This is a genomic window from Pseudomonas sp. SMV7 (genome assembly GCF_052041995.1).
GTDB lineage: Bacteria > Pseudomonadota > Gammaproteobacteria > Pseudomonadales > Pseudomonadaceae > Aquipseudomonas.
The window spans coordinates 162897-271328 of the sequence record NZ_JBKGGT010000001.1; the positions used below are offsets into that span (position 1 = coordinate 162897).

The following is a 108432-nucleotide window of genomic DNA, read 5'->3' on the forward strand; positions in this document are numbered from 1 at the left end:
TTCAAGTGGTCCTGCACCGCCCGGGCGAAGTCGGCCTGGGTGATCTCGCCGCGTTCCCCGCGATAACCCCAGCCGACCCGGTAGCCCAGGACCAGCTTCTGCGCGTTGGATTCGATCCACTCCACCTGGTCGGCGTCATCGTCGCTCACCGCCGGCGGCATCCGGTTGTCGTACTCAAACTGTGCTGCTCGAAGTGCGCCCATGGTCGCCTCCAGGTGGTGGGTTATCGGTGCTTGTCGAGATTGGCGCGCTTCTTCGCGATGGTGGCCTGCTGCTTAGCGAGCTTGGCTTCCTGCTCCTCCAGCTTCCTTTCGCCGTAGACGATTGCGTCCGCTTTCGTCTTGAAAACGTCGTTGTCGTGGTAGCTCCTGCCGCTAGCGGCCTCGTGCCAATCACCCCAAGCAGAATCGACAAACTCAACTGACTTTGGGGTGAACGTGCCGCCCAGCACCCAGGCAGTGAAGGGGTATTTGCGTCTTGCCATGAATCTCTCCGTGAGACCGCATTGGCCAGAAGCCAGGCGCGGGTGACCAAACCCACCGTGAAAGGTGGCCTGGCGCCTGCCAATGCGGTCGATATGTTGGGATGGGGGTAGGAAAGAAACGGGGTGTTGCAGAATCTGGGGTGAAGTAGCAGAGGAGCCGGCGGCAGAGGCCTACTCTGAGCCGCCGGCAGTAAGAATGGTCACTCCACGATGCAGATCCAGCGGTGGTTATGCCGGTAAGGCGCTCTGGTAAATGCGATGTCTGAAACTAGGTACATACCGCGCTCCTGGAGCGCTTCGGTAAGTTGAGCGAGTGTCTCTGCTTCGATAGTCATTGCTGTTACCTCGTCAGATGTACTGCGTTCATAAATCCTGACCGATAAGGCAATTAGCAGATTCAATTTTTTTGACTGCGTCGGAGCTGCATCGGGGTGTGATCTGGTATTGAGCGCCCTGTTACCGCGTTTCGGCGCATCCATCTAGGCGCTTGGGTTTCAGCGGCCACGTCTCACAGATCACACTCCGATGAAGCCTGCGATGGGGAGCAAGGGATCGGGCAGTTAACGTCAGGCGGACGGGGTGCAGGTGGTTCAGTCGCCCTCGCCCTGGGCGAGCATCTTCTCGATGTCTGTCGAAGCGGGCTTATTCCAGTTTTTGATCTGACCTGTCTCGAGGTCGATATTCAGGATCAGGTAGTCGCCGTAATGGTTACCTGGAAAGAAATCCGGCACGTAGCCTTCGTAGGTTCCGACCTCGTCGCCTTGGGCATCTTGTAGACCGGCGGCGAAGCCATCGCTCACCTTGATGTGCAGGCGAATCTCGGTCACATCGACCTGCTCCGTTTTCTGCTGGTTGATCTGCATGCTGCATTCCTCGGTTGATTTCCCGGCAGCCACTCGTTGGAATGGCTGCGAGTGAAACCTGCCGCGACCCGCTACTGGCGTCAGTTGCGCGGCAATCTTCTAGTTGTTCCTCCAGCCGCGGGCCTCTCGGCATTCCTTCCCGCTGGATAACTGGTCTCGGCGCTTTACGCTGCACGCCCGGGGCAGTTGCCACCCCTCTGGACTGTTGAGGCCTGTCCATCGCTGCCTTTGAAATCTGGGCCGGTGTCGATCCGGCAAGGTGTGTCGCTAAAGAGCGGTGAGGCTTGAGGACCTCCGCAGTCCCTCGTGAGCGACTGCTTGAGATGAAAGATAAGCCAATGCCTAATTCTTGTAAATAGGTAATGCCTAACTTTTTCCATGCATGCCTCATCTGCTATCCGGGCTTGCATCATTCGATGGCTCGGGTAAGCTCTGCCTAATACTGGATGGATGTACAGTTAAAGGAGGAAGGAATGGCCAAGCAGCAGAAGTCGGCGCCGCAGGCGCGTCAGCAAATGACCGGGTTGGAACGCCTGGGCCTGCGGGTTTCGTCAATGATCAATCACCCAATAGCGCAGACACAGCGCTGGGTAACGATCCATCGCCTGGATACGGACGGTGACATGGAGTGGGAGGAGGTGATGGGCCTGCTGGCCGAGACGCCGGAGCTTGACCTTACGTTCAATGACGACGCCAGCGTGACCGTTCGATGGGAGCCGCAGAGCGCAGATGATCGAGACGACCTAGTCGTGGAGAAGGATAGGGAGGAAGAGAAGCTTGAGGAGGAGGCGCCGTTCTGAAGTCGAAAACATCTATGCCCTGCCCACCCATCCAGCATGGATGGAAAGCCAGTAGCGACTTCAGTGGTGGCGTAGTACGGTCCGCCTTCAACAAACCGCCCGGTTCGTTGCCTCCAATCCCACGGACCGGGACTCTCATGACCTGGGAGGTCGAATGGAAGTCGCTCGAAAGATCAGCCAGCAGGAATTGGACAACGCCCTGGTAGCCTTCGCCCGCTACAAAATCGGGGAAATCAAAATCTTCGACTTGGAGCAGGCAATGAGCTTCGAAGCGGGCGAAGCCTTATCCCAAAGCGGGCTGGTCCGGTTCTCAATAACCAAGATGGTGTCCGGACGGTATCGCATTAGCGATGAAGGGGAGAACGCCATCACACCGGCTGGTCGGGATCGCCTTGAGGTGATCCGCGCCTGACTATAGGCCCAAGCTGGCGACGGCCGCAGACTACTCCTGCGGCCATCCGCAAACCACAGGCAAAGAAAACCCGCACTGTTATGCGGGCTAACGTAGGGAAGCGGATGAGCCTTCACTGTGACGGGTGGGGCGTGAAAAAAGCGTGAAGGCATACAAAATCTGCCGAGACGGGCTTGGTCCGATGGAGCACGGACAATAGATACCTAAGTCCGCTCCATTACAAAACGAGCCTTAAGCGTATCAAGTAAATCGAAGGAGTTAATATAACTTACTCCGAAATCTTTGCAAATATTAGGGATTTTGATTTTCCTGCTGTTATCTGGAGCAATGACCTCGTGGGTGACGACTGTCTTGCCGGTAGTACAAGCTTTCGCGATGAGCCAAGGATCAGCGCCGTCTAGAAAGCGAATTTTCTCAGCGTCAGGTGGAAGTTTCAAATCCATGACGTGCTGAGCGATTAGGCCGAAAACGGATTGTGTATCGCTATCGTCGATCCCCTCAAAATGATCTTGCCGTTTCTTGACCCAATCAGATAATTCATCTCCGAAGTCGGCAAGTTCTTTATATACCATGGAGATGCTACACAGCTTGCCGTGTTGTGCAGACGAATCAAGCCAGTCCCAAAAGCCTGGGCAAAATTTCATGCGATAATGGAAATTTTTCGCCTGTATATAAGAGTTGGCGTCAAGGAGATAGCTCAAAATCCAAGTTCCTTCTTAGAGTATTCAGAGATCTTATGTGGCTTAATTCCAATAAGCCGGGCAGCATCCCTGAACAGCAAACGCCCGCTGAGAGCTTCACTCGCCACTGCAGTAGCTAACTTTTTGCTGACTCGCCCAGTTTGGAGCCTAGAGTACGGCGGGGCGCCGTCTTTGTTGCGAGCCTTATGAGCAGCGATTTTCTTTCCGATGAATTGACTATATTGGTCTTGACTAATGTAGTTGAGGGTCAGGGCGCGCCGTGCCACCACCCATTCGCTAACATGGAATGCTTTCGTCAGCGTGGGCAAGTTATCAGTCCAAGATTCGTGTGGCTGCCAGAGAGCTCGAAACTCTTTCTCGGGAGTAAGCAGCTCAGCAGCAACTGCGTTACAGAATACTTCTTCGCGACGTCGATTAGATGGTTCTGCGTCAGATACCCCGGATTCGCCTATCCAGATATGAGCAAGTTCGTGCCCGAGAGTGAAAAGTCTAGCCTCGGGGCAATCCGCTGTATTAATAAAGATAACGGGCGCTAATGTATCGCTAATGGCAAAGCCGCGAAATTCGTCAACGGACAAGGGTCTACTTGTGTTATTGTTGACGATGCTGTTTCGCATCACTAGTATCCCGGCCGCTTCAATTCTAGCCACTAGGCTCGAGAAATACTCTTCAAAACTACCGCGCTTCGGCATTTCAGGAAGTTGTAGCGATTTTCTGATGTCGCCAACGACCGATCCTACCCCATCCTCTAAAGCGAATCGCCCTACGAGTTTATTCTCTGTGTAGCCTTGCAGTTTCAGCCAATCCCGATACCACTCCTGGCGCTCCATGGCCCAGCGAATAGTGTCTTTTAATGCAAGGCTGTAGCTCGGCTCTCTACCGTTTATTGTCCTGAGATCAGGCAGCGGTAACGTTTCCTCTGGCGGCGACGATAGGTAGAGGTAGCCGAAAGGGACATGCGTGTAATGCGCATAGCTCATAGCCTGTTTGAAGGTAGGGCGCTTGGCACCTTCCTCCCAAGCGATGAGGTTGTCCTCCGCCGTACCCAGGCTCTTGGCGAGAGATCCCGTGCTCAGCCTAGCGCGCGTGCGCGCCCAGCGAAGAATGTCCGGATTAATCAGCGCTTCCATGTGCGTAACCTTAAATTGCCCATACATCACTACCTAGCATCTAGATCGGCGTAGCGCCAATGTGGCGTCAACATAGTGAAAAAATAAGCCCTCGCAAGCCCCGTCTATCTGATCGATGCTAGGCGGGCTAACAACGGCCATCTCACCAACTGGACAAGCGCTCCAGCTCTAGACTAGATGCGCATTCCAGACTAGTAGCACGCGGGCTTGGATGTAGGTCATGTCCCGGCGGATCAGCCGATCCTTATGCCGCGGGTTGTCCGAAATCATCTCGAAGTGCTCCTCATCCGCCACCTGCAGGCGCTTGATGTAGAGCAGGTCATCCCAGACGAAGAGGTAGATCCCGTCGCCCACGAATTCGCGGATGTTGACGTTCACGATCAACGGGTCGCGGTGCTTGATTGTGGGCTCCATCGACTGGCCCCATCCGGTGACCACCTTCAAATGGAAGTGCTCTTCGAATTCAACGCCCAGCTCACGCAGATGGCTCGGGCTGACGCGGATGTCCTTGAGCATTTCCGGGTAGTCATGCGTGGCCTGGCCGTTGCCCATGGCCGCGCGCACATCGTAGTGAGCAATCCGAACCTCATCGCCGACGAGCCCTGGGCGGGAGAAGTCGACGGTGATTACGTTGCCCTGGTCGGAAGCTTCGGCGGCTGCCATTAGCTGCGCGCGGGCACTTTCTGGCAGGTTTTTGCCCTGCTTGGCGAGCATGTTGCGAACCATATCCGCAGCCGAGGTGGGCGCCGGCTCTTCAACCGATACTGAAGCGACGTCCGGCAGGCTCTCGTAGGTAAAGCCTGGGCGCAGCCCCCAATGCTCAGGGCCTACAACATTGGCGAAGTAGGCGATGACGTCCATCAGCTTCGACTTGTCGATTCGGCCGTTTTTTACCCAGCCCTGTACCGACGGAGGCTTCACTTGGAAGTCGTCTGCGAGTTGTTTCTTCGATACGCCCTTGGCGATCCGCGCGGCCTCAATGGCTGCGCCTAATTCCGGTCCGGTAAGCATTGCCTAATTAGGCCTATCACGGCACTGATTAGGCAATGACTTGTAGAAGATAAGGTAATGCCTTATATTCATCGGTAAATCTCCAGGAGAGAACTCATGAAATCAGCAGAAGCAGCCAAAGAAGCATCCCGCGTGCTGGGCAGCCAGGCGGAATTGGCGCGCCGGCTGAATGTTGCGGCTCCGACCGTCAACCAATGGTGTTCCGGAGAGCGCGCGGTCCCAGCCAAGCGCGCGCTTCAGATCGAAGCGCTCACCAACGGAGCAGTAGGGCGGGCAGATCTTTGCCCATCGTTTCCGTGGAACCAGGTGGACAACCAGCCCAGCCAGTCGCTTTCCGCCGCTTAACCAATTCCAACTGCAAGGAGCTACTCCCGCATGTACGCCAACCGCAATCACCTGCATGACCGCGAGATCAAGGTCCGGGTCGATGAGGACACGTTTGAACTGATTCAGGCGCTGGCCAAGTTCCACCGCACTCAGCGCGCTGTGCTCTGCCGTGAGCTGCTTGAGGCTCAGCTGGCTGCCTTGGCTTCGGAGAATACCGGCGATCAGCACGTGGCCTGAAGGCCCTTAGGAGGGGCCCATGCCTATCGAACAGATCGGCTTGGACCAGGAATTGACGAATCAGCTTGAGCAGGAAGCGAAAAGACGGGGCGTCAGCCCTGAAGAACTCGCGGCAGAGCTGATCCGAAAAGAGCTGGCAAGCCGAACGAAGCCTCGCAACCCAAGAGGCAATGTGAAGCCGTTCCACGTCAGGTCCTGACCAGGCCCTGATAAGCCCGAATTGCGGGCACAAAAAAGCCGGGATTGCGGCCCGGCCTTTTCAACTGCATATGACTGGAGTCGATTATGCATATCCCCCCACCAGATGTACAGGGCCTCCAGAGGCCCGCGCCACAAAATGCCAACCACGATTCTGTGGCGCGCTTTCGAGAGGGGAAGGTTTACGCCCTTCTGTTCTCTGACGGCTGGATCAAGGTTGGCCGTGGGCGTAACCCTGAATGCCGGATCCTTGCCCACTCAACCGCATCAGGCATGCGAAACGCAACGCTCGTTAAGACGACGATGTCTGGCCGCCTTATCGACTCTACCTATGCAGAGGCTGAACTGATCAAGTTCTGCGCGGAGCAGGGGAGTGCAGTGCACGGCCGCGAATGGTTCGTGGGTGTGGACTATGACCAGCTGGTTACCCTGATTAACACCCGCTTTCAGGGAGATTCTCCAGCGAGCATCGACGCAGCAAGGCGCGCCCAAGACGAAAGAGCCGAGCAGATGCTTTCCTCTGTCTTCGGCGGCCATAGAAAGGCGGCTGTGCCCGATCTGGCAGAGCAGAAAAAATGGATGGAGTCGCTGGCCTACGCGCGCCTGCTTGATCGGATTTTCCTCGACGATGGGTACTCAGGCTGGCTCTTCGCACCTTCCGACTCTGGTATGTCGAACTTTGGGAATTATGCCTCGCTGGTTATTCACGAGCTCCCGGACGATGAAGTGGCGGACCTCTTTGTCCGCGCCGGACGAAATCCAGGCGAGGCAATTGAGCAGGTCACTTGTGCAGCTCGACAAATCATCGACGCCCACAAGAACAGCGGGGGTGCAGCATGAGCATCCACGACATGCCAGAGGGTATGAAATCCGAGTTCCTGGCCGCGTTCCGAGCAGAATTCGGTTTCGGCGAGATGACGGCAACGGCCAATGATGATGCCGCCAACATGCTCAAGGCTGCTGCATGGGCCTGGCGGGCCTCACGCGAGTCGGCGCAGGTCTCCGATATTAGTCCAGAAGTTGCAGAGCTGATGAGGCGTCTCGACGACGAGGAGCGTGGCCAGGCATTGCTGGCTGAAGCATTTGTACGAGAGACGCAGCGCGCCTCGATTTCCGCCCTGCAGAGGCATTTCAAGATTGGCTATGGCCCTGCCTGCCGCCTCATGGATCGTCTGGTGGCTGGTGGTGTTGTCAGTCCAATCGACTCGAAAGGCCGTCGCCATGTCCTGCCGAAGGTGTTGCCATGAGCATGGAACTGATGGTCAAGGCCATGAAGACCAAGGTCGGCAATCCGCTGCGCAAGCTGGTGCTCATCAAGCTGGCCGACAACGCGAGCGACCAGGGAGAATGCTGGCCGTCGTATCAGCACATCGCCGATCAATGCGAGATCAGCAAGCGCTCGGTCATGAACCACATCAACACCCTGTGCGGTGCCGGCCTGTTGCGCAAAGAGATCCGCAAGGGTGGCCCTAAGGGTAACTCCTCGAACGTCTACTACCTGACATTGAGTGGTGCAGCAGATTCACTGGGGGTAGTGCAGGAGATTCACCAGGGTAGTGCAGCAGGTTCACCCCCTAGTGCAGCAGATTCACTAGGGGGTAGTGCAGGAGCTGCACCCAGAACCAGTCACTCTTTTGAATCAGTAAAGGAACCAGTCACTGAACCAGTTGCGACCCAGGCTGAAGCCGTGGTCGCGGAGGGTATCGTGGTTCCGTTTACGGCTCAGCAGCCGCGCTGCGACATCCCGACCGATATGCCAGGGCCGAAAGACCAGTCCTGCAAAACGTTCAAGGCCTGGGCGAATTACGCCATGGCCTACCGCAAGCGATACCATGCATGGCCGGTTTGGAATGCCAAAGCAGGCGGGCAGGTTGGGCAGCTGATCAGCCGTCTCGGCATCGATGTCGCTCATCATGTAGCCGCGTACTTTCTGACGATCAACGACGCACGCTTGATCAACGGCTGCCACAACCTGGGCGACCTGCTGGCCAAGGCCGAGGCCTACCACACCCAGTGGGTGACCAACCGCCAGATGAACGCCACGACTGCCCGCCAACAGGAGCAAACCCAGGCGAACATCAACGCGGCGCAGGAAGCCGCTGATGCAATCCGCAACCGCCAGGGAGGTAAGCGCAATGCTTTCCTCTGACCAACAAGCCGAGCTGGCCATGGCCATCTGCGCAACTGCCGAGGCAATGGGGCAGGCGATCAGCGCTGGAGGAGCTGAGTTGATCGCTGAGGACCTTTCGGCCTATGAGCCTGGCGTGATCATTGGCGCACTGCGTGCGTGCCGGAGAGAACCAGCTGGGCGCCTTTCGCTCGGCATGGTTCTCAAGCACATCCACGCGGCAGACACCCGGCCCGGAAAGGATGAGGCGTGGTCGATCGCCCTGGCGGCCAGTGACGAGCACGAGACCGTGGTGCTCACCACTGAAATCCGCCAGGCGATGATCGCGTCCGAGCCAATCCTTGAAGCCGGCGACAAGGTCGGCGCCCGGATGGCATTCATGAGCGCCTACGAGCGCCTGGTCAGCTTCGCCCGGGCCGACGACCAGCCGGCCAAGTGGGAGGTGTCGCTGGGATACGACGCTGGGCGCCGAGTGGTGGCTATCGAATCCGCCGTCCGCGCCCAGCTCATCACGCAGGAAACCGGGACCAAGTACCTGGCTGACCTGCGCATTTCGCCCGTCACCCAAGACGGCGAGGCCATTGCCGGCCTGCTCACCGGAGAAGTGCGCCCGCAGGCCAGCGCCAAGACCCGGGAAAAGCTCGCCGAGGTGCGTTGCATTCTCAAGGCGGCCAAGGCCAGGAAAGACCGCGAGAGCGCGAAGGAAGACCAACGGCGCCGCATCGAAACCTACCTGCGCAAGCGGCAGACACGCGCCGCAGTCGCTCAGTTGAACGTCAAGCGCGTCGGGCAGCCGGCCGGGGAGGGCGTATGACTGTCGACAAGAAAAAACTGCAGCCCTTGTTGTGGTCCGTTGTGGCCTCCTGGCGGTCTGGCAGTGATGCCCTCGAGCGCCACACGGACGCCCTGGACGAGTTCCTCGGCGAGACGACGGTTGAGGAGGTCGCCCTTGGCCTGCTTGACGAGATCAGCCAGCTCACCGCTCGGGTTCGTGCCGCGGAAAAGCAGCTGCAGGAGGTGGAGGCATGACTGAGAAGATCAGCATCAACAGCCAGGCCAAGCTCTCCGAGGCCGTGACCATGCTCACCCGTATGTTCCGCGAGAAGAAGTTCGTCGTGGTCACCATGCGCCCGGGCAAGGACCGTACCCTGGACCAGAACGCCCTGTGGTGGGCGATGTACGACCGGATCGCCAAGAGCACCGAGATGGGTGACATCGAGGATGTGCGTCGCTACTGCAAGCTGCACTTCGGCGTGCCGATCATGCGCGCGGGCTGCGAGGAGTTCCGCACCGGTTGGGCGGAGTCGTTCATCCACCTGCCGTATGAGGTGAAGCTTCGTCTGATGGGTCCGTGCGCGATGTTCGGGCCGGATGGCTTCCCGGTCACCCGGCTGTTCGACCGGGCCCAGGGCTGCCAGTACACCGACCGCATCGTGGCCGAGTTTGCGCCGCAGGGTGTGGTGTTCAGTGACCTGCTGAGCGAGGAGGCGGCATGAAACACCAATTGAAGCCTGGCGACCTGGCACTGATCGTGGGGGCGCACCGCTTCACAGAGAACATCGGCAAAACATGCGAGCTCGTTGAGTTCTTGGTGCCGAACCAAGTCAGTGCTTGGCGAGATCCGGCAGACGGCCGACCCGTGAGCAATGCTTCGGGCCGGGAATGCTGGCTCGTCGTCGGCGAAGGGCTGGTGTCGAGCATTCAGGATACCTACGGCGCGTGCCTTGCGATGCCGGTGCACCTGATGCCCCTGCGCGGCGACTTCGAGCCCGAGCATCAGAAAGCCAAGGAGGCCGAGCCATGCGCGTAGCCGAGATCAAGCCGAAGAAGTGCAAGGCACCAGGCTGCGGCAAGTCCTTCAAACCGTCCATGACCACGCAGAAGGTGTGCAGCATCGCCTGCGCCAAGGCCATGGCCAAGGACCCGAAGCTGCAGAAGATCGCGGCCAAGGCCATCACCAAGCAGGCCCGCCAGGACCTGCAGGAGCGCCGGGAGAGGCTGAAGACCCGTCGAGAGCACATGGCCGAGGCCCAGACCGCGTTCAACGCCTACATCCGCGAGCGTGACGCCGGCCTGCCGTGCATCAGCTGCGACTCGCTGCCGAGCGACCACGACCTCATCACCGGCAGCCGCTGGGATGCCGGCCATTACCGGTCGGTCGGCGCCTGCCCGGAGCTGCGCTTCGAGCCGCTGAACGTCCACCGGCAGTGCGTGAAGTGCAACCGCAACCTGTCGGGCAACGCGGTCGAGTACCGCATCCGGTTGGTGAAGCGCATCGGCGCCGACCAGGTTGATTGGCTCGAAGGGCCTCATAAGCCCCAGCGCCTGACCATCGAAGACCTGCAGGCCATCAAGGCCCTGTACAGGCAAAAACTCAAAGACCTACGGAGGGCAGCAGCATGACACCAGCATGGGCATTTCTGATTTTGGCGGCGCTGATCGTGGTGTCGGGCGGGGCGCTGTCCTGGGCCGGTGCGGTACGGCGCAAGCGCAGCTACGAAGACTTCATCACGAAAGAGGACAAGCGAGCAGGGGGTAAGCCATGAAGTACCAGAGCGTTTTGGCAGCGGTAGTTCGTGCCCTTGCGGCAGAAACCGTGAGCGGCGTAGGTGGCGGCGACTTCGAGCCGAAGGTCCAAGCCTCGAAGCTGAATGGGGAGATCGCCGGCAAGGATGCGGCGATGCTGGTGGACTGCTGGGTGCACGCCCGCCTGCACAGCAAGCTGATTCCCCGGCACTGGAGTGCGCTGACGGCCAGGTTCTCGACCCATAAGGCCAAGAAGGTGGAAGCGATCGGCAAGCTGGTGCCGCTGATCGCTACCCAGGCGCCGAACTTGTTCAGGTACAAGGCGGTCACCGCCTGGGCCATCCCGCCGGTGAAAGGCGTTCAGGCGCAGTCGGGGCATGAGGTGGCCAGTCGGGCGACCCGAGAGCGCGCTGAGTTCGATTCGCTCACCGCTGGCGTGGCCAGGCACCTGGCCGGCAGCGAGATGCCGGAGGACGCAGGGCAGGCGCGCCGCGAGCAGTACGTGAAGCGCTCCACCGACATGATCGTGCTGCCGGCCGAGTTCTACGACATCAACACCTGGGATGGGCAGGGCCTGAACAGGACCACCTACTGGCGCTGGAAGAAGGCAATCGAGAAGGTGCTCGACGAGATGGTGGCAGAGGCGCTGGACGCGTCTGGCAAGATACTTCAGCAGGAAGGCGTTTTGATGGCTGATGCCGCTTGACACCTGTGCAACCATGCAACATTATTTGTTCATCCTGTCATTCCTGTATGTGTTGAGGATTGACGAACAGAACCCGGTCATCGTGCCGGGTTTTTTATTGCCCGAAGAGGCCCTCAAGAGTCCCGCTTCTCACGACTTCAAATATTTTCAGAATTTTTCAGAACCCATGGAACGAATTGATGGCAATCTGATTCACATAGCTTGCTAAGTAAAATTCATCAGGGATTCCGTGATTATGAAAAAAATCATCGCTGCAGCGGTGTTTTCTCTTTTGGGTGTTGCCGCTCAGGCCGCTGAGCTTTCTGGAGCCGTCGGCGCTACCAGTCAGGGCGGTATGACTGCACGCGTTGGGATCGGTTTTGACTGGGACAAGAGCTGGCTGGAAAGCAGCACTGGCCGTCTTACCGGGTACTGGGATGCTGGTTACACCTACTGGGAAGCAGGTGATGCCTCTGGCGGCGCTCATTCACTGTCCTTTGCGCCAGTTTTCGTTTACGAGTTCGGCAGCGGTAATGTGAAGCCATTCGTTGAGGCGGGCATCGGCGTTGCAGTCTTCTCTGGTACCTCGGCAGGCGACCAGGACTTTGGTTCGGCCTTCAACTTCGAAGACCGCATCGGCGCAGGCTTGAAAATCGGTGAGACTCAGAAGGTTGGTATCCGAGCGATTCACTACTCCAACGCCGGTATCAAGCAGCCGAACGACGGCATCGAGTCGTACTCCCTATTCTACAGCCACCAGATTTAACTTTTCTGCGTAGCTCCCTTGCCCGCCAAGTGCGGGCTTTTTTGTTTCTGGAAGAGGGCCTAAACAGGCCCATCAATGGCCTCGTTGGTTGATGGCGCTCAGGCAGCCTCAACGGAAATCGACAATCTTTTGCCCATGACGGCAAGAGCGCTCTCCAGCTGTTCCATCCTCGAGGTGTGGAGAAAGTCGACCAGGCGGTCTCCCTGGGTCTGGGATACACCCAGCAGTCGGCACAGATCGGCCTTTCGCATCCCGCGAGCCATCATCTCGTTCCAAAGGGCGATCTTCGCGACCGTCACTGCCGGCAAGTGAATCGATACCTCGCCATCTTCGGCCGGAGTTGCGTCCGGGATGGGGCGACGCTGATCGACATAGATCGACAGCGCCGACTCAATGGCATCGCCAGCCTCGCTGATGGCGTGCTGGCGGTCATCTCCAAAACTGTTCAGTTCCGGCAGGTCACGGCAGAAAACGGCAACGCCTGGCGCGGTGCCGTCCTCTTCGAAGCGGATTGCATAGTCGTACATGGTCACTCCTCAGGGTGATGCGTTCAGCGCTCATAGGCGAAGGGGGCTCTTAGAGCCCCAGTTGCTTGATGATCGCCTTGCGGGTCGGTTCTGGCATTTCCTTAGCACCGTGGTCCGCGAAGACAGTCTGTTTGCCGTTTGGGGCTGTGATCTTGAAGTGGCTGCCTTTAGCTGCTTCGAAGGTCACCCCTTGGGCCTTCAACCATCGTCTGAACTCGCTGAACTTCATCACCTCGTCTCTGTTGTCTGGATGAGTCCAGTATACAACAGTTTTGTGGTAATACAACATATTTGTGGTATTTCTGTGCCCCCTGCTATGGAGTCGAGCGCATGGAGCTTTTTCACCGCCTGCTCGAAAAGCTCGACTGGGCTATTGCGGGCCTACTGGGAGCCTTGGTTGCCACCCGATGGCACAAGGACGATCTACTCGACCGTAAGGCCTGGATCCTCTTCCTGCTGACCGGCATGGCCTGCGCCCACTACCTGACCGGAATGGTCAGCGCCTACTTCGGTATCGTGGAGCCGCGCAGCGTGGCGGGGGTAGGGTTTCTGCTCGGCACCTTCGGCGGCTCACTTATTGCCGCCGTCACCAGGGCGATCAAAGCCGCCGATCTCTGGTCTGTCATCAGGTCCAAGTTCGGAGGGCCTAACGGATGATTCTCGAATACACCAATGCGTTGGCGGCCGGGGTCATTGCCCTGTGGGCCTCCTGGGCAGTCCTGAGCGGCAAGGTCCGAGACGGCGTGATCGGCAAAATCCTGTACTCGATCATCGCCCTGAGCGGTTACGCCATCCTGGCCAGGTCGGATCGTATGTTCTTCACCCCGAACACCGCCGGTGTAACGATGCACGTCGCCCTGGCCCTGGCTGGCCTGCGACACATGTTTGTCATCACCTGCTGGCCATACGTCAAGCGCTGGATCTGCCGACGTTTGAACTGCGACCTGGACAAGCGGACGCACTGATCCGCTTCACGAAGCCCACAAGCGCCATGTTGTGGTGCTCAGATGCATGTTGCGGCACTATGCAGATTCAGTACAGATATCTCAGGGAGTGAGTCTTGAAGAAGTTGTATAAATCGATCTGCATGGGATTTTTGCTCGTGATGAGTAATGCTCATGCTGACGTGGGTCGTGAAGAAGAGCTGGATGAGGCGGTCCGCCAGTTCGCAGCAAAGGTCGAGACCGTGTGGCAGCAGTGCCTTAAGAGGCCAGATGTGCGCACCACGAATGATAGCAATCGCTGTCTCGTAACGATGCTGCGTGCGACCAACGATGCGGTTGAGCAGAAGTATCAAGTTAAACTGGAAAAAGCTCGAGATATGGCTAAGCATCCCGATGCGTTTGCAACCTACGAGACGGTTCCAGGCCTCTTGGAGGAGTCACAGGCACAATGGAAGAAATACGTGAAAACTGATTGCGACGGTATAGGCGCAGAGAGTGCAGGCGGTACCGCCCGTTCCACCTTTGCACTCCGCTGTGAGTATCAACACGCTCTCCATCGCTTACGCGCACTGGACGCCTGGTTCTGAGTGCTCGAAGCCTCTTTCCACCCGCATCATAGGCATGTCGCCCGCACATCGATCTCCACCAATATCAGCGACATGCCATCCTAAGAACGTTCAGGTGACCTATGAGCAGACCGATGCCGCCGGCTGCTCTGCTCGAATCCCTGTGGCTGACACTGCGTCCCGCCCCTGAGGTGTGGGAGTGGATACAGCGCGAGATCCTCGCCACCACAGGCAGTATCCACAACGAAGAGCACGCTCACCTTATCGACGCCAATATTGGCGTGCTGTGGGCATCCTCTGCCTTCAACAAGAAGGGTCGCTCAGTGCTGGGCCAGGCCGAGCAGCTGATGTTCCGCGCTGGCGGATGGCAGAAGGCCCGGCAAGAGCAGCAGATGCGAGAATGGTTTGGCGAGGAGCCGGACTACCTCATCACCCTGGCCGCCGACTACTGCTCCCAGTGCACCGATGCTGAGTTCTGCGCTCTGGTCGAACATGAGCTCTACCACATCGCCCAGGCGACCGATCAGTACGGCGCGCCCAAGTTCACCCAGGACGGCATGCCCAAGCTTGAGATGCGTGGCCATGACGTCGAGGAGTTCGTTGGCGTGGTTCGCCGCTACGGTGCCAGCCACGACGTACAGCAGCTGATCGACGCTGCAAGCCGGCCGCCTGAGGTGGCCAAGATCAACATTGCGAGGGCCTGCGGAACCTGTCTACTGAAGTCGGCCTGATTTTTGGACAGGTTTGGACGGATGAACGCCTATGGCAGCCCTATCAAGTGAGGTGAAGGTCTTCGTAATTCAGGCCTTGGCCTGCTTCGATACGCCTTCTCAGGTGGCCGAGTCGGTCCAAAAGGAATTCGGCTTGACCATCACCCGGCAGCAGATCGAGTCGCACGACCCCACGAAGGTTTCTGGGAAGGGGTTAGCCGCCAAGTGGAAGCAGCTGTTCGAAGACACTCGCAAGCGCTTCCGCGAAGACATCACTGAAATTCCCATCGCCAACAAGGCCTACCGTTTGCGCGGCCTCAATAGGATGGCTGACAAAGCCGAAGGAATGCGGAACCTGGCTCTGACGGCCCAACTGTACGAGCAGGCGGCCAAGGAATGCGGCGACATGTACGTCAACCGCAAGATCGAACCAGACAAGCCCCTGGGCTCCCAGGCGGACCAGCAGCACGCCGTTGCTGAGTACAAGCTGGAGCCAGACGAAGGTGTCCCGACTACCCCGTACCTATGACCCGCCGGTGAAGCTGACGCCGAAGCAGGCGAACATCTACGTCTGGGGGTTCCAGCCCGAGGCGCGCTTCCGTGATGCGGTGTGCGGGCGTCGATTCGGCAAGACCTTCCTCGGCAAGGCAGAGATGCGCCGCGCTGCCCGGCTGGCTGCAGAGTGGGGCGTGAGCGTCGAGGACGAGATCTGGTATGGCGCGCCCACGTTCAAGCAGGCCAAGCGGGTCTTCTGGCGCCGGCTGAAGCAGGCCATCCCAGAAGCCTGGCGCGCAGCTCGACCGAACGAGACCGAGTGCTCGATCACCCTGAAGTCCGGCCACATCATGCGTGTGGTCGGCCTGGACAATTACGACAACTTGCGGGGCTCCGGCCTGTTCTTCGTCCTGGTGGACGAATGGGCGGACTGCCCGTGGGCAGCCTGGGAAGAAGTGCTCAGGCCAATGCTCTCGACCTGCCAGTACACGATCCCCCAGACCGGAGAGTCGAGGAAGGGCGGACATGCGCTGCGGATCGGCACTCCGAAGGGTTTCAACCACTGCTACGACACCTATCGCGACGGGCAGCCAGGCGGTGAGCCTGACCACAAGAGCTGGCAATACACCTCGCTGCAGGGTGGCAACGTCCCAGCCGAGGAGTTGGATGCAGCCCGTCGCAAGATGGACCCGCGCACGTTCCGCCAGGAATATGAGGCCGGGTTCGAGAATTACGCGGGTGTCGTCTACTACACCTTCGACCGGAACGAGTGCCGCACCAGCGCGCGCATCGAACCGGGCGAGGCTCTACACATCGGCATGGACTTCAACGTCATGAAGATGGCCGCGGTGGTGTACGTGGTCCGGGACGGCCTGCCGCTGGCGCTGGACGAATTCCACTCGGTGCGCGACACGCCCGAGATGATCGAGAAGATCAAGGCGCGATTCCCTGGGCATGGCATCTCTGTGTATCCAGATGCCAGCGGACAGAACACCAGCAGCAAGAACGCCAGTGAATCGGACCTGTCCCTGCTCAGGAAGGCGGGCTTCACCGTAGTGGTCGACTCGCAGAACCCCGGCGTCAAGGATCGCATCAACGCGGTCAACGCCATGTTCCTCAACACCTACGGTGAGCGGCGCCTGAAGGTGAACATTGAACAGTGCCCGCAGCTTACCCAGTGCCTGGAGCGGCAGACCTACACCGACAAAGGTGAGCCGGACAAGGACCCCAAGAAGGGGCACGACCACATGAACGACGCCGCTGGTTACTTCATTGCCAAGCGGTTCCCGATCAAGACTCAGTCCGCCGGCACCCGCCGCATCGGAGGTTTGGCGTAATGCCTGTTCAATCCACCAACCCAGACTACAACGCTCACATTGAAGAGTGGAGGATGATGGATGACGCCCTGGAGGGCGAGGGCGCTATCAAGCGCAGCCCGCGCAACCTGCCAAAGCCTAGCGGCATGGTCGAGGCCGAGAAGCTGGACGGTGCCGGCAATGCCTATCTGTACCAGAACTACACCGCCCGGGCTCAATACGAACACTGGGTGCGGGATTCGCTGCGCTCGATGATGGGCCTGGTTTCGCGGCTGATTCCCGAGGTGAAACTGCCCTCCGGGCTGAAGGGGCTGGAGGACAACGCCACGGCCGATGGCTTCGGGCTGACCCAGCTGTTCCTGCGGATCGTGCGCCAGGCCATTTCGCATGGTCGTGTACCGCTGGTGGTCAACATTGATGACACGGGCCAGCCATACTTCGCAACCTACGCCGTTCGCAACGCCATCAACTGGGATACTGCGGACCAAGGGGGGCGCCAGGACCTGGTGCTATCGGTGTTCCGCGAGTTCCGGCGCAAGGAGCAGGATCGCTATAGTCACGAGTGCGAGACGGTCTATCGCGAGTTCTACATGGAAGGCGCGGTCTGCCGCACGGGCGTGCGCAACGAGGCCGGCGAGCTGATCGAAGACGATCGCCCGTTGGGCACCGTTGACGGCAGTAACAACCTGGTACGCGGCCTGGGCTACATCCCGGTCATCTACTGTGGGTCCACCGACAACTCGCCCGATGTAGACGAGATCCCTCTGCTGACCATGGCCCGGGCCGCGCTGAAGTCCTACCAACTCAGTGCCGACTACTTCACGGCTCTGCACCAGACCAGTCATCCACAGCCGTGGGTATCTGGTCTGGACGAGAGCGTGGAACTCAGCGTCACCGGGCCATCGGCGGCCTGGGACCTGGGTCCGAATGGATCGTGCGGATATCTGGAGTTCCAGGGAGCGGGCATTCAAGCCGTCCGCACCGCGATGGAAGACCAGAAGAATGCGGCCCTTGAGGCCGGCGCCAAGGTCATGGACGTTTCCGGTACGGAGTCGGGCGAGGCCCGCAAGACACGCCAGAATGACCAGCACGCCACGCTACATAGCATCGTCATTACCGCCGCGGCCGGCATTGAGCAGGCCCTGCGATACGCAGCGGAGTGGACGGGCTACAACCCGGACGAAGTCGCATTTAAGGTCAAACCGGAGTTTGTGATGCCGGTGGTGGACGCCCAAGTGCTTGCTGAGCTGCAGAAGAGCGTCATGGCCGGAACCATCAGCGCCGAGACGTATTGGCAGTATCTGACTACTGGAAAGCTGCCCGAGCACCCCTATGACGAAGAGGCCGAACTGATCGGCGACCATCACGGCGCTGGCGGCGTGAACTTGGACAGAGAAGATGGCGACGAAACCGGAGCAAACGGCGGAGGAGAAGCTGCTGGAGCAGGTCAGCCGCCACTCGGTGCTGCTTGAGCGGCTCAAGGCTGGCGAGGTCAAGAAGTTCGAGACCTACCTGCGCCGGGCTGATACCCATGTGCGCGACCAGCTCACCCGCAAGGAACTGACCACCTACAGCCGCAGCCGGCTTGAGGAGTTTCTTGTCCGGGTGGGAGGCAAGTTGCTGGAAATCTACAAGGCCTTCAGCGACCGGATGCAGTCCGACCTGGTGGATATCGCGCAGTACGAAGCTGCATTCGAGGGGCGCAGCTTAGCGAAGGCGCTTTTGATCGACGCTGCCATGCCAGCGGACTCCCTGATCCGGGCGGCGATCAACACGCAGCCCCTGCAGGTGGCCGGGGTGGATGGTGGAAAGCTGCTCAAGCCGTTCCTGAACGGATGGACCCGCACTGAAGCGGACAGGGTCACCAACGTCATCCGGATGGGTGTCGTGCATGGCCAGACCAACGTCGAGATCACTCAAGCCGTGCGCGGCACTGCGGCGCAGAACTTCACCGATGGCGTTCTGGCGGTCACGAACCGGAGCGCCCGGGCAGTCGTCCAGACCGCAGTCCAGCATGTGGCCACCACAGCGAGGATGGAAACCCTCAAGGCGAACGCCGAGGTGGTGCCGGGGTATCGCATCGTCGCCACCCTGGACCGGAAGACCAGCATGCAGTGCCGGAGCATGGACGGCCGGGAATTCGAGATGGGCAAAGGGCCTGTGCCTCCATTCCACATCCACTGCCGGACCACCATCACGCCGATCACCAAGTTATCAGCGCTGTTTGGGCAGGGCGCCACGAGGGCAGCAGTGGGCGCAGGGGGCGGCGGGCAGGTCTCGGCAAGCCTCAGCTACTACCAGTGGCTCAAAACGCAGCCAGCGGCCTTCCAGGACGCTGCCTTGGGCCCGGTGCGCGGCAAGCTGTTTCGCGACGGCGGCCTTTCTGCCGAGCGCTTCGCCGCGCTACAGCTGGACAAGAACTTCAAACCGCTGACGCTCGACCAGCTCAAGGAGTTGGAGCCGCTGGCTTTCTCCAGGGCCGGGTTGATTAACTGACACAGCGAGATCAAAGTGACACCACTTACTGCCTTATAAGGACAAGCAGATGAGTGAGCCAATGCCAGTCAGCAGTTACGTTACCAGCTTCTTCTACGATCAAGAGCCGCTACCCAAGCTCGGACCTATAGCCGCAACAACTGGAGAGTGTGCAGCCTTTAACAAAGTTTGGGTTTTGGGCGGGCAGTGCTACTTGCTCCCTAATGAGCACTATCAAAAATTCCTCCAAAAATGCGTGGAAAACCCACGTGGGTTAGCAATCAACGAGAAGCTTGTTTTGTATCACCAGTCTCGCAACCTAACCCCTCAGCAGTGATAAGCATCTGAACACCAAACCCGCTACGGCGGGTTTTTTTATGCCCGCCAGGCGGGCCCATCCAATCCCCAGGGGATAGCCACATGCCTTTCGACTTCGACCCGGCCGCCCACGGCCTAACCCTCGACGAGACCCAAACCGCCGCGCTCAAGGCAGCGCTGGGCGGCGAGGTTCAGAAATTCCTGGATGGCGAGGTCTCGGGCCTCAAATCCAAAAACACCGAGCTGATCGGCTCCAACAAGACCATCAAGGCCGAGCTGGACAAACTGAAAGGTCAGTTCGACGGCCTGGACATCGAGGCGGTCAAGGGGCTGCTGGCAAAGGCCGGCCAGGACGAAGAGACCAAGCTGATCGCTGAGGGCAAGCTGGACGAAGTGATCAGCCGCCGCACCGAGCGCCTGCGCACCGACCTGGACAAGCAGGTCAAGGCCGCCAACGAGCGTGCGGACAAGGCCGAAGCCTTCGCTGCCAAGTACAGCGACAAGGTGCTGGCCGATTCGATCCGCGCTGCCGCCATTAAGGCCGGCGCGCTGCCCGAAGCCGCCGAGGACATCATCCTCCGCGCCCGCGGCACCTTCAAACTGAGCGAAGACGGCGAGCCCATTGCCACCGACCGTGACGGCGAAGTCGTGTATGGGAAGGACGGCAAGACCCCGCTGTCTCCCCTCGAATGGGCGGAATCGCTGCGCGAAACCGCTTCCCACCTGTGGCCAAGGGCCCAGGGTGCCGGGCAGACCGGCGACAACGGTGGCAAGGCCACGAAGAAGTGGGGTGAGTACACCGAGACCGAACGCGCAGCGATGGCTCGTGACAACCCCGAAGCATTCAAAAAACTCCAAGCCACCCGAGGAACCTAACTCATGCCAACCACCCAACTGTCGGACATCTTCGTTTCCGACTACTACGGCACCCTGGAGCCGGTGAACTCTCCCGAGAAGACCGCCGTCTTCGAGTCGGGCATCATCACTCGCTCGGCTACCCTGGACGATATCGCCAAGAACGGCCAAGGCACCTCCGAGATCAGCTACTGGCAGGATCTCGACGCCGACGAGGCGCCGAACATCTCCAACGACGACCCTGACGACCAAGGCGCTGTCGGCAAAGCCGAGCAGGGCAGCATGCGTGCCCGAACCCTGTACCTCAACAAAGGCTACGGTGTCTCCGACTTGGCAGCCGAACTGGCCAACTCCGAGCCGATGCAGCACATCCGCAACCGCTTCGGCACCTACTGGACCCGCCAGTGGCAGCGCTACCTGATGGGCGCCGGCCGCGGCATCATCGCGGCCAACATCGCCCAGAACGGCGGTGACATGGTGAAAGACTCGGGCGCCTCGATCAGCGCCAATGCCTTCCAGGACGCCGCTTTCACCGCCGGCGACGCCGCCGACATGTTCGCCGCCATCGGTGTGCACTCCGTCGTCATGAACCAGATGGTGAAGCAGGACATGATCGAGTACCTGCGCGACTCGCAGGGCAAGATCATCCTGGCGACCTACCTGGGCAAGCCGGTGTTTATGGACGACGCCCTGACCTACGCGCCGGGCCAGTACCTGTCGCTGTTCTTCGGCCAGGGTGCTTTCGGCTACGGCGAAGGCGATCCGACCAAGCCGGTCGAGCTGGAGCGCAAGCCTGGTGGCGGCAACGGGGGCGGCGCCGAGGTGCTGTGGGAACGCAAGACCTTCATCCTGCAGCCGGCTGGCTTCAGCTGGCAGGGCAGCGAGAACCGCAACCTCAGCCCGACCGCCGCCCAGTACGCTGCAGCAGCGAACTGGAAGCGCGTCTTCGACCGCAAGCAGGTTCCGTTCGCCGCAGTTATCAGCGGCACCGCCACCCCTTGACCCTATGATGCGGGGCGCCGGCCTGGCGCCCTGCGCAGGAGATCAGTATGAAAGTCATCTACACCAATACCCCGGGCACCGAGCGCGGCACCTGTTATCGCCGCCTGGACCAGTTCTTTGGCGTGATCGACGGCGCTACCTCGGTGTCCGTGCAGGGCGATGCTCCGCACATCGGCGAGGCGTACCAGCGCCAAGGCATCAGCGTCAGCGAGATCGAGGAAGGGCTGCGGTTGGACGGCCCCACCGTCGCCCAATGGGTGGCGGTGGGCTACAAGGCGTCGGACTACCCGCCGAACGGCTATGCCCCGGTCAGCAACCAAGCGGAGATCGACAAGGCGGTCGAGGAAGAGGGCGGTGGCGACGATGAAACCGACCCGTACAAAATGAAGGTCCAGCAGTTGAAGGCCTGGCTGACGGCCCAAGGCATCACCTTTGACGCGGGCCTCAACAAGCCCGACCTGCAGGCCCTCATCCCGTCGAAGGAATAAGCCATGACCGACTTCATCACCGTCGCTGATGTAGATCAGAAGCTCGGTCCGGACTGGGCGGGCACCGGTGATGCAGTCCTCGCCGTGGCCATGGCCAACGCCTGGCTGACAGCCAAGATCAAGCGGGCTGTGCCAGATCCGGTGCCTGACGCCATCGTGAGTGCCGGCGCGCAGGTGGCCAAGCTGGCCGCGGCTGGTCAGCTCTACAAGGACACCCAGCGCGAGGTGCAGAGCAAGACCGTGTCGGCCCAGGCTGGCACTTCGACCAGCAAGACCTATGTCGCAGGATCGGTCGATCGCTCTGCTGGCGAGAACTTCGCCCTGGACTTAATCGCCCCGTGGATACGGCGCACTGGCACCGTCATGCTCAAGAGGGTCTGACCCATGGGCATGCGCAATGAAATTCAGGCCGACCTGGCGGAAGCCTTCGATGACCCTGATGGCCTAGCCGACACGGTGAAGCCCGTGACTGGGTCTCGCACGGTGAAGGGTGGTTACGACCCTGATATCGGCGGCACGCTGCCGGCGTCGACCATCTACTACGTCGGCCGCGGGGTGTTCGGGAGCTATCTGACCAAGGAGATCGACGGTAGCCGCATCCAAACCGAGGACGTAAAGCTGCTGGTGCTCCAGAACGAGCTTTTCGAGGGGCAGGCCGGCGCTGTCACTGATGCCCCGGCGGTGCCCAAGATCGGCGACCAGGTGAGCGGGTACCGAGTGCTCAACGTTTCCGAGGACCCGGCTCAGGCGACTTGGACCATTCAGCTGAGGAAGTGATATGGCGCGCGGCTCACACATGGCCCAGCGATACGGCGGTCAGCAGGGCGGCTTCGCTGAAGCCATACGGGCGTTCGCTGAGCAGGCGGAGCAAGCCCTGGACGCTACCTTCCGCGAAATCGTGATCGAGATCGGCAGCAGCGTCATCCGCATGTCACCCGTAGGCAATCCGGAGCTGTGGGCTGCCAACGTGGCCCACCGGGCCAAGGCCAACAGGGCCGCCGATGACTACGACTTCAAGGTTGCGGTACGCAACACCCTGATCAACCTAAATCAGGACAACTTCACCAAGGCCGGGAAGCTGCGCAGGGGCGTGAAGTATGCCAAGCCCCTGACCAAGACCGAGCGCGAGCAGAATTTCGCTGTGAACGGCCTAGTTGCCGGCCAGGGTTACGTTGGCGGGCGGTTCCGGGGTAACTGGCAGTTCTCTATCGACTCGCCGGCGACTGAGGAGCTCGACCGAATTGACCCATCTGGCAGGCAAGCCGTTGCCGAGCTGGTGACTCAGGTTCAGGCGCTCACCATCGGCCAAACGGCCTATATCGTGAATAACCTGCCATATGCCATTCCGCTCGAGTACGGGCATTCGTCACAGGCCCCGGCCGGCATGGTCAGGGTGACCCTGGCCAATTTCCAGCGCATCGTCGACGAAGCCATCAGGAACAACCGCGTATGAGCCAAGCACGTGCCAGACAGGCTATCGAGATCAAGCTGATGGCCTGGGCCACAGCGCGCCCGATCCGGGTCGCGAACTTCGAGCAAGCCTTCGAAGCTCAACCAGGTGAAACCTACCTGCAAGCGTTTCAGCTGCCGGCGGGCACCACCTGTCGCTACCTGGGTGGCGAGGCGTACGAGTACACCGGTGTCTACCAGGTCAGCATCGTTTGCCCGGCGGGCCAGCCTCTGGCGGCCGCCGAGACCCTGGTAGGAGAGCTTTCGAGTCTCTTCCGGGTGGATTCCGAACTCAGCCACAACGGCTTCGAGGGCATGGTCACCGAACCAGTTGACCAGGGCCCAACCATCACCGAGTCGGCGACCTACACGGTGCCGGCCAGCTTCACCTACCGCGGAGTCGCGGACCAACCGCCCGCTGGGGCCTAACCAACCGCCGCCCGGCGGGCTTTCAAGAGGAACCACACCATGGCCGCACGCTTCCCGCTGCCGAACGGCGCTATTGTCGAGATCGCCGCGACTCTTGGGGCCGCAGTCCCCTTCACTGCAATCACCAACGCGGCGCCACCGGTGCTGAGTGCTGTTGGGCACGGCCTCGATGCGCAAGACATCGTGCTGATCGACTCCGGCTGGGCGAAACTCACCGATCGCGCTGCGCGCGTAGTGAGCCCCCTCACCGACAGCTTCGGCCTGGGCAGCATTAGCACCGCCAACGCTGATATCTACACCCCTGGCGCCGGCTTGGGCTCCGTCATCCCGGTTACCGACTGGGTGCAGATTTCCAAGGTCACTGGCTTTACCCCGTCTGGCGGTGAACAGCAATTCGCTACCGTGGGCTACCTCGAAGACGATGACGATCGCCAGTTCCCAACCAACCGCAACCCATTGAGCCTGGCAATTGTGGTCGAGGACCAGCCGGCCGCTGCCTACGTCGGCGCCGTCGAGGGCTTCGATGAGTCCAAGGAACTGACCGTGGTGCGCCTCAAGCTGCGCAACGGCGACCAGATTCTTTACCCGGGCTACGTCAGTATCACCACCACCCCGACCATGGAGCGGAACAACGTCATGACCCGCACCATCAGCGTCGGCTTGTCGGGTCGCCCGCTGCGCTACCTGGCCGTTTAAGGAGCCTCCATGCCGAAGATCAAGATCGCGCAGAACCCGACGTTTACCGCGGAGGTGAAGATCCCGCGCGTGGGCGGCGACCCGGTGGCAGTAGAGTTCACGTTCCGCTATTTCGACCGCACCGCCTTGGCCAAGCTCTACGACAGCTGGAACCAGGCTGCCGAAGCCAATGCTGAAAAGGCTAAGGCCGAGGATGCGAGCCTCGAGCAGTTCACTGCCGGGCAGGTGCAACTCCAGGCTGAGCAGATCAAGGCCGTCACCGTAGGCTGGGGCTTCGACGACAAGTTTACCGATGAGGCAATCCACGAGTTGGTCACCACCTGCGTCGGTGCGCCTCAAGCCGTACTGGATGCCTACCAGCAAGCATACAACCCGGCCCGCCTGGGAAACTGAAGGCGGCGGCGCGGGCCTTGTATGAGCCAGGTCCGTCCGCCGAGCAGCTAGCGTTTCTGGGGCTCACCCTGGACGACATTGACACCGAGGATGTAGAGGTCTGGCCGGATCTATGGCCGGCCTTCTGCCTATTTGAAGCGCTGGGCACCCAGTGGCGCTTGGGGCCGGGCGGGCCGTCAGGGCTCGATTACGCCGCTATCCCCGGAACCGCCAAGATGCTCGGCCTGAAGCGGCGTGATCTGTCTGAGGCCTTTCACGATCTTCGCCTCATGGAGAACGAGGCGCTGACAGTGATGGCCGAGGCAGCGGAGTAGGGCAGGGCATCAGATCATCGTGTTCGGCGCACCCTGGCTCATCCGGACGCATCCTGCGTTGCGTCATGGGGACGCGAAACGAACTCGCTGGACAGATGGTAGGTCAGAGGGTTTTCAGCCCTCGTGGGTACGAATGAGGGTTGAATAGTCATGGTCTGATGCTCATAATTGAGCAAGAAGCTAAACGAAGCGTTTATTTTCTCGGATTCACGGCTACCTCTGGTAGCGCGGAGTCGTCATGAAAAGCGTCTTAGGGAGCAGCTCATTGAGCTCAATGAAGGATCTTACGACAGCCATTTTGTCGTCAGCAATCGGGATCATGGCTGGCTACAGCAACGTAGCGTCGGCTGATGCTGCCGAGCACTCACGCCTGCCGGCCATTGAGCAGAGCCAAGAGAACATCGAAATTGCAAACTATCTCCACGAGCTGGTTAAGGATTGCAATGAGATGGAGACAGGCTATCGCCAACTCGTCAAAACGCTGTTGAAACTATCCTCAGAGGAAGTAGCTGGCATTCTCACGCGGGCTGAAATGGAGGAGTACTCCGTGAAGCTGCGAGAGCTCAGAAACATAGAGACTCTTCTTAAGAATGCTGAAGTGCCACCTCAGTTTCAAGAGCTGCACTTGAGCGCGCGCAAAGCTCTTGCTAAAGGTCGGACATGGGTTGTAGCGGTTCATGATGTTACTCTGCAGGCAATGCAAGAGCCTGTGATTGTTGATGGTTCAGCGGACCCTGATGGGTTGAAGGCGCTCGCAGACCACTCGACAAAAAAGGTAATCGAGCTGGCGCGTGCTTAAGTGGAACCTATTACCGCTGTATACCATCCCGAGACGTACGCAGAGTTTTTCTCGCAGCCTTTGAAGGATTTCCCTTCCTTAGCAGATAACCTCCTGGCTGATTTTATTAACTACAAGTCCGGAAGGGGCCTCCCTAGTTATTTTGGGTGTGATGTCCCATACACGCAGCCCCATTTGGCTTACACGGCTCAGCTGATGCACATTCATCTTCAGCTACCTCCGCACGCCTTTCCCGAGGGGGTTCCTCAGTTTGATCGCAAATGCAAGAAAGGGCAGCCGCAAAATGATGCCGCGCTTGTGTACGTGAGGGGAGAACTTGAGGAAAATCGTTATTGCATCCTTGGGGTTCTTCACCCAGATGCTCATGCCAAGGCGCGTAGCGAGAAAATCATGAGGTATCTCGCCAGGCTGGCGAAGAAATTCAGAGATGAAAATTGAAGTAGAGCCCAGCCCCGCGCTGGGCTTATTGCATCTGTCGGCGCGCGGATGGCGCTTGTGATATCGTTTTGCCTCTAAGGAATGGAGGCGTTCGATGAAAGTCAAAAATTGGGACGGCTGGGAGCCAGAGTGGCTCAAGCTTGTAGATCATTATCAGAGCGCGCCGGCAGTACCTGGTGTGTATATCATCTGTGCAGACCGTGCTATCGCGCGAGCGGTGGGCATTGACGATAACGGTATTTTGACTGTTGGAGAGTCGGATAACCTCAAGCGCCGTCTTGCAGCATTCATCCGATGTGCACGTACAAAAGGCGCTACCGGCCACATGGCAGGATGGCGGTTCAGCTTCGCGTCGTTCGAAAAAATGTTCCCACTGGACACTCTCTGGGTGAGCTGGTATCCCACCGTCGACAAAGCAGCGGCATACGCGAAGGAAGGCGAGATGCTGGGCCTGTATCTGGCAGAGCACTATGAACTACCTCCGTTGAACTACAAGTTCAACTGGTCTCCCCAGGAGCAGTGATTTATAAGCCCAGCCCAGCGCTGGGTTTTTGCATCTGGCGCCGCCGAGTTTGGTCAAAGCTTCTATGCTCCTTTGGTGGCGCTATGCCACTAAATGCAAGGAGCGTGGAATGAAGTACTTCATCTTGGCCCTCTGCGCAGGTGCGCTCTCGGGCTGCTTCCAACAGATCGTTAAACCAAGTGAGATTACCCTAGTGGACGCGATGACTCAGGTCGGACAGGGCTTGACGGCAATGCGCCAGGCACAGGGCGATGTCAAAACCGGGATGATAGCTGAGTCCGCAGAGGTGACTTTCAAGATATCGGCGGATCAAACAAATGGCGGGAAGCTGAAGCTGGACCTATCTCCGCCCGCAGTCAGCGATGGGGTGGGCGTAGGGGGCGAGCTTTCAGGTGAGCGAATCGCAGCACGTTCCAATACCGTCACCGTGAAGTTCAAAAATGTGCTCGCTTTGCCAAAAGATTCTGTAGGTTTTGCGGTCGCGGCGACACAAATCGGGTACACATCTGATGCTGCTGGAGCCAAACCCCCAACTCCCGCCGCTCCTGGCGGTAACGGTGGAGGCGCGCCAGCGGCAAAGCCGGGACAGCCAGTACAACTGCTCCCTAACGATATAGCTAAATGGGTGCAATACAATCAGATGCTACCTCCGCCCCCCAAAGAATGAGGATCGGCAAGCACCCATTTCACCGGGCCGTACTGGGGTTGGCTTATCCTGCCTTTCCCGGCCCGGGCTTAAGTAGACCCACTGCTTGCCCTCACCAGAGCGGGTTCGTGAGATTGTCGAGGCCAGACAAGCTGACTGCTACTGCTGACGCCGAGCAATGAACAAACCCCGCCCACGCGGTGTTTTGGCGCTTCCTGCCGATGGTGGTAGATTGCCCCGCTTTCAAGGAGGATGAGCGGTGAAGCACTGGATTCTGATAGGTCTGGCCTGTATTTCGGTTGCAGGGTGCGAGACAACGAAGGTTTCGCCAGACAGCGCTGCGCTGGTGCCAGCTGATGATGTGTACGCCTTCGGCCGTCCCGCGGGACCTGAGGATGCCAGGATTGTCTTCACGCAGGATGCCAGCGTGATCAGTTGCTTTGGCGCTGGAATGCAAGTTTTCCTGAATGAGAAGCTTGCTGCCGAGACCAGCAGCGGGAAATCCGTGACCCTCTACCATCCGCCCGGCCCGGTGCAGCTGAGCATTAAGAACAACATGGGCTGCGCCGGCGGAGAACTGCGAGGGCTGCTGTTGGAGCTGAAGCCGGGTTATTCGTACCAGGTCAGGGGGTATCGCGGCGCATGGGATAAGGCTGAGCCGCTGCTTACCACACCCGCTCCGTTTAAATATCGCTGATACTCAGGGTTGATTGGTGACATGCAGAGGGCATCTTCGGGTGCTTTTCCTTTCGGCGGAGTTACTCAGTTTTGCGCTGCAAAGACGCGATGGTAGATTGCCCTCATCAACAAGGAGGGTGCGCATGAAGCGTTTGGCACTGGTGGCTCTGGCTGGGTTCGTCCTGGCCGGTTGTGGAAAGAGTGATATTGACCGGGCTCGGGAGGCGGTTGTGAATCGTCTTAAGGACCCTGAATCTGCGCAATTCCGCAACGAAAGAGTTGTAGGCAAAGATGGATTTGTGTGCGGAGAGGTTAACGCCAAGAATTCAGCCGGCGGTTACGTTGGGTTCAGCAGTTATGCTGCATTCCGGCTGGACGACGGACGCTACGAAGCCTTTCTTGAAAGTGAAGGACAGACCACGTTTAAAGAGTCATCCTGCAGATAGATGATGACCAGGCCCAAACCCGCTCCGGCGGGTTTTTTATTGTCCGGAGAAAGTATGAGCCAGGGTGATATTGCTGTACTCGGGATACGGGTTGAATCCGGCGAAGCTGCTGCTGCCGCAGACGATCTCGACAAGCTTGCTAAGGCCGGAGAGCGTGCCGAGACCGTGACTGGATCTGTCGGCACCCAGGCCAAGGCATCCGGAGTGTCAATCAGAGATCTTGCTGCCGGCTCGAATTCTGCTGAGCAGGCGATGGACAGGTATACCCGACAGGCCCAAGCTGCCGGGATGTCGACCAAGGCTTATACGGCAGCGCTCCGAGGCGTGCCTGCTCAATTCACAGACATCGTCGTGTCTTTGCAGGGCGGCATGAACCCATTCACCGTCCTTCTTCAGCAAGGCGGTCAGTTGAAAGATCAGTTCAACGGGATCGGTCCTGCGACGCGTGCGCTTGGCGGATATGTCGCGGGGCTAGTCAATCCATTCACTGTTGCCGGTGCGGCTGTTGCTGGGCTGGGCGTGGCGTATTACAAGGGGGCCGAGGAGGCCCAAGACTTTCGTAAAGCGCTCATCCTCACCGGAAACGCAGCTGGAACCAACGCTGGCGCCATGTCCGATCTGGCTCGGCAGATCAGCACCACGGTGGGCACAACCGGGGCGGCTTCTGAGGTGCTAGCCCAGCTCGCAAGTAATGGAAAAGTCGCCGGGGACAGTATTGGCACCGTTGCGACTGCTGCTCTGCAGATGAAAGATGCGACAGGCCGGGCGGTAGACGAGACCGTTGCCGAGTTTGTGAAGATCGGGAAGGACCCGGTGGCGGCAGCCAAGGAGTTGAACGAGCAATACAACTTCCTCACCGCGAGCACCTACGCCCAAATCGTAGCCCTCAAGGAGCAGGGCGATACCGTGGGGGCGGCCAAGCTTCTTACTGATACATATGCGCAAACTATCGATGCCAGGTCCAAGGAAATCGTCGAGAACCTTGGTTGGATAGAGAAAGCATGGCGCGGCGTTTGGGGGGCAGCGAAAGGTGCAGGTGATGCTGCATTAAACTTTGGCAGATCCGAAGGATTCTCGGAGCAATTGGCCAAGGCGCAAAAGGATCTGGCGGATATCGATAAGATATTCGCGGGCAACCCTATTGCCGCCGCGGGCAAGGAGAACCAGGAGCGTCGAGAGATATTGGTTAGCACCATCCAGGCCCTTCAGGATCAGATACGCCTCCAAAAGTCCGCTGACCAGGCCCAGGAAAACTACAACCAACGACAGCGTGATTCGATCCTCTCTCAGGACATCTTGAACAGCCAGCTGCGCACCACGGCGAGCAACCAGGAAAAGCTGGCCAAGCGGCTCAAGGAGATCGACGAGCTAGCCAAGAAGTCTGCCGCCGGCGATGGCGGACGAGTGTACACCGAGGCCGAATTGAACCAGCTTCGCGACGCGGCTCGCGAGCAGTTCAAGGATAAGCCCGAACACAAGGGACCCGCCTACCGCGAAGACGCCGGCACCAAGGCCCTCGACCAAGCTCGCCAGCAATACTCGGTGCTCCAGCAGCAGAATGGCCTAATCGGTGCCCAGCGCGGCGAGATGCAGAAGCTGGGCGAAGCTGGCCAAGCCCTGGTGCGCTGGGAGCAGCAACTGGCCGACATCAAGGACAAGAAGATCCTGACGGCCGACCAGAAGTCGCTGCTGGCGAATCAGGATCTGATCACGGCTCAGCTGAAGCGCAACGCAGGGCTCGAGCGCGAAATGCAACTGCGTAAAGTAGCCACGGAAGAAGCGCAGAAACTGGCGGCCTTCGAAGCAAACCTGAACAGTCAGCTGCAGCGCGCATCGGTGGGCTTGGACAACAACCTGGCTGGCATGGGTCTTGGCGATCTGGCCCAGCAGCGCCTGCAAGAGCGTTTCAGCATCGAGCAGCAGTACCAGCAGCAAATGGACAACCTCCTGCAGCAGCGCAACGAGGGGCGTATTAGCGAGAGCCTTTATCAAAAGGAAAACGCCGCTCTGCAAAGCGCGCTGGATCAGCGGTTGGCTAAGCAGGAACAGTACTACCAGCGTGTCGATGAGCTGCAGTCAGACTGGTCTGTTGGTGCACGGGCCGCATTCGGCACCTACCTTGAGCAGGCGCGCAACGTCGCGGGGCAAACAAGAACGCTGTTCACCAATGCTTTCTCCAACATGGAAGACAGCATCGTCACCTTCGTCAAAACCGGGAAGTTGTCCTTCAAGGATTTTGCTGATGGGGTCATTGAGGACCTGATTCGCATCCAGGTGCGGCAGGCGGCTGTCGGCTTTCTTGGTACTGCATTCGGCTTCTTGGGCGGTGGTAGCCAGGCGCTAGGCCAAGGCACCATGACTGGATTCAGTGAGCCGCTAAAGCAGCTTTCCACCGGCGGCTATACCGGAGACGGCGGCAAGTTTGAGCCGAAGGGTGTGGTGCACGGCGGTGAATTCGTCCTCCGCAAGGAGGTGGTGGCCCAGCCAGGCATGCGCAACTACCTGGAGGGACTGAACGTCAGGGGTTACGCCTCCGGCGGATTCGTGACGCCGCGGATAGCCTCGACCGCTACGCAAATGGCTGCCAGCCAACCCGAAGCGTCGACCAATTCGCTGCCCGGGATCGTTCAGCACATCAGCGTTCAAGGTACTGCTGATGACGCCACCCTGGCCCGAATCCAGCAGGCCGCACAGAAGGGGGCCCAGGACGGCTACAACCTAGTGCTGCGCGACCTCAAGATGAACGGTCCGGCGCGTCAGCTGATCGTCCGAAACCGATAGCAAGAAGGAGTACTGCATGGCTATCCAATGGCCGGCATCGCTGCGCCCGTCTGAAATGACGTGGGGCATAGTCAATAACAGCCGCGCCTTCACCTCAACGCTCTCCAACGCCCAGCAGATCGTTGGGCAGCCGGGCGCCTATTGGCAATGCACCATCACGTTCGGGTTGCTCACGCGCAAGCAGGAGCGGCAGCTGTCGTCGTTCCTGGGCGAACTGGACGGGATGTTCGGTACGGTCAATGTGCCAGCCTTCACGCGGCGTCGTGGCAATAGTGTGGGGGCTCTGAAGGTAGTGAGTGGCCCGTCGCAGTCCCGCTCTATCCAGGTCGGCGGTGCCACACCAAACGCTCAGATGTTCTCGGTCGGGGATTACATGACGATCGCCGGCGAGATGTTTGAAGTGATCAAGCCGGCCGCAGCCAACGCCCAGGGGCAGGCATTGGTGCAGGTGAACAAGCGCATTCGCCAAACCTTGGCGGTTGGTTCGGCCATCGAATACCTCAACCCGTATTCCGAAATGCGCATGACCCAGGACACCTGGAGCATGACCGTGCGCCAGGCCGTGTCGAATGGCAGCTACCAGTTCAGGGAGGCCTTCTAATGCCCTCGACGTTTCCATTCAGCCAGAGCGTGGTCGATATCATCGCCACGGGCAGGTTCCTCAGCGTGTACGCCTGCCAGCTCGACTTCGAAGACGGCCCTGTATACGCGCACACGGGTACCGGCGACCTAGTGATCGGCGGCATCACATATCTGGGGGTAGGGCAGTTCGGCGAGGTAGGGCAGTCGCAGGAGAGCGACAACTCGAACTCCCCCATGTCGATCGACCTAGCACTCACCGGCCTGGACAGCCACATCATCACCGAGACCAATATCCGCGGCTGCCGCGGGCGCTCTGGCAAGCTGATGTTTGTGGTGTTCGACGAGCAGGGCAACTACGCCGCCGACATCTTGTTCTCTGGCCGCATGGACGCAGCCACCTTTTCCTACGCCGGCAATGGCGAGGACGGCAACAAGATAACCGTCCCGATCGTTGACCGGATGGCCGAGTGGAGCCGCACGGGTACCGAGCGGTTCACCGACGAGAACCACCGGGCCCGCCACCAGGGCGACCGGTTCTTTTACGCCATCGCCCAGATGTCCGAATGGCCCATCTACTGGGGCTCCAAGAAGGACGCTCCGACGTTCACCTATGAGAAATAGCCATGCGCTACCGAGACTGGACCACACGCCTCAGCGAAGTGATCAAGGCCGCCTTAGAGCGGCCTTTTTCATGGGGCGAATTCGACTGCTGCCTGTTCGCGGCGGACTGCGCGGTAGCGGTGTGCGGTACCGACCCGGCTGAGGCGTACCGCGGCACTTACAAGACCGAGGCGGGGGCGAAGCGGGCGCTGAAGAAGCGGCACGGTAGCCTCGAGGCGGCCTGGGATGCCTGCTTCGCCAGGGTGGCGCCGGCATTCATCCAGCGCGGCGACATTGCCATGTACGAGGCACCCGGCGGACGGTCCATGGCTGTGTATTGGGCAAATGAATTCTGGGCGACCACTGACGACGGGGTCGCCCGCGTGGTGTGCGACCCGCTTGCAGTCTGGAGAGTTGAATAATGTCCGGTGGCGTCAGGAAGATTGCTCAGGTAGCTGTTGGTGCGGTGATTGGCTTTGTCCAGGGCGGCCCGGTGGGGGCGGCTATCGGCGCCGGCATGGCCTTCTACATGGCCGAGCAGCAGGAGAAGCTGAACACCAAGTCTCCGATGCGCGACAACGAGCCGTCAGCCCAGACCGTCCGCTCCTCCAAGGCGCCAGCGCGCTTCATCCTTGGCCGCGTCAGTACCGGCGGCGTCTTGGTCTGGGCGCAGGAGCAGGCCGGCGACCAAACCGATGGCGAATGGCTGCACCTGGTCTACGTCCTTTGCGAAGGCCCGGTCGACGCCCTGGAGAACATCTACCTCGGAGAGGAGGAGATCGCGACGTATGGCGAGCACGCCACTTATGAGCTGGTTGTAAACCCGACCCAGGTGAATGCGTTCCTCAAGGCCAACTGCCCGGATTGGAAAGACGAGCAGATCGGCCGGGGGCTGTCGTTCGTGCGCCTGTCGCTGAAGTACAGCGCTGAAAAATTCCCTTCTGGCATCCCTGACGCACGCTTCATCGTCCGTGGCCGCAACGACATCTACGACCCGCGCAGCGGCACGGCCGTTTACACCGAGAACACAGCGCTTCACATCCTGTGGTACCTGCGCAATCGTTGCGGCGTGCCGGACGATGAGATCGTGTTCGAGACGTTCGCCAGCGGTGCCAATATCTGCGACGAGTCTGTCGCCAACCCTGATAACACCACCAGCCCGCGCTATCGCAGCAGCTGTGTGATCGGCGCCGATGAGCAGCGCACGAACGTGCTGCAGAAGCTCGAAGCTGCCTGCGGCGGCCGGACTATCCGTGTGGGTGGTCGCTGGATGTTCCAGGCTGGGGCCTACTACGGTCCGTACGACTTCGAGATCACCGAGGACATGGTGGTCGGCACCATCACCGGCAGCACCGAGCCGACCAACGACGCCGCAATCAACACAGTGCGCGGCACGTTCATTGACACCTCTCAATCGTGGACGGAGACCGACTACCCCGAGGTCAGCATTGCAGACTGGGTAATCGAGGACGGCGGCGAGGCTGCAGAAACGCTGTCCTTTTCCTACGTCACTGATGCCTATCAAGCCCAGCGTTTGGCCAACATCGAGCTGCGCCGCCGTCGCGCGGGCGGCACCATCAGCATTCCCATGAACTTCCTGGGTTACAACTGCCGGCCAGGCCGGGCCGTCCGCGTGAACCTGCCGTCGCTGAACATCCTGGGCGAGTTCATCGTCACCAACTGGAGCATGGGGGCGGACCAAGGGTGTACCGCCCAGCTGCAGCAGTACGATCCCGCACAGTTTGACGACGCCGTTGGCCAGCCATACAACCCAATCGGCTTTATCAAATTGCCGGCTGGTGGCCTGGGTAGTCCCACTGGCCTTACTTGGTCAACCGAAGATAACGCCGAGTCGGTACAAGGCACTCTGTCGTGGGCGGCGCCTTCTGGCGTGGTGACCAGCTACGCCATCACGGTTCGTCAAGGCTCGACCGCAGTCCAGGCTCAGCAAGTACCAGCCACAGCGCTCAAATTGCCGCTATCGGGCTTGCCGTCTGGTAGCTACACCATGAGCGTGGCTGCTCTTGGCCCGCTGACCCGCTCCGGCGAGGCCAGCATCGCTGTCAGCATCGACGGTCCGCCGATCCCAGAGTCTTGCGTCGTGCAGGCGACTATCGACACCATCACGTTGATCCCGAGCAATACGCTCCATGGGCTGAATGGCGGCACCTACGAGTACTTCTTTTCGACGAACCCGCAGGCAACCGAGGGTGAGTACCTGGGCCAAGGCCTGTCCCTGACCCACACCGGTCTGGCGTTTGCCACCAACTATGCCTACTTCGTTCGCTCGAAAAATGCCTACGGAGTGAGCGCCTTCCTGAAGGTGGTGGCCTCCACATCAACCGATGTGGGCAACATGCTCGATGCGCTGAAAGGCAAAATCGAGAACGGCCAGCTGGCGCCGGCGCTGCGGGAGGAAATCTCGCTGATCTCCGGTCCGCCTACCCAGGCTGGCTCTGTCGCTCAGCGTCTTGCCGCTGAGGCAGCGGCGCGAGCCAAGGCAATCAGCGATGAAGCGGCCGCTCGCGCCCAGGGCCTGCTGGCCGAGGCCCAGGCCCGCGGGGCGGCAGTCACCAGCGAGGCGCAAGCACGGCAGTCTGCAGACGACTCGTTGAGCCAGAAGATCGACACGGTCACGGCTTCGACTGGCAACAACGCAGCTGCCATTCAATCGGAGATCACCGCACGCACCAATGCCGACACGGCTCTGGGGCAACGGATCGACACCGTGGCGGCTAGCAGCGCGGCCAACTCGTCGGCAATCAGCAATGAGATCACGGCGCGAACCAAAGCGGACTCGGCCCTGGCATCGCAGATTGCAACGATCCGGGCCGAGTCTGGTGGGTTCGATACCGCCTTGAACTACGGCTTTGCTTCGACCGTTGAAGCCTGGTCGGGTACCCGCTGCAGCCTGGCGGTGGAGAATGGTCGTCTCATCGTCACCAACACCGATGTCAACGCCTACCTCAACAGCCCGGTTGTGTCGATCAGGGGCCGCGACCATGACCGCGTTCGCTGCAGGATCACTCGCCGAGCCGGTACCGGCTGGACCGGGCAGATCACTTACGTGACAGCAAGCCACGCCTCGAGCACGTCGTACCGAAAAGTCATTCCGGACCCGGGCCTGGCGGTGGGCCAGAGCATGGTGCTGGAATGGGACATGTCGCAGCTGACTGCCGGCGGTTCCGACTGGTCGGACAGCACGATCACCAGGTTTTACCTGTGGCTCAGCCCGTCGGCGGGTGATGTGTTCGAAATCGACTGGATCGCTGTGGGCCAGATCGCGCCGTCGGCGTCCGTGGCCTCCGTTGTGGACGAGCGTACCGCCCGGATCAGTGGTGATGAGGCCAATGCCTCGGCCATCACCGGCTTGAGCAGCAGCTTGCAAACCACAAATGGCAACGTGACGGCTGCGCAGCAGGCTGCCCAAGCGGCATCCGACAAGGCCGGCGGGAAAGGGGAGGTGATCTACAGCAGCACCGAGCCGGCCACTGACAAGCGCCTGGCGCAGAACCTGTGGATCGATATCACGGGGGCGGCGAACACGCCGAAGCGCTGGACTGGGTCCGCCTGGGTTGCGGTGACCGACAAGGTGGCCACCGATGCAGCGGCTGCGGCAGCCAGTGCACTCGCTCAAGTTGCCGCCAAAGCTGATGCCTCAGCCCTGCAGGCGTTGCAAACATCCGTCACCAACCAGGGCAACACGCTGACCGCCCAGGGCAATTCGATCACCCAGATCAAGGCGTCCATCGGCCAGCAACCAGACAACCTGATCCTGCGGGGCAGTTTCGAGGATGGCCTAGTAGATCCTTGGAGCGGTGATGCCCGGATCACCAACATCTCGGCGCATCCCTCAGCCGGCAAGGGCGTTTCGTTCTATACGAATAGCTTCTGCGGTGTAGCCGCAAACGTAGTGACAGCTGGCGGGGAGCAGTTCGACCTGTCGGCAGACATCTGGCCGGCCTACATGACGGCCGGTCAAACCACCCGGTTTCAAATGCAGTTCTACGACAAGGCCGGTACCAGCCTCGGTTACGTCAATGCCTTCTCGGTGGCAGCTGCGGCAACAGGATTCAAGTCCTACTCGGGCCGCATCACTGCGCCGGCAGGAGCCGTGTCGGCACGGTTTTTAACCCGTACGGAACCAGCGGACGGCTCTGGTCGCTCGCTGTGGTGCAACATCGTCGCGCGCCGTGTCACCGCTGCTGATTCTGCCAACGCGGATGCCATCAGTACCCTTGGCGCGAGCGTAACCCAGCAAGGCAATACACTGACCAGTCAGGGCCAGGCGCTCACCCAGCTCCAGAGCAGTGTCGGCAGCATTGGCGGGAGCGGGGCCAACCTGTTGAGTGACGAATACAGCTGGCTGACCTCAACCACGTTGCCTGCACTGATCGCTTCGTCCGGTGTGACGAGGATTGGCGTAGCAGTTCCTGAGGCTGATTCCGGATTTGGATATCAGGTAGGCAACGTGCCCACTGGTGCGTATTTCTTGATGCTCAGTCCAATCAACAGTGTGGCTGGCTACAACGTCAGGATCGAGCCAGGCGTTTACCTGGTATCGATGTATGTACGGGGTAGCGTTGCCGGCTCCATGCGGGCATCGCTGTTCGATGGAGCGGGACGGATTTCCGGGGATGTGCCGTACACCACAACCAGGACAAGAATCACATTGCCGATCACGGTCACCGACAGCACCCGTGCGGCTATCACGCTTTATCCGAACCGTACAGGCGTGGCCGACCTGACCTTGGTCATTGATTCGGTGATGATCGAGAAGCGGATCGGGGAGAGCAACACCCCGTCGCCGTTTGTTGCCGGGCCCAGTGCTCGAGCGGTTGGCGGTCAGGCTACTGCGATCAGCCAGATGGACACGGTTGTGAAGCAGCAGGGCACGGCCATAACCGCGCAGGCCAGTCGCCTGGATGGGTTGTATGTCCAGGTTAACCCGGAAATGGAGGGTGACAGCTCCGGCATGGCCGGCGCCACGGGGGGCCTAGTGGGTGTCTGGACCGAGCAATCGGCCCGGATCGAGGACGGCATCGCCATGGGGCGGCAGGTCGAAACGGTTCAGGCGCAGTTGGGCCAGACCAATGCGTCGGTCCAGCAGGTCAGTGAGGTCATGGCTGACATCAACGGAAGGGTATCGGCTCAAACCACGCTGAAGGTCGAGACGAACCTGGGCGGCCGCAAGGTCGTCTCGGGCATCGCGATCGGTAGCAACGGGGAGGAGGGCGAGATCCTGCTGATGGCCCAACGGCTGGCGATCATCGACAGCCTGAACGGCCAGACGATTCTGCCGTTCGTGGTCGAAGGCGGACAGGTGTTCATCAACCAGGCGGTGATCAATACCGCGTTCATCCAGCAGATTGTGGCCGGTATGACCATTCGATCTGCTGCGCTGAACGCTCAGGGCCTTCCGCTGCTGGAGATCAACTTCGCAGCGGGAACGTTCACGCTGAGGGGGCAGGATGCCAACGGATCAACGCTGCTCAACAACGGCGGTCTGTACGTCTACGACGCCAATGGCGTCGAACGGACAGCAGTCGGGAGGCTTACCTGATGGCTGATCTGTATGGGCTCCGGGCGCGGGATGCGTCCGGGGCCATTACGTTGGACACGACGATCACGCCAATCCGGTCGTTGAAAATGCTTCAGGTCACCGGGAGTGGTGCCTTCGATCAGTACATCGCAATCCCCGAGATACAGCCCGCGTCATTCGTTGTGGTTGATGCTTTGTTTGATGGAGGTGAGGAGACATACAGCCCGCAGGCCTGGTACTCCCCGGGACAGCTTCAGTTGCGTCAAGCTGCAAATCGGCAGTGGCAGGTAATGATTCTGTCCCAGGGCGGCGAGCCTTTCTCAGCGCCGGGCAGCTATGGGTTACGGGCGTTCAATAACAATGTTCGCACCCAAATCGACGCCGTAAACCGGGTGCTAACGATCCGTTACAGCGGCGATCTGAACATCGGTTTTCAAGGCCCAGGGAGCAGTTCGCAGATCCAGTGGGGTGAAGTGACCTTCGCAACACCAATCAACACCTATGAGCGCCCGCTGATTTTTCTCAACGCTGCCAACTACATGATGGTTGGCAACTTCCATGTGAAAGGAAGTCCGGGTAACTGGACGGGGTTTCGAATAAAGGCTTGGAACAACAATCAGGCGCATGGCGAGGTCGCGTTGTATCCAATGCAGATCAAGTGGTTCTGCGCGAGCTACATGACCCCCAACACACCGGCAGGGAGTTATGGAGCATCCGTTCGAGACGCCTCTGGCAACCGGACGTTTGTCACGACAGCCAACCTGTCGTTGCTGAACGGTCAGCCAGCCAGCAACAGTTTCATTCAGGCCGGCGACCCGATTGCCGTGGGTGCCTACTACGCACCGAGCCAGCAAATGCCATGGACTGGCAGCTATGACGACTATGTGCTGGCCAATGCCTTGTTCTCCTGCACCAACATTCAGCAGACCACCCAGCCGATCCGGGCCAACTTTGGAGGTTTTTTGCCTGGTAACCGCTCAGTCTTGCAGATGTATTGCGACAACGCCTCGGGGATCAACCCGCTCACAGCCAACGGGCGAACGCTGTTCGCCTCCAGGCCAATGAAGCCGCTTTAAGGACTCTATATGGCAAAGCAAGTAATCAACCTAGGAAGCGCGCCTAACGGCGCCGGAGGGGACGACCGTCGAAGCGCCTGGTTGAAGGCGATCGCAAACTTTGACGAGTTGTACAACTGGATTGCCACCGGCTTCCAGAAGAGCAACATTCTCGGCGCCGTCAGCCAGGCCGGCGGTGTGCCCACTGGCGCGCTGCTACAACGCGGCTCCAACGCCAACGGCGAATTTATCCGCCTGGCTGATGGCACCCAGATTTGCTGGGGAGTAATCACCCTGCCGAAGCAGGCGCTTAGCAGCTCATCCATTGGGCGGTCCAATTTCCCTGCGGTGTTTGCAGCTGTACCACGAGTATTTGCCAACCCGCTGAGCAGCGTAGGAGCCAGCGGGGATCAATCTGCGATCGGACAGCAGGCCTACAACGGCGTGTGGTGGGGAGCGTCAACAACCTTCGCAGAAGCGAATTCATGGTCATACCGTTTCGCCACAAACGCTGACATCCAATATCAGTATCTTGCAATAGGCAGGTGGTTCTAATGCGTATTCAGTTAAGCCCAGTTCTGCCGATTGCCCCGGCCTCGCTGACGATCTACAAGCAAGGTGACAGCCTGACCATTAACGGTCTGACCTTGGACTTTTCCCCGCTGCCGGATGACGCCACGTTGCCGGCCGAGGCCACCGGTTGCCCTTGGGTGATCGCGCCGGTCGAGCGTGTGGCCGGCGAGCTGGTAGTGACGCTGCAGCTCCCATTGCCGATTGATGCCAGTCAGGCGGCACGCTTTCCGCGTGACATCGTGTCGCCGGCTGATGGCCTGGTCGCGCTGCCTATTCCTGCCGCCGAACAGCCGGCGCCGGCACTGGGATTTGCTGCGATCGACTGGAGCCAGCTGGTAACTGTCGAGGACAAGGCCCTGGCCGCCTCCAAGCAACTGCATGCGACCGCCACGGCGGAGATTGCCCAGCGCCGAGCGGCCGCGGATATGGCGATCGCTCCGCTGCAGGATGCGGTAGACCTGGAAGAGGCCACTCCCAAGGAGACCGACGCGCTGAAGGCCTGGAAGCGCTATCGCGTTGCGCTCAACCGTTTGCCCGAGCAGCCCGGTTTCCCTGAAACCATTGACTGGCCTGACCTGCCGGCCTGATTCGACGACACCCCAACCCAACCGCCGCCCGGCGGTATTTTTTTGCCTGGAGAAAACCCATGCCGTTCATTGTCCTCAACAAAACCAATGCCTTCGATCCGGTACACCAAACCGAGCACGGTACAGCTGAGCAGGCCGACGCAGCCGCCCGCGACCTGCTGCGCACTCAGCCGAACTCCGTGCTGCTGGTTGCCCAGGTGCTCAAGCGCTACACCGCCGAGGTAACCGTGTCGGTGCAGGATGTTGATCCGGTACAGGAGGGCGTTGAATGAGCACTCCTCGTGGCGTTCGGAACAACAACCCCGGCAACATCGATTTCAATCCCCGCAACGCCTGGCAGGGCCAGCTGGGCATGGAGGTTGGCGTGGCCAAGCCGCGCTTCGCCCGGTTCGACGAGCCGGAGAACGGCATCCGGGCCCTGGGCAAGCTGCTGATCAACTACCGCGGCAAAGACGGAATGCCCAGCGTGGGCGGGAAGGGCATCGATACTGTGCTCGAAACCATCAACCGCTGGGCGCCGAGCAGTGAGAACGACACCCAGGCTTATGCGGCGGCCGTGGCCAAGCGCCTGGGCGTACGGCCAGGCGATCCGATCAACATCAAAGACCCGGCCACGCTGCGGGGTATGGTACTTAGCATCATCGTGCACGAGAACGGCGGCAACCCGTACAAGGATCAAGTGATCGACGAAGGCGTGCGGAGGGCGTTGGCATGAAGTCGTGGGCAATCAGATCGTTAATTTTGCTGGCACTGCTCGCGTCGTACTGGGGCGTATACCAGCACGGCAGGGAAGTGGAACGCGCCGAAGCCGCCCGTGCGTCAGCAGAGCGTGACAGCGGCGATCATCTGGCCGAGGTTGTCGGCGAACGTGGAGCCCGGCAGGAAGAACAACGACGCGCGCAAGCGCAGGAGGAGGCGAGAGCCCATGCGCAGAAAGAACGAACTATTGCTGATGCTGGCGCTGCTGGCGCCGATACTGCTGGCCAGCGGCTGCGCGACAAAGCTGGAAAGCTCGCCGCCACCGTCAGTTGCCCCGGCACGGATACCGCCGCTATCGCCCGAGGCCAGGCAGCCACCCGCGCCGCAATGGTGCTCTCCGAACTGCGCGACAGGGCTGATGCTCGAGCGGGAGAGCTGGCTCAGGCTTATGACCGCGCCAGAATAGCCGGCCAGCAGTGCGAGCGAGAATACGGCGCCTTAATCCCTAAACAGCGGGCAGAAGTAGCCAGCCAGTAATTCGAAGGATTGATTCAAAGAGAGCGGCCACCGGAGATGCGTCAACATCCCTGCTGACCGCCAGACAAGCAGACCATACCTGCAAGCCCAGCCAAGGCTCCCGCTTTGTGCACAAAGCAAAGCGAGCCTAGCACCTGTTTATCCATACAGTAAAGGTTTGCAAATTGACTAACCCAATCATTCCTTGGATGGGCGGAAAGCGACGCCTGGCCGACCGCTTGATCCCACTTTTCCCCGCCCATGAGTGCTACGTCGAGGTCTTCGCCGGTGGCGCTGCCTTGTACTTTATGCGCCCACAACCCGCTCCTGTGGAGGTCTTGAATGATCTCAATGGCGATCTGGTCAATCTGTACCGGGTGGTGCAGAACCACCTGGAGGAATTTGTCCGGCAGTTCAAATGGGCCCTGTCGTCCCGCCAGATTTTCGAGTGGCAAAAGATGGCGAGACCAGAGACACTAACCGATATCCAGCGCGCCGCCCGGTTCTTCTACCTGCAGCAGCACGCCTTCGGCGGCAAGGTCACTGGGCAAACATTCGGTACTGCCACCACCGGCCCTGCGGTTAACCTGCTGCGCATCGAGGAGAACCTGTCAGCCGCCTGGCAGCGGTTGGCCGGCACCTACGTCGAGAACCTGTCTTGGCTCGACTGTGCGCAGCGCTACGATCGACCGCACACCTTCTTCTACATGGACCCGCCTTACTGGCAGACCGCCGGCTACGGGGTCGATTTCCCGTTTGAGCAATATGAGCGGATGGCCGAGTTCATGCGCACTTGCAAAGGCAAGGTGATGGTGAGCATCAACGATCATCCCGACATCCGAGTGGCCTTTGACGGATTCCACTTCGAGCAGTTAGATATCCGATACACCACCACGAACCAGCGGCATGGCCAGGCCGATGTGAGCGGTGAGCTGGTGATATTGAACTGGACGCCCGCAGAGCTGGGGCAGCTGTTCTGAAACAACTGCGGCTCGAAAACCGTCCTTGCTTCAGCTGATTGTTTCGTCTTGTCCTATTATTCCCCGGTCAAACAATCGGAGTGGGGCAGTGGACAAGCGTTCTTTCATTGGTATGGTTAAGGCGGGCGAGCCGCTGATTCAGCAAGCCATTGATGCCATGCGGGACTACCACCAAGCCCAGGACCGTGGCGCGCTGACTGAAGAAATCGAGCGCCTACGCCTATTGGCGGATTCGCTATACCAAGCGGTCATTGATTACCAGTTAATCCAAGCAGGGCGGGCACCGGCTACTATTCAGTGATGGCCTCCTCAGGATGGAACCCCGATGAATTGTAAGCCGCCGATCCTTTTCCCTGATCATCCCATGTACACCGACGCTGTAGAGGCATGGAAGCGTTACCATGAGGCGCAGGCTTCGGGTGAGCCGGCGGAAGAGGTAGAGCGTCTGCGGCTGATTGCCGAATCGCAATTCCAAGTGGTAACCGACTACCAGCTCAGAACTCTAGGTCGCCCTGGCGGTTCTGTTCACTGACCGGCTCAATCAGATCATGGCCTTGGTTTTTAACATTCCCCACCGCCTTGCCAACTGGGAACCATCGGAAGTCCTGTGTTGGCCGGCATCCAATCTCAACAATCGCCTCCAAGCGTTCACCTGATGTGGCTGGATCCAGCCATTCCCTTGCGGTTTCAGGCGAGAGCACCAAGGGCTTCCTGTCGTGGATGTCGACCAGGCCTTGATCAGCAGCGGCTGTGATAACGACAAACCCATCCCTCTCATCTGGCTCCAGACCCTGATGTACTTCTGCGAGCGCGGCAAAAAATAGCGGTCCGCCATCGGCGCTCGTGATGTAGTAGGGCTGCTTTCGCTTCGGGTCTGCAGGATCTGGGACCCATTCGAACCAGCCATTTGCCGGCGCCAAAGCTCTCCCGTTCGGCCACAGAGCCTTGAAGAACTTTCCCATCACCACCGTCTCGGCCCGAGCATTGATCGGGTCCGGGCGTTTCCCCTTCGCCCAGAAAGGCGACCATCCCCACTTGACCCTATCCACACTCAGCCCATCGTCTAACCTGCGGATGACCTCGACGCGGGTCGAAGGAGCCACATTGAAGCGACTGATCGGTTCATGGTCGTAACCATTGATTACGACCAGATCCAGAGATAGCTGTCGCAGGTAGTGATCCATCGACTCATAGATCGAGTACCGTCCGCACATAATTTCCCCCTCACGCCCGTCAGAATTTTCATCGCCCAGGATTGACCGAGCGGCTGATGCCGGATTTACTGTATATGCATACAGTTTTCTTCGGGCCTTCCAGCATGACCATCACTTTCTTGGGTACGCCAATCGGCGGTACCGAACCGCTTCCGCTGTATTCGTTTCGCGTGCCGGCCGGGTTCCCGTCGCCTGCTGCGGACCACCTGGAAGGCCATATTTCCCTCGATGAATTGTTCGACCTCCGAGCGCCGCATGTGTATCTAGTAAAAGTCGAAGGCGACAGCATGCAAGGGGCAGGCATCTATTCCGGGGATATCGTCATCGTCGATCGCGGCCGCGAGGCTGAACACGGCGATGTGGTGATTGCTGCGGTCAACAGCGAGCCAGTTTGCAAGCGCCTGCACCGCCGCGATGGGGTGGTCATCCTGAAGTCCGAGAACCCGGCATACCCGCCGCGGTACATCATGGAAGGCGACGAGCTCGTGATATGGGGCGTTGTGCGTTACAGCGTTCGTGACCATGCGCAGTGACCACGTGTTTGCGCTGATCGACTGCAACTCGTTCTACGCGAGCTGCGAGCGCGTGTTTCGCCCGGACCTCGCCAAGACTCCGATCGTCGTGTTGAGCAACAACGACGGGTGCGTGATTGCCAGGTCGTATGACGCCAAGTCTTTTGTGAAGATGGGCGAGCCCTTCTTCCAGGCAAAGGACAAGCTGCGCCGATACGGCATTATGGCCTTCAGCAGTAACTATGCGCTCTACGGCGACATGAGTGAGCGCGTCATGACACTGATTGAATCGATGGTGCCGGCAACAGAGGTCTACAGCATCGACGAGTGTTTCGCTGACCTCACCGGCATTCAGGAAAACCTGACCCAGTTCGGGCGAAAGCTGCGCTCGAGGATTTTCCAGTGCACGGGAATACCGGTGGGCGTCGGCATTGCTGGTACGAAGACGCTCGCGAAGCTGGCCAACCATACGGCCAAGCGCCTGCAGGCTCAGACGGGGGGCGTGGTCGACATCACCGATCCGTTCAAGCGCGATTGGGTGTTGCGCAATACCGAGGTGAAGGAAGTGTGGGGTATTGGTCGGCGTATGACCGCCCACCTTGAAGCGATGGGCATCCGCACAGCCATGGACCTTGCCAAAGCTGACGCCTGGACACTTCGCCAGAAGTTCAGCGTTGTGGTTGAAAAGACGGCCCGAGAGCTGGCTGGCACGCCATGCCTTGAATTGGACGAGGCCGAACCGCCGAAGCAGGAGATCTGCTGCAGTCGAATGTTCGGAAAGCGGCTGACTGAGCTGGCGCCGATCAAGCAGGCCGTGGCCACTTACGTTGGCCGCGCTGCGGAGAAACTGCGGGCTCAAGGGTCAGTTTGCAAGCGCATGCGAATCAGCATCCGTACCGGGATGTTCAACCCGGACGAAGCGCATCACGCACAGGGTGCGTTGGTAGAGCTTCCATACCCAACCTGCGACACGCTGCTAATGACTCGACTGGCCACCGATGCGGTCGCGCGAATCTTTAGGCCTGGGTTCCGCTACAGCAAGGCCGAAGTGCTGTTGATGGACCTGCGACAACCAGGTGAGTTTTCAGAGGATTTGTTCGCGCTCAAGCAATCGGTGGCGTGTGATCGGCTGATGCAGGTGATGGATGACATCAATGAGCGCTGGGGGAGGGGGACAATGCGAGCCGGCAGCGTGCCGGCGACACCGGACTGGGGGATGAGGAGGGAGATGATGAGCCAATCCTATACAACGCGCATCGATCAACTGTGGACGGTCAAATGTTGAGCCTGCCAGCGGCCTGGCTGGCCGAACTCAATGATCAGCCCGCTCTTGTAGTCGATCCGGATGGCCGAGCCGGGGTGCTTGCCGAACTCGCGTTTTCTGCGCACCGACGGGGCGACGTTGATGCGGGCCAATTGGCCGACATGCTGGAGTTTGTCGAGGCGGCTAGGCTGTGGGCTCTGATTGAGGATGAAGCGGCTGCTTGAGCCGTTCGGTGCGCCGGGGTGTTGGTTGCCGGTCGTGAATGGCTGCTTTCGACCCAAGCGGCCGTCCATGATAGTTTGGTAGTAATTCCAAGCCCAGGCTCCGCATTCCGTTTAATCTTAGAATTAACAATATCGTTCAATTATTTAATTTTAGTTCGAGAATGTCATCTCCAGAGTCATCTCTTTCCCCTGTTGGGCTCCACCCCAGATGTCGGTAAAAACCATAAGACCTGACATCCGGATCGCTGGAGCAAGCCAAGAACACGCGAGGAAGCCCTCGATTTTTGAGTTGTTCCACCATCATCGCAAGCAGCGATTTTCCGATTCCCAGGCCCTCGTACGATGGAAGAAGGGCTAGAACAACAATCTCGCCGGTATCCCGATCTCCAAAGCAGTAGCCAATCATCCGGCCATCTTCACACGCTACGAAGCCAGGGCAACTGCCGTCCCGGATGCCTGTGCTCCAAGATTCGGTGGTAATGCCAAGCGCATGAAGTTCCTCTGATGAGAATGCATTTTCTCGCGTCAACCCTCGGATTTTGATACACAGGGAGGCGTCATCCGGTTGGGCAGGCCGATAGGTTATGTTAGTCATGAATTTATCACTATATTGACGAACTTCTAGTTCAAGGGATATGAAATACCTGCCTTAGCTGATATCCAATCAACCCAACATTCGTTCAACCGTTTCGTAATGTCAAACGAATCGATGTTTTAAAGTGTAATCACGCTCAGACACTCCCAATGTCCGTTTTGGGTAGAAAGCGGACGTTACAGATAGGAATGATGTCCGTGCAAAATGAGTCTGGCTGGCCGAGCTGAACGACCACTTCGCGTTTATCACCGATCCCGTGGGGCTCTCAGAAGTGCTAGATGAGATGGCCTATGCTGCGCACCGGCGGCATCGACGAAGGCGACCTGGTAGACATGCTTGAACTGGCCGAAGCAGCCAGGCTATGGGCGCTCGAGAATGAGGGCTGGGCGAGGTGTCAATCTGAAGGGGAAGTAGGTCGGCAGAACGCCGGAAGAAGGGTTAAAAACCGCTGGATAGATGCACAGCTGGCTCGTACCAATTTTTGTACCAATGGCTGTGTTTTGGGGTGGGATGCAGCGTGGCTGGGAGGGCTGGAAGGCCCGTAAACACGGGCTTTCCTCACTTTCGAAAACTCCCCAAAACGCGGAAAACATCTCTGGAGTATGGCCGAATTGCTGTCGAATGCCTTATGACTAAAGGGCGCAAGGTGAAGGAAATTTAATCCTGTACCCATTCGCTACCAGGGCCTGGGTCAGTTTCTGCACGCTGGGAGTGACCACAATCGCCCAGGCTAACCAGCTCCAGGTTGCGATTTACCGCTTTGCGGCGAATCCTGTAATTGGTAGAGCCTGCGCCTGGCGATTTTCATTGCTCTCGTAGCCTTGGCCTATCTGTACTGGCATCACAGCCGAAGCGTTTCCCAGTAAGCAAGCGCTAACCCTTGAACCAGCCATTGCGGTGGTTTTCTTATTGCCTGGAGACAGCCTTCTGTACAGCAAGGTTCGGCACCATCAGCCCTTTGGCGATAGCACTGGCTTCAAGCTTCGCCCGCTCCGCATCCAGTGACGCATAGGCACCCTGCAGCGTGATTATTTTCGCCTGGATTTCGGCCATCTTTTCCGCGATCAAGGCCGCGCCCTGGGCGCAATTGATCGTGTTGCCGCGCTTGGCAGCCAGGATCTCGCCGATCGCCGCAAGCGAAAACCCCATGCTCTGGGCAATCTGAATGAACTGCAGGTCGGCAACGGTCTGTTCGCTGTAATCGCGGTAGTTGTTGGCCCGTCGATGGGCGCCGATAAGCCCGAGCTTTTCGTAATAGCGCAAGGCGTGGCGGCCGATGCCACTGCGACGCTCCAGTTCCGCAACATTCACAGCGAAATTCCTTGACTGTAGACCAGGCTCTATACCTTAGCCTGCGCCGATCATGCAAACAAGGATTCGGTCATGGCTGTGGAATGCTTCGTTACCGGCGGCAGTGGGTTTGTCGGGCAACATTTGCTGGCCCGTCTTTCCGCGACTGGGCACAAGACCTGGGTGCTCATGCGCAACCCTGAAAACATCGCGTCTCTCAGAGAGCAGGTCGGCCGGCTGGGCGGTAACCCGGCGAACATCCATGCCGTTGCGGGTGATATCAGCCGGGACGGGCTTGGCCTCTGCGAGGCAGACCGGCAGTGCGTGTCGCGCGTCTCGGTGGTCTTCCACCTGGCGGCGGCGTTTTCCTGGGGGCTGACGATGGAACGTGCCCGCGCGATCAATGTGCAAGGCGCGCTGAGGGTCGCCAGGCTGGCGGCTAGCCTGGGTGTGCGGTTGCTGATGGTGGGCGGCTACATGGTGCACAACCTGGCCTTCCTGGGGCGTATCGGGGTTGATCACGAATGCCCGGAGAACACTGACTGGCCCGCCGTCTATAGCCGCGTGGGTGGCTACGAAGGCAGCAAGCTCGAGTCGCATTTCGCAGTCATTCGCTACCTGCAGGAAGCACGTGCGGATTACACCATCGTTCACCCGGCAACGGTGGGTGGGCACAGCGAGAGTGGGCACATCCTGGCAGGCCAGCCACTGGTCGAGCTCATTCACAATCTGGCGCGAGGGCGTTTCAAGGCGGTTCCCGGTTCCGCCCGGCACTGGTTGCCAATGGTCAGCGTCGATTACCTGGTGACGCTGATGACCTGCGTAGCGTTCGACCCTTTGCTGGCCAACCGGCAGGTGCTGGCGCTCAATGAGCACACCCCCAGCCTGCCGGGGTTGCTCGAAGCGCTGGCAAAAACGCTGGGGGTCAAGGCACCGCGGCGTCATGTCGCGATCGGGTTGCTCCGCTGGCTGGCGAAGATTCCCGGGCTGGCGGCACGCTTGGAGATCCGCGCCGAGTCATTGAACTTCATCCAGACGCAGCGCTTCGACATGAGCGAAAGCCAGCAACTGGAGCGCAAGTATCGGTTGACGCATCCCGACATGGCGCAAACCCTGGAGAGGACGGTGCACTACGTCATGGCTCACTTGCCCGGCTGAGCCAACCCCCTCAGGCCGTGTTCGCCGAGCTGGCGCGTTTCATTGGCATCAAGGCCTGGAACCCGCCGATACCGGTCGGTACCGGCAGGCCCGCGCCAATGGATCAATACGGGTTGCAGTATTGCGCTACGGCCGTGGCCTGGTCGACGTACGGGCGCGCCGGCTCAAGGTTCCACTCGGGCTTGTCCCTGACCGGTTTGTTGTCATAGCTGGCTGCCAGGTGGCACACCAGCTGGCGACGTAACGAGCCACCGTTAACGCTGTAACGCCGCCATTGCGCATCGTCCTTGTGCTTGTTGTACAGCTCGGCGAACATCCGGTCGGTCTGGTCGTCCTTGATCGCCCGGCCGCACGCGGTGGGCACGACTTGCAGCGACCAGGTGTCCGGCCCCAGTTTCGGATCCGGGCGTTGCACCCAGGTGCTGGACTGAATGTACCTGTCGCAGAACCGCTGCGTGGGCAGCGGCGCTGCCTGGATGCAGGAGAAGCTGGCCTTGCCGTCGGGCGTGCGCGGGAAGTTGATTTTAATGATGTTGCGGTCCTTGCCGGTCTTGTTCTTGTAGTCGCGCTGGTTGGCCAGGGCATCGTTCAGGCCGCGCTGGTCACTGTAGAAAAACGCCAGGATCGGCAATTCGTCATCTTTCGGGTTGCCCAGGCGCAGCTCGGTCTGGGTCTGGAACTCCCGGGTGTTGATGGCACGTCGGGCGCCCATGAAGTTGCGGAACGCATTGACCCGGTCCTGGCTGCTCATCGGGTTGCGCATGTTGAAGCCACATTGCAGCTGGTCCTGCAGGCGGTCGTTGTTGAACCGGGTGAAATGGGCGACCCAGGCACTGGCGTTGGTGATGGGTGGGGCCATGGCCTGGCAAACGGCCTCGGTCTGGCTGGTATTGCGGTTATTGCCGCAGCCCCGGTCATCACGGAAATCGGTCCAGGCGTCGTTGGGGAAGGCACAGTACACATGCACCGGCGTCTCGGGGGCGCGCACCAGGTCGATCGGCTTGATGATGTAGCCGTTCTGCGTGCTCATGCCCGGGTCTTCATAGCTGATGCCGTCGGCCCGCATCCACGAGGCGGCAAAGGTCCCCAGCTCTCGCGCCTTGGGGCTTGGGTTCCATACGTCCCATTGCTGGCCCTTCGCCGGGTCGGCGCGGTGGGTACCCCTGATCAACAGGCCTGAACAGTCGGATGCCGGGTCATTGCCGCAGCTGTCGACGGTTCTGTTGTAGAGGCTTTCCACCTGCCTCAGGGTCTCTTCACAAGACTCGGCGTAGGCCGAGGTGATGTGCAGAAACAACGGCAAGGTCAGCAGCGGGACAAACCGGTTCAAACGTTTTTGCATGGCATGTATCTCCCTGATCAGCCAAAAAACAACCTGCGGTCCAACTTCATTCGGGTACGGCTGCACCTCCTTGCTTGCCAGGTGCACAGTCAATGCTCGGGTGGTCAGCGCGGGACCGGGTTGCAACCCGCGGCGCGGGTTTCGCTGTCTGATAGCCTTGGCCGGAACGGCTCCAGGTTCCAGGGCGTCTTGCCCCGGTAGTTGGCCAGCACGCAGCTCAATTGCTGGCGCATGCTGCCGGCAGAAGTTTCGTTCTCGCGCCATTGGCCATCGGCACCTCTGAGGGTGAACAGCTGCTCGTACAGCGCGCCGACTTGCGCCTCGGGCAAGGCGCGTCCCGCCGGGGTCGGCACCACGCTCAGGGTCCATTCCTGCCGGCGCGTGCCGGGGTCGTAGCGCTTGATCCAATCGGCAGAGGCGATGTACCCAGGCACTTGCGCTGGCACAGGATTGCAACCAGCCTTGGCCGCTTCCTCGGGGGTGACGGCAGGGCGGAACGGCTCCAGGTTCCACTCGGCCTTGGCCGGGTAGTTACGCACCAGGCAGGCCAGTTGCTGGCGCATGCTGCCTGGGTACTTTTCATTGTCGCGCCACTGGCTGTCTGCGCCGCGCAGTTCGAACAATTCCCGGTACAACGTGTCCTGGTCGCTGGCCTGGATCGCCTTGCCCTCGGCAGTGGGGATGACGTTGAGTGTCCATTCGTTCTTCTTGCTGCCGGGGTCGTAGCGCTCGACCCAGCTGGTCGCGGCGATATAGCGCGGCGCCGCTGGCACTGGCGCCGGTTGCCCGACACTGGCGGGGGACAGGTCGATTGCCTGGTCGGCGGCAACATAGCTGAAGCGTTGCTCTGGCGGTTTGCTGAAGTCCAGCCGCAGGATCGGCACACTGTAGCCCTGCGCCTGGAGTTTCTTCTGGAAGTTGCGCGCACTGTTCAGGCCATTTTCCGGTTTTGGCGGTGCCACGTCACCGCGGGTGGCGAAGTTCTGCGTGCTGTTGACGTTGTAGATGAACGCGTCGATGTGCTGCATGTTCTCGCTGCCATCGTTGCTCGCCGAGGCATTCTTGAGCATGAACTCGGTAACTTGAGCGCTGTAGGCGAAGGGGTCCTTGCGGGTGGGGTTCAGGCGCGATTCGTGGACCTTGATCATGGCGTTCCAGTCACTTGGTTTTTCCGCGTTCCAGGAGCACTGGTTGTACTGGATGGGGCCCTTCAACACGCCGGCGTATTTCTGTGTCCACTGCTCGGCGGTGGCGACGCCGGCTTCCGCGCAAGTGCCATAGGCCAACGCGGCATTACGGTTGGTCAGGGTGGCCTGGGCGGCGCGCGGCGGTTCGCGGTTGTCGAAGAAGCCGCAGCCATACCATTTGCGTTCTGGCCCGGTGCCGCCGTCGAAGGCGTAGATGCAAGTCCAACCCTGCTCCTTCACTGGCAGTTTCAAGGCCACCGCGTCGGTGGGCAGGCGCAGGATGAAACCGGCCGGGTGGATGAGAATGCGTGTGCTCAGGTCCTTGCGCAGCCAGCTATAGGAGGTGGCACCGATCTTGACCGCATAGGGGCTGTAGTCCCAGGGGTTGAACGGCCCGTCATTGACCATGCGCAAGGTCACACCACTGCAGTAGTAGTGGCCGCGTGCGGCACCGGTGTCGGCTTCCTGGCAATGGTTATTGATGGTGTTGTAGTTGCGGTTGATGCGCTTGACGGTTTCCAACGGATCGAGCGGCGCCTGGGCGGCCAGCGCACCGAGGCTGAAGGGCAGGGCACAGGCGATGAGCAATAGGGAACGAACATGCGGGTACATTGCCGACACTCCTTGTCGCACAAAAATGGTTCACGCTTGTAGCCGCAGCGTAGTTAGCCGGCTCTTTGCGGTCAAATGCGCTTGCCAGACAACACCGACCTCATCGCAAAACGTCCCGGGCTGCCTGCGCCAAGCACAGGGCATCGGGACGTCTTGCGGCTAGCCAAGTTCAGGCATGGAGCAGTGACAGATCGCTGATGATGCAGATCGAGCCATCATCGGCTGGCGTCGTATCGGTGTAATCGACCTGGTTGTAGACGCCGCCATGGAACTCGAACCGGTGCGCCGCCCAGCTGCTGTCGAACGGCAGGTCGCCGGAGCTGCCGGTTATCCCGTTGCAACTGGCGGTGACGTTGACGGTGCCCTGGGCGGTGGCGTGGATGCTCACGGAAAACTTCGCCCCCAGCGGTACGCCCCTGAGCACCGTCGAGTTCACCGGATCGGTCTGGTTGTAGGTCTGCCGGAACCCCAGGGTGATATCGCCTTTTTTCCAGAACACTTTCACCGGCGGGCTGTCGTCGCCGTATACGTGCATCTGCGCCACGACCACCTTCTGCGCCCAGTTGACCTTGGTCAGGGTCATCACTTGACGATTCCAGTGGTTTGGCGCACCGGCCAGCGTCCAGTAGGTCGGCTCCGACCACTCACAGCGTGTCCGCCGGGTACTTTTGCTCGACACGCCCTTGGTCGGGGCAGACAGTTGCACCGAACCGTCGGCAAGCACTGACACATACTCCGGATACTGGGCGATCGCTTCGCTGCCGGTGAGTTCGTCGGCGACCAGGCTGGTTGCGAATTCGGCCACCGGAACGGAAAGGATGAGTTTGCTGATGTCTACGCTCATGGAGGTACTCCTTGATAGTCGATGACGGGTTGTGCCCCTTCGGGCTGGCAGCGACGACGCCGCTGTCGATAAAATGATTAGCCGTGCGCTAAATTTGTGTCAATAGCTTTGGGCTAAATTAATTTCGCTGAACGACAAATCCCCTCCACGCCAGACTTATCCCCCAACGGGCTTTACGCTGGTTTTGCCAGTGGGCTATGCTTGGTCTGGGTACTGTACAGGAATACAGGTATTGGACTGGCCCGTGTCCAGGCGCATGAAGGGTCTGCTGGCCGAGACGCCAGAGTTGGACCTAGCCTTCAACGATGACGACAGTGTCACCCTGCGTTGGGCGCGCAGCAGCATGGGGGCGTGCGGCGAGCTTGCCGTTGAGCAGCAGGTCAGCGAGGCTGCACCGTTCCGAGTTACACAAAGAAGCCCGCCAGGAGGGCGGGCTTGGCGTCATACCAGGTGCGCATTCCACACTAGCAATACCCTGGCCTGGATATAGAGTTCTTCTCGACGGACCATGCGGTCCTTGTGTCGTGAGTTGTCGGAAATCATTTCGAAATGCTCTTCATCGGCGATTTGCAGCCGCTTGACATAGAGGTGGTCACCCCAGCAGAACAGGTAGATACCATCGCCGACGAACTCACGGATGCTGACGTCGACGATCAGCGGGTCGCGGTGCCTGATGGTCGGCTCCATCGACTGGCCCCAGCCGGTGACCAGCTTCAGGTGGTTATGGTCGCTGAACTCCACACCCAGCTCGCGCAGGTGGCTTGGGCTGACACGGACGTCCCTGAGCATTTCCGGGTAGTCGTGAGGAATCTGCCCGCCGCCCATGGCCGCACGGACGTCATAGTGAGCGATCCATACCTCGTCACCCACCAGGCCAGGCTGAGCCAGGTCGGCCTTGACCAGCGTGGCCTTTACCGGCTCCTCGGCAGCAGCCAGCAGCCGTTGCCGGGTTTCCTCGGGAATGCCTTTGCCGCTTCTGGCCAGCATCTGCTTGACCAGGTCAGCCGCGGATAGCCTGCTGTCGCCAACGTCAGGCAGTGCCTGCTCAGTGGCCGCCATGGTGTCGAACCACCCCCTGGGCAAGCCCTCGATACCCTCGATTCTGCGTGCCACGTCATCACCCAGGTTCTTCGCTGTCTTGTTCGAGAGGATCTGGCTGAGGTGCGCAGGGGCCATGCCCCAGCGTTCTGCGCAGGAGCCTTTTCTCTGGTTGCCGATCAGCTTGACCAGGTTGTGCTTGCGGATTTCGTAGATGTCCATGAGGCGGAGCATGCCAGTGTTTAGCTCATTGCTAAATAGGTTTGAAGGTAAATATTGTCCGTGCCGTGGCTAGCGCCAGGCTAAACCGATCAAGCCTGCAACAAAAGCCAGCCGGCCTGCGTCGAGGAAAAAAAAAAGACCCGCCAATAGGCGGGCCAGAAGGGCGTAGGGAGCAACGCACAACAAATACGGGTCAGGCGACCAGGGTGCCTGGTTGCAGCTGTTCGATCAGCGCCTGGGCCGAGGCCCGGCTCGGCATCGGGCCGCTGACGGCTTCGCCATTGCGCACCAGGTACCAGCAGGCGAGCAGGCCTTGTTCACGCAACGCAGCGGGGACGGCACTGCCGACAACGGACATGATCTGGATAGTGGCCATGGGGACCTCCTGTAAACATGGTTCCACCATACGCAGCAGCCGCCGCGGTTTGAAATCAACTTCCTCGATAGTGGTCATTAGTTCTATCAACCCTGCCCGCGGGCCGGTCCGTAATCACCACAGGCAAGGGACGACCAGTGGTGCCTCTGGTAGGCTGCACAAACGTTTCAGTGATGACAAAGGAGCAGGTCATGTCGACAAGTCCCAGCAGAGACACCGTACTGTGCATCTCCCTGGCCGGCCGCCCCGGCACCTTCGGGGTGCGGTTCCATAACCACCTGTACCAGCAGCTGGGCCTGGATTTCTACTACAAGGCCATGCGCACCGACGACCTTCCGGCGGCGGTGGCGGGTATCCGCGCGCTGGGGATCCGCGGTTGTGGCGTATCGATGCCGTACAAGGAAGCGTGCATGGCCCTGGTCGACGAGATCGACCCCTCGGCGGCGGCCATCGAGTCAGTCAATACCCTGGTCAATACCAATGGCCATCTGAAAGCCTACAACACCGATTACCTGGCCGTGCGCCAGTTGCTGGCGCAGCACCAGGTCGACCCGCGCACCGCGTTTGCCCTGCGTGGCAGCGGTGGCATGGCCAAGGCCGTAGCCAGTGCCTTGCGCGATGCCGGTTTTGCCGAGGGCATCATCGTCGCGCGCAACGAGCAGGCCGGGCGGCAGTTGGCAGATGTGTGCGGCTATCGCTGGGTGGCTGAGCTGGAGGACCTGTGCCCGCCGATGTTGGTCAACGTGACGCCAATTGGCATGGCGGGCGGCGCGGAAGCCGAGCAACTGGCGTTTTCCGAGAACGCCATCGCTGCTGCGGAACGGGTGTTCGACGTGGTGGCGATGCCCGCGCATACACCCTTGATTCGGCGGGCGCAGGCGTTGGGTAAACCGGTGATCACCGGGCTGGAGGTGATTGCGCTGCAGGCACTGGAGCAGTTCGTGCTGTATACCGGTGTGCGACCGACGTCGGCGCAGGTAGAGGCGGCGGTGGCTTACGCCCGGGATATCTGACTATGCCTGTTCCGGCCCTTTCGCGGGTGACCCGGCGAAAGAGCCGGAACAGAAGGCATCAGGATCAGAACACCTTGCGCCCTTCATCCAGTTGCTGGTCCACCAGCGCCCGGCCATGGGCCAGCGACACATGTTGTGCATTCTCCAGGTCGGAGAAGAACTTCATCGGCATCGCCATGCGCTTGCTGGTATGCCCTTCGGGGTCGGTAATCAGGCACCCGGCGGCGTAGGGCAGGGGGGAGTCGGGATGGGGCATCACGCTGGCGGTGATGGTGTGCTGGCGGTATTCACAGTGAAGAGATTGCATCGTCCTTACCTCGCTGTGGCATGTGAAGCAGTTACCTTCATATACCACGGCAAGGGGCCGGGAGTTCCCGGCCCGACGAGCGCAACGCGGGTAACGCTCAGCCCTTGAGTTCGGTTGGCTGGATGACTTCGACCCAGTAACCGTCCGGGTCCTTGATGAAGGCCAGGTGGTTCATGCGGCCATCCTGCAGACGCTTCTGGAACGTTACACCCAGTGCCTCGAAGCGCGCGCAGGCGGCGCGCACGTCTGGTACCGAAACGCAGATATGGCCGAAACCGCGCGGGTCGGTGTTGCCGTTGTGGTAGGCGAACCCGGTATCGTTCTCGGTACCATGGTTGTGGGTCAGCTCCAGCACGCCGGGGATCGACTTCATCCACTGGTGGCGTTCGGCGTCATCGGCCGGGATCTGCGCCGGGTCGACCAGGGCCAGGAAATACAGGCTGAAGGCCGCTTCGGGGAAGTCACGCTTGTCCACCAGGCGGAAGCCCAGCACGCGGGTGTAGAAGTCCAGGGACTTTTCGATGTCCTTGACCCGCAGCATGGTGTGGTTGAAGACGAACTGGGCTGTGGCAGCGTCCGGTTGGGCGGTGACGCCGGGCAGGGTTTGCAGATCGTGCAGGCTCATGGGAACTCCTGAGGCAAGGCCGGGCGCAGGGCACCGGCAAAACAGACAGGCTGGCCATGATACGGCAGTACGCCGATTGCGCAAATGAAAGCGCCCTGCACAAGGCAGGGCGCTGGAATTAGAGGCCCGCATGTGCGGGCGCGTGATGGGGTCGCTAGTCCTTTAGCTGTCTCGATACTGAGCCAGCCGTTGTGAAAAAAGTGTGAAGTGCGCGTGGATGTTTCATCAGCGTACCCAGCTTTCTACCGTGGCGGCTCCGTACTGTTCTTTCCAGGCCTTGAGGCCGCGGTGATTGCCGCCTTTGGTCTCGATCCGCTCGCCGGTATGCGGGTTGGTGTAAACCTTCACCACGCGAGGCCGGCGCTGTTGCTTCGGGGCTGCACTCGGCGTCCGGGTCACGGTCTTCGGGTCGAGAATGGCAATGATATCGCGCAGGCTCTTGTCGTAGCTTTTCATCAGGCCGACTAGTTTCTGCTCGAATTCGATTTCGCGTTTGAGGCCGGCATCCTTTTTCAACGCTTCCAGTTGCGCCATCTGTTCCTGGAGCGCTTTTTCGGCAGCACGAAACTCTGCAAGTCTGGACACTGTAATCACTCCTGTACTCGGGTGTGGCAGGGCGTGACGAACATTGGAAATTTAAAAACGCCGGCCACGCGGGTGGGTTCTGTTGTTCGCTGTATCGAGTGTAGTCATTCAGTGGTACTGGGTAAACCGCAAACTTTTTGAAGTAAGCCGGGAACTTTCCCGCTGTCACGTACGCTATTTCCGGTTTTCTTCATGATTGCCCGGCTGCGTGCTTAGACCATGGTCCAATGGCCTGATCTAGAGCGTTTGCGCGATCATTTCAGATGATCGCCGTGTATTCTTCGGTCGCCCCGCAATACCGTGGCCAGCTTGCGCCACAGGTTATTTACTCGCCTTGATTCTGGATGTTTCCCCGCATGTTTGCCCCTTTCCCCCTCGCCCCCGGGCGTCGTGTTGCCGGCCTGTTCCTGTTGTGTGCCGGTGCCAATGCCCAGGCCGCCGGTTTTCTTGAAGACAGCAGTGCCAAGGTTGAAGCACGCAATGTCTATTTCAACCGGGACTTTCGTGATGGTCACAGCAGTTCCAGCCAGGGCGCGTCCAAGCGCGAAGAATGGGCACAAGGCTTCATTCTCAATGTGCAGTCCGGTTTTACCCAGGGCCCGGTAGGTTTTGGCGTGGACGCACTGGGCATGTTCGGCTTCAAACTGGACTCCAGCCCGGCGGACAGTAACAGCGGCCTGTTGCCGTCTTCTGGTCACGATCCGCGGCACTCGGCCGACCAGTACGCGAAGATGGGCCTGGCTGCCAAAGCCAAGGTGTCCAGTACCGTGCTCAAGTACGGTTCGATGATGCCGGACGTGCCGCTGCTCAAGTACAACGATGGTCGCCTGCTGCCGACCCTGTTCCACGGTGCCATGCTGACTTCCGAAGAAGTGCGTGACCTCAAGTTGACCCTGGCCCGCCTGGACAAGTACACCGCACGGGACTCCACCGACCGTCAGGATATTCGCGTGCATTGCAAGAACAAGCGTTATGCCTGCGACATCGAGGCCGACCACTTTGACCTGGCCGGTGTCGACTACCGGTTCAACGAGCGCCTCAGTGCCCAGTACCAGGTGGCCAGGCTGGAGAACATCTACCGCCAGCACTTCCTCGGCCTGGTGGCCAGCCAGCCATTGGCGGTGGGCAGCCTGTCGGCCGACCTGCGCTTGATCAAGAGTGATGACATCGGCAATGCCCGCGCGGGTGAAATCGAGCACCGCGCCTTCAGCGGCATGCTCGGCTACAGCCTGGGTGGCCACAAGCTCAGCGCCGGCTGGCAGCGCATGTATGGCGACAGTGCCATGCCGTACCTGGATGGCAGCAACCCATACCTCGTCAACTACGCCCAGGTCAACGATTTCGCCGCCGCCCAGGAACGCTCCTGGCAAGTGCGTTATGACTATGACTTCAAAGCCATGGGAGTCCCCGGCCTGACCTTCTTCACCCGCTACATCAATGGTGACAGTATCAAGGTGCCGGGCAGTGCGGCCGAAGGCAAGGAATGGGAACGCGACAGCGAACTCAGGTACCAGGTGCAAACTGGCACGTTCAAGGACGTCAGCGTGCGGCTACGCAATTCCACCTACCGCAGCAACTATGAACGTTGGGCGCGTGACATGGACGAGACCCGGGTCATCGTCAGCTACAACTTCTCGCTGTTCTGATCGCATGCTTTGCCAAATACTGGCAGGCGCCTGACAATGGCGGCTGGTTCCGGCGAAGGGCAGGGCAATGAAAGACCTGTTGTTGATCGGCATCGGCCCCGGCGATCCGCGTCAGATCACCTATGAGGCGGTCGACGCGTTGCGCCAGGCCAGCGTGTTCTTCGTGCTCGACAAAGGCAGCGACAAGCACGAGCTGGTGCGCCTGCGCAAAGCCATCCTGCAACGCTACCGGCCCGAGGGTGGCTACCGTCTGGTACAGGTGGCCGACCCTGTACGCGAGGCGCATGCCGATGGTTACCTGAGTTCGGTCCAGCAGTGGCACCACCAGCGTGCGGCCCTGTACGCGCAGCTGATCGACCGGGAAATCGGCGCCGGGGACGTGGGCGCCTTCCTGCTGTGGGGCGAGCCGACGCTGTATGACAGCACCTTGCGCATCCTCGAACGTGTTCGCGAACGCGGCATGGCCCTGCGCCTGCAGGTGATTCCTGGGATCAGCAGCGTGCAGGCCCTGGCTGCGCGTCACCAGGTGCCGCTCAACCGCATTGGTGAACCGCTGACCGTGCTGCCAGGGCGATGCCTGGCGTCACAGGGGCGTATCGACAATGTGGTGGTGATGCTCGACGGCCATTGCGCATTTGCCCAGCTGGATGACCCGGCACTGGTGATCTACTGGGGGGCGTATCTGGGGACTGAAGATGAGGTGCTGATTGCCGGGCCCTTGCAGGCGGTGAAGGCGCAGATTATCGAAACGCGCGAACGGGAGCGCAGGCGCAACGGGTGGATCATGGATACCTACCTGTTGCGCAGGGAGTTGTGAGGTGCGCGCTCCTCAAGCCGGGCCCACAATAGCCAGCACCTTCTCCCGCAACTGGTCAATGCTGAACGGCTTGCTGATCAGGTGCATGCCCTCTGGCACATCGACGCTTTCGGCATAGCCGCTGGCGAACAGCACCGGCAGCGCCGGCCGCAGTTCGCGCGCCTTGGCCGCCAACGCCTCGCCGCGCATGTCCGGCAGCCCCACGTCGGTCATCATCAGCGCCAGCGCCTGGTCCGGGTTTTCGAGGGTGCGCAACGCCGCACTGGCGTTTTCCGCCTCGATGACCGTGTAGCCCGACTCGTCGAGCACTTCGACCATCAGCATACGGACGATGTCGTCGTCTTCGACTACCAGAAGGTGCATGGTTCCGATCCTGTAGCAATTGAATGTTCTTAATCTGTGCTCCGGGTGGCAGCAGAAGTTCCCCGAGGATACCGCTCCATGCAATCAGATGGAACGATTGGCGCACACCACCTTCAAATACTGGCTAAATGCCCTGCCAGACCCGCTAAAGCTGGTTAGACTCGCTTTACTGGACGGAGCAGTGGCGGATAACCACAACGATTGATCGGCCACACTTTCATGGACTTTTCTTGCTCGGGCGTTTTCACATGATTCAAGCAGCCTCGATGGACCAGCGCAGCTTCCGCAAGTTGTTGACCCGCAACGTCGGCCTCCCCTTGGGGGTGGGCCTGCTGGGGGCCTTGGCCTTTGTCGGGGTGATCAACTACCTGCTTACGGCCATGCAGTGGGTCGAGCACACCGATCGGGTCATCGGCAACGCCAACGAGACGGTCAAGCTGTCGATCGACATGGAGACGGGTGTGCGTGGTTTCCTGATCACCGGTGACGAGCGTTTTCTCGACCCCTACGAGGTGGCCAAACCGCGCATTTTCGGCAGCCTGCAGGGCCTGCGCAGCATGGTCGAGGACAACCCGCAGCAGGTCGAGCGCATCGACCGGTTGATCGCCCTGCAGCAAGCCTGGAACGACTTTGGCAGCGACCTCATCGCCCAGCGTCGCAGCCAGGGTGATTACCGCGCATCGATCGGCAGCGGTCGCGGCAAGCGCCTGACGGATGAAATCCGCAAGGAGTTCGACGCCCTGATCAACGCCGAACAGCAGTTGCGGATGACCCGTAACGAGCGGGTCAGCACGGTCACGGTCACGGTCATGGTGTCGTTCGTGCTGTTCATCGTCGGCCTGAGCGCCTTGCTCGCCTACCTGGGGCGGCGCGACCTGCTGGCGCTGTCGGCCAGCTACGATGACAACCTGCACGCCCAGCAACGCGCCACCGAGCGCCTGGAACATCAGGCCTGGCTGCGCACCGGCCAGACCCAGCTGGCCGAGCAGGTATTGGGCCAGCTGACCCTGCCGATGCTTGGTGACAACATCCTGCGCTTCTTCGCCGCTTACCTGGGCAGCGTGGTCGGGGCCTTGTACGTGCGTGACGAACATGGGCACCTGGTGCGGGTGGCCAGTTACGGCCTGGACGCCGAAGAGCAGGCCCGCGAGCAGGTGCTGGGCGACCACGAAGGCCTGCTCGCCCAGGCGGTGCGCGAGGGGCGCTTGCTGCGCCTGGACAACTTGCCCGAAGGCTACTTCCACCTCAGCTCCGGCCTGGGCCGGGGCCTGCCACGCAGCGCTGTGCTGGTGCCGGCCAGTGAGGGCACGCAGACCAATGGCGTGCTCGAGCTGGGCTTCCTGCGGCCGTTGCTGCCACGTGACGAAGAACTGCTGCAACGGCTCGGCGGCAACATCGGCATCTCCATTGACAGTGCCCGTTACCGCCAGCGCCTGCAGGAAGTGCTGGCCGAAACCCAGCAACTGAACGAAGAGCTGCAGGTGCAGCAGGAAGAGCTGAAAACCGCCAACGAAGAGCTCGAAGAGCAATCCCGCGTGCTCAAGGAGTCCCAGGCGCACCTGGAAACCCAGCAGGCGGAGCTGGAGCAGACCAACGAGCAATTGTCCGAGCGTACCGAGGCGCTGGACCGCAAGAACGATGAGTTGCTCCACGCCCAGGAACAATTGCAGGCACGTGCCGAAGAGCTGCAGCGGTCGAGCAAGTACAAGTCCGAGTTCCTCGCCAACATGTCCCACGAACTGCGCACCCCGCTGAACAGTTCGCTGATCCTGGCCAAGCTGCTGGCTGAGAACGTCGAGGGCAACCTCAGCGAGGAGCAGGTCAAGTTCGCCGAATCCATCTACTCGGCCGGCAACGACCTGCTGAACCTGATCAACGACATTCTCGATATCGCCAAGGTGGAAGCCGGCAAGCTCGAAGTGCGGCCGGAAACCACCCAGCTGGAGCGCCTGGTCGAGGGCCTGCGCGGCATGTTCGAACCGCTGGCCGGGCACAAGGGCCTGGCCTTCGAGGTGACCCGCGACGCCCAGGTACCGGCCACCCTGTTCACCGACCGTCAGCGCCTGGAGCAGATTCTCAAGAACCTGTTGTCCAATGCCATCAAGTTCACCGAGCGCGGCCAGGTCAGCCTGAACATCGGCTACCAGCCCGACAGCGGCATCATCTTTGCCGTGCGTGATAGCGGCATCGGTATTGCCGCCGACCAGCAGCAGGCGATCTTCGGTGCCTTCCATCAGGTCGATGGCACCAGCAACCGGCGCTATGGCGGCACCGGCCTGGGCCTGTCGATTTCCCGCGACCTGGCGCACCTGCTGGGTGGGCAGATCACCGTCGACAGCAGCCCCGGCAAGGGCAGTGTGTTCAGCCTGATCCTGCCGGAGCGCTACGAGCGCGAGGCCCAGACGGCCGAACCGCTGGCCCTGCGCCCGGCGGTCGATGCCTTGCCGCCTGCCGCACCGACACCACCGGTGGCGGTGGCGCCGCAACGTCCGGCCCCGGCGTTTGCCGACGACCGCGAGCATGCACCGTTCGGCAACCGCTGCATCCTGGTGATCGAGGACGAACCGAACTTCGCCCGTATCCTGTTCGACCTGGCCCACGAGCTGGGTTACAGCTGCCTGGTCGCGCAGGGCGCCGACGAGGGCTTCGAGCTGGCCCTGGAGTACGTTCCCGATGCCATCCTGCTGGACATGCGCCTGCCCGACCATTCCGGCCTCACCGTGCTGCAACGCCTGAAGGAGCAGGCCAGCACCCGGCACATCCCAGTGCATATCATTTCTGTTGAAGACCGGGTCGAGGCGGCCATGCACATGGGCGCCGTCGGCTACGCGGTCAAGCCCACCAGCCGCGAGGAACTCAAGGAGGTGTTCGCCCGCCTGGAGGCCAAGCTGACGCAAAAGCTCAAGCACATCCTGCTGGTGGAAGACGACGACCTGCAACGCGAGAGCATTGCCCGCCTGATCGGCGATGACGATGTCGAGATCACCGCCGTGGCCATGGCCCAGGATGCCCTGGCGCTGCTGCGCGAGAACATCTACGACTGCATGATTATCGACCTCAAGCTGCCGGACATGCTCGGCAACGAGCTGCTCAAGCGCATGACCGCCGAGGATATCCGCGCGTTCCCGCCGGTAATCGTGTATACCGGGCGCAACCTGACCCGCGAGGAAGAAGCCGACCTGCTCAAGTATTCCCGCTCGATCATCATCAAGGGCGCGCGTTCGCCGGAGCGCCTGCTCGACGAAGTGACGCTGTTTCTGCACAAGGTCGAGTCGCAGTTGTCCAACGAACGCCAGCGCATGCTCAAGACCGCGCGCAGCCGCGACAAGGTGTTCGAGGGCCGCAAGGTGCTGCTGGTGGATGATGACGTGCGCAACATCTTCGCCCTTACCAGTGCGCTGGAGCACAAGGGCGCGATCGTCGAAATCGGTCGCAACGGGCGCGAGGCGATCGAGCGCCTCGAACAGCATGACGACATCGACCTGGTGCTGATGGACGTGATGATGCCGGAAATGGACGGCTTCGAGGCCACCCGCCTGATCCGCCAGCAAGCGCGTTGGCGCAAGTTGCCGATCATCGCCGTGACCGCCAAGGCAATGAAGGATGACCAGCAGCGTTGCCTGCAGGCCGGCGCCAACGATTACCTGGCCAAACCGATCGACCTGGACCGCCTGTTCTCGCTGATCCGGGTCTGGCTGCCGCAACTGGAGCGAATTTGACTAGCGAACGTAACACCGACATTGAAATCCGCTTGCTGATCGAGGCCATCTACCTCAAGTACAGCTACGATTTCCGCAATTATTCCGGCGCTTCGATCAAGCGCCGGATCCTGCATGCGCTGCGCCAGTTCGATTGCCTGACGGTATCGGCACTGCAGGAGCGCGTGCTGCACGACCCCGGCATGTTCATGCAGTTGCTGCAGTACCTGACGATCCCGGTCAGCGAGATGTTCCGCGACCCGGAGCACTTCCTGGCAGTGCGCAACGAAGTGGTGCCGCTGTTGCGCACCTGGCCTTCGATCAAGGTCTGGATTGCTGGCTGCAGCACTGGCGAGGAGGTCTATTCGATGGCCATCCTGCTGCGCGAGGAAGGGCTGCTGGAACGCACCATCATCTATGCCACCGACATCAACCCGCATTCGCTGGACAAAGCCAAGCAGGGCATCTATTCGATGCAGAGCATGCGCGAGTACGCGAAAAACTACCGCCTGGCCGGTGGCCGGCGGGATTTTTCCGAGTACTACACGGCGGCCTACGGCAATGCCATCATGGACAGCTCGCTGCGCGAGAACGTGACCTTCGCCGACCATAGCCTGGCAACCGACAGCGTGTTTTCCGAAACCCAGCTGGTGTCGTGCCGCAACGTCCTGATCTATTTCGACAAGGTATTGCAGGACCGCGCCCTGGGGCTGTTCCACGATTCCTTGTGCCACCGCGGCTTCCTGGTGCTGGGCAGCAAGGAGTCGGTGGATTTTTCCGCCTATGCCGAGCGCTTCGAGCCGCTGGTCAAGCCCGAACGGATCTACCGTAAATCATGAACGGCGTACGCGCGGTGGTGATCGGCGCCTCGGCAGGCGGGGTGACGGCCCTGTTCAAGGTGCTCGGCGCGTTGCCAGCCAGCTTTGCCCTGCCGGTGGTCTGCGTACTGCACCTGCCGGATGACCGCCACAGCCAGCTGGCCGAAGTGCTGCAACGCCGCTTGCATCGGCCCGTGTGCGAGGCGCGCGACAAGCAGCTGCTGCGGCCTGGGCAGATCTATGTGGCCGGGCCGGGTTACCACCTGTCGGTGGAACGCGATTTCACCCTGTCGCTGAGCCAGGAGCCGCCGGTGCATTTCTCCCGACCGGCAATCGACTATCTGTTCATGTCGGCGGCCGACGCCTACGGTGCCGGCCTGCTTGGCGTGCTGCTCACCGGCGCCAATGAAGATGGTGCCGCAGGGCTTGCCTATATCAAGAACAGCGGGGGCCGGACCATCGTCCAGGACCCTCGCGACGCACAGGTTGCGCTGATGCCGGAGGCTGCCCTGACCTTGCACCAGCCCGACCATATTCTTACCTTGAGTGGTATCGAGCAGTTGCTCGCTGCCCTGGAATCCAGCGCATGCTAAGCCACACCATCGCCAAACTGTTGATCGTCGACGACCTGCCGGAAAACCTGCTGGCCCTCGACGCCTTGATCCAGGGCGAAGACCGTGAGGTGCATCAGGCCCAGTCTGCCGAAGCGGCGTTATCGCTGCTGCTCGAACATGAGTTCGCCCTGGCCATCCTCGATGTGCAGATGCCGGGCATGAACGGCTTCGAGCTGGCCGAGCTGATGCGCGGTACGGAAAAGACCCGCAATATCCCCATCGTCTTCGTCACCGCCGCCGGGCGCGAGATGAACTACGCCTTCAAGGGCTACGAAAGCGGTGCGGTCGACTTTCTGCACAAGCCGCTCGACACCCTGGCGGTGAAGAGCAAGGTGTCGGTGTTCGTCGACCTGTACCGCCAGCGCAAGGTCCTCGACCGCCAGCTGCAGGCACTGGAGCGCAGCCGCCAGGAGCAGGAAATGCTGCTCGCGCAGTTGCAGGCGGCGCGGGCCGAGCTGGAGCATGCCGTGCGCATGCGCGATGACTTCATGTCGATCGTGTCGCACGAGGTGCGCACCCCGCTCAACGGCCTGATCCTGGAAACCCAGCTGCGCAAGTTGCACCTTTCGCGCGGCAACCTTGCCGCGTTCAGCAGCGACAAACTGCAGGCCATGGTCGAGCGCGACGAACGGCAGATCAACAGCCTGATCCGCCTGGTCGAGGACATGCTCGATGTGTCGCGCATCCGTACCGGCAAACTGTCGCTGCGGCCCAAGGCATTCGACCTGGGCCAGCTGGTGCGTGGCCTGGTGGAGAACTTTGCCGCGCAGGCCACCGCGCTGGAAACCCACATCGAACTGCAACGCTGCGAGCCACTGCACGGTGAGTGGGACGAGTTTCGCATCGAGCAGGTGCTGGCCAACCTGTTGTCCAATGCCTTGCGCTACGGTGAGCGCAAACCGGTGCACGTGCGTGTGTTCGAGGAAGATGGCCTGGCCTGCGTGCAGGTGCAGGACCACGGCATCGGGATTGGCGCGGCCAACCAGCAGCGTATCTTCCAGCAGTTCGAGCGGGTGGCTACCCAACAGGCCAGTGGTGGCCTGGGCCTTGGGCTGTACATATCGGAGCAGATCGTCCAGGCCCATGGCGGGCGAATCCTGCTGGAAAGTGAAGAGGGCAAGGGCGCCACGTTCACCCTGCAGTTGCCGCTGGCAGCCTGCCTACAACAAAACGACCAGGCGCGGGCAACCTCTGCATGAGCCTGGGGTCAGATGGCTGTTGCAAGCATTTCAAGGCGTTGACATGAGTGAAGATGCACAAGATGTGGTGCTGGTCGTCGAGGATGAACCGGCGATTCGCATGATCCTGCAGGATTACCTGGCAGGCGAGGGCTACCACGTACTGGTGGCCGAGGATGGCGAGCAGGCGTTCGCGATCCTGGCCAGCAAACCGCACCTGGACCTGATGGTGACGGACTACCGCCTGCCCGGCGGGATATCCGGGGTAGAGATTGCCGAACCGGCGGTCAAGTTGCGGCCGGACCTGAAGGTGATTTTCATCAGCGGCTACCCGGCCGAGATTCTTGAATCCGGCAGCCCGATCACGCGCAAGGCGCCGATTCTGGCCAAGCCGTTCGACCTGGATACCTTGCACGAGCAGATCCAGTCGCTTCTGCGCTAGCCTGCACTGGCCCTTTCGCGGGTAAATCCGCTCCCACAGGAACTGTGCAAGTCTCAAGGTTGCACAGTTCCTGTGGGAGCGGGTTTACCCGCGAAAGGGCCGTAACAGGCTAGCGCAGTGTCCGCTCCAGGCCACCCACCAGCATGCTTTCCATCAAGCCCAGCCCTTGTTCCTCGGGCAACGCCTTCAACAGCCCCGGCAACTGGTTCAGCAGTGTCGCCAGCACATGCGCGGTAGCCACCAGCGCTTCCCCTTGCAGCTTCGCCTGCGGTGCGATCAAGCGCAGCAACCCCGCCTCGTAGCGCTTGCGCAACAAGGCCAGGCGCGCCTGCTGGTCGTCGCTCAGGCAACACAAGTCGCGCTCCGCCAGGCGAAACTGCATCGGCCGCTCGGCATGCAACTGCCAGTGTGCTGCGATCAGGCAGCTCAACGCCGACGCGCCACGGGCCATGGCCCGGCGGCCCTGGTCCAGGGTCGCCTGCAACTCCTCGTACAACTCTTCGATCAGGTCGTACAACAGGTCCTGCTTGCTGGGAAAGTGGTGGTACAGCGAGCCGGCGGTCAGGCCTACATGGGCCGCCAGCTCGCGCATGCTGACCTGGCCGAAGCCCTTTTCGGCAAACAGCGCCATGGCCCGCTCACGTCGCTCCTCGAAATTGGCACAGCGCATCGCGGCATTGACCGGGGGCATGGCGTTCGCTCCTCAGTAGGTGAAGAAACCGCGGCCGCTCTTGCGTCCCAGCCAACCGGCCGCGACCATTTCCTTGAGCAGCGGGGCAGGGCGGTACTTGCTGTCGTTGAAGCCTTCATGGAAGGCCTCCATGATCGCCAGCAGCGTGTCCAGGCCGATCAGGTCGGCCAGGGCCAGCGGGCCGATCGGCTGGTTGCAGCCCAGGCGCATGCCGGTGTCGATGTCCTCGGCACTGGCCAGGCCTTCCTGACGCACGAAGATCGCTTCGTTGATCATCGGCACCAGGATGCGGTTGACCACGAAGCCCGGGCGGTTGCCGGCAGTGATCGGGGTCTTGCCGACCTTCTCGGTCACCACCAGCGCCTGGGCATAGGTGCTGTCGCTGGTCTGCAGGCCGCGGATGATCTCGACCAGTGCCATCATCGGCACCGGGTTGAAGAAATGCACGCCGATGAACCGCTCGGGGTGCTCGATGCTGGCGGCCAGTTGGGTGACTGACAGCGACGAGGTGTTGGTGGCGATGATGCACTCGGCGGCGACGTTGGCCGCAACCTGCTGCAGGATGCGCTGCTTGAGCTGCAGGTTTTCGCTGGCCGCCTCGATCACCAGCTGCGCAGCGCTGAGCTGGGTGTAGTCGGTGCTGGTGCGGATACGCGTTTTCGCCGCCGCAGCCTTGTCCGCATCCAGGGTGCCCTTGCTGACCTGGCGCTCGAGGTTCTTGCTCAGGGTGGCCACGCCGCGCTCCAGCGCCGCGTCGGAAACATCCACCAGCAACACCTGGTAGCCGGCTACCGCGCACACCTGGGCAATGCCGTTGCCCATGGTGCCGGCGCCAATCACGGCGATTTGTTCAATGTTCATCTATCAGCCTCCCTCAGACGCGCTCGAAGACCACGGCAATGCCTTGGCCACCGCCGATGCACATGGTGGCCAGGGCGTAGCGGCCCTGGATGCGCTGCAGTTCATGGATGGCCTTGGTGGCAATGATCGCGCCGGTGGCGCCCACCGGGTGACCAAGGGAGATACCCGAGCCGTTGGGGTTGACCTTTTCCGGGTCGAAGCCCAGTTCGCGGGCCACGGCGCAGGCCTGGGCGGCAAACGCTTCGTTGGACTCGATCACGTCCAGGTCCTGCACCTTCAGGCCGGTCTTTTCCAGTACCTTGCGGGTGGCCGGGATCGGGCCCAGGCCCATCAGCTCCGGCTCGACGCCGGCATGGGCGTAGCCGACCAGGCGTGCCAGCGGCTTGAGGCCCAGGCGGCGCACCGCGTCACCCGTGGCCAGCACCAGGCCGCCAGCGCCGTCGTTGATGCCGCTGGCGTTGCCGGCGGTGACGGTACCGTCTTTCTTGAATACCGGCTTCATCCCGGCCAGTTGCTCGGCGGTGACTTCGCCCCGGACATGCTCATCGACACTGAACTGCACGCTGCCCTTGCGGGTTTTCAGCTCCAGCGGGACGATCTGGCTGGCGAAACGGCCTTCGGCGGTGGCGCGGGCGGCGCGGCGCTGGCTGGTCAGGGCCAGTTCGTCCTGCATCTCGCGGGTAATGCCGTGTTTGGCCGAGACGTTCTCGGCAGTGATACCCATGTGGAAGTGCTCGAACGGGTCCTGCAGCACGCCGACGGTGTAGTCGATACCTTGCAGGTCACCCATGCGCGCACCCCAGCGGGCCTGTGGCAGCAGGTACGGGCCACGGCTCATGGATTCGGCGCCGGCCGCCACCGCCACGTCGGTGTCGCCGAGCAGCAGGCACTGGGCGGCCGAGACGATGGCCTGCAGGCCGGAACCGCACAGGCGGTTGACGTTGAAGGCAGGGGTTTCCTTGGGGATGCCGGCGTTCATCGCCGCGACCCGGGCCAGGTAGGCGTCGCGTGGCTCGGTGGGGATCACCGTGCCCATCACCAGGTGGCCGATCTGCTCGGCAGCCACACCCGAGCGCTCGATGGCGGCACGGGTGATGGCGCTGGCCAGGTCAGCCAGCGGCAGGTCCTTGAGGGAGCCGCCAAAGCCACCAATGGCGGAACGGACGGCACTGACGACATAGATTTCTGCGCTGCTCATAGGGGCTCCGATTGCGAAGGCATGGCGGGACCGGGCCAGGCTCTGCGAGAATGGCCGACGATCCCGGAGTGGGACCGAGTCTAGGCAAAGGCTCTGTTGCAGCCTATGCCGGAACTGTTCAGACAACCTGGCACTTTTTGCCACTCAGCATAGACAGCGAAAACCGCCATGCGCGATAGCGATTCGGTCGCCGTGTACTTCCTCAATGCCATGCTCCACGCCCTGCGTGGCTGCCCCGATGAACGCGATGCACAACTGCGCGCGGTGGGCATCGACCCGCAACTGCTCGCCCAGCCCCAGGCCCGCGTGCCGGCCAAGGCCTTTGCCCAGCTGTGGCTGGCGCTGATCCAGCGCCTGGATGACGAATTCTTCCGCCTCGACAGCCATGGCATGCCGCAGGGCAGTTTCGCCCTGATCTGCCGCGGCCTGATCCTCGAGCCGAACCTGGAAAAAGCCCTGCGCCAGTGCATGGCCGGTTTCGGCCTGTTCCTGCGCGACTTGCGCGGCAGCCTGACGGTGCGTGGCGGGCGGGCCGTGATCAGCGTGTACTCGAACATTGCCGACCCGCTGACCCGGGTGTATGCCGAGGAAACCTACCTGGTGCTGATGATCGGCATGCTGTGCTGGCTGGCCGGGCGGCGGATCGCCATCGACCGTACCGAACTGGCGGTGTCGCGCCCGGCGCAAGAGGACGACCTGTTGTTGTGGGGGCCGGACCTGCGCCTGGGTAGCGGGCGTACCGAAGTGGAGTTCGACAGCGCCTACCTGCGCCTGCCGGTGGTGCAGGACCTGGCCGCCCTGAAAACCTTCCTGCGCAGCGCGCCACAGGGGCTGGTGATTCGCTTCCGCAACCAGAACGGGCTGGTGGCCGAGGTGTACCGGCATTTGCGGGCGCGGCGTTATGGGCAGTGGCCGACGCTGGCGGCGCTGGCGCAGCAGCAGGGGGTCAGTGCCAGCACGTTTCGCCGCCAGCTGGAGCGGGAAGGCCGCTCCTACCAGCAGATCAAGGACGAGGTGCGCCGGGCAATGGCCTTCGAGCGCTTGCGTGAAGGGGTGTTGAGCATTGCCGAGATCGCCGAGCAGGCGGGGTTCCAGGAGCCCAGTGCGTTTCACCGGGCGTTCAAGAAGTGGACCGGGCAGAGTCCTGGCAGCTACCGGGCGCGGTTGGCCGGGCGATAGCATTTACCTGCACCGGCCTATCGCCGGCAAGCCGGTTCCCACAGGTACGGCGCAACTTTCGAATGCCATGAATTCCCTGTGGGAGCGGGTTCACCCGTGAAGAGGCCGGCACAGGCAGCGGCTCAAATGATCAGGCCGGCACCATGGCAAACCCGACGCCAAAGCGGTTCCAGGCATTGATGGTGGCAATCGCCAGGGTCAGGTTGGCCACCTCGGCCGGTTCGAAGTGCTCCAGCAATGCGTCATAGTGTGCTTGCGGCGCACCGTGCTCGGGCAGCCGGGTCAGGCTCTCGACCCAGGCCAGCGCAGCACGCTCGCGTGGGCTGAAATAGCTGGTTTCCTGCCAGACACACAAGGTCTGCAGGCGCGCTTCGGTCTCACCGGCCTTGCGCGCGTCGTTGGCGTGCAGGTTGACGCAGTAGGCGCAGCCGTTGATCTGCGAAGCCCGCAGGCGCACCAGTTCCAGCAGCGATTTCTCCAGGCCGCTCCTGGCCAGGGCCTGTTCCAGGCCGACCATCGCCTGGTAGGCCTCAGGGGCGTGCTTGGCCCATTCGATACGGTTGTGCATGGCTATCTCCAAGGGGTTAGGTGGGATGGCGCTACTGTAGCGCCGGCCTTGCGCCGCCCCGATAGCCAATCGCGCGCATAAGCGGGAGGCCAATCGGCTATTCGGCTGGCCACTGACAGGCATCCAATCTCTTCATTTCTGCCCGGGCGCCCGGGCCGGGATAATGGCCGGGTATCGCTACTGGAGAAGCCATTCATGTCCGCAGAACATTTCATGCGCGAAGCCCTCGACCTTGCCCGCGCCAACATCCGCGCCGGTGGCCGGCCCTTCGGCGCCGTGCTGGTGTACCAGGGCCAGGTGCTGGCGCGTGCGGTCAACGAGATCCACAGCAGCCAGGACCCTACCGCCCACGCCGAGATGCAGGCCATCCGCAAAGCCAGCCATGCGCTGGGCCAGGCGCGCCTGGCGGGTGCCGAAATCTACGCCAGCGGCCATCCATGCCCGATGTGCCTGGCGGCCATGCACCTGTGCGGTATCGAGCGCGCCTGGTTTGCCTACGACAACACCGAGGGCGAACCCTTCGGCTTGTCCACCGCGGCGGTCTACGCGCAGATGGCCCGCCCGCCGCAACAGCAGAGCCTGCCGCTGCGTGCGCTGAAGCCCAGCGGCGAAGCCGGCCTGTACCAGGAATGGCAGCAGGCCAACCAGCAATGAGAGCGGCGTTGAACCTGTTGCTGGTGGTCTTGCTGGCACTGAACCTGCGGCCGATCCTGACCAGTATCGGCCCGTTGCTCGAGGCCATGCGCGCCAGCACCGGCCTGGGCTACCAGCAAGCGGCCTTGCTGACGGCACTGCCGGTGCTGTGCATGGGCCTGGTGCCGCTGCTGCAGCCATGCTTGCAGCGCTGGCTCAGCGAACATCGCGGCATGCTCGCGGGCCTGGCGGCGATCGCCCTGGCCTGCCTGTGGCGCCTGCAACTGCACAGTGCCTGGGCGCTGATTGCCAGTGCGCTGCTGGCCGGCCTGGGGGTAGCGCTGGTTCAGGGCATGATGCCAGGGTTGGTCAACCGCTGGTTCCCCGGGCGCCTGGCCGCCGCGATGGGCCTGTATTCGGCGGCGCTGATGAGCGGCGGCGGCCTGGCCGCCGTGCTCGGGCCGCACGTCAGTGACTACTTTGGCCACTGGCAGGTCGGCCTGGGCCTGTGGGCCGCCCCTGCGCTGCTGGCGCTGCTTGCCTGGGCCATGCTGCGGCCTCGCCGGCACCTACCGACGCAGGCCGGTGTTGCGCGCGGGCACTGGTTCGGGACGCGCCGGGCCTGGTTGCTGGCGCTGTACTTCGGCCTGATCAATGGCGGCTACACCAGCATGGTCGCCTGGTTGCCGGCCTATCACATGGAGCACGGCGGCAGCGCCCAGGGCGGCGCAGACCTGGTTGGCCTGATGACCCTGTTCCAGGTGGCTGGTGCACTGGGCCTGCCGCTGCTGTTGCGGCGCTGGGCAGACCGCCGCCCCGGCCTGTGGCTGGCGCTGGCGATCCAGCTGGCGGGTTTCCTCGGCCTGCTGCTGGCGCCCACACTGGCACCAGGGCTGTGGGTGGCGTTGATCGGCTTCGGCCTGGGCGCCTGTTTCAGCCAGAGCCTGACGTTGACCCTCGAGCATCTCAAGACCCCGGCCGAGGCGGGCAGCCTGGCGGCGTTCGTGCAGGGTATCGGTTTCATCATCACCGGCATCGTGCCGTACATCACTGGCTGGTTGCGCGATGTGAGCGGCGACTTCCAGGCGTCATGGACCCTGCTGAGCGTGACCGTGCTGGCCATGCTGCTGGTGACGGTCTGCTTCAACCCGCGCGGCTACGCCGCTGCGATGGCCCGGGCGCTGCCGGCAGGCAAGGCCGCGGCAGTCAACTGAGGCGCTGCAAGGTATCGCGCACGCGGTCCAGCGCCGGGTCGATGTCCAGCAGTTCGATGGCACCGAAGCCCAGCAGCAGCCCGGGGCGCACCGGGGCCTCGCTGAAGAACGGTGCCAGCGAGTAAAGGCCGACCTCCACCTTGCGTGCCAGGTTGGCCAGCAGCTCGACATCTACCCCAGGCTTGGCCAGCGCACTGAGATGGAAGCCGGCGCTGGCGGGAATGGCGCTGAACCATGGCGCCAGGTCGCCGCCCAGGCGTGCCAGGATGCGTTCGCGGCGGGCGCTGTATATGTCGTGGCAACGGCGGATGTGTCTGTTCAGGTGGCCTTCGGCCAGAAAGCGCGCCAGCGCCCACTGCAACAGGGTCGGGCTGTGCCAGTCACTGAGGTGCTTGGCCACGCAGGCGGCTTGCAGCACGGCGGGTGGAAGCACGGCATAACCCAGGCGCAGTTCCGGCAGCAGGGTCTTGGAAAACGTCCCCACGTAGGCCACCAGGCCATGGCGGTCGAGGCGCTGCAGCGCATCCGCAGCCGGCCCGTGGTAGCGGAACTCGCAGTCGTAATCGTCTTCGATGATCAGCGCCCCCAGCTCGGCGGCCCGCGCCAGCAGGGCGTGCCGGCGTGGCTCGCTCATCGGCATGCCCAGCGGGAACTGGTGCGAAGGCGTCACATAGATCAGCCGGGTACCGTCGGCGATCTGCTCCACGCACAGGCCTTGGTCATCCACCGGCACGCACTGCAGGCGCGCACCCAGGGCCAGGAACAGTTGCCGTGCGGGCGGATAGCCGGGGTCCTCCATGGCCACCTGGCAACCCGGCTCGATCAGCACCCGGGCGATCAGGTCCAGTGCCTGCTGGGCGCCGTTGCACACCAGCAGGTCGGCAGCACTGCAATGTACACCTCGGGCGTAGGCGATGTGGTGGGCAATGGCCTCGCGCAGCTCGGCCAGGCCCTGGGCCGGGAAGTGCCGCTCGGGGTGGCGCTGGCTGCGGCGCAGGGCGTAGTTCAGGCAACTGCGCCACTGGTCGAACGGGAACTGCGCCTTGTTCGAGGCCCCGCCGACGAAGTCATAGCGTGAGGGGGATTCCAGCTGGCGACGGCCGAGCACGGTGGCGCGTTGCTGCCAGCGTTCGAGCGAAGCGGCGCTGGCCAGCGGCAGGGTGGTGGAGGCACTGCTGCGCAGCGGCTGACGCGGGGTGATGAAGGTGCCGCGACCGACCACAGCGCTCAACAGGTTGTCATAGGTCAGGCGCGAGTAGGCTTCGGCCACGGTCTTGCGTGACACGCCGAGTTGCTCGGCCAGCAGGCGGCTTGGCGGCAGTTGGGTGCCGGCAGCCAGGTGGCCGCTGTCGATGCCGGCACGCAATTGCTGGTAGAGCTGGTCGGCCAGGCCTTTGCGGCCGTGCAGGCGAATATGCAGTTCCATGGGCGGGTCCGCAGTGGGGGGAGCGCTCAGGATAGCGGGTACCCGCGGCCTTGTGTTGTGCAAGGGGGGATGGCATGCGGGTGGTCAGATGCGGGCCGTACTCACCGTGATATAGCCTTTGTTCGCCAAGGCTATGCGGATCACCGTTTCATCCGCTGGCGCCGTGCGGGTGCGCCTGATGCGCACGCCTTCCACTGCTGCCGCCTTCATATGCTGCGCAATGGCCCGCCCGTGCGCGTCGAAGAACACCTCGCTGGCCAGCAATTCGATACGCTCGATCAGCTGCCGGGAGCGTTCATCCGTGGCGCAGAAGAACATCACCCCCGACAGGTGGGGGTCTTCATCGGGGTTGTCCATGTCATGGGCCAGCAATTCGCGCAGGCTGCTGCGCAATTCGGCGGTGGAGCGGGCGTACTGGTGCATGCGGAGCCTCCTCTGGATCGCTACCTTGCGTCATCCAGTGCCGATCATGTTTTCAACGGCCGGGGGCAACAAGTAGGCCGTTTCCGAACGCCCTGTAGGAAAAGACTGAGCGGGGCAATGCCCGCCCAGACTGGCCAGTGGCAAGGTTGGCGGCGGCCTTGCACCAGGCCGCCGCCGATCAGGGGGCGGCGGCATCTAGCGCCGGACCTCCTGTTTGAAGCGCAACCGCCAGCCATGCAGCAATGGCTCGGTGTAGCCGCTCGGCTGCTTGCGCCCTTCGAACACCAGCGCCCGCGCGGCGCGGAAGGCGTGTGAGGCAGCGAAATCGGCCGCCATCGGCCGGTACGCCGGGTCGGCGCCATTCTGCTGGTCGACCACGGCGGCCATGCGCTGCAAGGTCGCCTCGACCTGTTCGGCATTCACCACGCCGTGGTGCAGCCAGTTGGCAATGTGCTGTGCCGAAATCCGCAAGGTCGCGCGATCTTCCATCAGGCCCACGTCGTGGATATCTGGCACCTTGGAACAGCCGATGCCTTGCTCGACCCAGCGCACCACGTAGCCGAGGATGCCCTGGCAGTTGTTGTCGAGCTCGGCCTGGATCTCGCTGGCAGTCCAGGGGCGCTCGGCGCTCACCGGGACACTGAGCAGGTCATGCAGCAGCTCGGCGCGCTGGGCATCCGGGTCAACCTGTTCCAGCGCCTGCTGCACGGCGGCCACATCCACCTGGTGATAATGCAGCGCATGCAGCGTCGCGGCAGTGGGCGAGGGCACCCAGGCGGTGTTGGCGCCCGCCCTGGGCTGGGCGACTTTCTGTTCGAGCATGGCCGCCATCAGGTCGGGCATGGCCCACATGCCCTTGCCGATCTGCGCCTTGCCACGCAGGCCGCAGGCCAGCCCGACCAGCACGTTGCTGCGCTCGTAGGCCTGGATCCAGGCGCTGCCCTTCATGTCGCCCTTGCGCAGCATGGCCCCGGCTTCCATGGCCGTGTGCATCTCGTCGCCGGTGCGGTCGAGGAAGCCGGTGTTGATGAACACCACCCGTGACGCGGCGTTGGCGATGCAGGCCTTGAGGTTGACGCTGGTCCGCCGCTCCTCGTCCATGATGCCCATCTTCAGCGTGTGCGCAGGCAGGCCCAGCAGCGCTTCGACGCGGCTGAACAGCTGGTCGGCGAAGGCCACTTCGGCTGGCCCGTGCATCTTCGGCTTGACGATGTACAGGCTGCCCTCGCGGGAGTTGCCGCGGCGCTTGAGGTCGTGCAGGCCGATCAGGCTGGTGACCACGGCATCGAGGATGCCTTCCGGAACCTCCTGGCCGTCACGGTCGAGAATGGCCGGGTTGGTCATCAGGTGGCCGACGTTGCGGATGAACAGCAGCGAGCGGCCCGGCAGGGTCAAAGGCTGGCCGTCCGGGCCGTGGTAGTCGCGGTCTGCCGCCAGGCTGCGGACAAAGGTCTTGCCGCCTTTGCTGACCTGCTCGCTGAGGTCGCCCTTCATCAGGCCGAGCCAATTGCGGTACACGTTGACCTTGTCGTCGGCATCCACCGCGGCCACCGAGTCTTCGCAATCGATGATGGTGGTAAGCGCCGCCTCCAGGAGAATGTCCTTGACCCCGGCCGGGTCCTGCTGGCCGATCGCGTGGCTGGGGTCGATCTGGATTTCGAAATGCAGGTGGTGATGGTGCAACAGGATCGCGCTCGGCCTGTTCGGCTCACCTTGGTAGCCGCGCCATTGCCCAGGGTGTTCAAGACCGACCTGGCGGCCATCGGCCAAGGTGACTTGCAGCCTGCCCTGGTTGACCGTGTAGGCCCTGGCATCGTCATGTGATGCCCCTTGCAGCGGCGCACTGGCATCGAGGAACTGGCGGCCGAAGGCAATCACCTTGGCACCGCGCACCGGGTTGTAGCCGTGGCCCCGTTCGGCACCCTCGGTTGCGGCGATGGCATCGGTGCCATACAGCGCATCGTACAGCGAGCCCCAACGGGCGTTGGCGGCATTCAGGGCATAGCGGGCGTTGCTCAGCGGTACCACCAGCTGCGGGCCGGCCTGCACGGCAATTTCCCGGTCGACGTTGCGAGTACTCACCTGCACGCTGGCGGGCGCTTGCACGAGGTAGCCGATACCTTGCAGGAATTGTTGGTAGGCGGCCATGTCGCTGATCGGGCCGGGGTGCTGGCGGTGCCAGTGGTCCAGTTCGCCCTGCAGGCGCTCGCGTTCGGCGAGCAGGGCGCGGTTTTGCGGGGCGAGGTCGTGCACCAGGGTGCTGAAGCCTTGCCAGAAGGCGCGGGCCTCGATGCCGGTGCCGGGCAGCACTTCGTCTTCGATGAAGCGCTGCAGGGTGGGGGCGATGTGCAGTGGAGGGGTTGGCATGGTCTGTTCGCTCGATAGTCGGTCTGCGGAAAGTGACTGCACAGGATTCAGAGGGCTGCAGCCCCGGCCATGGCCACCTGGGCATCCTGCCCGGGCTTTACCCCGGAAACGCCAACGGCGCCTACCACCTGGCCCTCCACCCGCAGCGGCACGCCGCCCTCCAGGCTGGTCAGCAGGGGGGCGGTGACGAACGCCGTGCGGCCCGCATTGACCATTTCCTCGTAATCGCGCGTCTCTCTGCGCCCTAGCGCTGCGCTGCGCGCCTTTTCCACGGCGATGTAGGCGCTGGCCGGGGCGCAGCCGTCCAGGCGTTCCAGGGCCAGCGGGTGACCGCCGTCGTCGACCACGGCGATGGTCACGCTCCAGTGGTGCGCCAGGGCTTCCTGGCGGGCGGCGCTCAGCACTCGGGCGACTTCGGCCTGGCCGATTACGGGCTTGCTATGCATGGTGGTTCTCCGGGTTCAAGGCTGCTTCGACGATTTCGATCCAGTGCCGCACCGGTGTACGCCCGGCCCCGTCGAGGTGGGCCTGGCAGCCGATGTTGGCGGTGGCGATGACTTGTGGTTTGCCGCTTTCCAGGGCGTTGAGGCGGTTGTCGCGCAGTTGCCGCGACAGTTCGGGCTGGGTCAGCGAGTAGGTGCCGGCCGAGCCGCAGCACAGGTGGCTGTCGGCGACCGCGGTCAGGGTGAAGCCCAGGCGTGTGAGCAAGGTTTCCACCGCCCCGCCCAGCTTCAGCGCGTGTTGCAGGGTGCAGGGGCAATGGAAGGCCAGGCGTTGTTCGGCGCACAGGCCCAGTTGTTCGAGCGGCTCGTCGCGCAGTACCTCTACCAGGTCGCGCGACAGCGCGCTGACGCGCGCGGCCTTGGCCGCGTAGTGCGGGTCGTTTGCCAGCAGGTGGCCATAGTCGCGCACGAATGCGCCACAGCCGCTGGCGGTCTGCACGATGGCCTCGGCGCCGGCCTCGATGGCTGGCCACCAGGCGTCGATATTGTGCCGCGCGCGTTGCAGGCCTTGCTCCTGGGCATTGAGGTGGTAGTCCACCGCGCCACAGCAACCGGCTTGGCGGATCGGCTCCACGCTGATGCCCAGGCGGTCCAGCAGGCGTGCGGCGGCGGCATTGGTGTTGGGCGACAGGGCCGGTTGCACGCAGCCTTCCAGCAACAGGACCCGCCGCGCATGGCGGGCTGCCGGACGCACGCCGGGGGCGGCAACCCGGGCCGGCAGCTTGTGCCTGAGTGCGGCCGGCAGCAGCGGGCGCAGCGCCTGGCCGCTGCGGGTCAGGGCCTTGAACAGCGCCGGGCGCGGCACCACCGCACGCAGGCCCTGGCGCAGCAGGCGCTGGCCGAGTGGGCGTGGTACCTGCTGGTCGACCACGGCGCGGCCGATGTCCAGCAAATCGTGGTACTTCACCCCGGAAGGGCAGGTGGTCTCGCAATTGCGGCAACTCAGGCAGCGGTCCAGATGCGTCTGGGTACTGGCGCTCACTGGTTCGCCTTCGAGCACCTGCTTGATCAGGTAGATGCGCCCGCGTGGGCCATCCAGTTCATCGCCCAGCAACTGGTAGGTGGGGCAGGTGGCGGTGCAGAAACCACAATGCACGCAGGAGCGCAGGATGCTTTCGGCTTCGTCGGCGCGGGCCAGGCGCCGGGCGCTTTCGCTGAGGTTGGTTTGCATGGTCTGGGCTCACAGGTCCGGGTACAGGCGGCCAGGGTTGAATATGCCCTGGGGGTCGAGTTGCTGCTTGAGGGCGCGGTGGTAGCGCATCAGCGCAGGGGTTAGCGGTGGGCTGCTGGCCGTGCCGGGGGCGTAACAGGTGGCATGGCCACCAACCTTGGCAACCTGCGCGCGGATGTCCTCTGCTGCTGCGGTGGATTTCAGCCAGCGCTGGGCACCACCCCAATCAAGCAATTGCCGGCCGGGCAACTGCAGTTCGCCGGTGGCCAGCGGCACCGACAGGCGCCATAGCGGTGCAGGGTCGGCAAAGAACGCCAGGCGCTGCTCGCGCAGGTCGCTCCAGAAGCGGCTGTCGAGCGTTTCGCCGCCCAGGCGCTGGCGGGCTGACTGCACCGAGCCTTCACCGCCTTCCAGGCGCAGGTACAGCGCCTCGCCGTCATGGCAGGCAGCGCTGATCGGCAACGGCTGCTGGCCCCATTCGGCGAGTTCCAGCAGCGCCTCGTGGCGGTTCATCGGCAGGCGCAGGCTCAGGCACTGGCGCGGACGCGGCAGCACTTTCAGCGACACCTCGGTCAGCAGCCCCAGGCAACCGAAGCTGCCCGCCATCAGCCGTGACACGTCGTAACCGGCGACGTTCTTCATCACCTCGCCACCAAAGCGCAGCAACTTGCCATGGCCGGTGATCACCCGTGTGCCCAGCACGTAATCGCGCACCGACCCGGACCACGGCCGCCGTGGCCCTGACAGCCCGGCCGCGACCATGCCCCCCAAGGTGGCCTCGGGGCCCAGGTGCGGCGGCTCGCAAGGCAGCATCTGGCCGGCTTCGTGCAGCACCGCCTCGATTTCACGCAGCGGCGTACCGGCCCGGGCGGTGAGCACCAGCTCGGTCGGGTCGTAACTGACGATGCCGCGGTGGCTGCGGGTGTCCAGCACGTCGCCGGTAACCGGGTTGCCGAGCATGGCCTTGCTGTTGCCGCCCTGGATACGCAGCGCCGTGGCCTGGTTCAATGCCTGGCTGACCTGCTCCAGCAGGGCCTGGCTCATATCTCCGTCCATGCTCATCAGAAGCGCTCCAGTTCGGGGAAGGGCAGTTGCCCGTGGTGCACGTGCATCGCGCCAAATTCGGCGCAACGGTGCAGGGTGGGAATGTTCTTGCCGGGGTTGAGCAGGCCCTGCGGGTCGAAGGCGGCCTTGAGCGCATGGAACAGGGTGATTTCGTCAGCGTTGAACTGTGCGCACATCTGGTTGATCTTCTCGCGCCCGACGCCATGCTCGCCGGTGATGCTGCCGCCGACCGCCACGCACAGCTCGAGGATCTTGCCGCCGATGGCCTCGGCGCGCTGCAGTTCACCGGGCAGGTTGGCATCGAACAGGATCAGCGGGTGCATGTTGCCGTCGCCGGCGTGGAACACGTTGGCCACGCGCAGGCCATACTCGCGGGACAGCTCGCTGATGCCCTTGAGCACCCGCGGCAGCTCGCGGCGCGGGATGGTGCCGTCCATGCAGTAGTAGTCCGGGGAAATGCGCCCCACCGCCGGGAAGGCGTTCTTGCGCCCGGCCCAGAAGCGCACGCGCTCGGCCTCGTCGCTGGCCAGCCGCACCTCGCGTGCCCCGGCCCGGGCCAGCACGGTGGCGACCCTTTCGCAGTCGTCGTGCACATCGGCTTCGACACCATCCAGCTCGCACAGCAGGATGGCCGCCGCGTCCACCGGGTAGCCAGCGTGGATGAAGTCCTCGGCGGCGCGGATCGCCAGGTTGTCCATCATTTCCAGGCCGCCGGGGATGATCCCGGCGGCGATGATCTCGGCCACGGCCCGGCCGGCATCCTCGACGCTGTCGAAGCTGGCCAGCAGCGCCTTTGCCACCTGAGGCTTTGGCAACAGCTTGACGGTGACTTCGGTGACGATGCCGAGCATGCCTTCGGAGCCGGTGAACAGCGCCAGCAGGTCGAAGCCGGGGCTGTCCAGGGCATCACTGCCCAAGGTCAGGCGTTCGCCTTCAACGGTCAGGATCTCGACCTTGAGCAGGTTGTGCACGGTCAGGCCGTATTTCAGGCAGTGCACGCCACCGGCGTTTTCGGCAACGTTGCCGCCGATGGAACAGGCAATTTGCGAGGATGGGTCTGGTGCATAGTACAGGCCGTGCGGGGCGGCGGCCTGGGAGATGGCCAGGTTGCGCACGCCAGGCTGCACCCGGGCGAAGCGGCCTTGCGGGTTGACTTCGAGGATGCGGTTGAAGCGCGCCATCACCAGCAGGATGCCCTTGGCCAGCGGCAAGGCACCGCCCGACAGGCCGGTACCGGCGCCGCGCGCGACCACCGGCACGCCGCGCTGGTGGCAGAGCCTGAGCAGTGCCTGCACCTGCTCCAGGCGCTCGGGCAGCACCACCAGCAGCGGCACCGTGCGGTAGGCGGTAAGGCCATCGCATTCGTAGGGTTTGAGGTCTTCCTCGCGGTGCAGCACTTCGAGGTCCGGCAGGGCATCGCGCAGCGCCTGCAGCAGGGCCGCCTGGTCCACGGCGGGCAGTGCGCCATCGACGCGTTCGTCGTACAGGATGTTCATGGGCTCACTCGGCAACGGTTCTTGTCGTTATTGGCACATCGCTCACCCTTTGCAGCCTGCGCGTCACCGCGGTTGGGGTCGAGTAGCGGGTGAGCTGGTCCTACCAGTTTTTGCCAGAAGCACTGGTCATTGGCGGTAGGGCTCGGCTAGATTGAGGCCGGTAGGCAAACTGGTCCTACCAGCAGGAGGGTGCACCGTGGGTACGGAAGGCAAGGCCAAGGTCGCCGACCAGGTGGCCGAACGGGTCGAACGGTTGATCGTCGAGGGTGTGCTCAAGGTCGGCCAGGCCCTGCCATCGGAGCGGCGCCTGGTGGAAAAGCTCGGCTGCTCGCGTTCGGCGTTGCGTGAAGGCCTGCGCATCCTGCGTGGGCGCGGCATCATCGACACCGAGCAGGGCCGCGGTTCGTTCGTCGCCGACCTGACCGGGCAGGCCGGGGGCACACCATTGATGCACCTGTTCAGCTCGCAGCCACGCACTCTGTTCGACCTGCTGGAGGTGCGCGCGTTGCTGGAGGCCGAATCGGCGCGCCTGGCCGCCTTGCGTGCCACCGATATCGACCGCCTGCTAATCCGCCGGCGCTATGACGAGATGCTTGCCGCGCATGCCGGCCATGAGACGCTCGATGCCCGTGAACATGCCCGCCGCGACCATGCCTTCCACCGCGCGATCAGCGAGGCGTCGCACAACCCGGTGCTGGTGCTTACCTTGCAATCGCTCAGCGACCTGACCTTGAGCACGGTCTTCGCCTCGGTCAACAACCTGTATTGCCGCCCGGCGCAGAAGCGCCAGATCGACCGTCAGCATGCCCGCTTGTATCACGCGGTGATGGAGCAGTTGCCCGAACAGGCGCAGAGGGCCGCACGCGAGCACATCAACGGCATACGCGACAGCTTGCGCGAAATCGAGCAGGAGGAGCAGCGCCTGGTGCGGGCGACCATGCGCATGGACGGTTGGGGGTGAACTTCAACGTGCACTTCACCGACGCCGGCCCTCTCGCGGCTGAACCCGCTCCAGCAACGGCCTCGGTGGCCTTGTGGAAGCGGGTTCAGCAGCGGCGGTCCGATCAGTGGTTGGCTACGCTATCGTCCTGCGACAGGATGGCCTGGGCCAGTTCTTCATCACTGGCCTGCAGGCCAGGGTGGTCCTTGCGCGCTTGTTCCAGTGCCGCCTCGACGTAGGCGCCACGGATTGCACCGCCGCTGGCGACATAGGCGGAGAGCTCGTCACGCGCCGGAATGATCCGTTTGTCGTCCTTGAAGGTCGAGTAGAGCGAAGCGGAAACACCAGCCGAGGTGGCGACGTCGCCCGCGTCGACGTCAGCCAGGGCAGCACCGGCAGGCAGCAGGAGCAGCAAGGCAGGGGCGAGGAGTAGGTGGCGCATGGCATGTTCTCCAGTAACGTGAAGCACAGGGAAATAAACCACTCAGTGTTTAAGAGCGCACGGAGGTGACCGGAGTTCCATGGGTGTTCCACGGCAGGCTCAGCCCCAGGCCGTCATGTGGTGCTCACGCCTAGCTGTGGGGCGCAGCACGCGCGGCTGCGCCACCGGCATATTCAGGCTTCAGGTGCCCCTGGTCGTCCAGCAGATAGGCATCCATCACCTCGCGTACCACCGGGCCCGCCACCCGTCCGCCGGCTTCCCCGTTCTCGATCATCACGGCTACCACCACGCTCGGGTGTTCGGCGGGCGCAAAACCGACGAACAGGGCGTTGTCGCGGTGCCGCTCCTGGGTCTTGTCGCGGTTGTAGCGTTCGCCCTGCCGGATCGCCACCACCTGCGCGGTGCCGCTCTTGCCGGCAATCCGGTACTGTGCGCCAGCCGCTGCGGCACGGGCGATCCCCCGCGGGTCGTGCATGACCATCTGCATGCCCTGGCTGACCTGGTCCCAGGCATGCTTGTCATGCAGCACGATGTCGGGCATCGGGTGGGGGTCGACCGGGGCCGTGCCGCCCACGGTCCGCGCCAGGTGCGGGCGGTGCCAGACGCCCTTGCTCGCCAGCAGGCTGGTGGCCTGGGCCAGTTGCAGCGGGGTGACCTGCATGTAGCCCTGGCCGATGCCAAGGATCAGCGTCTCGCCCGGGAACCAGGCCTGGCGCCGCGTGGCACGTTTCCACTCGGCCGATGGCATCAGCCCAGGGGCTTCCTCGAACATGTCCAGCGACACCTTCTGGCCCAGGCCGAACTCGGCCAGGTAGTCGTGCAGGCGGTCGATGCCGAGCTTGTGGGCCAGGTCGTAGAAGTAGGTGTCGTTGGAGCGCATGATGGCGGTGTACATGTCCACCCAGCCATCGCCGCTACGGTTCCAGTTACGGTACTTGTGGTCATAGTTGGGCAGTTCGTAGTAGCCCGGGTCGAACACCCGGCTGCCCGGGGTGATCACGCCGCTGTCGAGGCCGGCAATCGCGACCTCCGGCTTGACCGTCGAGCCCGGTGCATAGAGGCCACGCAGGACACGGTTGAACAGGGGCCGGTCGATGGAGTCGCGCAGCGCAGCGTACTGCTTGAAGCTGATGCCTTTGACGAACAGGTTGGGGTCGAAGCTGGGGTTGCTGACCATGGCCAGTACATCGCCGTTGGCCGGGTCGAGCACCACCACCGAGCCACGCCGGTCGCCCAGGGCTTTTTCCGCCGCCAGTTGCAGGTGCGCGTCCAGGGTCAGGACGATGTCCTGGCCGGGGGTCGGGTCCTTGTGGTTGAGCACCCGCATCACCCGGCCCTGGGCGTTGGTCTCGACCTCCTCGTAGCCCACGTGGCCGTGCAGCTGGCTTTCGTAGAAGTGTTCGATGCCGGTCTTGCCGATCGACTGGGTGCCGCGGTATTCGGTGTTGTCGAGGGCCTTGGCCTCTTTTTCGTTGATCCGCCCCACGTAGCCCACCGAATGGGCGAAGTGCTCGGCCAGCGGGTATTCGCGGATGAACTGCGGTTCGACCTCCAGGCCTGGCAGACGGAACTGGTTCACTGCGACCAGGGCGATCTGCTCTTCGCTCAGGCCGACCATCAGGGTGACCGGCTCGAACGGCTTGCGGCCCCGGCGCAGGTCCTTGTCGAACTGCTTGCGTTCGTCTTCGCCCAGGCCCAGTACCTGCGCCAGGGTGTCGAGCACCTTGGCCGTGTCGCCGCCGGCCCGTTCGCGGGTCATGGTCAGGTCGAAGCTGGGCTTGTTGTCGGCCAGCACCACGCCGTTGCGGTCATAGATCAGGCCACGCTCGGGGGCGATGGGCAGCACGTGCACGCGGTTGTTTTCCGACACCGCGCTCTGCTGGTCATGCTGCACCACCTGCAACACATAGAGCCGGCCTACCAGGACGGCGCACAGGCTGAAGACCAGGGCGGCGCAGGCCAGAAGCCGGCGGTTGACCAGGTGCTTTTCCTTTTCGTGGTCCTTGAGAGGGATGGGTTGCGGCATCGGCGGTTCTGTCTGCGGGTGGCGGCTGGGTGAGGCGCGGGGGCGGTGATGCTACGCAAGGTGCCAGGCCCTCTCAAGGCGAACGCCGCTTGCAGCAACCGGACGACGCGCGCCACGCCCATGATCATGCGGCCCGCCGCCAAGATGAAGATTTGTTCATCACCGGGTCGGCGGGCTGCAACCTGCCGATGGAGCGCATCGCGCCGAACCTGCTATTCCTAAAGGACACCTGAACCGACCAAGGCCCAGCGATGCTGGTCATCGAACAACTGTACAAAGCGTTCCCCACCCCACAAGGCCTGCTGCCGGTATTGCAGGGCGTCGACCTGCACCTGGCACGTGGCAGCAGCCTGGCGCTGATGGGCGAATCAGGCAGTGGCAAAAGCACCCTGCTGCACCTGGTGGCCGGCCTCGATCGCGCCGACAGTGGCCGTATCCTGATCGACGGCGCCGTCCTCGACAGCCGTTGCGAAGCGTCGCTGGCGCTCTGGCGGCGCGAGGCGGTTGGCCTGGTATTCCAGCAGTACAACCTGATCAGCAGCCTGGACGTGGCGGCCAACCTTGCCTTCCAGGCGCGCCTGGCTGCGCGGCATGACCCGCATTGGGTCGCCTACCTGGCACAACGCCTGGGCCTGGCGGGTTTGCTGGCGCGGTACCCGGAACAGCTGTCCGGCGGCCAGCAGCAACGGGTTGCCATCGGCCGTGCGCTGGCCGGGCGCCCGGCCTGGCTGCTGGCCGACGAGCCCACCGGCAGCCTCGATGAGGCCAGCAGCGACGAAGTGCTGAGTTTGCTGCTGCAACTGGTCGCCGAGGCCGGCAGCGGTGTGCTGATGGTGACCCACAGCCCGCGCCTGGCGGCACGCTTGCAGCAGCGTTGCTACTTGCAGGCCGGCCGCGTGCGCGCCGAGCAGGGCCGATGAGACTGCTGTGGCTGGCCCTGTGGGCGTTGCTCAGCCATTGGCGGCGCCACCGTGTGCAGTGCTTCAGCATCTTCACCGGCCTGTGGCTGGCCACGGCCTTGTGGACCGGCGTGCAGGCGTTGAACAGCCAGGCGCGCAGCGACTATGCCCGGGCCAGTGCGGTACTGGCGGCGCCCATGCAGGCGCAGCTGGTGGCGCGCCGTGGCGAACGCTTCGACCAGGCGCTGTACGTGCAGCTGCGCAGGCTGGGCTGGGCGCTGAGCCCGGTACTGGAAGGCCGCCTGCTTTTGCCAGGCGAGCCGGCGCGCAGCGTGCGCTTGATCGGCATCGAGCCGTTGAGCCTGCCGCCGGCCAGCAGCATTGCCGGCGTACAGCCGCAGGCATTCGACCTGCAGGCGTTCATTGGCCCGCCTGGGCAAGCCTGGGTCGGGCCAGACCTGCTGCGGCAACTGAAGCTGGCTCCCGGGGAGGTGACACGCGACAGCGAAGGGCAACTGCTGCCACCGGTGATGCTGCAGCCTGCACTGGCACCAGGGGTGATGGTGGTCGATATCGGCCACGCGCAAGCGCTGCTGCACGCGCCCGGGCAGTTGTCGCGCCTGCTGGCCACTGCGCCTGGGCAGCTGCCGGTGCAAGTCGCTGCCGAGCTTGAATGGCAACCCCGGCAGGACGATGGCAGCCTGCAGCGGTTGACCGACAGTTTCCACCTCAACCTCACAGCCCTGGGCCTGCTGGCGTTCGTCGTCGGCCTGTTCATCGCCCATGCCGCGATCGGCCTGGCGCTGGAACAGCGGCGCGGGCTGATTCGCAACCTGCGTGCTTGCGGCATCAACCTGAAGGTCCTGTTGTGGGCGCTGGTGCTGGAACTGGGCCTGTTTGCCGTGCTGGGCGGTGTCGCCGGGGTGGCCAGTGGCTACGCGCTGGCGGCGTGGCTGCTGCCCGATGTTGCCGCCAGCCTGCGCGGCCTGTATGGCGCCCAGGTGGCCGGCACGCTGAGCCTGCCGGCGTGGTGGTGGTTGGCCGGCGTACTGGTTGGCGTGGTGGGGGCGTTGCTGGCCGGGGTCGGCAGCGTATTGCGCGCCGCACGGTTACCGTTGCTGGCGCTGGCACAACCCCAGGCCTGGCGTGAGGCGCAGGGGCCGTGGTTGCAGCGTCAGGCTTTGCTGGCGGGCCTGCTGCTGGTGCTGGCCCTGGGTTGCGGCCTGCTGGGTAACAGCCTGCCCAGCGCGTTCGGCCTGCTCGCGGGGCTGCTGCTGGCGGCGGCGCTGTTGCTGCCAGCCTTGCTCGACAGCGCGCTGGCCTGGCTGGCGCGCCGTTGCCGGCGACCCTTGGCGCAATGGTTCGTCGCCGATAGCCGTCAGCAACTGCCCGCCTTGGGGTTGGCACTGATGGCCCTGTTGCTGGCGCTGGCCGCCAGTGTCGGGGTAGGCAGCATGACCGAGGGCTTTCGCCAGACCTTTGTCGGCTGGCTTGACCAGCGTCTGTCGGCCGAGCTGTACATCACCCCACGGGATACCGCCCAAGGCCTGCAGATTGCCGAATGGCTCAAGCAGCAACCCGTGCCCGCCACGCTCCTGCCCGCCTGGCGCTTGGAAACGCAGCTGCAAGGTTGGCCGGTGCAGCTTCAAGGCATCGTCGAACATTCTGCCTACCGCACGCGCTGGCCATTGCTGGAGCAACAACCGGGCGCCTGGGAGCGACTGGCCAGCGGGCAGGGCGTGATGCTCAGTGAACAACTGGCCAGGCGTCTGCGCCTGCAACTGGGGGACAGCCTGACGCTGCCGGCAGACACCCTGCACGTGCTGACTGTCGTAGGTATCTATGCCGATTATGGCAACCCCAAGGGCCATGTACTGGTCAGCGCCGACGGGTTACGCGAGCACTGGCCGCAGGCAACCCTGACGGGCTTGAGCGTCGATCTGGCCGCAGACCGGGTGCCATCGCTCATGGCCGCACTGCAGCAGCGCTTTGCCCTCGACGACAGCCGGGTGGTCGAGCAGGCGCGCCTGAAACGCTGGTCGACCGAGGTGTTCAACCGTACCTTTGCCGCCACCGCTGCGCTCAACAGCCTGACCCTTGGCGTGGCTGGCGTGGCGCTGTTCATCAACCTGTTGACGCTGGGCCAGACCCGCCTGGGCCAGTTGGCGCCTTTATGGGCGCTGGGGGTGCGGCGGGCGCAACTGGCCTGGCTGAGCCTCGGGCAGACCCTGCTGCTGAGCAGCCTCACCGTGCTGCTGGCCATCCCGTTGGGTATCCTGTTGGCCTGGTGCCTGGTCGCGGTGCTGAATGTGCAGGCATTCGGCTGGCGCCTGCCGCTTTACGTGTTCCCTGCACAGCTGTTGCAGCTGGCCCTGCTGGCCTTGCTGAGCAGCCTGCTGGCCAGCGCCTGGCCCTTGTGGCAACTGGCGCGTCGCCAGCCACGCGAATTATTGAGGCCGTTCACCGATGAAGCGTAGCGTGTGGCTGTTGCTGTTTGGCTTGCTGTGCGGCTGCGACAAGCCGGCGGAACAAAGCTATGCCGGGCTCGGCCAGCAGGCTGGCGCATTCAGCCAGGTGACCCGCGGGCATCGGCTGGCATTTCCACGCGACCACGGCGCGCACGATGGCTTTCGCATCGAATGGTGGTACGTCACCGCCAACCTGCAGGATGCCCGTCAGCGTGACTGGGGCGTGCAGTGGACGCTATTCCGCTCGGCCTTGCGCCCAGGCCCGGACACGGCCGGCTGGAACAGCCCGAACCTGTGGCTGGGGCACGCGGCGTTGACCGGCCCGGGCGGCCACCAGTCGGGTGAAACCCTGGCACGCGGGGGGATAGGCCAGGCCGGTGTGCAGGCGCAGCCGTTCCGGGCGTGGATCAATGACTGGTCGCTGCAGGGCAGCAACGGCATGGAACACCTGCAGATGCGGGCCACCACTGAGGGCTTTCGCTACGACTTGCAACTGCACAGCGATGCGCCCCTGGTGTTGCATGGCGAGCAGGGCTACAGCGAGAAATCCGGCAAGGGGCAGGCTTCGTATTACTACAGCCAGCCGTTTTACCGTGTGCGCGGGTATGTGCAGCGTGGCGGCCAGTGTATTGCGGTCACCGGCCAGGCCTGGCTGGACCGGGAGTGGAGCAGTCAGCCCCTGGCCGCCGGGCAAACCGGCTGGGACTGGTTTTCGCTGCACCTGGACAATGGCGCCAAGCTGATGCTGTTCCAGGTGCGCCAGGCCCAGGGCGAGGCGTATCGCGCCGGGACCTGGGTTGGCGCGCAGGGTGAAGTGGTGGTGCTGGCGAGGGCGCAGGTCGAGTTGCAGGCGCAGGCCTGGACGCGGCAGAAAAATGGCAAGCGGGTGCCGACGCGCTGGCGGGTGCGGGTACCGGGGCAGGGCCTGGATGTGCAGGCCGAGGCGCTGGAGCCGCAGGCGTGGATGGACACCCGCTTCCCGTACTGGGAAGGGCCGGTGCGGTTGACCGGGAGTGCGGGTGGGCGCGGTTATCTGGAAATGACCGGGTACTAGGTTCTGTACCAAAAGAGCTGTCGCAAACACCGCATGGAACAGGCCAGTGAGACCATGGCGGCATAGCTTTCCGCGAGCTTGTTGAAGCGTGTCACGATGCGGCGGTTCTCTTTCCAGCCAGCCAAACCGCCATGGTCTCACTGGCCTGTTCCATGCGGAGTTTGCGACATTTTTTTTCGTATAGAGCCTATCCGGTGTTGGCTGGGCGCGACACCGCTGGTCATATCCCCAATGGCTGTGGCACCCTCGCTGACGGCGTGCCGAGCACCAATACCCTTGGGTCTTTCCGGCCGCATACATCACCAAAAAAAAGAATAGAGAAATCACCATGCCATTTCGCCGTACCCTCCTGGCTGCCTCCCTCGCTCTGCTGATCACTGGCCAAGCCCCGCTGTACGCCGCACCGCCGCTGTCGATGGACAACGGCACCACCGCCCTGACTGTGCAGAACAGCAACGCCTGGGTCGAAATCAGCGCCAGCGCGCTGCAGCACAACATTCGGACCTTGCAGGCCGAGCTGGGTGGCAAGTCCAAGTTGTGCGCCGTGCTCAAGGCCGACGCCTATGGCCACGGCATCGGCCTGGTGATGCCCTCGATCATTGCCCAGGGCGTGCCCTGCGTGGCGGTGGCCAGCAACGAGGAAGCCCGTGTGGTCCGTGCCAGTGGCTTCACCGGGCAGCTGGTGCGGGTGCGCCTGGCCAGCCTCGGTGAAGTGGAAGATGCCCTGCAGTACGACATGGAAGAACTGGTCGGCAGCGCCGAATTCGCCCGCCAGCTCGATGCCCTGGCCGAGCGTCACGGCAAGACCTTGCGCATCCACCTGGCGCTCAATTCCGGCGGCATGAGCCGCAACGGGGTAGAAATGGCCACCTGGTCCGGCCGTGGCGAAGCACTGCAGATCACCGACCAGAAGCACCTCAAGCTGGTCGCGCTGATGACTCACTTCGCCGTGGAGGACAAGGACGATGTGCGCAAAGGCCTGGCCGCCTTCAACGAGCAGACCGACTGGCTGATCAAGCATGCCAAGCTGGATCGCAGCAAGCTCACCCTGCACGCGGCTAACTCCTTCGCCACGCTGGAAGTGCCGGAAGCGCGCCTGGACATGGTGCGCACCGGTGGCGCGCTGTTCGGCGATACCGTGCCGACGCACACCGAGTACCAGCGGGTCATGCAGTTCAAGTCGCACGTGGCAGCGGTGCACAGCTACCCGGCCGGCAACACTGTCGGCTACGACCGCACCTTCACCCTGACCCGTGATTCGCGCCTGGCCAACATCACCGTCGGCTACTCCGATGGCTATCGCCGGGTGTTCACCAACAAGGGCCATGTGCTGATCAACGGCCACCGGGTGCCGGTGGTGGGCAAGGTGTCGATGAACACGTTGATGGTCGATGTCACCGACTTCCCCGATGTGAAAAGTGGCAACGAAGTGGTGTTGTTCGGCAAGCAGGCCGGGGGCGAAATCACCCAGGCCGAGATCGAGGAAATCAACGGCGCGCTGCTGGCCGACCTGTACACCGTATGGGGCAACTCCAACCCGAAGATTCTGGTCGACTGACCTAGCCGTTCCAGCAAGCCCTGGCGCTGCCGGCCCAGGGCTCGGGCGCTAGGTGCCTGAGCGGCCTTTGCTCAGATAAGCGGCGAATTCCGCCTCAGGCACCATGCTGCCGCCGGTTCCCCACACCAGGTGCGTGGCCCGCGCCATCCGTTCGCTGGTCAAGCCCATGCGTGCCCGGTATTCGGGCGCTTCGAGCACCTTGACCATGCCCGGCATGCCTGCCAGCGCCGAGGGTTCCAGGCGTGCATTTTCCAGGTCATGGGCCAGTACCAACAGCCGGTACAAGGTTTCGTCGCTGACCGTGTAATAGCCATCGAGCAAGCGCTGCATGGCCTTGCCGACGAAGCCGGAAGGGCGGCCCACCGCCAGGCCGTCGGCGGCGGTCAGGTTGTCGATGCCAAAATCCTGCACGCTGGTGGCGTCATGCAGCCCGCTGTAGACCCCCAGGAACATGCACGGCGAGTGGGTAGGTTCGGCGAACAGGCAGTGCACATGGTCGCCCCACAGCAGCTTCAGGCCGAACGCCACGCCACCGGGGCCACCACCGACACCGCAGGGCAGGTAGACGAACAATGGATGCTCGGCATCTACCTGGATAGCGGCTGCGTCGAACTGCCTGGCAAGCCGCTCGGCGGCCACGGCGTAGCCAAGGAACAGGTGCGGCGAGTTCTCGTCATCGACGAAATAGCAGGTCGGGTCCGCCGCCGCCTGCTGGCGCCCTTGCGCCACCGCGACGCTGTAGTCGCTGGCGTACTCCACCACCTTCACGCCATGGCTGCGCAGTTTGTCCTTCTTCCACTGGCGCGCATCGGCCGACATGTGCACGGTGGCCTGGAAACCCAGCCTGGCGCTGATGATGCCGATCGACAGGCCGAGGTTACCGGTCGAACCGACGGCAACCTTGTAGCGGCTGAAGAACGCCCGTGCCTGGTCGCTGGCCAGGGCCCGGTAGTCGCTGTCGAGGCTGATCAGGCCGGCGGCCAGGGCCAGGTCCTCGGCATGCTTGAGCACTTCGTGAATACCGCCGCGGGCCTTGATCGAGCCGGAGATCGGCAGTTCGCTGTCGGCCTTGAGCCACAGCGAACCGCTGGCGTGCAGGCCGGCCGCCTGTAGCAGGGTGGCGTGCAGCCTGGGCAGCGGGCGCAATGGCGATTCGATGATGCCGCCGCTGGCGGCGGTATCGGCAAATACACTGGCCAGGTACGGGGCAAAGCGCGCCAGCCGGGCACTGGCCGCACTGACATCGGCGGCGCTCAGGCCGACATCGGCCAGGGCCTGGGCGGCGGGGGCGATGTGCGGGTTGAACCAGCGGGTTTCACGCTGTGCCACCAGCTCCTCGATCAAGGGGTGGGAGGTGCACCATGCTTGCAGCGTCTTGCCGTGAATCATCGTGGCGTTCCTGAATGGGGCCGAGGCTGGCTGAGCGAAGTAACCAGATTTGCCCCTGGTCGGCAAGGCCGATCAGTTGCATTCATAGTTCCGCGCCCCGGCAATATGCCGCCCGGCCACATAGCCAAAGGTCAGCGCCGGGCCCAGGTTGATGCCACCCGACGGGTACCAGCCGCCAAACACACTGGCCATGTCGGTACCCGCCGCGTACAGGCCGACGATGGGCTGCCCGGCCGCATCCAGCACGCGGGCACTGGCGTCGGTGCGCAGCCCGGCAAAGGTACCAAAGCAGCCGGGTCGGACCTTCACCGCATAGAACGGCCCGTGTTCGATCGGTGCCACGCAGGGGTTGGGCCCTTCATGCTGCGGGTCGCCCTGCTTGCGGTTGAAGGGTGTGGAGCCACGGCCGAAGGCGGGGTCCTGGCCGTTACGGGCGTGCTGGTTGAATTCGCTGACCGTGGCCCGCAGCCCGACCGGGTCGATGCCGCAAGCCTTGGCCAACGCTTCCAGCGTGGCGCCGCGCCTGAGGTAGCCGCTGCGCAGGTGCGGCCATACCGGCAGCGGGGCCGGGCGGGCGTGGCCCAGGCCGTAGCGGCGCAGGAAACGGTGGTCGCAGACCAGCCACGAGCACACCTCCTCATGCGCCGGTACGGCGGCGATCATGGCCGCCACGTAGTCGTAATAGCCATGCGCTTCGTTGACGAAACGCCTGCCGTTGGCCAGCACGCCAATGATGCCTGGCTTGCCGCGCTCGATGATGTGCGGGAAGTGGCCGACACTGCCGTCGCGGTGCGGCACCAGCGACACCGGTGCCCAGGCCACTGGCGACTTCAGGTCGGTGGCAACCACGCCGCCAGCCGACTCGCCCAGGCGCAGGCCGTCGCCCGAGCAGCCCTTGGGCGGCAAGGCCAAGTGGTCGTGGCCGCTGGCATCGCGTGGGAACAGTTGCTGGCGCCGTGCAGGGTCGTTGGGGAAGCCGCCGGCAGCCAGGACCACGGCATTAGCGCGCACCGCTTGTTCGCCCTGCGCTGTGGCGATCACTGCCCCGCACACCCGGCCATTCTCGACCAGCAGGCGCCTGGCCGGTGCCGACGCTTGCAGTTGCACGCCCAGGTCCTGTGCCGACTTGGCCAGGCGCGCCACCAATGCCACGCCATTGACCAGGTACATCGCCCGGCCATACCGGGCCAGGTGGTACAGGTGGCGGCCAAACCGCTTGCATACGTGCAGCAAGGCCTTGGGCGAGCGGGTCAGGTTGAGGAACGCGGCAAGGTCGTTACCGGCCATGATCGGCATGCCCATGAACGAGGTTTCGCGCAAGGTCTTGCGCAGGCGCGGCAGCAGTGCGCCCACTTCGCGAGCGTCATAGGGCGCGGCAATCACCTGGTGCCCACCTTCGGCCGCACCCGGCGTGTCGCCGTGCATGTCGGGTATGCCGTTGCCGTCGGCAAACTGCAACGCCGTGTGCTGTTCAAAGAACGCCACCATGTGCGGGCACGCCTCAAGGAAGGCGTCTACCAGCTCGGCGTTGTAATACGCCCCCAGCTCGTTACGCAGGTAAGTGCGGGGTTGCTCGATGCTTTCCTCGATGCCGGCCCGGCGCGCCAGCGGGTTGCGCGGTACCCAGGCCCAGCCGCCGGACCAGGCGGTGGCGCCGCCGAACACCGGTTCCTTTTCCACCACGATCACCTTCTGCCCATGCCAGGCAGCCGTCACCGCGGCAGCCAGCCCGGCGGCGCCGGAGCCTATGACCAGTACATCGCATTCGGTTTCAAGCGCGGCGGAAGGCATCACAAGTGTCCTCTATTGTTATTGGAACAAGGTTCCACATTTTTCTCGGCACGGCTTCACGCTGCAAGGGGACGATCGCCCGGACAGGCAAGTTATGGGCGATCAGCGGACAATTTCTGCTGGCCTGGCTGCGCCGGCTATCGTGCCTGTGGAATCATCTTCTAGAATCGGCAGAAATTTTCAGGGACCTGAGTCATGGCTGGTAGTCAGATCGAACGCGCCTTCAGTCTTGTAGAACACCTGGCCGGGGAACCGCAGGGGCTGCCTTTGCAAACCCTGGCCGAGCGTGTGGACATCCCCAAGAGCGCTACCCACCGCATGCTCACCGAGCTGGCAAGGCTGGGCTACGTGCGGCAGAACCGTGACAACAGCCGTTACCAGCTCTCGGCCAAGCTAGTGGCCCTGGGCTTCCGTTACCTGGCCAGCAGCGGTGCCGACATCATCCAGCCGATTCTCGACCGCCTGGCCCAGGACAGCGGCGAACTGGTGCGCCTTGGCGTGATCGACGGTGCTCGCCAGACCTGGATCGCCAAATCCCAGGGCGCCCGCTCGGGGCTGCGCTACGACCCGGACATGGGCCGCGATGCGCCGCTGTTCTACACGGCGTCCGGGCATGCCTGGCTGGCCAGCCTGGATGACGAACAGGCGCTGCAGATGGTCTTGCGCCAGGGTATTGCCGATCCGGCCCAGTTCGGCCCGAAGGCGCCACGCTCCACCGATGAGCTGCTGGCCTATCTGCGTCGGGCGCGTGAGCGCGGTTACGCCTGGGTCGAGGAAACCTCGGCGATTGGCACCTCGGCGCTGGCAGCGGTCGTGCGGCGCCCGCAAAGTGACCAGGTGATCGGTGTGCTGAGCATCGCCGGGCCCAGTGCGCGCCTGGCGCAGAGCCGCCTGGCAGAACTGGCGCCGTTGCTGCTGGCGGCAGCGGAGGAATTGTCGCTGGCCAGCCGGGCCAGCGAGCTGTTTGCCTGAGCGTGCATTTCTGGTCGATAACCGCACAGTCTGTGCTGTCTGTACTTCTGAAAAGCAGAACTTGGTTCTAGATTGTTTAACGCAGATTGTGGAACCTGGTTCCGGAATCCTCGATACAACAATCACAAGAGGACAGGCTGTTGAACGCACCCCTTCGAATCGCCTTGATCGGCGCCGGCATCATGGGCCGGCAGCATTACCGGCATCTGCTCAATGTGTCCCAAGCCCGCCTGTGTGCCGTGGCCGACCCGGGCCCGCAGGCCGAGGCCTTTGCCGCCGAATGCGACGTGCCATGGTTTGCCGACCATCGGCGCATGCTGGAAAGCGCGCGCCCCGAGGCCGTGATCGTCGCCAACCCCAACAACCTGCACGTCGCCACTGCGCTGGACTGCATCGAGGCCGGCGTACCGGTGCTGGTGGAAAAGCCGGTAGGCGTGCACCTGGATGAAGTGCGCGCGCTGGTCGAGGCCTCGCGTCGGCGCAATGTACCGGTACTGGTCGGCCATCACCGTCGGCACAACCCGCTGATCAGCCGGGCCCGCCAGGTGATTACCGATGGCAAGCTGGGCCGCTTGATCAACGTTACCGCGCTGTGGCAATTGCAAAAGCCCGACAGCTACTTCGAAACCCCATGGCGCCGCGAGCCGGGTGCCGGTTTCCTGCTGACCAACCTGATCCATGACCTCGACCTGCTGCGCCACCTGTGCGGCGAGGTGGAGCAGGTACAGGCCTTCACTCGCAACGATGTGCGCGGGTATGCCAACGAAGACAGCGCAGCGGTGTTGCTGCAGTTCGCCAATGGCGCGTTGGGCAGCCTGACCGGCTCCGACGCGGTGGCCGCGCCCTGGAGCTGGGAACTGGACTCTGGCGAAAGCCCGGTGTACCCGCGCCAGGATGGCCAGCCGTGCTACTTGCTCGCCGGCACCCAGGGCGCGCTGAGCATTCCTCAGCTCAAGCGCTGGCACTACGCCGAGGCGGGCGCGGGGTGGCATACGCCGTTGCTGCAGAGCGAGGAAAACATTCCCGCCGGCGAAGCATTGACTTTGCAGCTGCAGCACTTCGTGCGGGTGGCCCGCGGCGAGCAGGCGCCGCTGATCGATGCGGCCGACGGTGGCCGCACCCTGGCCTTGATCGAGGCGATCCGCAAGGCAGCGGACAGCGGCCGGGCCTGTGCGCCCGAGGAGGTGGCCTGAATGCGTCTTTCCTTGACGGGTGACAACTGATGACTGATCGAATGTTCTCCCTGGCGGCGCTGACCGTGCTGGAACTGTCCCCACCTGACATGGTTGAAGCGGCAGCCCGCGCCGGTTACAGCCACGTTGGCCTGCGCCTGGTGCCGGCCACCGAGCAGGAGCAGCATTTTCCGCTGGTGGCCGATGGCGACCTGCGCCGCAAGACCCAGGCGCGTCTGCGCGACACGGGTATCAAGGTGCTGGACCTGGAAATCCTGCGTCTGAAGGCCGACACCTGTGTGGCCAGTTTCGAGCCGATTCTGGCCGTGGGCGCCGAACTGGGTGGCACAGAGCTTCTGGTGGCTGGCAACGATGCGGACGAGGCGCGCTTGACCGAGCGGTTTGCCGCACTGTGCGACCTGGCGGCGGGCTACGGTATTCATCCGCACCTGGAATTCATGCCCTGGACCGATGTACGAGACTTGCGCCAGGCCGTGCGGGTGGTAGCCAATGCCGATCGCAGCAACGGCTGCGTGCTGGTGGATGCGTTCCACTTCAACCGCTCCAGCTGTTCGTTGCATGACCTGGCGCAGCTGGCGCCGCAGCGCATGCGCTACGCCCAGTTGTGCGACGTCGCCGGCCCGGTGCCGGCCGACATGGAGGAAATCCTGCGCCAGGCACGCAATGAACGGCGTTTCCCCGGCGAGGGCGATGCCGACCTGGTCGGCCTGCTGCGCACCTTGCCGCCGAACGTACCGCTGAGCCTGGAAATCCCCACGCGGCAGCTGCTGGCGCAGGGCATCAGTGGTGAACAACGCGCGCGCATGGCACTGCAGAAAGCCATGGCGGTGCTGGCCAAGGTTTGACCGAAGCCGCGCGGGACTGCATTTGTTCGCTGGCAAGCCAGCAGGCATCACCCCTTGCGGCTCGACACAAAAAGGGCCCGCAAGGGGCCCCGCAGAGGAAAGTGTCAGCGCGCCTAGGCGTGCTCGACCTTGCGCGGTGCCATGAAGTACATCCACACCAGCGCCAGGAAGTACATGGCCGGGATCAAGGTGAACAACAGCGCATAGTTGTTGTGGGTGGCGGTCAGCACGCTGCCGACGATCTGGGTCATGAACATGCCGCCAATCGCCGCACACATGCTGCCGAAGCCGAACACCGTACTCACCAGGTGCCTGGGTGTGTAGTCCATCACCAGGCTCCAGATATTGGCCGTCCACGCCTGGTGCGCGCCCACTGCCAGCGAGATGGCGGCCACCGCGACCCACAGGCCACTGGCATTGGCGGCGAAGGTGACGCTGAGCATGGTGCAGGCGAAGATCAGCATCGACACCAGCCGCGCCCTGGTGGCGCGCATGCCACGCCCGATCAGCCAGGACGACAGGATGCCGCCGCCGATGCTGCCGAAGTCCGCCGTCAGCCAGATGATGATCAGCGGGATCCCCATCTGGGTCACGTTGATACCCAGGCTGTATTGCTGGTTGAGGAACGGAGGCAACCAGTACAGGTAGAACCAGAACACCGGCGCGGTAATCGCATAGGCCACGGCGAAGGCCCAGGTGCCACGCAGGCGCAGGATGCGGCTGAACGGCACGCGGCTCGGCTCGGCGCTATCGCCCTGCTGGATGTATTCCACCTCGCTCTGGCGCACGCGGGGATGGTCTTCCGGGTTGTAGTACTTCAGCACCCACAGCACCACCCACACCAGGCCCAGGCTACCCATGGCGATGAACGCGGCCTGCCAGCCCCACACCGCCAGGATCAGCGGCAGCAGGGCCGGGGTGACCATGGCGCCGACGTTGGTACCGGCATTGAACAGGCCGGTGGCGATGGCGCGTTCCCCCGCCGGGAACCACAGGCGCACGGTCTTCACACAGGCCGGGTAGTTGGCCGCCTCGGTCAGGCCGAGGATGAAGCGACAGACCATGAAACCGGCGGCCGACGTGGCCAGGCCATGGGCGCCGGTAGCCAGGCTCCATAGCAACACGGCGAAGAAGAACGCGCGTTTTACCCCGACCTTGTCGATCAACCTGCCTTGCAGCAGGAAACCGATGGCGTAGCCGACCTGGAACCAGAAGTTGATGTTGGCGTAGTCCATCGCCGTCCAGCTCATTTCCTTGGCCAGGATTGGCTGCATGATGCCCAGCGCGGCACGGTCGATGTAGTTCAGGGTGGTAGCGAAGAAGACCAGGGCAAGCATGCCCCAACGGGTCTTGCCGACGGCGAAGGCGCCGCGAAGCTTGTCGCCGATCGAACCCTGGGGCGTCCGAGGGGTGGCGGGGGTGTTCGTGGAGTGGTTCATAAACTGCTCGTTCTTGAAATTGTATTCAGCTGCGGTGCTACGGCGCCAGTCCCAGGCAGGGGACATGCAAGGCCGGTGCATGGTGGGCAGTGAAGGCGGCAGCGTCAATTCAAGGGAGAGGCTAGTGTTCGGTTATCGAACGGTTGCGGTGGCCTGCGGGCGAGGCGGTGGGGCGGATCATGGCGACGCAGACGCGGCCCTCGTCTCGGCAGCGCAGGCCGGAAAAGTATCGGCAGGAGACATTGGTTTTTCCTGGCAGGTATGGGTTGGCACCAGGGTGTCAGTACCACACAGTTGCCCAGCGTTTCACCTCCTCGCGGCCGTATTGTTGAATCCACCGTTGCAGCGTTTTGTTCAAGGTGCTCTTCGCTTCTATTACCTCAGCGGTGTACGGGTTTCTGTAGTACCTGCTTTGCCGTGCCCTGAAGCGGCGCAATGGAAGTGGAGGCGACCATGAATGGTTGCGATCTTCGTCTTCTATTCCGTTGATCGCCAATATGTCCGATAGGCCGAACTGGTATTCGGCAAGCAGGTCGTGGAGTTTGCTTTCGAACTCGAATTCTCGTTTGAGGTGCGGGTCGATCCTTATGAAGGACAGCTCGGACTTCTTGGCGGCGAGCAGGTGCTCGAGTGCGCGGAACTCGGCAAGTCGGGACATGTTTTACCTCCATCGTTTGATGGGTAAGTGTTAGTGGCTGTCGAACGGTAATGCAAGCAGAGAAATAATTTGTGAAATATTCAGGATTGGCAGCGGGCGCATCGTCTTGAATGGGGTGTTTAATTCTGGTTTGGCTGTGTAGGTTTATTCTCACACTGAAGTGGATTAGTTGTAATAAGTTATGAGGACTGTTTTATCTGGCGGGGCGTCGGGCCGCAAGGCAGCCCAACTGTGCGATTGAGGGCTTTGTCCAATGGCGGGCTTCGCCATGGGGCGGGCAACCATGACGAAGGCCAACCACGGGCTTCATCTGCGTTTCTTTTTAGTGGGTTGAACGGTAGTTTTTTGAAAGGCTTCCGGAGGTGGCGGGGCTGCGCGGACATTGAACAGCCGACAGACGCCGTACCAGCAGATGGCGACTGTCAGGTTGTAGGGAAACAGTACGGCCCAGAACGGTAGTTGCCAGTTTTTCTTGCCCTGCATTTCACCAGGTTCGCCGGTTCGCCAGGGGGCATAGTGGCGCCAGGCTTCTGCCGGAGTCAGGCAAATGGCGTGAAGCGGCCGGTGCCACCAATTGGGTTCACCAGGTGGGGGGAGTTTGTCGAGACCGTGGTCCATGAAGTGACGGAGGTATTCCCATACTTCGGCGACATGCTTGACGCTGGCTTCGGTGGGTTCGTTGCTGTCGACCCAGAGGCAGTCCTTTTGGTGAAGGCTGCCGTCTTCCCGACGAGGGGCGAAGGCGAGGGCATAGCTGGTGCTGAAGGAAGAGCCGGCAAACTCGGTGCGTTTGAAAATACCACCGCCAATGTTGGTCCAATCAAAGACTAGGACTTTGCTCAAACGTTGATAATATATTTTTTTGGATGATCGATTGAAGCAGAAGCATGATAACCCCTTTATAAGGTATATTCGGTAGGCCAGAAACGGTAGGAAGATAAAAGGTCCAATTATCGTTCCGATGATCAATATTGGGCTGAAGTTGTATGGGCTCCAGGCTTCGCTGGTGAGCAGGTAGGGATAGAGGCCAATTATCAATCCAATGATCATTGCGCAGTAGAGCTTTCCCATGAATACAGAATCTGTTACCCATGGATTTCGCAAGCATAGGGTGTTATTCGATAGGCTCTTTAGCTGTGCGCCAATGGCAGGTTTGTGACCTGATTTTGATGTTGTGTCGAATATCCAGATGGTTGCCATGATCAGCGCTCAAAAAGGGAGGTTGAAAGCGCTCATTGGTTTCATCTAACCCTTCATTTGTGTTGTAGACTAGATGAGGTGAGGGCATGGTTTGATTGGGATAATGTGTTTGAAATTAGAGCTAAGCCAGCCGCGGCAATTAACCCGGTTGGAGCGGCTGGAAAAAAGTCCAACAGGACTTCACGCAAAGTACGAGATACGCCAGCGCTTCACTTCCCCGCAGGCATTGCCGAAGGCAGCAGTGCTCACTTGGCGTCTGTCATCGCCGCTTCTTTTTGATTGGATGTGCCGGGGCTTCCTCAAACGCTTCTGAGGGCGGTGGGGCTGCGCGGACATTGAACAGCCGACAGACGCCGTACCAGCAGATGGCGACTGTCAGGTTGTAGGGAAACAGTACGGCCCAGAACGGTAGTTGCCAGTTCTTCTTGCCCTGCATCTCACCAGGCTCGCCGGTTCGCCAAGGGGCATAGTGGCGCCAGGCTTCGGCCGGGGTCAGGCAGATGGCGTGCAGAGGCTTGTGCCACCAGTTGGATTCGCCGGGAGGGGGAAGTTTGTCCGGGCCGTGGTCCATGAATTGGCGCAGGTATTCCCATACTTCAGCGACGTGCTGGACGTCGGAATCGGTGGGTTCGTTGCTGTCGACCCAGAGGCAATCTTTTTGGTGGAGGCTGCCGTCGGCTCGGCGAGGGGCAAAGGCAAGTGCATAACTGGTGGAAAAGGATGAACCACCGAACTCGGTGCGTTTAAATATACCGCCGACCGTATCGTTCCAATCGAAGATGAACAGTTTGCCTATTCGTTTATAATATATTTTTTTCGAGTATCTGTTAAGGTATATGGCCGATAGTCGCTTGATAAAATATAGTCTATAAAATAAAAATGGCGAAAATATGAAGGGCGCTAGTAGAAACATGATCGAAATTTCATAATTACCATCATAGGTTAATTGCTCTGTGAGGGCGGTTGGGTATGTGTAGGCTGCCGTCGATAGAATCATTGCAACGTACATTTTTCCCATGAAAACGGAGTCGTTAACCCAAGGATTGCGCAGGCAGAGGTAGTTATGTTTGATGTGATCGACCTGGCCTAGGATTCTGGGTGATACGTTTTGTTTTATAGTGGGGGTGAATAACCAGATTGTCGGCATATGCTAGTTGCTCAGTGTGAATTTGGCGGATGATTCTGAGGTCGTCAGTAGACCTTGATTGGGGTGGTAGTCGACGCTAAGGCTTATGCTTCTTTTATTTTGTACTGAACCCTTGAAGTTCAGAATCAGGCCTGCTTTTGTGGGAAAGCAGACTATATCCATTGTTAGGTTCGACACCTGGTTGTTCTCAGATAGAGTGTTGACAGCGGCTGACCATTCACTTTGCCCTATGATGAAGCCTTTTAAAAGAATTGAGAATTCTGCGGAAGGAATGGCTGTGGCCACCTCATTGTATATAATTGAGGTCCAGTTTGGTGTTGACCAATGGTTGGCTTCGTTCCAGGTGCTGTTTAATCCTTCAACACCAATAATGCCTGCTTCCTTCTCCGTCAGCAGAATGGGCGCGTAGTGGTCAGCGTACCAAGCTTCAATTTCATCAGTTAAATTTCTGAATTTTGGTAGTCTTCTTTCAAAATCAAGTGTGATATTTTTTCGTGCTTCACCGTCGTTCTTGCGTGTGCCGAATACGCATCTGGCAGCCCATAGCTCTGTAGGGGTATGGATCCTTTCATGTGCTTTGGCATGAAGGTACAACCCGATCGCAATGATTGCCGTCCCAGCTAAGAAAACTGAGCCAGCAGCCCAGCCTGCAAACGGAATTAACAGCGTTGGACCTGCGATCGCTAGACTACCCTCGAGTACCAGCACAGACCCCACAGCAATGGCGAACCCGCCGCGGGTAGTATACGTGGCAGCTCTTGAGTCGCCGTTGTCCTTTTGACGTTCCGCCTTCTGCAGATCTGAAAGCCATCCAAGTAAAATTGCTGGATATCCAGATACCCGCGCAAACAGGTTACTTCCTAGAAATTTGACTAATCCATTGCCAAACGCCATCCCTGGCGCAGTCGAACTCAACCTCAGCATCACGGCTTTCTGCGTTGCGCGTACGCTGACCAACGTCGACGCCGCCGCACCGATAACACCGAAAATCGATGAAGCGAAGCCCATGGTGTATTCCGGCGCATCACTTTTCTGCAGGCTGCTGTAGGCCGTCTTCAGCGATAACACGTTGAACCACAGCATCCCGGCGTTCAACCCGCCGCCAACGCTGGATGTCAGCAACCCGAGAAAGTTGGGTTTCACCCGTACGGTAGTGGTCATTTCAACTGAAATCGTCCGGCTTCCCGAGATACGCAGGCGCTTCATTTCCTCCACCTGCGCCATGCCGCTTTTCAGGTACTTCTGCACCTCCTGGCTGAATGGATTTTCCCTGATCGCCTGGTCGGTAATCCGGTAGCGTGCCGCCAACAGCCCGAGCGCTTTCTCGGCATTGGCTTCACCTGCCGCCAGCAGCACTTGCTGGCGCAGGCCACGGCTGGCATCCCAGCGAGTCTGCCCACGCAGGCGCTTGAGCACCACGGTGTTGACCGACTGGGCCGTCAGGTCGGTGATGTCGGCCATGGCCGGAAAACGCCCGGCCAAGCCTTCGATCACGTTGTCGCTGGCGCCGAGCAGGCTGCCGATCGCGTCGGCCTTGTCCTTGAACGGGTTGAACGGGGCGAGGGCGGTGTAGAGCGGGCTGTCGTGCTGGTCCAGCCACTGCTCCAGGCGCTTGAAACGCCGGTCCTGGTCTTCGCTACCGGGGGCCGGCTGGCCCATCGGCTGGATCAGCAGCGCCAGGGAGATTTCCAGCCCGCGGGCGGAAGTGAGTTCGTCGCGGTCGTAGCAGGCCAGGGCGGCGGCCAGGCTGTAGGGATCGTCGATATGCCGGGGTTCGGCGGTTGCCAGCCAGGCGTCATGGTCGTGGCTGGCCTGCAAGGCCTGGTTGCGCAGGGCGCCGATGCGCTGCTCCAGCTCATCGCGTTCGGCGAGGAAGCGCAGGTAGCTGGCGCTATCGAGGCGCTGTGCCAGGCGCGCGCCATTGGGTGAATAGTCTTCATGGGTGAGGGCCTGGAACCGCGATGCCGAGGGCGACAGGGCAGGCCCGCGACGTTCCGTGCCCAGCCGGAACGCGGCCAGCTCCGGGGATGGGGCATCCGCCGGGTACAGGCTTTCCAGGGTCTTGTCCAGCAGCATGGCGACCAGGTTGCGGTGGTGGAAGTCGCGGCTCTGCGGGCTCAGCTGTTCGGCATCCAGCCGGTAGCAGGCCGGTACCCGTTCGTGCTCGGGGCCCTCGGCGGGTTTCAGGTGTTGCAGCTGCTCGGCGGGCATCAGGTCGCGCAGTTGGTGCTGGTAGGCGGATACCGACAGGCTCAGGTCCAGGGCCATGCCCTCGGCGTCGGCGAGCGCCACCACCACCGGTACCTTCGGCTGGGTGTAGGGGTAGTGCCGGCCAACGGCAACGAGGTTGCCGATGGGCAAGGTTTCGCTGAGCGGATCGCTGCTCCAGGTCAGTGGCATGCGCTGCGCGGCGGGCTTGAAATCTTCGACCCAGGTGGGCAGGGCACTGACTGGCAAGACGTGGGGCTGGGTTGACGGGGCCTGGCTGGCGCTGATGAGTTCGGCCATGTCCAGCTGGCGCATGTGCCGTTTGCGCAGGGCTGGCGAAGCGCTGATGCGGGCGGTCATGGCGTTGGTCCACAGGTGCGGGCTGTAGCCGATCCACACGTCGCTGGCGGTATCGGGGCAGGTGTCGGCCCAGACCCAGCCCAGGGTGCGGCTGGACAGGTAGCGATCGCGCAGGTGGTAACCCTCCAGGCCGCGATAGCGCAGTTCCTTGTAGAGGCCTGCGCCGAGGTACTCGTGGATGACCAGCTTCTGGCCCCGGGGGCCTTGCATGAACACGTAGACATAACCCGGGCGCAGGGCGCGCAGGGTGTAGGCGGAATACTGCAGCGGGGGGAAATCCTGCTCGAGGTTGAAGCCGGCATCGGCATAGCGGCAGGCGGGAGCGTCGCCTCTGCGCGGGACGATGGCATAGCGTACCGGCAGGATGGGAACGCGTGCGCTGCAGGCAGGGCCGGAGGTGGCGCTGCTCACGGAGGCGTCGTTCATGGGGCGGGCTCCTCGCTTTCGATCAATGCATGCAGTTCGTGGAGCCGGCTCTGGGGTGACTCCTTCAGGTTGGTGTAGATCGTCACGGCCTGATCATCGGTCATGAGCCACATGTGCCTGGCGATCAGCCGGATGAATTGCCCAGCGACCTCCTCATCGCGAAAATTCAGCGCCTTCAATTGCGGCAGCAGGTTTTCAATCCATTGCCTGATGTCCGCCAATGTGTGGCTGGCATGCTGTGGCAGGGCTGCTACCTCGTGAGCCAAGGTGAGCACGAAGTGCTCGTGCAGGCCTGCCTGCAGCCGTTCCAGTTCGACCTTGCTCAGGGAGAGTGGAGCCTGCGAGAAGGCACGAGCGCTGGTCGGGTTGCGCTCGAGCGTCTTCCACTCGTGGGCTGGCCCCCAGTTGACTCGCCAGGCCAGTGAAGTCACAGGCCCAAGCCAGGCAGCCCGATGGTCGTCATCCAGAGCATCCAGCCAGGCTGCAAGGTGATCCGCTCTGAACTGGAACGTGGCCAGCCCCTGGTCAGGAAGCGAAACCTGTACCAGGCTGGTGAAATGGTCCGCCAACCCGCCAAGGCCAATATCGGCATCCAGCGCGATGGCACCGCCAATGGGCATCCAGGTAGCGATTGCATGGGCAAGCAGCTCTGGCGCGTCTGCCACGTTCACCAGCAAGGGCCCGAAGTCGTGGCGCTCGTCCAGGGCACTGCGCTTCCACAGCCACGCCTGCCGGGTGTTTCGGCGCACATCACTGACCAGCTCAAGTACCGAAGGGGCATAGGCCGGCACCAGCTCGCCATTGGGCAGAATCTGGGATATTGGCCGGTAGGCCCAGTACTCGAGCACGTTGGTCATCAGCAACAGAAAGCGTGCGCTTTCCCCGAACTGCACGCTTGGCAAAGTGTTTGAGGACGTGGTTTTCATCGACCTGGCCCTCTACGACAAGGGCAGTCGGGCAACGGGCAGGAACCATCGGGGCGGCGCCCGCATTGGCGATCCAGTGGCTTGCCAGGGTCTGGAGCGCCACTGATGGAGAACAGCTTGCCTGCTCCATCTGCCGATTGCAGCACCTGACCGTTGATGCGTATTGTCGGGCTATCCAGGGTTATGCCTGCCGCGTCGATCCGGATCGAGCCGCCAGGGCCCTGGATGACCACCGCTTCTGCTGTACGCAGCTCATAGCGCTGGGTACGCCTGCGAATTTCACCGCGGGCCTCCAGCTCAACATGCCCTTCCACCTGTTGCTCAAGATTGCCGCCAATGCGGGTGTGGTGGTTGGCAGCGATCTGGTCATGGCGGTGGTTGCCGATGGTTTCAACCCGGTCCTTGGCGATCTTGATTGTCTGGTTGCGACCGATAACGAGTGTGGCGTCATGGCCGATGTCGACGCGTTCATCATTGCCAACGGTTTCAACGCGGTCACGGCCAATCAGAATGGACTCGTCGTTATTGATCTGTTCCTTGCGGTCATTGCCGATCTGCGTGGACTCATCGTGCCTGACCACAATGTTCTGGTCTTTCTGTGCATGGATGAAGACTTCCTCCTGCCCCAGTTCATCTTCGAAGCGCAGCTCGTTGAAGCCATCGCCCTTGTGGGTCTGGCTCTTGATCGTCATGCGTGTCTTATGCCGCGGAAGGTCGTAAGGCGGCAGTTGATCTGCGCAGTAGGTACGTCCGGTAATCACCGGCTGGTCAGGGTCGCCATTGACGAACTGGATGATCACCTCCTGGCCGATCCGGGGGATGGCCATCGAACCCCAGCTGCCACCCGCCCAGCCTTGCGATACCCGCACCCAGCAGGAGCTGAACGCGTTGTTCTGGCTCTCGCGGTCCCAGGGGAAGCTGACCTTGACCCGGCCCCACTCATCGCAATGGATCTCTTCGCCGGGCGGGCCGACCACCGTGGCCATGTGCGGACCATCGACGCGAGGCCTGGGCAGCGGTGCAGGGCGCCACTCGGTTCTGCCAGGGACCAGCATTGCGGTTTGCTGGTAGCGGGTGCTCTGGTCGGCGCCGGCGGCTTCTTCCTGCAGGCTGGTGAACTGGCTGCCGGTGTGGCTGACCGCATTCACTCGCCAATGCACATTGAGGTCGTCTCGCGGGTGGCCGGCAAGTGTGAAGCTCAGGCCAGGTTGCAAGCGCGGGTCGTCGCCTTCGACCTCGGCGATACGTACATCGTGACGCAACGCGGTGATGCGGTTTTCGGTAAACGGCTTGCCGACGGCATCAGACTTGTAACGGCCCGGATAATCGAAGCGTTCATAGGCGCTGGATTGGTGCTCCAGAAAAGGCCCCGAAGCGCTTTGCTCCAGGCGATAGGCTGGTTTGGTGAAGGTGTAGTCGCGCTGCACCTGGCGGGCGGTACGCACTCGCTCGCTATAGCGCAACCGCCGTAGACAGGGGGTTGCCTGGGCGCCGCCGCCATGCGAGTGATACAGCACACGGCGCGGTTCGCCAGGCTTGTCATCAGGGTCGAAGCTTGCTTCGTCATGCCTGGCGGGGGTTGTAGCGGCCGGGATATTTCCGAATGCGAGTACTCGGTCGGTCAGGATGAGTTTGTGATTGTTTTCGGTATGGTCGAAGCGATAGACGAAGCCTTCTTCGGCCGCCAGGCGGGAAAAGAAAGCGAGGTCGGTTTCTCCGGCCTGGACGCAGAACTCCCGCGCCGGGTAATCGAAACCTTTGGCGATATGGTATTCAGTAATGCCTTGGCGCTTGAGCACCATTTCGAGAATCTGCGGCACGCTCTTGTGCTGGAAGATCCGCCAGTTCGAGCGAAGGCCGGCGCGGGCCAGTTGCGGTTCGACGACGGCGCTGTAGCGGGTGCGATGCGGGCCACTATCGGCCTGGCTGAACGCGCTGATCAGACCATGGACATGCCGCAAGGGGCAGTTCGCACGGCTGATGGTGAACAATGCCGGCTTGTCGAGTAACTGCCCGAAGTCGAGGTCGTGTTCGTAGCTGATGAGTTCCAGTTCCAGCTTGAAGTTCTGGCTGATACTTTCCTTGAGGGTGAAGGACACGACCTCCAACGCGGGTCGGTAAACAAGCGGTTGGAAGCTGTAATACAGGTCGGATTGGCTAGGCATGAGCAGTCCTTGTTCACCGTCTGATAGTCTCCAGGTATCCGGGCGGCGAAGCCGTCCGGATCATCCAATGCCTGGACGCGTGGTTGGGTGTCAGGATTGTTGCCAGTCGTCAGACCCTTCGGTGCCGCAGATTTCGTGGCATTCCGTTATCTTTCGATAGGAAAACCAAAGTTCCACCTCCTGATGTCGCGGTGTGGAGGTGACTTCTTGTGCATGCGGCTGCTCGGTCCGCATCTTGATGATTGTCGCGTCCGTCAGAGTCGTTGTGTAATAGTGCTCGTTGGGGTCTTCGCTGGTGGCGCGAAACTGCTTGATTGTCACTTCCGGCAATAACTCTGCCTTGCAGATTGCTTCCAGTAACAGCGGCTTGGACTTGTTCGTGGTGAAGGTCACCTTGTACGGCCCATGCACACGCTTGCCAGACGGTTGGCCGTTCTGTGGGTCGATCGGTGTATTGATTTCATGTTCGACCTTTTGCAACATGATTTCACTTTCAAACTCGGACTGGTAGATATTGCCGATCGACGCCGCCGTGCTTGCGCCTTCGCTGATATCGCCTTGCACTTTGCCGGTGACTTTCAAATATGCGGGTGAGGCCATTGTGTACTCCAGATTTACACGGGTTACATGCCCTGTCTCGCAAGGGCATGGCCATCGGGAACGATGGGCTTGTCAACGAGGCGGGCGCCTCGCTAATTCGTGGCAGTCGAGGATGCGTTTCAGCTGGATTACTGCTGCAAAATGCCGTTGAGGGATTCCAGTACTTCGGTGGTAATCAAGTGCAGGCGATAGCTGTAGATCCCGTAGGCCACGGCCATGGCAACCAGGGAAATCACCAGGGGGCTCCACCATGGCCA

Annotated in this window: 122 protein-coding genes and 2 pseudogenes (2 of these 124 running past the window's edge); 78 read left to right on the forward strand and 46 right to left on the reverse strand. The window is 62.0% G+C overall.

Translation table 11 applies throughout. From position 1 onward, the window contains the following. The 3 genes from ACLEJP_RS00875 to ACLEJP_RS00885 all read right to left on the reverse strand — a co-directional run. Positions 1 to 203, reverse strand: partial view of a hypothetical protein gene (locus tag ACLEJP_RS00875; RefSeq protein WP_440803692.1) — the 5' end (the start) only. 226 nt of this gene lie to the left of the window's left edge; 203 of the gene's 429 nt are visible here — the first part of the coding sequence; the start codon lies at positions 201 to 203; its stop codon lies off the left edge, out of view. Between the two features lie 20 nt (positions 204 to 223). After that, positions 224 to 484, reverse strand: coding sequence for a hypothetical protein (locus ACLEJP_RS00880; RefSeq protein WP_440803694.1), 261 nt, complete (start codon positions 482 to 484; stop codon positions 224 to 226). A gap of 590 nt (positions 485 to 1074) precedes the next feature. After that, the gene (locus ACLEJP_RS00885) at positions 1075 to 1347 is read right to left on the reverse strand and encodes a hypothetical protein (RefSeq protein WP_440803697.1); all 273 of its coding nucleotides are present in this window, start codon (positions 1345 to 1347) and stop codon (positions 1075 to 1077) included. A gap of 473 nt (positions 1348 to 1820) precedes the next feature. Between ACLEJP_RS00885 and ACLEJP_RS00890 the strand changes: the two genes are divergently transcribed. Beyond that, complete coding sequence (locus tag ACLEJP_RS00890) at positions 1821 to 2147, forward strand: DUF1654 domain-containing protein (RefSeq protein WP_440803699.1); 327 nt, start codon at positions 1821 to 1823, stop codon at positions 2145 to 2147. A gap of 154 nt (positions 2148 to 2301) precedes the next feature. Continuing rightward, positions 2302 to 2559, forward strand: a complete 258-nt coding sequence (locus tag ACLEJP_RS00895; protein WP_170029733.1) for a hypothetical protein — start codon at positions 2302 to 2304, stop codon at positions 2557 to 2559. A 203-nt stretch (positions 2560 to 2762) separates the two neighbouring features. Here ACLEJP_RS00895 and ACLEJP_RS00900 read toward each other — a convergent pair whose 3' ends face one another. From ACLEJP_RS00900 to ACLEJP_RS00910, 3 genes are all read right to left on the reverse strand, one after another. Beyond that, the gene (locus tag ACLEJP_RS00900; RefSeq protein WP_440803701.1) at positions 2763 to 3260 is read right to left on the reverse strand and encodes a DUF4411 family protein; all 498 of its coding nucleotides are present in this window, start codon (positions 3258 to 3260) and stop codon (positions 2763 to 2765) included. Next, entirely contained in the window at positions 3257 to 4390 is a 1134-nt protein-coding gene (locus tag ACLEJP_RS00905; protein ID WP_440803704.1) for an XRE family transcriptional regulator, read from the reverse strand. The genes ACLEJP_RS00900 and ACLEJP_RS00905 overlap by 4 nt, the downstream gene beginning before the upstream one ends. A gap of 168 nt (positions 4391 to 4558) precedes the next feature. Then, positions 4559 to 5401 carry a S24 family peptidase gene (locus tag ACLEJP_RS00910; RefSeq protein WP_440803707.1) on the reverse strand — a complete coding sequence of 281 codons (843 nt, stop codon included), beginning with the start codon at positions 5399 to 5401 and terminating at the stop codon, positions 4559 to 4561. Positions 5402 to 5497: 96 nt separating this feature from the next. On the opposite strand from ACLEJP_RS00910, the gene ACLEJP_RS00915 reads away from it, so the two are divergent. The 14 genes from ACLEJP_RS00915 to ACLEJP_RS00980 all read left to right on the forward strand — a co-directional run bounded on the left by ACLEJP_RS00915 (position 5498) and on the right by ACLEJP_RS00980 (position 12268). After that, entirely contained in the window at positions 5498 to 5746 is a 249-nt protein-coding gene (locus ACLEJP_RS00915) for a transcriptional regulator (RefSeq protein WP_440803709.1), read from the forward strand. Between the two features lie 30 nt (positions 5747 to 5776). Continuing rightward, positions 5777 to 5965: a hypothetical protein gene (locus tag ACLEJP_RS00920; protein WP_027907665.1), complete on the forward strand. Its 189-nt coding sequence runs from the start codon at positions 5777 to 5779 to the stop codon at positions 5963 to 5965. A 19-nt stretch (positions 5966 to 5984) separates the two neighbouring features. Further along, complete coding sequence (locus tag ACLEJP_RS00925) at positions 5985 to 6164, forward strand: hypothetical protein (RefSeq protein WP_274093845.1); 180 nt, start codon at positions 5985 to 5987, stop codon at positions 6162 to 6164. Positions 6165 to 6250: 86 nt separating this feature from the next. Next, a complete protein-coding gene (locus ACLEJP_RS00930; RefSeq protein WP_440803712.1) occupies positions 6251 to 7003 on the forward strand; it encodes a hypothetical protein in 753 nt (250 codons plus the stop codon). Continuing rightward, on the forward strand, positions 7000 to 7410 hold the full coding sequence (locus ACLEJP_RS00935; RefSeq protein WP_440803714.1) for a DNA translocase FtsK: 411 nt from the start codon (positions 7000 to 7002) through the stop codon (positions 7408 to 7410). Before ACLEJP_RS00930 ends, ACLEJP_RS00935 begins: the two co-directional genes overlap by 4 nt. After that, positions 7407 to 8312 carry a helix-turn-helix domain-containing protein gene (locus ACLEJP_RS00940; protein ID WP_440803717.1) on the forward strand — a complete coding sequence of 302 codons (906 nt, stop codon included), beginning with the start codon at positions 7407 to 7409 and terminating at the stop codon, positions 8310 to 8312. Before ACLEJP_RS00935 ends, ACLEJP_RS00940 begins: the two co-directional genes overlap by 4 nt. Further along, positions 8299 to 9105 carry a hypothetical protein gene (locus tag ACLEJP_RS00945; RefSeq protein ID WP_440803719.1) on the forward strand — a complete coding sequence of 269 codons (807 nt, stop codon included), beginning with the start codon at positions 8299 to 8301 and terminating at the stop codon, positions 9103 to 9105. Before ACLEJP_RS00940 ends, ACLEJP_RS00945 begins: the two co-directional genes overlap by 14 nt. Then, positions 9102 to 9320: a hypothetical protein gene (locus ACLEJP_RS00950; protein WP_440803722.1), complete on the forward strand. Its 219-nt coding sequence runs from the start codon at positions 9102 to 9104 to the stop codon at positions 9318 to 9320. Before ACLEJP_RS00945 ends, ACLEJP_RS00950 begins: the two co-directional genes overlap by 4 nt. Then, positions 9317 to 9787 (forward strand): hypothetical protein, encoded by a 471-nt coding sequence (locus ACLEJP_RS00955; protein WP_440803724.1) that lies wholly within the window; start codon positions 9317 to 9319, stop codon positions 9785 to 9787. Before ACLEJP_RS00950 ends, ACLEJP_RS00955 begins: the two co-directional genes overlap by 4 nt. Continuing rightward, positions 9784 to 10101, forward strand: a complete 318-nt coding sequence (locus ACLEJP_RS00960) for a hypothetical protein (protein ID WP_440803727.1) — start codon at positions 9784 to 9786, stop codon at positions 10099 to 10101. Before ACLEJP_RS00955 ends, ACLEJP_RS00960 begins: the two co-directional genes overlap by 4 nt. Continuing rightward, entirely contained in the window at positions 10092 to 10694 is a 603-nt protein-coding gene (locus ACLEJP_RS00965; protein ID WP_440803729.1) for a recombination protein NinG, read from the forward strand. The genes ACLEJP_RS00960 and ACLEJP_RS00965 overlap by 10 nt, the downstream gene beginning before the upstream one ends. Then, positions 10691 to 10837 carry a hypothetical protein gene (locus ACLEJP_RS00970; protein WP_440803731.1) on the forward strand — a complete coding sequence of 49 codons (147 nt, stop codon included), beginning with the start codon at positions 10691 to 10693 and terminating at the stop codon, positions 10835 to 10837. The genes ACLEJP_RS00965 and ACLEJP_RS00970 overlap by 4 nt, the downstream gene beginning before the upstream one ends. Continuing rightward, complete coding sequence (locus tag ACLEJP_RS00975) at positions 10834 to 11523, forward strand: hypothetical protein (RefSeq protein ID WP_440803733.1); 690 nt, start codon at positions 10834 to 10836, stop codon at positions 11521 to 11523. The genes ACLEJP_RS00970 and ACLEJP_RS00975 overlap by 4 nt, the downstream gene beginning before the upstream one ends. Before the next feature lie 235 nt (positions 11524 to 11758). Next, positions 11759 to 12268, forward strand: coding sequence for an acyloxyacyl hydrolase (locus ACLEJP_RS00980; RefSeq protein ID WP_289131490.1), 510 nt, complete (start codon positions 11759 to 11761; stop codon positions 12266 to 12268). 98 nt (positions 12269 to 12366) lie between these two features. Here the strand turns inward: ACLEJP_RS00980 and ACLEJP_RS00985 are convergent, their stop codons facing one another. Both ACLEJP_RS00985 and ACLEJP_RS00990 read right to left on the reverse strand, forming a co-directional pair. After that, positions 12367 to 12795 carry a type II toxin-antitoxin system HicB family antitoxin gene (locus ACLEJP_RS00985; protein WP_440803735.1) on the reverse strand — a complete coding sequence of 143 codons (429 nt, stop codon included), beginning with the start codon at positions 12793 to 12795 and terminating at the stop codon, positions 12367 to 12369. Between the two features lie 49 nt (positions 12796 to 12844). Next, positions 12845 to 13024 carry a type II toxin-antitoxin system HicA family toxin gene (locus ACLEJP_RS00990; protein ID WP_085598729.1) on the reverse strand — a complete coding sequence of 60 codons (180 nt, stop codon included), beginning with the start codon at positions 13022 to 13024 and terminating at the stop codon, positions 12845 to 12847. Between the two features lie 101 nt (positions 13025 to 13125). Between ACLEJP_RS00990 and ACLEJP_RS00995 the strand changes: the two genes are divergently transcribed. The 38 genes from ACLEJP_RS00995 (at position 13126) to ACLEJP_RS01180 (ending at position 43222) form a co-directional block, all read left to right on the forward strand. Next, positions 13126 to 13452 carry an MFS transporter gene (locus ACLEJP_RS00995; RefSeq protein ID WP_085598731.1) on the forward strand — a complete coding sequence of 109 codons (327 nt, stop codon included), beginning with the start codon at positions 13126 to 13128 and terminating at the stop codon, positions 13450 to 13452. Next, the gene (locus ACLEJP_RS01000) at positions 13449 to 13760 is read left to right on the forward strand and encodes a hypothetical protein (RefSeq protein ID WP_440803738.1); all 312 of its coding nucleotides are present in this window, start codon (positions 13449 to 13451) and stop codon (positions 13758 to 13760) included. The genes ACLEJP_RS00995 and ACLEJP_RS01000 overlap by 4 nt, the downstream gene beginning before the upstream one ends. Before the next feature lie 95 nt (positions 13761 to 13855). Further along, positions 13856 to 14326, forward strand: a complete 471-nt coding sequence (locus tag ACLEJP_RS01005; RefSeq protein WP_440803740.1) for a lysozyme inhibitor LprI family protein — start codon at positions 13856 to 13858, stop codon at positions 14324 to 14326. 101 nt (positions 14327 to 14427) lie between these two features. After that, positions 14428 to 15036: a putative metallopeptidase gene (locus ACLEJP_RS01010; protein ID WP_440803743.1), complete on the forward strand. Its 609-nt coding sequence runs from the start codon at positions 14428 to 14430 to the stop codon at positions 15034 to 15036. Positions 15037 to 15067: 31 nt separating this feature from the next. Beyond that, positions 15068 to 15544, forward strand: coding sequence for a DUF2280 domain-containing protein (locus ACLEJP_RS01015; protein ID WP_096010282.1), 477 nt, complete (start codon positions 15068 to 15070; stop codon positions 15542 to 15544). Next, the gene (locus ACLEJP_RS01020; protein WP_440803745.1) at positions 15519 to 16847 is read left to right on the forward strand and encodes a terminase; all 1329 of its coding nucleotides are present in this window, start codon (positions 15519 to 15521) and stop codon (positions 16845 to 16847) included. Before ACLEJP_RS01015 ends, ACLEJP_RS01020 begins: the two co-directional genes overlap by 26 nt. Further along, positions 16847 to 18298, forward strand: a complete 1452-nt coding sequence (locus ACLEJP_RS01025) for a DUF4055 domain-containing protein (protein ID WP_440803748.1) — start codon at positions 16847 to 16849, stop codon at positions 18296 to 18298. Before ACLEJP_RS01020 ends, ACLEJP_RS01025 begins: the two co-directional genes overlap by 1 nt. Continuing rightward, positions 18225 to 19322, forward strand: a complete 1098-nt coding sequence (locus ACLEJP_RS01030) for a minor capsid protein (RefSeq protein ID WP_440803750.1) — start codon at positions 18225 to 18227, stop codon at positions 19320 to 19322. The genes ACLEJP_RS01025 and ACLEJP_RS01030 overlap by 74 nt, the downstream gene beginning before the upstream one ends. A gap of 399 nt (positions 19323 to 19721) precedes the next feature. Next, on the forward strand, positions 19722 to 20495 hold the full coding sequence (locus tag ACLEJP_RS01035) for a hypothetical protein (protein ID WP_440803752.1): 774 nt from the start codon (positions 19722 to 19724) through the stop codon (positions 20493 to 20495). Between the two features lie 3 nt (positions 20496 to 20498). Further along, complete coding sequence (locus ACLEJP_RS01040) at positions 20499 to 21476, forward strand: major capsid protein (protein ID WP_054573903.1); 978 nt, start codon at positions 20499 to 20501, stop codon at positions 21474 to 21476. Positions 21477 to 21523: 47 nt separating this feature from the next. Next, positions 21524 to 21964 carry a hypothetical protein gene (locus ACLEJP_RS01045; protein ID WP_440803755.1) on the forward strand — a complete coding sequence of 147 codons (441 nt, stop codon included), beginning with the start codon at positions 21524 to 21526 and terminating at the stop codon, positions 21962 to 21964. Positions 21965 to 21967: 3 nt separating this feature from the next. Next, positions 21968 to 22345, forward strand: coding sequence for a hypothetical protein (locus tag ACLEJP_RS01050; RefSeq protein ID WP_440803757.1), 378 nt, complete (start codon positions 21968 to 21970; stop codon positions 22343 to 22345). A 3-nt stretch (positions 22346 to 22348) separates the two neighbouring features. Next, positions 22349 to 22741: a hypothetical protein gene (locus ACLEJP_RS01055; RefSeq protein ID WP_440803760.1), complete on the forward strand. Its 393-nt coding sequence runs from the start codon at positions 22349 to 22351 to the stop codon at positions 22739 to 22741. 1 nt (position 22742) lies between these two features. Then, positions 22743 to 23417, forward strand: a complete 675-nt coding sequence (locus ACLEJP_RS01060; protein WP_440803762.1) for a hypothetical protein — start codon at positions 22743 to 22745, stop codon at positions 23415 to 23417. Next, complete coding sequence (locus ACLEJP_RS01065; RefSeq protein WP_440803764.1) at positions 23414 to 23842, forward strand: phage tail terminator-like protein; 429 nt, start codon at positions 23414 to 23416, stop codon at positions 23840 to 23842. The genes ACLEJP_RS01060 and ACLEJP_RS01065 overlap by 4 nt, the downstream gene beginning before the upstream one ends. Before the next feature lie 39 nt (positions 23843 to 23881). Beyond that, positions 23882 to 24538 (forward strand): phage tail protein, encoded by a 657-nt coding sequence (locus ACLEJP_RS01070; protein ID WP_440803766.1) that lies wholly within the window; start codon positions 23882 to 23884, stop codon positions 24536 to 24538. Positions 24539 to 24547: 9 nt separating this feature from the next. Then, positions 24548 to 24931, forward strand: a complete 384-nt coding sequence (locus tag ACLEJP_RS01075; protein ID WP_440803768.1) for a phage tail assembly chaperone — start codon at positions 24548 to 24550, stop codon at positions 24929 to 24931. 17 nt (positions 24932 to 24948) lie between these two features. Then, the gene (locus ACLEJP_RS01080; protein ID WP_440803770.1) at positions 24949 to 25245 is read left to right on the forward strand and encodes a DUF1799 domain-containing protein; all 297 of its coding nucleotides are present in this window, start codon (positions 24949 to 24951) and stop codon (positions 25243 to 25245) included. 238 nt (positions 25246 to 25483) lie between these two features. Continuing rightward, positions 25484 to 26044, forward strand: coding sequence for a hypothetical protein (locus tag ACLEJP_RS01085; protein WP_440803772.1), 561 nt, complete (start codon positions 25484 to 25486; stop codon positions 26042 to 26044). Next, on the forward strand, positions 26045 to 26482 hold the full coding sequence (locus tag ACLEJP_RS01090) for a type II toxin-antitoxin system YafO family toxin (protein WP_440803774.1): 438 nt from the start codon (positions 26045 to 26047) through the stop codon (positions 26480 to 26482). It abuts the gene before it with no gap. A 94-nt stretch (positions 26483 to 26576) separates the two neighbouring features. Next, positions 26577 to 27005, forward strand: a complete 429-nt coding sequence (locus ACLEJP_RS01095) for a hypothetical protein (RefSeq protein ID WP_392529157.1) — start codon at positions 26577 to 26579, stop codon at positions 27003 to 27005. Positions 27006 to 27114: 109 nt separating this feature from the next. Further along, positions 27115 to 27672 (forward strand): hypothetical protein, encoded by a 558-nt coding sequence (locus tag ACLEJP_RS01100; RefSeq protein WP_440803777.1) that lies wholly within the window; start codon positions 27115 to 27117, stop codon positions 27670 to 27672. Positions 27673 to 27910: 238 nt separating this feature from the next. Then, complete coding sequence (locus ACLEJP_RS01105) at positions 27911 to 28348, forward strand: hypothetical protein (protein WP_440803779.1); 438 nt, start codon at positions 27911 to 27913, stop codon at positions 28346 to 28348. Positions 28349 to 28472: 124 nt separating this feature from the next. Continuing rightward, the gene (locus tag ACLEJP_RS01110; RefSeq protein WP_440803781.1) at positions 28473 to 28775 is read left to right on the forward strand and encodes a hypothetical protein; all 303 of its coding nucleotides are present in this window, start codon (positions 28473 to 28475) and stop codon (positions 28773 to 28775) included. 54 nt (positions 28776 to 28829) lie between these two features. Beyond that, positions 28830 to 31556 carry a phage tail tape measure protein gene (locus tag ACLEJP_RS01115; RefSeq protein WP_440803784.1) on the forward strand — a complete coding sequence of 909 codons (2727 nt, stop codon included), beginning with the start codon at positions 28830 to 28832 and terminating at the stop codon, positions 31554 to 31556. 16 nt (positions 31557 to 31572) lie between these two features. After that, complete coding sequence (locus ACLEJP_RS01120) at positions 31573 to 32157, forward strand: hypothetical protein (protein ID WP_440803787.1); 585 nt, start codon at positions 31573 to 31575, stop codon at positions 32155 to 32157. Further along, a complete protein-coding gene (locus tag ACLEJP_RS01125) occupies positions 32157 to 32759 on the forward strand; it encodes a hypothetical protein (protein WP_440803789.1) in 603 nt (200 codons plus the stop codon). The genes ACLEJP_RS01120 and ACLEJP_RS01125 overlap by 1 nt, the downstream gene beginning before the upstream one ends. Before the next feature lie 2 nt (positions 32760 to 32761). Beyond that, positions 32762 to 33160, forward strand: coding sequence for a DUF6950 family protein (locus ACLEJP_RS01130; protein ID WP_027919814.1), 399 nt, complete (start codon positions 32762 to 32764; stop codon positions 33158 to 33160). Beyond that, positions 33160 to 38301: a phage tail tip fiber protein gene (locus tag ACLEJP_RS01135; RefSeq protein WP_440803791.1), complete on the forward strand. Its 5142-nt coding sequence runs from the start codon at positions 33160 to 33162 to the stop codon at positions 38299 to 38301. The genes ACLEJP_RS01130 and ACLEJP_RS01135 overlap by 1 nt, the downstream gene beginning before the upstream one ends. Continuing rightward, positions 38301 to 39356 carry a hypothetical protein gene (locus tag ACLEJP_RS01140; protein ID WP_440803793.1) on the forward strand — a complete coding sequence of 352 codons (1056 nt, stop codon included), beginning with the start codon at positions 38301 to 38303 and terminating at the stop codon, positions 39354 to 39356. Before ACLEJP_RS01135 ends, ACLEJP_RS01140 begins: the two co-directional genes overlap by 1 nt. Positions 39357 to 39365: 9 nt before the next feature. Then, entirely contained in the window at positions 39366 to 39890 is a 525-nt protein-coding gene (locus tag ACLEJP_RS01145; RefSeq protein WP_440803795.1) for a hypothetical protein, read from the forward strand. Continuing rightward, positions 39890 to 40495 (forward strand): tail fiber assembly protein, encoded by a 606-nt coding sequence (locus tag ACLEJP_RS01150; RefSeq protein ID WP_440803797.1) that lies wholly within the window; start codon positions 39890 to 39892, stop codon positions 40493 to 40495. The genes ACLEJP_RS01145 and ACLEJP_RS01150 overlap by 1 nt, the downstream gene beginning before the upstream one ends. 59 nt (positions 40496 to 40554) lie before the next feature. Further along, positions 40555 to 40767 carry a hypothetical protein gene (locus ACLEJP_RS01155; RefSeq protein WP_440803799.1) on the forward strand — a complete coding sequence of 71 codons (213 nt, stop codon included), beginning with the start codon at positions 40555 to 40557 and terminating at the stop codon, positions 40765 to 40767. After that, positions 40764 to 41210 (forward strand): structural protein P5, encoded by a 447-nt coding sequence (locus ACLEJP_RS01160; protein ID WP_440803801.1) that lies wholly within the window; start codon positions 40764 to 40766, stop codon positions 41208 to 41210. Before ACLEJP_RS01155 ends, ACLEJP_RS01160 begins: the two co-directional genes overlap by 4 nt. Beyond that, a complete protein-coding gene (locus tag ACLEJP_RS01165) occupies positions 41207 to 41731 on the forward strand; it encodes a DUF2514 domain-containing protein (RefSeq protein ID WP_440803804.1) in 525 nt (174 codons plus the stop codon). Before ACLEJP_RS01160 ends, ACLEJP_RS01165 begins: the two co-directional genes overlap by 4 nt. A gap of 164 nt (positions 41732 to 41895) precedes the next feature. Further along, on the forward strand, positions 41896 to 42690 hold the full coding sequence (locus tag ACLEJP_RS01170) for a DNA adenine methylase (protein WP_440803807.1): 795 nt from the start codon (positions 41896 to 41898) through the stop codon (positions 42688 to 42690). A gap of 88 nt (positions 42691 to 42778) precedes the next feature. Continuing rightward, positions 42779 to 42991 (forward strand): hypothetical protein, encoded by a 213-nt coding sequence (locus ACLEJP_RS01175; RefSeq protein ID WP_440803809.1) that lies wholly within the window; start codon positions 42779 to 42781, stop codon positions 42989 to 42991. A 24-nt stretch (positions 42992 to 43015) separates the two neighbouring features. Beyond that, positions 43016 to 43222: a hypothetical protein gene (locus ACLEJP_RS01180; RefSeq protein WP_440803811.1), complete on the forward strand. Its 207-nt coding sequence runs from the start codon at positions 43016 to 43018 to the stop codon at positions 43220 to 43222. Here the strand turns inward: ACLEJP_RS01180 and ACLEJP_RS01185 are convergent. Then, positions 43185 to 43904 carry an SOS response-associated peptidase family protein gene (locus ACLEJP_RS01185; RefSeq protein ID WP_440803814.1) on the reverse strand — a complete coding sequence of 240 codons (720 nt, stop codon included), beginning with the start codon at positions 43902 to 43904 and terminating at the stop codon, positions 43185 to 43187. The genes ACLEJP_RS01180 and ACLEJP_RS01185 overlap by 38 nt on opposite strands. Positions 43905 to 44008: 104 nt before the next feature. Between ACLEJP_RS01185 and ACLEJP_RS01190 the strand changes: the two genes are divergently transcribed. Beyond that, positions 44009 to 44437: a LexA family protein gene (locus ACLEJP_RS01190; RefSeq protein ID WP_289131527.1), complete on the forward strand. Its 429-nt coding sequence runs from the start codon at positions 44009 to 44011 to the stop codon at positions 44435 to 44437. After that, the gene (locus tag ACLEJP_RS01195; RefSeq protein WP_440803816.1) at positions 44427 to 45701 is read left to right on the forward strand and encodes a Y-family DNA polymerase; all 1275 of its coding nucleotides are present in this window, start codon (positions 44427 to 44429) and stop codon (positions 45699 to 45701) included. Before ACLEJP_RS01190 ends, ACLEJP_RS01195 begins: the two co-directional genes overlap by 11 nt. Here the strand turns inward: ACLEJP_RS01195 and ACLEJP_RS01200 are convergent. Then, on the reverse strand, positions 45677 to 45961 hold the full coding sequence (locus tag ACLEJP_RS01200) for a hypothetical protein (protein ID WP_440803819.1): 285 nt from the start codon (positions 45959 to 45961) through the stop codon (positions 45677 to 45679). The two genes, ACLEJP_RS01195 and ACLEJP_RS01200, sit on opposite strands and share 25 nt — an antisense overlap. Before the next feature lie 79 nt (positions 45962 to 46040). Then, positions 46041 to 46499: a GNAT family N-acetyltransferase gene (locus ACLEJP_RS01205; protein ID WP_440803821.1), complete on the reverse strand. Its 459-nt coding sequence runs from the start codon at positions 46497 to 46499 to the stop codon at positions 46041 to 46043. A 214-nt stretch (positions 46500 to 46713) separates the two neighbouring features. Here ACLEJP_RS01205 and ACLEJP_RS01210 point away from each other — a divergent pair. Next, positions 46714 to 47044, forward strand: a pseudogene (locus ACLEJP_RS01210) (hypothetical protein). Positions 47045 to 47405: 361 nt separating this feature from the next. Here ACLEJP_RS01210 and ACLEJP_RS01215 read toward each other — a convergent pair. Next, complete coding sequence (locus ACLEJP_RS01215) at positions 47406 to 47810, reverse strand: MerR family transcriptional regulator (RefSeq protein WP_440803823.1); 405 nt, start codon at positions 47808 to 47810, stop codon at positions 47406 to 47408. A 72-nt stretch (positions 47811 to 47882) separates the two neighbouring features. Here ACLEJP_RS01215 and ACLEJP_RS01220 point away from each other — a divergent pair, with 72 nt between their 5' ends. Continuing rightward, a complete protein-coding gene (locus ACLEJP_RS01220) occupies positions 47883 to 48947 on the forward strand; it encodes an SDR family oxidoreductase (protein WP_440803825.1) in 1065 nt (354 codons plus the stop codon). Between the two features lie 103 nt (positions 48948 to 49050). Here the strand turns inward: ACLEJP_RS01220 and ACLEJP_RS01225 are convergent, their stop codons facing one another. The 5 genes from ACLEJP_RS01225 to ACLEJP_RS01245 form a co-directional block, all read right to left on the reverse strand. After that, a complete protein-coding gene (locus tag ACLEJP_RS01225) occupies positions 49051 to 50289 on the reverse strand; it encodes a DUF2599 domain-containing protein (protein WP_440803827.1) in 1239 nt (412 codons plus the stop codon). Between the two features lie 104 nt (positions 50290 to 50393). After that, on the reverse strand, positions 50394 to 52088 hold the full coding sequence (locus tag ACLEJP_RS01230) for a DUF2599 domain-containing protein (protein ID WP_440803829.1): 1695 nt from the start codon (positions 52086 to 52088) through the stop codon (positions 50394 to 50396). Positions 52089 to 52257: 169 nt separating this feature from the next. After that, positions 52258 to 52932 (reverse strand): polysaccharide lyase family 7 protein, encoded by a 675-nt coding sequence (locus ACLEJP_RS01235; protein ID WP_440803831.1) that lies wholly within the window; start codon positions 52930 to 52932, stop codon positions 52258 to 52260. A gap of 441 nt (positions 52933 to 53373) precedes the next feature. After that, a complete protein-coding gene (locus ACLEJP_RS01240; protein ID WP_440804435.1) occupies positions 53374 to 54192 on the reverse strand; it encodes a S24 family peptidase in 819 nt (272 codons plus the stop codon). Positions 54193 to 54385: 193 nt separating this feature from the next. Beyond that, positions 54386 to 54568: a hypothetical protein gene (locus ACLEJP_RS01245; RefSeq protein ID WP_170029369.1), complete on the reverse strand. Its 183-nt coding sequence runs from the start codon at positions 54566 to 54568 to the stop codon at positions 54386 to 54388. 191 nt (positions 54569 to 54759) lie between these two features. On the opposite strand from ACLEJP_RS01245, the gene ACLEJP_RS01250 reads away from it, so the two are divergent. Continuing rightward, positions 54760 to 55581: a shikimate 5-dehydrogenase gene (locus ACLEJP_RS01250; protein ID WP_440803834.1), complete on the forward strand. Its 822-nt coding sequence runs from the start codon at positions 54760 to 54762 to the stop codon at positions 55579 to 55581. A 64-nt stretch (positions 55582 to 55645) separates the two neighbouring features. On the opposite strand, the gene ACLEJP_RS01255 is transcribed toward ACLEJP_RS01250, so the two are convergent. The 3 genes from ACLEJP_RS01255 to ACLEJP_RS01265 form a co-directional block, all read right to left on the reverse strand. Beyond that, entirely contained in the window at positions 55646 to 55888 is a 243-nt protein-coding gene (locus ACLEJP_RS01255; RefSeq protein ID WP_289132152.1) for a hypothetical protein, read from the reverse strand. A 97-nt stretch (positions 55889 to 55985) separates the two neighbouring features. After that, positions 55986 to 56513, reverse strand: a complete 528-nt coding sequence (gene gloA, locus ACLEJP_RS01260; protein WP_225777362.1) for a lactoylglutathione lyase — start codon at positions 56511 to 56513, stop codon at positions 55986 to 55988. Positions 56514 to 56738: 225 nt separating this feature from the next. Further along, the gene (locus tag ACLEJP_RS01265; RefSeq protein ID WP_440803837.1) at positions 56739 to 57098 is read right to left on the reverse strand and encodes a histone-like nucleoid-structuring protein, MvaT/MvaU family; all 360 of its coding nucleotides are present in this window, start codon (positions 57096 to 57098) and stop codon (positions 56739 to 56741) included. A gap of 356 nt (positions 57099 to 57454) precedes the next feature. Here ACLEJP_RS01265 and ACLEJP_RS01270 point away from each other — a divergent pair, with 356 nt between their 5' ends. Together ACLEJP_RS01270 and cobF are read left to right on the forward strand one after the other, a co-directional pair. After that, positions 57455 to 58744: an OprD family porin gene (locus ACLEJP_RS01270; RefSeq protein WP_440803839.1), complete on the forward strand. Its 1290-nt coding sequence runs from the start codon at positions 57455 to 57457 to the stop codon at positions 58742 to 58744. A 67-nt stretch (positions 58745 to 58811) separates the two neighbouring features. After that, on the forward strand, positions 58812 to 59561 hold the full coding sequence (cobF, locus tag ACLEJP_RS01275; protein WP_440803841.1) for a precorrin-6A synthase (deacetylating): 750 nt from the start codon (positions 58812 to 58814) through the stop codon (positions 59559 to 59561). 12 nt (positions 59562 to 59573) lie between these two features. On the opposite strand, the gene ACLEJP_RS01280 is transcribed toward cobF, so the two are convergent. After that, positions 59574 to 59924, reverse strand: a complete 351-nt coding sequence (locus ACLEJP_RS01280; RefSeq protein WP_440803844.1) for a response regulator — start codon at positions 59922 to 59924, stop codon at positions 59574 to 59576. A gap of 248 nt (positions 59925 to 60172) precedes the next feature. Between ACLEJP_RS01280 and ACLEJP_RS01285 the strand changes: the two genes are divergently transcribed. Genes ACLEJP_RS01285 through ACLEJP_RS01305 form a run of 5 tightly spaced genes read left to right on the forward strand, consistent with a single transcriptional unit; the run spans position 60173 to position 66674 of the window. Beyond that, positions 60173 to 63643 (forward strand): response regulator, encoded by a 3471-nt coding sequence (locus ACLEJP_RS01285; protein WP_440803847.1) that lies wholly within the window; start codon positions 60173 to 60175, stop codon positions 63641 to 63643. Further along, complete coding sequence (locus ACLEJP_RS01290) at positions 63640 to 64461, forward strand: CheR family methyltransferase (RefSeq protein ID WP_440803849.1); 822 nt, start codon at positions 63640 to 63642, stop codon at positions 64459 to 64461. Before ACLEJP_RS01285 ends, ACLEJP_RS01290 begins: the two co-directional genes overlap by 4 nt. Beyond that, a complete protein-coding gene (locus ACLEJP_RS01295) occupies positions 64458 to 65033 on the forward strand; it encodes a chemotaxis protein CheB (RefSeq protein ID WP_440803851.1) in 576 nt (191 codons plus the stop codon). Before ACLEJP_RS01290 ends, ACLEJP_RS01295 begins: the two co-directional genes overlap by 4 nt. Next, complete coding sequence (locus ACLEJP_RS01300; protein WP_440803853.1) at positions 65027 to 66253, forward strand: hybrid sensor histidine kinase/response regulator; 1227 nt, start codon at positions 65027 to 65029, stop codon at positions 66251 to 66253. The genes ACLEJP_RS01295 and ACLEJP_RS01300 overlap by 7 nt, the downstream gene beginning before the upstream one ends. Positions 66254 to 66296: 43 nt before the next feature. Further along, positions 66297 to 66674 (forward strand): response regulator, encoded by a 378-nt coding sequence (locus ACLEJP_RS01305; RefSeq protein WP_225777371.1) that lies wholly within the window; start codon positions 66297 to 66299, stop codon positions 66672 to 66674. Between the two features lie 109 nt (positions 66675 to 66783). Here the strand turns inward: ACLEJP_RS01305 and ACLEJP_RS01310 are convergent, their stop codons facing one another. The 3 genes from ACLEJP_RS01310 to ACLEJP_RS01320 are packed head-to-tail and all read right to left on the reverse strand — an operon-like array spanning position 66784 to position 69424. Continuing rightward, the gene (locus ACLEJP_RS01310) at positions 66784 to 67365 is read right to left on the reverse strand and encodes a TetR/AcrR family transcriptional regulator (protein WP_170029382.1); all 582 of its coding nucleotides are present in this window, start codon (positions 67363 to 67365) and stop codon (positions 66784 to 66786) included. Between the two features lie 12 nt (positions 67366 to 67377). Continuing rightward, positions 67378 to 68226 (reverse strand): 3-hydroxybutyryl-CoA dehydrogenase, encoded by an 849-nt coding sequence (locus ACLEJP_RS01315; RefSeq protein ID WP_440803858.1) that lies wholly within the window; start codon positions 68224 to 68226, stop codon positions 67378 to 67380. A 13-nt stretch (positions 68227 to 68239) separates the two neighbouring features. Then, positions 68240 to 69424 (reverse strand): acetyl-CoA C-acyltransferase family protein, encoded by a 1185-nt coding sequence (locus ACLEJP_RS01320; protein ID WP_440803860.1) that lies wholly within the window; start codon positions 69422 to 69424, stop codon positions 68240 to 68242. Positions 69425 to 69592: 168 nt separating this feature from the next. On the opposite strand from ACLEJP_RS01320, the gene ACLEJP_RS01325 reads away from it, so the two are divergent. Further along, the gene (locus ACLEJP_RS01325) at positions 69593 to 70603 is read left to right on the forward strand and encodes an AraC family transcriptional regulator (RefSeq protein WP_289132175.1); all 1011 of its coding nucleotides are present in this window, start codon (positions 69593 to 69595) and stop codon (positions 70601 to 70603) included. A 130-nt stretch (positions 70604 to 70733) separates the two neighbouring features. Here the strand turns inward: ACLEJP_RS01325 and ACLEJP_RS01330 are convergent, their stop codons facing one another. Continuing rightward, complete coding sequence (locus ACLEJP_RS01330) at positions 70734 to 71171, reverse strand: carboxymuconolactone decarboxylase family protein (protein WP_440803863.1); 438 nt, start codon at positions 71169 to 71171, stop codon at positions 70734 to 70736. A 195-nt stretch (positions 71172 to 71366) separates the two neighbouring features. On the opposite strand from ACLEJP_RS01330, the gene ACLEJP_RS01335 reads away from it, so the two are divergent. Continuing rightward, a complete protein-coding gene (locus tag ACLEJP_RS01335) occupies positions 71367 to 71825 on the forward strand; it encodes a nucleoside deaminase (protein ID WP_440803865.1) in 459 nt (152 codons plus the stop codon). Further along, the gene (locus tag ACLEJP_RS01340) at positions 71822 to 73018 is read left to right on the forward strand and encodes a cyanate transporter (protein WP_440803867.1); all 1197 of its coding nucleotides are present in this window, start codon (positions 71822 to 71824) and stop codon (positions 73016 to 73018) included. The genes ACLEJP_RS01335 and ACLEJP_RS01340 overlap by 4 nt, the downstream gene beginning before the upstream one ends. Here ACLEJP_RS01340 and pdxR read toward each other — a convergent pair. The 7 genes from pdxR to glcD all read right to left on the reverse strand — a co-directional run bounded on the left by pdxR (position 73011) and on the right by glcD (position 81469). Then, positions 73011 to 74444, reverse strand: coding sequence for a MocR-like pyridoxine biosynthesis transcription factor PdxR (gene pdxR, locus ACLEJP_RS01345; protein WP_440803870.1), 1434 nt, complete (start codon positions 74442 to 74444; stop codon positions 73011 to 73013). The two genes, ACLEJP_RS01340 and pdxR, sit on opposite strands and share 8 nt — an antisense overlap. Positions 74445 to 74528: 84 nt before the next feature. Then, a complete protein-coding gene (locus tag ACLEJP_RS01350) occupies positions 74529 to 74867 on the reverse strand; it encodes a hypothetical protein (protein ID WP_440803872.1) in 339 nt (112 codons plus the stop codon). A gap of 195 nt (positions 74868 to 75062) precedes the next feature. Then, complete coding sequence (locus ACLEJP_RS01355) at positions 75063 to 77234, reverse strand: malate synthase G (RefSeq protein ID WP_440803874.1); 2172 nt, start codon at positions 77232 to 77234, stop codon at positions 75063 to 75065. A 47-nt stretch (positions 77235 to 77281) separates the two neighbouring features. Further along, positions 77282 to 77680, reverse strand: a complete 399-nt coding sequence (locus ACLEJP_RS01360; protein ID WP_440803876.1) for a heme-binding protein — start codon at positions 77678 to 77680, stop codon at positions 77282 to 77284. Then, positions 77673 to 78908, reverse strand: a complete 1236-nt coding sequence (gene glcF / locus ACLEJP_RS01365) for a glycolate oxidase subunit GlcF (RefSeq protein ID WP_440803879.1) — start codon at positions 78906 to 78908, stop codon at positions 77673 to 77675. The genes ACLEJP_RS01360 and glcF overlap by 8 nt, the downstream gene beginning before the upstream one ends. Before the next feature lie 9 nt (positions 78909 to 78917). Beyond that, a complete protein-coding gene (glcE, locus tag ACLEJP_RS01370; protein WP_440803881.1) occupies positions 78918 to 79970 on the reverse strand; it encodes a glycolate oxidase subunit GlcE in 1053 nt (350 codons plus the stop codon). Then, entirely contained in the window at positions 79970 to 81469 is a 1500-nt protein-coding gene (glcD, locus tag ACLEJP_RS01375; RefSeq protein ID WP_440803884.1) for a glycolate oxidase subunit GlcD, read from the reverse strand. Before glcD ends, glcE begins: the two co-directional genes overlap by 1 nt. Positions 81470 to 81665: 196 nt before the next feature. Between glcD and glcC the strand changes: the two genes are divergently transcribed. Continuing rightward, positions 81666 to 82430: a transcriptional regulator GlcC gene (glcC, locus tag ACLEJP_RS01380; RefSeq protein ID WP_440803886.1), complete on the forward strand. Its 765-nt coding sequence runs from the start codon at positions 81666 to 81668 to the stop codon at positions 82428 to 82430. A 103-nt stretch (positions 82431 to 82533) separates the two neighbouring features. On the opposite strand, the gene ACLEJP_RS01385 is transcribed toward glcC, so the two are convergent. Together ACLEJP_RS01385 and mrdA are read right to left on the reverse strand one after the other, a co-directional pair. After that, positions 82534 to 82851 carry a DUF2388 domain-containing protein gene (locus tag ACLEJP_RS01385; protein ID WP_406821767.1) on the reverse strand — a complete coding sequence of 106 codons (318 nt, stop codon included), beginning with the start codon at positions 82849 to 82851 and terminating at the stop codon, positions 82534 to 82536. A gap of 130 nt (positions 82852 to 82981) precedes the next feature. After that, positions 82982 to 84877, reverse strand: a complete 1896-nt coding sequence (gene mrdA / locus ACLEJP_RS01390) for a penicillin-binding protein 2 (RefSeq protein WP_440803888.1) — start codon at positions 84875 to 84877, stop codon at positions 82982 to 82984. A gap of 89 nt (positions 84878 to 84966) precedes the next feature. Between mrdA and ACLEJP_RS01395 the strand changes: the two genes are divergently transcribed. Genes ACLEJP_RS01395 through ACLEJP_RS01410 form a run of 4 tightly spaced genes read left to right on the forward strand, consistent with a single transcriptional unit; the run spans position 84967 to position 89298 of the window. After that, a complete protein-coding gene (locus ACLEJP_RS01395) occupies positions 84967 to 85110 on the forward strand; it encodes a hypothetical protein (RefSeq protein WP_440803890.1) in 144 nt (47 codons plus the stop codon). An 18-nt stretch (positions 85111 to 85128) separates the two neighbouring features. Continuing rightward, a complete protein-coding gene (locus ACLEJP_RS01400; protein WP_440803892.1) occupies positions 85129 to 85797 on the forward strand; it encodes an ABC transporter ATP-binding protein in 669 nt (222 codons plus the stop codon). After that, complete coding sequence (locus ACLEJP_RS01405) at positions 85794 to 88253, forward strand: FtsX-like permease family protein (protein WP_440803894.1); 2460 nt, start codon at positions 85794 to 85796, stop codon at positions 88251 to 88253. The genes ACLEJP_RS01400 and ACLEJP_RS01405 overlap by 4 nt, the downstream gene beginning before the upstream one ends. Continuing rightward, complete coding sequence (locus ACLEJP_RS01410; protein WP_440803896.1) at positions 88243 to 89298, forward strand: lipocalin-like domain-containing protein; 1056 nt, start codon at positions 88243 to 88245, stop codon at positions 89296 to 89298. The genes ACLEJP_RS01405 and ACLEJP_RS01410 overlap by 11 nt, the downstream gene beginning before the upstream one ends. Here ACLEJP_RS01410 and ACLEJP_RS01415 read toward each other — a convergent pair. Next, positions 89295 to 89417: pseudogene (locus ACLEJP_RS01415) on the reverse strand (IS5/IS1182 family transposase); the annotation flags it as partial. The gene ACLEJP_RS01410 and the pseudogene ACLEJP_RS01415 overlap by 4 nt on opposite strands. A gap of 209 nt (positions 89418 to 89626) precedes the next feature. Between ACLEJP_RS01415 and alr the strand changes: the two are divergent. Beyond that, positions 89627 to 90856: an alanine racemase gene (alr, locus tag ACLEJP_RS01420; protein ID WP_440803898.1), complete on the forward strand. Its 1230-nt coding sequence runs from the start codon at positions 89627 to 89629 to the stop codon at positions 90854 to 90856. 48 nt (positions 90857 to 90904) lie between these two features. Here the strand turns inward: alr and ACLEJP_RS01425 are convergent, their stop codons facing one another. Together ACLEJP_RS01425 and ACLEJP_RS01430 are read right to left on the reverse strand one after the other, a co-directional pair. Beyond that, positions 90905 to 92245 carry a D-serine ammonia-lyase gene (locus ACLEJP_RS01425; protein ID WP_440803900.1) on the reverse strand — a complete coding sequence of 447 codons (1341 nt, stop codon included), beginning with the start codon at positions 92243 to 92245 and terminating at the stop codon, positions 90905 to 90907. Between the two features lie 72 nt (positions 92246 to 92317). Then, the gene (locus ACLEJP_RS01430; RefSeq protein WP_440803902.1) at positions 92318 to 94036 is read right to left on the reverse strand and encodes an FAD-dependent oxidoreductase; all 1719 of its coding nucleotides are present in this window, start codon (positions 94034 to 94036) and stop codon (positions 92318 to 92320) included. A gap of 195 nt (positions 94037 to 94231) precedes the next feature. Here ACLEJP_RS01430 and ACLEJP_RS01435 point away from each other — a divergent pair, with 195 nt between their 5' ends. From ACLEJP_RS01435 to ACLEJP_RS01445, 3 genes are all read left to right on the forward strand, one after another. Then, positions 94232 to 95008 (forward strand): IclR family transcriptional regulator, encoded by a 777-nt coding sequence (locus ACLEJP_RS01435; protein ID WP_440803904.1) that lies wholly within the window; start codon positions 94232 to 94234, stop codon positions 95006 to 95008. Positions 95009 to 95148: 140 nt separating this feature from the next. Further along, positions 95149 to 96201, forward strand: a complete 1053-nt coding sequence (locus tag ACLEJP_RS01440) for a Gfo/Idh/MocA family protein (protein ID WP_440803906.1) — start codon at positions 95149 to 95151, stop codon at positions 96199 to 96201. Positions 96202 to 96230: 29 nt separating this feature from the next. After that, complete coding sequence (locus tag ACLEJP_RS01445) at positions 96231 to 97046, forward strand: sugar phosphate isomerase/epimerase family protein (protein ID WP_440803908.1); 816 nt, start codon at positions 96231 to 96233, stop codon at positions 97044 to 97046. A gap of 113 nt (positions 97047 to 97159) precedes the next feature. Here ACLEJP_RS01445 and ACLEJP_RS01450 read toward each other — a convergent pair whose 3' ends face one another. The 9 genes from ACLEJP_RS01450 to icmH all read right to left on the reverse strand — a co-directional run. Beyond that, the gene (locus ACLEJP_RS01450; RefSeq protein ID WP_440803910.1) at positions 97160 to 98485 is read right to left on the reverse strand and encodes an MFS transporter; all 1326 of its coding nucleotides are present in this window, start codon (positions 98483 to 98485) and stop codon (positions 97160 to 97162) included. A gap of 280 nt (positions 98486 to 98765) precedes the next feature. Further along, positions 98766 to 99143: a histone-like nucleoid-structuring protein, MvaT/MvaU family gene (locus ACLEJP_RS01455; RefSeq protein ID WP_440803912.1), complete on the reverse strand. Its 378-nt coding sequence runs from the start codon at positions 99141 to 99143 to the stop codon at positions 98766 to 98768. 306 nt (positions 99144 to 99449) lie between these two features. After that, positions 99450 to 100343 (reverse strand): DUF6708 domain-containing protein, encoded by an 894-nt coding sequence (locus tag ACLEJP_RS01460; RefSeq protein ID WP_440803915.1) that lies wholly within the window; start codon positions 100341 to 100343, stop codon positions 99450 to 99452. A 259-nt stretch (positions 100344 to 100602) separates the two neighbouring features. Next, the gene (locus ACLEJP_RS01465; protein ID WP_406821782.1) at positions 100603 to 101490 is read right to left on the reverse strand and encodes a hypothetical protein; all 888 of its coding nucleotides are present in this window, start codon (positions 101488 to 101490) and stop codon (positions 100603 to 100605) included. Positions 101491 to 101493: 3 nt separating this feature from the next. Further along, on the reverse strand, positions 101494 to 104484 hold the full coding sequence (locus tag ACLEJP_RS01470) for a T6SS effector BTH_I2691 family protein (RefSeq protein ID WP_440803917.1): 2991 nt from the start codon (positions 104482 to 104484) through the stop codon (positions 101494 to 101496). Then, the gene (locus ACLEJP_RS01475) at positions 104481 to 105410 is read right to left on the reverse strand and encodes a DUF4123 domain-containing protein (protein ID WP_440803919.1); all 930 of its coding nucleotides are present in this window, start codon (positions 105408 to 105410) and stop codon (positions 104481 to 104483) included. The genes ACLEJP_RS01470 and ACLEJP_RS01475 overlap by 4 nt, the downstream gene beginning before the upstream one ends. Continuing rightward, the gene (locus ACLEJP_RS01480) at positions 105407 to 107575 is read right to left on the reverse strand and encodes a type VI secretion system Vgr family protein (RefSeq protein WP_440803921.1); all 2169 of its coding nucleotides are present in this window, start codon (positions 107573 to 107575) and stop codon (positions 105407 to 105409) included. The genes ACLEJP_RS01475 and ACLEJP_RS01480 overlap by 4 nt, the downstream gene beginning before the upstream one ends. Before the next feature lie 90 nt (positions 107576 to 107665). Beyond that, the gene (locus ACLEJP_RS01485) at positions 107666 to 108175 is read right to left on the reverse strand and encodes an Hcp family type VI secretion system effector (protein WP_406821786.1); all 510 of its coding nucleotides are present in this window, start codon (positions 108173 to 108175) and stop codon (positions 107666 to 107668) included. Positions 108176 to 108303: 128 nt separating this feature from the next. Beyond that, positions 108304 to 108432, reverse strand: partial view of a type IVB secretion system protein IcmH/DotU gene (gene icmH / locus ACLEJP_RS01490; protein ID WP_440803924.1) — the end only. 741 nt of this gene lie beyond the right edge of the window; 129 of the gene's 870 nt are visible here — the last part of the coding sequence; its start codon lies off the right edge, out of view — the gene reads right to left on this strand; the stop codon is at positions 108304 to 108306.

What these genes read in the sequence shown, in the direction of transcription:
- ACLEJP_RS00880 (WP_440803694.1), bottom strand. Translation starts at nt 484, where the DNA reads ATGGCAAGACGCAAATACCCCTTCACTGCCTGGGTGCTGGGCGGCACG.
- ACLEJP_RS00885 (WP_440803697.1), bottom strand. Translation starts at nt 1,347, where the DNA reads ATGCAGATCAACCAGCAGAAAACGGAGCAGGTCGATGTGACCGAGATT.
- ACLEJP_RS00890 (WP_440803699.1), top strand. Translation starts at nt 1,821, where the DNA reads ATGGCCAAGCAGCAGAAGTCGGCGCCGCAGGCGCGTCAGCAAATGACC.
- ACLEJP_RS00895 (WP_170029733.1), top strand. Translation starts at nt 2,302, where the DNA reads ATGGAAGTCGCTCGAAAGATCAGCCAGCAGGAATTGGACAACGCCCTG.
- ACLEJP_RS00905 (WP_440803704.1), bottom strand. Translation starts at nt 4,390, where the DNA reads ATGGAAGCGCTGATTAATCCGGACATTCTTCGCTGGGCGCGCACGCGC.
- ACLEJP_RS00910 (WP_440803707.1), bottom strand. Translation starts at nt 5,401, where the DNA reads ATGCTTACCGGACCGGAATTAGGCGCAGCCATTGAGGCCGCGCGGATC.
- ACLEJP_RS00915 (WP_440803709.1), top strand. Translation starts at nt 5,498, where the DNA reads ATGAAATCAGCAGAAGCAGCCAAAGAAGCATCCCGCGTGCTGGGCAGC.
- ACLEJP_RS00920 (WP_027907665.1), top strand. Translation starts at nt 5,777, where the DNA reads ATGTACGCCAACCGCAATCACCTGCATGACCGCGAGATCAAGGTCCGG.
- ACLEJP_RS00925 (WP_274093845.1), top strand. Translation starts at nt 5,985, where the DNA reads ATGCCTATCGAACAGATCGGCTTGGACCAGGAATTGACGAATCAGCTT.
- ACLEJP_RS00930 (WP_440803712.1), top strand. Translation starts at nt 6,251, where the DNA reads ATGCATATCCCCCCACCAGATGTACAGGGCCTCCAGAGGCCCGCGCCA.
- ACLEJP_RS00935 (WP_440803714.1), top strand. Translation starts at nt 7,000, where the DNA reads ATGAGCATCCACGACATGCCAGAGGGTATGAAATCCGAGTTCCTGGCC.
- ACLEJP_RS00940 (WP_440803717.1), top strand. Translation starts at nt 7,407, where the DNA reads ATGAGCATGGAACTGATGGTCAAGGCCATGAAGACCAAGGTCGGCAAT.
- ACLEJP_RS00945 (WP_440803719.1), top strand. Translation starts at nt 8,299, where the DNA reads ATGCTTTCCTCTGACCAACAAGCCGAGCTGGCCATGGCCATCTGCGCA.
- ACLEJP_RS00950 (WP_440803722.1), top strand. Translation starts at nt 9,102, where the DNA reads ATGACTGTCGACAAGAAAAAACTGCAGCCCTTGTTGTGGTCCGTTGTG.
- ACLEJP_RS00955 (WP_440803724.1), top strand. Translation starts at nt 9,317, where the DNA reads ATGACTGAGAAGATCAGCATCAACAGCCAGGCCAAGCTCTCCGAGGCC.
- ACLEJP_RS00960 (WP_440803727.1), top strand. Translation starts at nt 9,784, where the DNA reads ATGAAACACCAATTGAAGCCTGGCGACCTGGCACTGATCGTGGGGGCG.
- ACLEJP_RS00965 (WP_440803729.1), top strand. Translation starts at nt 10,092, where the DNA reads ATGCGCGTAGCCGAGATCAAGCCGAAGAAGTGCAAGGCACCAGGCTGC.
- ACLEJP_RS00970 (WP_440803731.1), top strand. Translation starts at nt 10,691, where the DNA reads ATGACACCAGCATGGGCATTTCTGATTTTGGCGGCGCTGATCGTGGTG.
- ACLEJP_RS00975 (WP_440803733.1), top strand. Translation starts at nt 10,834, where the DNA reads ATGAAGTACCAGAGCGTTTTGGCAGCGGTAGTTCGTGCCCTTGCGGCA.
- ACLEJP_RS00980 (WP_289131490.1), top strand. Translation starts at nt 11,759, where the DNA reads ATGAAAAAAATCATCGCTGCAGCGGTGTTTTCTCTTTTGGGTGTTGCC.
- ACLEJP_RS00985 (WP_440803735.1), bottom strand. Translation starts at nt 12,795, where the DNA reads ATGTACGACTATGCAATCCGCTTCGAAGAGGACGGCACCGCGCCAGGC.
- ACLEJP_RS00990 (WP_085598729.1), bottom strand. Translation starts at nt 13,024, where the DNA reads ATGAAGTTCAGCGAGTTCAGACGATGGTTGAAGGCCCAAGGGGTGACC.
- ACLEJP_RS00995 (WP_085598731.1), top strand. Translation starts at nt 13,126, where the DNA reads ATGGAGCTTTTTCACCGCCTGCTCGAAAAGCTCGACTGGGCTATTGCG.
- ACLEJP_RS01000 (WP_440803738.1), top strand. Translation starts at nt 13,449, where the DNA reads ATGATTCTCGAATACACCAATGCGTTGGCGGCCGGGGTCATTGCCCTG.
- ACLEJP_RS01010 (WP_440803743.1), top strand. Translation starts at nt 14,428, where the DNA reads ATGAGCAGACCGATGCCGCCGGCTGCTCTGCTCGAATCCCTGTGGCTG.
- ACLEJP_RS01015 (WP_096010282.1), top strand. Translation starts at nt 15,068, where the DNA reads ATGGCAGCCCTATCAAGTGAGGTGAAGGTCTTCGTAATTCAGGCCTTG.
- ACLEJP_RS01025 (WP_440803748.1), top strand. Translation starts at nt 16,847, where the DNA reads ATGCCTGTTCAATCCACCAACCCAGACTACAACGCTCACATTGAAGAG.
- ACLEJP_RS01030 (WP_440803750.1), top strand. Translation starts at nt 18,225, where the DNA reads ATGGCGACGAAACCGGAGCAAACGGCGGAGGAGAAGCTGCTGGAGCAG.
- ACLEJP_RS01035 (WP_440803752.1), top strand. Translation starts at nt 19,722, where the DNA reads ATGCCTTTCGACTTCGACCCGGCCGCCCACGGCCTAACCCTCGACGAG.
- ACLEJP_RS01040 (WP_054573903.1), top strand. Translation starts at nt 20,499, where the DNA reads ATGCCAACCACCCAACTGTCGGACATCTTCGTTTCCGACTACTACGGC.
- ACLEJP_RS01045 (WP_440803755.1), top strand. Translation starts at nt 21,524, where the DNA reads ATGAAAGTCATCTACACCAATACCCCGGGCACCGAGCGCGGCACCTGT.
- ACLEJP_RS01050 (WP_440803757.1), top strand. Translation starts at nt 21,968, where the DNA reads ATGACCGACTTCATCACCGTCGCTGATGTAGATCAGAAGCTCGGTCCG.
- ACLEJP_RS01055 (WP_440803760.1), top strand. Translation starts at nt 22,349, where the DNA reads ATGGGCATGCGCAATGAAATTCAGGCCGACCTGGCGGAAGCCTTCGAT.
- ACLEJP_RS01060 (WP_440803762.1), top strand. Translation starts at nt 22,743, where the DNA reads ATGGCGCGCGGCTCACACATGGCCCAGCGATACGGCGGTCAGCAGGGC.
- ACLEJP_RS01065 (WP_440803764.1), top strand. Translation starts at nt 23,414, where the DNA reads ATGAGCCAAGCACGTGCCAGACAGGCTATCGAGATCAAGCTGATGGCC.
- ACLEJP_RS01070 (WP_440803766.1), top strand. Translation starts at nt 23,882, where the DNA reads ATGGCCGCACGCTTCCCGCTGCCGAACGGCGCTATTGTCGAGATCGCC.
- ACLEJP_RS01075 (WP_440803768.1), top strand. Translation starts at nt 24,548, where the DNA reads ATGCCGAAGATCAAGATCGCGCAGAACCCGACGTTTACCGCGGAGGTG.
- ACLEJP_RS01085 (WP_440803772.1), top strand. Translation starts at nt 25,484, where the DNA reads ATGAAAAGCGTCTTAGGGAGCAGCTCATTGAGCTCAATGAAGGATCTT.
- ACLEJP_RS01095 (WP_392529157.1), top strand. Translation starts at nt 26,577, where the DNA reads ATGAAAGTCAAAAATTGGGACGGCTGGGAGCCAGAGTGGCTCAAGCTT.
- ACLEJP_RS01100 (WP_440803777.1), top strand. Translation starts at nt 27,115, where the DNA reads ATGAAGTACTTCATCTTGGCCCTCTGCGCAGGTGCGCTCTCGGGCTGC.
- ACLEJP_RS01110 (WP_440803781.1), top strand. Translation starts at nt 28,473, where the DNA reads ATGAAGCGTTTGGCACTGGTGGCTCTGGCTGGGTTCGTCCTGGCCGGT.
- ACLEJP_RS01115 (WP_440803784.1), top strand. Translation starts at nt 28,830, where the DNA reads ATGAGCCAGGGTGATATTGCTGTACTCGGGATACGGGTTGAATCCGGC.
- ACLEJP_RS01120 (WP_440803787.1), top strand. Translation starts at nt 31,573, where the DNA reads ATGGCTATCCAATGGCCGGCATCGCTGCGCCCGTCTGAAATGACGTGG.
- ACLEJP_RS01125 (WP_440803789.1), top strand. Translation starts at nt 32,157, where the DNA reads ATGCCCTCGACGTTTCCATTCAGCCAGAGCGTGGTCGATATCATCGCC.
- ACLEJP_RS01130 (WP_027919814.1), top strand. Translation starts at nt 32,762, where the DNA reads ATGCGCTACCGAGACTGGACCACACGCCTCAGCGAAGTGATCAAGGCC.
- ACLEJP_RS01135 (WP_440803791.1), top strand. Translation starts at nt 33,160, where the DNA reads ATGTCCGGTGGCGTCAGGAAGATTGCTCAGGTAGCTGTTGGTGCGGTG.
- ACLEJP_RS01140 (WP_440803793.1), top strand. Translation starts at nt 38,301, where the DNA reads ATGGCTGATCTGTATGGGCTCCGGGCGCGGGATGCGTCCGGGGCCATT.
- ACLEJP_RS01145 (WP_440803795.1), top strand. Translation starts at nt 39,366, where the DNA reads ATGGCAAAGCAAGTAATCAACCTAGGAAGCGCGCCTAACGGCGCCGGA.
- ACLEJP_RS01150 (WP_440803797.1), top strand. Translation starts at nt 39,890, where the DNA reads ATGCGTATTCAGTTAAGCCCAGTTCTGCCGATTGCCCCGGCCTCGCTG.
- ACLEJP_RS01155 (WP_440803799.1), top strand. Translation starts at nt 40,555, where the DNA reads ATGCCGTTCATTGTCCTCAACAAAACCAATGCCTTCGATCCGGTACAC.
- ACLEJP_RS01160 (WP_440803801.1), top strand. Translation starts at nt 40,764, where the DNA reads ATGAGCACTCCTCGTGGCGTTCGGAACAACAACCCCGGCAACATCGAT.
- ACLEJP_RS01165 (WP_440803804.1), top strand. Translation starts at nt 41,207, where the DNA reads ATGAAGTCGTGGGCAATCAGATCGTTAATTTTGCTGGCACTGCTCGCG.
- ACLEJP_RS01180 (WP_440803811.1), top strand. Translation starts at nt 43,016, where the DNA reads ATGAATTGTAAGCCGCCGATCCTTTTCCCTGATCATCCCATGTACACC.
- ACLEJP_RS01185 (WP_440803814.1), bottom strand. Translation starts at nt 43,904, where the DNA reads ATGTGCGGACGGTACTCGATCTATGAGTCGATGGATCACTACCTGCGA.
- ACLEJP_RS01190 (WP_289131527.1), top strand. Translation starts at nt 44,009, where the DNA reads ATGACCATCACTTTCTTGGGTACGCCAATCGGCGGTACCGAACCGCTT.
- ACLEJP_RS01195 (WP_440803816.1), top strand. Translation starts at nt 44,427, where the DNA reads ATGCGCAGTGACCACGTGTTTGCGCTGATCGACTGCAACTCGTTCTAC.
- ACLEJP_RS01205 (WP_440803821.1), bottom strand. Translation starts at nt 46,499, where the DNA reads ATGACTAACATAACCTATCGGCCTGCCCAACCGGATGACGCCTCCCTG.
- ACLEJP_RS01220 (WP_440803825.1), top strand. Translation starts at nt 47,883, where the DNA reads ATGGCTGTGGAATGCTTCGTTACCGGCGGCAGTGGGTTTGTCGGGCAA.
- ACLEJP_RS01225 (WP_440803827.1), bottom strand. Translation starts at nt 50,289, where the DNA reads ATGCAAAAACGTTTGAACCGGTTTGTCCCGCTGCTGACCTTGCCGTTG.
- ACLEJP_RS01230 (WP_440803829.1), bottom strand. Translation starts at nt 52,088, where the DNA reads ATGTACCCGCATGTTCGTTCCCTATTGCTCATCGCCTGTGCCCTGCCC.
- ACLEJP_RS01235 (WP_440803831.1), bottom strand. Translation starts at nt 52,932, where the DNA reads ATGAGCGTAGACATCAGCAAACTCATCCTTTCCGTTCCGGTGGCCGAA.
- ACLEJP_RS01240 (WP_440804435.1), bottom strand. Translation starts at nt 54,192, where the DNA reads ATGGACATCTACGAAATCCGCAAGCACAACCTGGTCAAGCTGATCGGC.
- ACLEJP_RS01245 (WP_170029369.1), bottom strand. Translation starts at nt 54,568, where the DNA reads ATGGCCACTATCCAGATCATGTCCGTTGTCGGCAGTGCCGTCCCCGCT.
- ACLEJP_RS01250 (WP_440803834.1), top strand. Translation starts at nt 54,760, where the DNA reads ATGTCGACAAGTCCCAGCAGAGACACCGTACTGTGCATCTCCCTGGCC.
- ACLEJP_RS01255 (WP_289132152.1), bottom strand. Translation starts at nt 55,888, where the DNA reads ATGCAATCTCTTCACTGTGAATACCGCCAGCACACCATCACCGCCAGC.
- gloA (WP_225777362.1), bottom strand. Translation starts at nt 56,513, where the DNA reads ATGAGCCTGCACGATCTGCAAACCCTGCCCGGCGTCACCGCCCAACCG.
- ACLEJP_RS01270 (WP_440803839.1), top strand. Translation starts at nt 57,455, where the DNA reads ATGTTTGCCCCTTTCCCCCTCGCCCCCGGGCGTCGTGTTGCCGGCCTG.
- cobF (WP_440803841.1), top strand. Translation starts at nt 58,812, where the DNA reads ATGAAAGACCTGTTGTTGATCGGCATCGGCCCCGGCGATCCGCGTCAG.
- ACLEJP_RS01280 (WP_440803844.1), bottom strand. Translation starts at nt 59,924, where the DNA reads ATGCACCTTCTGGTAGTCGAAGACGACGACATCGTCCGTATGCTGATG.
- ACLEJP_RS01285 (WP_440803847.1), top strand. Translation starts at nt 60,173, where the DNA reads ATGATTCAAGCAGCCTCGATGGACCAGCGCAGCTTCCGCAAGTTGTTG.
- ACLEJP_RS01295 (WP_440803851.1), top strand. Translation starts at nt 64,458, where the DNA reads ATGAACGGCGTACGCGCGGTGGTGATCGGCGCCTCGGCAGGCGGGGTG.
- ACLEJP_RS01300 (WP_440803853.1), top strand. Translation starts at nt 65,027, where the DNA reads ATGCTAAGCCACACCATCGCCAAACTGTTGATCGTCGACGACCTGCCG.
- ACLEJP_RS01305 (WP_225777371.1), top strand. Translation starts at nt 66,297, where the DNA reads ATGAGTGAAGATGCACAAGATGTGGTGCTGGTCGTCGAGGATGAACCG.
- ACLEJP_RS01310 (WP_170029382.1), bottom strand. Translation starts at nt 67,365, where the DNA reads ATGCCCCCGGTCAATGCCGCGATGCGCTGTGCCAATTTCGAGGAGCGA.
- ACLEJP_RS01315 (WP_440803858.1), bottom strand. Translation starts at nt 68,226, where the DNA reads ATGAACATTGAACAAATCGCCGTGATTGGCGCCGGCACCATGGGCAAC.
- ACLEJP_RS01320 (WP_440803860.1), bottom strand. Translation starts at nt 69,424, where the DNA reads ATGAGCAGCGCAGAAATCTATGTCGTCAGTGCCGTCCGTTCCGCCATT.
- ACLEJP_RS01325 (WP_289132175.1), top strand. Translation starts at nt 69,593, where the DNA reads ATGCGCGATAGCGATTCGGTCGCCGTGTACTTCCTCAATGCCATGCTC.
- ACLEJP_RS01330 (WP_440803863.1), bottom strand. Translation starts at nt 71,171, where the DNA reads ATGCACAACCGTATCGAATGGGCCAAGCACGCCCCTGAGGCCTACCAG.
- ACLEJP_RS01335 (WP_440803865.1), top strand. Translation starts at nt 71,367, where the DNA reads ATGTCCGCAGAACATTTCATGCGCGAAGCCCTCGACCTTGCCCGCGCC.
- ACLEJP_RS01340 (WP_440803867.1), top strand. Translation starts at nt 71,822, where the DNA reads ATGAGAGCGGCGTTGAACCTGTTGCTGGTGGTCTTGCTGGCACTGAAC.
- pdxR (WP_440803870.1), bottom strand. Translation starts at nt 74,444, where the DNA reads ATGGAACTGCATATTCGCCTGCACGGCCGCAAAGGCCTGGCCGACCAG.
- ACLEJP_RS01350 (WP_440803872.1), bottom strand. Translation starts at nt 74,867, where the DNA reads ATGCACCAGTACGCCCGCTCCACCGCCGAATTGCGCAGCAGCCTGCGC.
- ACLEJP_RS01355 (WP_440803874.1), bottom strand. Translation starts at nt 77,234, where the DNA reads ATGCCAACCCCTCCACTGCACATCGCCCCCACCCTGCAGCGCTTCATC.
- ACLEJP_RS01360 (WP_440803876.1), bottom strand. Translation starts at nt 77,680, where the DNA reads ATGCATAGCAAGCCCGTAATCGGCCAGGCCGAAGTCGCCCGAGTGCTG.
- glcF (WP_440803879.1), bottom strand. Translation starts at nt 78,908, where the DNA reads ATGCAAACCAACCTCAGCGAAAGCGCCCGGCGCCTGGCCCGCGCCGAC.
- glcE (WP_440803881.1), bottom strand. Translation starts at nt 79,970, where the DNA reads ATGAGCATGGACGGAGATATGAGCCAGGCCCTGCTGGAGCAGGTCAGC.
- glcD (WP_440803884.1), bottom strand. Translation starts at nt 81,469, where the DNA reads ATGAACATCCTGTACGACGAACGCGTCGATGGCGCACTGCCCGCCGTG.
- ACLEJP_RS01385 (WP_406821767.1), bottom strand. Translation starts at nt 82,851, where the DNA reads ATGCGCCACCTACTCCTCGCCCCTGCCTTGCTGCTCCTGCTGCCTGCC.
- mrdA (WP_440803888.1), bottom strand. Translation starts at nt 84,877, where the DNA reads ATGCCGCAACCCATCCCTCTCAAGGACCACGAAAAGGAAAAGCACCTG.
- ACLEJP_RS01400 (WP_440803892.1), top strand. Translation starts at nt 85,129, where the DNA reads ATGCTGGTCATCGAACAACTGTACAAAGCGTTCCCCACCCCACAAGGC.
- ACLEJP_RS01405 (WP_440803894.1), top strand. Translation starts at nt 85,794, where the DNA reads ATGAGACTGCTGTGGCTGGCCCTGTGGGCGTTGCTCAGCCATTGGCGG.
- ACLEJP_RS01410 (WP_440803896.1), top strand. Translation starts at nt 88,243, where the DNA reads ATGAAGCGTAGCGTGTGGCTGTTGCTGTTTGGCTTGCTGTGCGGCTGC.
- alr (WP_440803898.1), top strand. Translation starts at nt 89,627, where the DNA reads ATGCCATTTCGCCGTACCCTCCTGGCTGCCTCCCTCGCTCTGCTGATC.
- ACLEJP_RS01425 (WP_440803900.1), bottom strand. Translation starts at nt 92,245, where the DNA reads ATGATTCACGGCAAGACGCTGCAAGCATGGTGCACCTCCCACCCCTTG.
- ACLEJP_RS01430 (WP_440803902.1), bottom strand. Translation starts at nt 94,036, where the DNA reads ATGCCTTCCGCCGCGCTTGAAACCGAATGCGATGTACTGGTCATAGGC.
- ACLEJP_RS01435 (WP_440803904.1), top strand. Translation starts at nt 94,232, where the DNA reads ATGGCTGGTAGTCAGATCGAACGCGCCTTCAGTCTTGTAGAACACCTG.
- ACLEJP_RS01445 (WP_440803908.1), top strand. Translation starts at nt 96,231, where the DNA reads ATGACTGATCGAATGTTCTCCCTGGCGGCGCTGACCGTGCTGGAACTG.
- ACLEJP_RS01450 (WP_440803910.1), bottom strand. Translation starts at nt 98,485, where the DNA reads ATGAACCACTCCACGAACACCCCCGCCACCCCTCGGACGCCCCAGGGT.
- ACLEJP_RS01455 (WP_440803912.1), bottom strand. Translation starts at nt 99,143, where the DNA reads ATGTCCCGACTTGCCGAGTTCCGCGCACTCGAGCACCTGCTCGCCGCC.
- ACLEJP_RS01460 (WP_440803915.1), bottom strand. Translation starts at nt 100,343, where the DNA reads ATGGCAACCATCTGGATATTCGACACAACATCAAAATCAGGTCACAAA.
- ACLEJP_RS01465 (WP_406821782.1), bottom strand. Translation starts at nt 101,490, where the DNA reads ATGCCGACAATCTGGTTATTCACCCCCACTATAAAACAAAACGTATCA.
- ACLEJP_RS01470 (WP_440803917.1), bottom strand. Translation starts at nt 104,484, where the DNA reads ATGAACGACGCCTCCGTGAGCAGCGCCACCTCCGGCCCTGCCTGCAGC.
- ACLEJP_RS01475 (WP_440803919.1), bottom strand. Translation starts at nt 105,410, where the DNA reads ATGAAAACCACGTCCTCAAACACTTTGCCAAGCGTGCAGTTCGGGGAA.
- ACLEJP_RS01480 (WP_440803921.1), bottom strand. Translation starts at nt 107,575, where the DNA reads ATGCCTAGCCAATCCGACCTGTATTACAGCTTCCAACCGCTTGTTTAC.
- ACLEJP_RS01485 (WP_406821786.1), bottom strand. Translation starts at nt 108,175, where the DNA reads ATGGCCTCACCCGCATATTTGAAAGTCACCGGCAAAGTGCAAGGCGAT.